108 protein-coding genes (2 of these 108 only partly in view) are annotated in these 114293 nt (G+C 69.0%); 63 read left to right on the forward strand and 45 right to left on the reverse strand.

The genetic code is table 11. From position 1 onward, the window contains the following. Both FDA38_RS15865 and FDA38_RS15870 read right to left on the reverse strand, forming a co-directional pair. Positions 1–294, reverse strand: the 5' end (the start) of a protein-coding gene (locus FDA38_RS15865) for a metallopeptidase TldD-related protein (protein WP_137254791.1). The gene continues 1110 nt to the left of window position 1, outside the view; only the first 294 of its 1404 coding nucleotides appear in the window; the start codon lies at positions 292–294; its stop codon lies beyond the left edge, outside the window. Continuing rightward, the gene (locus FDA38_RS15870) at positions 291–1802 is read right to left on the reverse strand and encodes a TldD/PmbA family protein (protein ID WP_233714744.1); all 1512 of its coding nucleotides are present in this window, start codon (positions 1800–1802) and stop codon (positions 291–293) included. The genes FDA38_RS15865 and FDA38_RS15870 overlap by 4 nt, the downstream gene beginning before the upstream one ends. Positions 1803–1956: 154 nt before the next feature. Between FDA38_RS15870 and FDA38_RS15875 the strand changes: the two genes are divergently transcribed. From FDA38_RS15875 to FDA38_RS15885, 3 genes are read left to right on the forward strand one after another with little or no spacing between them, the layout of a single operon-like run. Next, entirely contained in the window at positions 1957–2514 is a 558-nt protein-coding gene (locus tag FDA38_RS15875; protein ID WP_137254792.1) for an RNA polymerase sigma factor, read from the forward strand. Beyond that, positions 2511–3167 carry a hypothetical protein gene (locus FDA38_RS15880; protein WP_137254793.1) on the forward strand — a complete coding sequence of 219 codons (657 nt, stop codon included), beginning with the start codon at positions 2511–2513 and terminating at the stop codon, positions 3165–3167. Before FDA38_RS15875 ends, FDA38_RS15880 begins: the two co-directional genes overlap by 4 nt. 38 nt (positions 3168–3205) lie before the next feature. Further along, complete coding sequence (locus FDA38_RS15885; RefSeq protein ID WP_137254794.1) at positions 3206–3832, forward strand: hypothetical protein; 627 nt, start codon at positions 3206–3208, stop codon at positions 3830–3832. Here the strand turns inward: FDA38_RS15885 and FDA38_RS15890 are convergent. Further along, the gene (locus FDA38_RS15890; protein WP_137254795.1) at positions 3829–4509 is read right to left on the reverse strand and encodes a nucleotidyltransferase domain-containing protein; all 681 of its coding nucleotides are present in this window, start codon (positions 4507–4509) and stop codon (positions 3829–3831) included. The two genes, FDA38_RS15885 and FDA38_RS15890, sit on opposite strands and share 4 nt — an antisense overlap. After that, positions 4509–5351 carry an alpha/beta fold hydrolase gene (locus FDA38_RS15895; protein WP_137255490.1) on the reverse strand — a complete coding sequence of 281 codons (843 nt, stop codon included), beginning with the start codon at positions 5349–5351 and terminating at the stop codon, positions 4509–4511. The genes FDA38_RS15890 and FDA38_RS15895 overlap by 1 nt, the downstream gene beginning before the upstream one ends. A 154-nt stretch (positions 5352–5505) precedes the next feature. Here FDA38_RS15895 and FDA38_RS15900 point away from each other — a divergent pair, with 154 nt between their 5' ends. The 5 genes from FDA38_RS15900 to FDA38_RS15920 are packed head-to-tail and all read left to right on the forward strand — an operon-like array spanning position 5506 to position 11078. Continuing rightward, complete coding sequence (locus FDA38_RS15900; RefSeq protein WP_137254796.1) at positions 5506–6435, forward strand: ABC transporter permease; 930 nt, start codon at positions 5506–5508, stop codon at positions 6433–6435. Next, positions 6435–7433, forward strand: coding sequence for an ABC transporter permease (locus FDA38_RS15905; protein ID WP_137254797.1), 999 nt, complete (start codon positions 6435–6437; stop codon positions 7431–7433). Before FDA38_RS15900 ends, FDA38_RS15905 begins: the two co-directional genes overlap by 1 nt. Next, the gene (locus tag FDA38_RS15910; protein WP_137254798.1) at positions 7426–8424 is read left to right on the forward strand and encodes an ABC transporter ATP-binding protein; all 999 of its coding nucleotides are present in this window, start codon (positions 7426–7428) and stop codon (positions 8422–8424) included. Before FDA38_RS15905 ends, FDA38_RS15910 begins: the two co-directional genes overlap by 8 nt. Beyond that, complete coding sequence (locus FDA38_RS15915; RefSeq protein WP_170989749.1) at positions 8421–9395, forward strand: ABC transporter ATP-binding protein; 975 nt, start codon at positions 8421–8423, stop codon at positions 9393–9395. Before FDA38_RS15910 ends, FDA38_RS15915 begins: the two co-directional genes overlap by 4 nt. Positions 9396–9404: 9 nt before the next feature. Continuing rightward, positions 9405–11078, forward strand: coding sequence for an ABC transporter substrate-binding protein (locus FDA38_RS15920; RefSeq protein WP_137254799.1), 1674 nt, complete (start codon positions 9405–9407; stop codon positions 11076–11078). Between the two features lie 12 nt (positions 11079–11090). Here FDA38_RS15920 and FDA38_RS15925 read toward each other — a convergent pair whose 3' ends face one another. Further along, complete coding sequence (locus tag FDA38_RS15925) at positions 11091–11585, reverse strand: phosphatase domain-containing protein (RefSeq protein WP_137254800.1); 495 nt, start codon at positions 11583–11585, stop codon at positions 11091–11093. Further along, the gene (locus tag FDA38_RS15930; RefSeq protein WP_233714745.1) at positions 11578–12126 is read right to left on the reverse strand and encodes a GNAT family N-acetyltransferase; all 549 of its coding nucleotides are present in this window, start codon (positions 12124–12126) and stop codon (positions 11578–11580) included. Before FDA38_RS15930 ends, FDA38_RS15925 begins: the two co-directional genes overlap by 8 nt. A gap of 22 nt (positions 12127–12148) precedes the next feature. Here FDA38_RS15930 and FDA38_RS15935 point away from each other — a divergent pair, with 22 nt between their 5' ends. The 3 genes from FDA38_RS15935 (at position 12149) to FDA38_RS15945 (ending at position 16934) form a co-directional block, all read left to right on the forward strand. After that, positions 12149–12970, forward strand: a complete 822-nt coding sequence (locus tag FDA38_RS15935; protein ID WP_137254802.1) for an oxidoreductase — start codon at positions 12149–12151, stop codon at positions 12968–12970. Between the two features lie 86 nt (positions 12971–13056). Beyond that, entirely contained in the window at positions 13057–14184 is a 1128-nt protein-coding gene (locus FDA38_RS15940) for a metallophosphoesterase family protein (protein WP_137254803.1), read from the forward strand. Next, entirely contained in the window at positions 14181–16934 is a 2754-nt protein-coding gene (locus FDA38_RS15945; protein WP_137254804.1) for an AAA family ATPase, read from the forward strand. Before FDA38_RS15940 ends, FDA38_RS15945 begins: the two co-directional genes overlap by 4 nt. Here FDA38_RS15945 and fdhD read toward each other — a convergent pair. Together fdhD and FDA38_RS15955 are read right to left on the reverse strand one after the other, a co-directional pair. Further along, positions 16918–17751, reverse strand: a complete 834-nt coding sequence (gene fdhD, locus FDA38_RS15950) for a formate dehydrogenase accessory sulfurtransferase FdhD (RefSeq protein WP_137254805.1) — start codon at positions 17749–17751, stop codon at positions 16918–16920. The two genes, FDA38_RS15945 and fdhD, sit on opposite strands and share 17 nt — an antisense overlap. A 17-nt stretch (positions 17752–17768) precedes the next feature. After that, a complete protein-coding gene (locus tag FDA38_RS15955) occupies positions 17769–18746 on the reverse strand; it encodes a phosphotransferase family protein (protein WP_137254806.1) in 978 nt (325 codons plus the stop codon). A 57-nt stretch (positions 18747–18803) separates the two neighbouring features. On the opposite strand from FDA38_RS15955, the gene FDA38_RS15960 reads away from it, so the two are divergent. Then, positions 18804–19409 carry a trimeric intracellular cation channel family protein gene (locus FDA38_RS15960; RefSeq protein WP_137254807.1) on the forward strand — a complete coding sequence of 202 codons (606 nt, stop codon included), beginning with the start codon at positions 18804–18806 and terminating at the stop codon, positions 19407–19409. On the opposite strand, the gene FDA38_RS15965 is transcribed toward FDA38_RS15960, so the two are convergent. After that, positions 19392–20108, reverse strand: coding sequence for a MerR family transcriptional regulator (locus FDA38_RS15965; protein ID WP_137254808.1), 717 nt, complete (start codon positions 20106–20108; stop codon positions 19392–19394). The two genes, FDA38_RS15960 and FDA38_RS15965, sit on opposite strands and share 18 nt — an antisense overlap. A gap of 40 nt (positions 20109–20148) precedes the next feature. Next, a complete protein-coding gene (locus FDA38_RS15970; RefSeq protein ID WP_233714746.1) occupies positions 20149–21324 on the reverse strand; it encodes an MFS transporter in 1176 nt (391 codons plus the stop codon). A gap of 72 nt (positions 21325–21396) precedes the next feature. Here FDA38_RS15970 and FDA38_RS15975 point away from each other — a divergent pair, with 72 nt between their 5' ends. The 3 genes from FDA38_RS15975 to FDA38_RS15985 all read left to right on the forward strand — a co-directional run bounded on the left by FDA38_RS15975 (position 21397) and on the right by FDA38_RS15985 (position 23862). Further along, positions 21397–22467: a ferrochelatase gene (locus tag FDA38_RS15975; protein WP_137254810.1), complete on the forward strand. Its 1071-nt coding sequence runs from the start codon at positions 21397–21399 to the stop codon at positions 22465–22467. Beyond that, the gene (locus FDA38_RS15980) at positions 22464–23267 is read left to right on the forward strand and encodes an inositol monophosphatase family protein (protein ID WP_137254811.1); all 804 of its coding nucleotides are present in this window, start codon (positions 22464–22466) and stop codon (positions 23265–23267) included. The genes FDA38_RS15975 and FDA38_RS15980 overlap by 4 nt, the downstream gene beginning before the upstream one ends. A 295-nt stretch (positions 23268–23562) precedes the next feature. Further along, positions 23563–23862 carry a DUF4193 domain-containing protein gene (locus FDA38_RS15985; protein WP_130379292.1) on the forward strand — a complete coding sequence of 100 codons (300 nt, stop codon included), beginning with the start codon at positions 23563–23565 and terminating at the stop codon, positions 23860–23862. Positions 23863–24003: 141 nt separating this feature from the next. Here the strand turns inward: FDA38_RS15985 and FDA38_RS15990 are convergent, their stop codons facing one another. Both FDA38_RS15990 and FDA38_RS15995 read right to left on the reverse strand, forming a co-directional pair. After that, positions 24004–24330, reverse strand: coding sequence for a DUF4235 domain-containing protein (locus tag FDA38_RS15990; protein WP_137254812.1), 327 nt, complete (start codon positions 24328–24330; stop codon positions 24004–24006). Between the two features lie 30 nt (positions 24331–24360). Next, entirely contained in the window at positions 24361–24816 is a 456-nt protein-coding gene (locus tag FDA38_RS15995; protein ID WP_233714747.1) for a DUF3093 domain-containing protein, read from the reverse strand. Between the two features lie 52 nt (positions 24817–24868). Here FDA38_RS15995 and dut point away from each other — a divergent pair, with 52 nt between their 5' ends. The 4 genes from dut to FDA38_RS16015 all read left to right on the forward strand — a co-directional run bounded on the left by dut (position 24869) and on the right by FDA38_RS16015 (position 27249). Beyond that, positions 24869–25321, forward strand: coding sequence for a dUTP diphosphatase (dut, locus tag FDA38_RS16000; RefSeq protein ID WP_137254814.1), 453 nt, complete (start codon positions 24869–24871; stop codon positions 25319–25321). Between the two features lie 90 nt (positions 25322–25411). Next, positions 25412–26065, forward strand: coding sequence for a DUF3710 domain-containing protein (locus FDA38_RS16005; RefSeq protein ID WP_137254815.1), 654 nt, complete (start codon positions 25412–25414; stop codon positions 26063–26065). A gap of 19 nt (positions 26066–26084) precedes the next feature. Continuing rightward, the gene (locus tag FDA38_RS16010) at positions 26085–26474 is read left to right on the forward strand and encodes an OB-fold nucleic acid binding domain-containing protein (protein ID WP_137254816.1); all 390 of its coding nucleotides are present in this window, start codon (positions 26085–26087) and stop codon (positions 26472–26474) included. Continuing rightward, the gene (locus FDA38_RS16015) at positions 26467–27249 is read left to right on the forward strand and encodes a DUF3159 domain-containing protein (protein ID WP_137254817.1); all 783 of its coding nucleotides are present in this window, start codon (positions 26467–26469) and stop codon (positions 27247–27249) included. The genes FDA38_RS16010 and FDA38_RS16015 overlap by 8 nt, the downstream gene beginning before the upstream one ends. Before the next feature lie 106 nt (positions 27250–27355). Here FDA38_RS16015 and FDA38_RS16020 read toward each other — a convergent pair whose 3' ends face one another. Further along, positions 27356–28030 (reverse strand): potassium channel family protein, encoded by a 675-nt coding sequence (locus FDA38_RS16020; protein WP_130450480.1) that lies wholly within the window; start codon positions 28028–28030, stop codon positions 27356–27358. Then, positions 28030–28692 carry a potassium channel family protein gene (locus tag FDA38_RS16025; protein WP_137254818.1) on the reverse strand — a complete coding sequence of 221 codons (663 nt, stop codon included), beginning with the start codon at positions 28690–28692 and terminating at the stop codon, positions 28030–28032. The genes FDA38_RS16020 and FDA38_RS16025 overlap by 1 nt, the downstream gene beginning before the upstream one ends. A gap of 96 nt (positions 28693–28788) precedes the next feature. On the opposite strand from FDA38_RS16025, the gene FDA38_RS16030 reads away from it, so the two are divergent. From FDA38_RS16030 to FDA38_RS16075, 8 genes are all read left to right on the forward strand, one after another. Beyond that, positions 28789–30816, forward strand: coding sequence for an APC family permease (locus FDA38_RS16030; protein WP_137254819.1), 2028 nt, complete (start codon positions 28789–28791; stop codon positions 30814–30816). Continuing rightward, positions 30813–32015 (forward strand): class I SAM-dependent RNA methyltransferase, encoded by a 1203-nt coding sequence (locus FDA38_RS16035; RefSeq protein WP_137254820.1) that lies wholly within the window; start codon positions 30813–30815, stop codon positions 32013–32015. The genes FDA38_RS16030 and FDA38_RS16035 overlap by 4 nt, the downstream gene beginning before the upstream one ends. Positions 32016–32050: 35 nt before the next feature. Further along, entirely contained in the window at positions 32051–37018 is a 4968-nt protein-coding gene (locus FDA38_RS42250) for a calcium-binding protein (protein ID WP_170989750.1), read from the forward strand. 10 nt (positions 37019–37028) lie between these two features. Beyond that, positions 37029–37961, forward strand: coding sequence for an LLM class F420-dependent oxidoreductase (locus FDA38_RS16055; protein WP_137254821.1), 933 nt, complete (start codon positions 37029–37031; stop codon positions 37959–37961). A 138-nt stretch (positions 37962–38099) separates the two neighbouring features. Beyond that, positions 38100–40874, forward strand: a complete 2775-nt coding sequence (gene acnA, locus FDA38_RS16060; RefSeq protein WP_137254822.1) for an aconitate hydratase AcnA — start codon at positions 38100–38102, stop codon at positions 40872–40874. A 14-nt stretch (positions 40875–40888) separates the two neighbouring features. Continuing rightward, positions 40889–41119: a S1 domain-containing protein gene (locus FDA38_RS16065; RefSeq protein ID WP_137254823.1), complete on the forward strand. Its 231-nt coding sequence runs from the start codon at positions 40889–40891 to the stop codon at positions 41117–41119. A 31-nt stretch (positions 41120–41150) separates the two neighbouring features. Further along, complete coding sequence (locus FDA38_RS16070) at positions 41151–41705, forward strand: HEAT repeat domain-containing protein (RefSeq protein ID WP_137254824.1); 555 nt, start codon at positions 41151–41153, stop codon at positions 41703–41705. Next, a complete protein-coding gene (locus tag FDA38_RS16075) occupies positions 41689–42264 on the forward strand; it encodes a GNAT family N-acetyltransferase (RefSeq protein WP_233714748.1) in 576 nt (191 codons plus the stop codon). Before FDA38_RS16070 ends, FDA38_RS16075 begins: the two co-directional genes overlap by 17 nt. Here FDA38_RS16075 and FDA38_RS16080 read toward each other — a convergent pair. Further along, positions 42241–42657 (reverse strand): HIT family protein, encoded by a 417-nt coding sequence (locus FDA38_RS16080; protein ID WP_137254825.1) that lies wholly within the window; start codon positions 42655–42657, stop codon positions 42241–42243. The two genes, FDA38_RS16075 and FDA38_RS16080, sit on opposite strands and share 24 nt — an antisense overlap. Before the next feature lie 9 nt (positions 42658–42666). Continuing rightward, a complete protein-coding gene (locus FDA38_RS16085; RefSeq protein ID WP_137254826.1) occupies positions 42667–44574 on the reverse strand; it encodes a Na+/H+ antiporter in 1908 nt (635 codons plus the stop codon). 122 nt (positions 44575–44696) lie between these two features. Between FDA38_RS16085 and FDA38_RS16090 the strand changes: the two genes are divergently transcribed. Beyond that, on the forward strand, positions 44697–46205 hold the full coding sequence (locus FDA38_RS16090) for a CocE/NonD family hydrolase (protein ID WP_137254827.1): 1509 nt from the start codon (positions 44697–44699) through the stop codon (positions 46203–46205). 4 nt (positions 46206–46209) lie between these two features. Next, positions 46210–46845 (forward strand): alpha/beta hydrolase, encoded by a 636-nt coding sequence (locus tag FDA38_RS16095; RefSeq protein ID WP_137254828.1) that lies wholly within the window; start codon positions 46210–46212, stop codon positions 46843–46845. Here FDA38_RS16095 and FDA38_RS16100 read toward each other — a convergent pair. Together FDA38_RS16100 and FDA38_RS16105 are read right to left on the reverse strand one after the other, a co-directional pair. Then, positions 46842–47336, reverse strand: a complete 495-nt coding sequence (locus FDA38_RS16100; RefSeq protein ID WP_137254829.1) for a DUF402 domain-containing protein — start codon at positions 47334–47336, stop codon at positions 46842–46844. The two genes, FDA38_RS16095 and FDA38_RS16100, sit on opposite strands and share 4 nt — an antisense overlap. A 633-nt stretch (positions 47337–47969) precedes the next feature. Further along, the gene (locus FDA38_RS16105; RefSeq protein WP_137254830.1) at positions 47970–48470 is read right to left on the reverse strand and encodes a DUF402 domain-containing protein; all 501 of its coding nucleotides are present in this window, start codon (positions 48468–48470) and stop codon (positions 47970–47972) included. A 169-nt stretch (positions 48471–48639) separates the two neighbouring features. On the opposite strand from FDA38_RS16105, the gene dxs reads away from it, so the two are divergent. The 5 genes from dxs (at position 48640) to FDA38_RS16130 (ending at position 56235) form a co-directional block, all read left to right on the forward strand. Further along, on the forward strand, positions 48640–50532 hold the full coding sequence (gene dxs / locus FDA38_RS16110) for a 1-deoxy-D-xylulose-5-phosphate synthase (RefSeq protein WP_137254831.1): 1893 nt from the start codon (positions 48640–48642) through the stop codon (positions 50530–50532). A 28-nt stretch (positions 50533–50560) separates the two neighbouring features. Further along, positions 50561–51898, forward strand: coding sequence for a hypothetical protein (locus FDA38_RS16115; RefSeq protein WP_233714749.1), 1338 nt, complete (start codon positions 50561–50563; stop codon positions 51896–51898). Positions 51899–52033: 135 nt separating this feature from the next. Next, a complete protein-coding gene (locus FDA38_RS16120) occupies positions 52034–53320 on the forward strand; it encodes a gluzincin family metallopeptidase (RefSeq protein ID WP_137254832.1) in 1287 nt (428 codons plus the stop codon). A gap of 70 nt (positions 53321–53390) precedes the next feature. Further along, positions 53391–54872, forward strand: coding sequence for an APC family permease (locus FDA38_RS16125; RefSeq protein WP_137254833.1), 1482 nt, complete (start codon positions 53391–53393; stop codon positions 54870–54872). 55 nt (positions 54873–54927) lie between these two features. After that, positions 54928–56235: a hypothetical protein gene (locus tag FDA38_RS16130; RefSeq protein ID WP_137254834.1), complete on the forward strand. Its 1308-nt coding sequence runs from the start codon at positions 54928–54930 to the stop codon at positions 56233–56235. A 51-nt stretch (positions 56236–56286) separates the two neighbouring features. Here FDA38_RS16130 and FDA38_RS16135 read toward each other — a convergent pair whose 3' ends face one another. Then, a complete protein-coding gene (locus FDA38_RS16135; protein WP_137254835.1) occupies positions 56287–58398 on the reverse strand; it encodes a 3-hydroxyacyl-CoA dehydrogenase NAD-binding domain-containing protein in 2112 nt (703 codons plus the stop codon). Continuing rightward, positions 58395–59594: a thiolase family protein gene (locus FDA38_RS16140; RefSeq protein ID WP_137254836.1), complete on the reverse strand. Its 1200-nt coding sequence runs from the start codon at positions 59592–59594 to the stop codon at positions 58395–58397. The genes FDA38_RS16135 and FDA38_RS16140 overlap by 4 nt, the downstream gene beginning before the upstream one ends. A gap of 160 nt (positions 59595–59754) precedes the next feature. Between FDA38_RS16140 and FDA38_RS16145 the strand changes: the two genes are divergently transcribed. The 5 genes from FDA38_RS16145 (at position 59755) to FDA38_RS16165 (ending at position 63482) form a co-directional block, all read left to right on the forward strand. Then, positions 59755–60423 (forward strand): hypothetical protein, encoded by a 669-nt coding sequence (locus FDA38_RS16145; RefSeq protein ID WP_137254837.1) that lies wholly within the window; start codon positions 59755–59757, stop codon positions 60421–60423. Continuing rightward, positions 60420–61076, forward strand: coding sequence for a dienelactone hydrolase family protein (locus tag FDA38_RS16150; protein ID WP_137254838.1), 657 nt, complete (start codon positions 60420–60422; stop codon positions 61074–61076). Before FDA38_RS16145 ends, FDA38_RS16150 begins: the two co-directional genes overlap by 4 nt. Positions 61077–61078: 2 nt before the next feature. Next, positions 61079–61567 carry a glutathione peroxidase gene (locus FDA38_RS16155; protein WP_137254839.1) on the forward strand — a complete coding sequence of 163 codons (489 nt, stop codon included), beginning with the start codon at positions 61079–61081 and terminating at the stop codon, positions 61565–61567. An 83-nt stretch (positions 61568–61650) separates the two neighbouring features. Continuing rightward, positions 61651–62241, forward strand: a complete 591-nt coding sequence (locus FDA38_RS16160) for a winged helix-turn-helix domain-containing protein (RefSeq protein ID WP_137254840.1) — start codon at positions 61651–61653, stop codon at positions 62239–62241. Beyond that, a complete protein-coding gene (locus tag FDA38_RS16165) occupies positions 62238–63482 on the forward strand; it encodes an MFS transporter (RefSeq protein WP_137254841.1) in 1245 nt (414 codons plus the stop codon). The genes FDA38_RS16160 and FDA38_RS16165 overlap by 4 nt, the downstream gene beginning before the upstream one ends. 6 nt (positions 63483–63488) lie before the next feature. Here FDA38_RS16165 and FDA38_RS16170 read toward each other — a convergent pair whose 3' ends face one another. Both FDA38_RS16170 and FDA38_RS16175 read right to left on the reverse strand, forming a co-directional pair. After that, positions 63489–64751 (reverse strand): ribonuclease D, encoded by a 1263-nt coding sequence (locus FDA38_RS16170; RefSeq protein WP_137254842.1) that lies wholly within the window; start codon positions 64749–64751, stop codon positions 63489–63491. Next, positions 64748–65350, reverse strand: coding sequence for a DUF3000 domain-containing protein (locus FDA38_RS16175; RefSeq protein WP_137254843.1), 603 nt, complete (start codon positions 65348–65350; stop codon positions 64748–64750). The genes FDA38_RS16170 and FDA38_RS16175 overlap by 4 nt, the downstream gene beginning before the upstream one ends. Positions 65351–65465: 115 nt before the next feature. Between FDA38_RS16175 and hemE the strand changes: the two genes are divergently transcribed. The 5 genes from hemE to FDA38_RS16200 are packed head-to-tail and all read left to right on the forward strand — an operon-like array spanning position 65466 to position 69478. After that, positions 65466–66500, forward strand: a complete 1035-nt coding sequence (hemE, locus tag FDA38_RS16180; RefSeq protein WP_202877744.1) for a uroporphyrinogen decarboxylase — start codon at positions 65466–65468, stop codon at positions 66498–66500. Then, positions 66500–67009: a GNAT family N-acetyltransferase gene (locus FDA38_RS16185; RefSeq protein WP_233714750.1), complete on the forward strand. Its 510-nt coding sequence runs from the start codon at positions 66500–66502 to the stop codon at positions 67007–67009. The genes hemE and FDA38_RS16185 overlap by 1 nt, the downstream gene beginning before the upstream one ends. Then, positions 67006–68409, forward strand: coding sequence for a protoporphyrinogen oxidase (gene hemG / locus FDA38_RS16190; protein ID WP_137254845.1), 1404 nt, complete (start codon positions 67006–67008; stop codon positions 68407–68409). The genes FDA38_RS16185 and hemG overlap by 4 nt, the downstream gene beginning before the upstream one ends. Then, positions 68406–69101, forward strand: coding sequence for a hydrogen peroxide-dependent heme synthase (gene hemQ, locus FDA38_RS16195; protein ID WP_233714751.1), 696 nt, complete (start codon positions 68406–68408; stop codon positions 69099–69101). Before hemG ends, hemQ begins: the two co-directional genes overlap by 4 nt. Further along, a complete protein-coding gene (locus FDA38_RS16200; RefSeq protein ID WP_137254846.1) occupies positions 69101–69478 on the forward strand; it encodes a VOC family protein in 378 nt (125 codons plus the stop codon). Before hemQ ends, FDA38_RS16200 begins: the two co-directional genes overlap by 1 nt. On the opposite strand, the gene FDA38_RS16205 is transcribed toward FDA38_RS16200, so the two are convergent. The 6 genes from FDA38_RS16205 to FDA38_RS16230 all read right to left on the reverse strand — a co-directional run bounded on the left by FDA38_RS16205 (position 69475) and on the right by FDA38_RS16230 (position 79343). After that, positions 69475–71511: an AAA family ATPase gene (locus FDA38_RS16205; RefSeq protein WP_137254847.1), complete on the reverse strand. Its 2037-nt coding sequence runs from the start codon at positions 71509–71511 to the stop codon at positions 69475–69477. The two genes, FDA38_RS16200 and FDA38_RS16205, sit on opposite strands and share 4 nt — an antisense overlap. Positions 71512–71595: 84 nt before the next feature. Next, positions 71596–72012 (reverse strand): peptide-methionine (R)-S-oxide reductase MsrB, encoded by a 417-nt coding sequence (gene msrB, locus FDA38_RS16210; protein WP_137254848.1) that lies wholly within the window; start codon positions 72010–72012, stop codon positions 71596–71598. 74 nt (positions 72013–72086) lie between these two features. Further along, on the reverse strand, positions 72087–74474 hold the full coding sequence (locus FDA38_RS16215) for a lamin tail domain-containing protein (protein WP_137254849.1): 2388 nt from the start codon (positions 74472–74474) through the stop codon (positions 72087–72089). An 82-nt stretch (positions 74475–74556) separates the two neighbouring features. Then, on the reverse strand, positions 74557–75915 hold the full coding sequence (locus FDA38_RS16220) for an adenylate/guanylate cyclase domain-containing protein (RefSeq protein ID WP_137254850.1): 1359 nt from the start codon (positions 75913–75915) through the stop codon (positions 74557–74559). Next, positions 75908–77647: an FAD-dependent oxidoreductase gene (locus FDA38_RS16225; protein WP_137254851.1), complete on the reverse strand. Its 1740-nt coding sequence runs from the start codon at positions 77645–77647 to the stop codon at positions 75908–75910. Before FDA38_RS16225 ends, FDA38_RS16220 begins: the two co-directional genes overlap by 8 nt. Positions 77648–77747: 100 nt before the next feature. Further along, positions 77748–79343, reverse strand: a complete 1596-nt coding sequence (locus tag FDA38_RS16230; protein WP_137254852.1) for a M4 family metallopeptidase — start codon at positions 79341–79343, stop codon at positions 77748–77750. 168 nt (positions 79344–79511) lie between these two features. On the opposite strand from FDA38_RS16230, the gene FDA38_RS16235 reads away from it, so the two are divergent. Both FDA38_RS16235 and FDA38_RS16240 read left to right on the forward strand, forming a co-directional pair. After that, positions 79512–80603: a DNA polymerase domain-containing protein gene (locus tag FDA38_RS16235; protein WP_137254853.1), complete on the forward strand. Its 1092-nt coding sequence runs from the start codon at positions 79512–79514 to the stop codon at positions 80601–80603. 63 nt (positions 80604–80666) lie between these two features. Continuing rightward, on the forward strand, positions 80667–81140 hold the full coding sequence (locus FDA38_RS16240) for a carboxymuconolactone decarboxylase family protein (RefSeq protein ID WP_137254854.1): 474 nt from the start codon (positions 80667–80669) through the stop codon (positions 81138–81140). On the opposite strand, the gene FDA38_RS16245 is transcribed toward FDA38_RS16240, so the two are convergent. The 3 genes from FDA38_RS16245 to FDA38_RS16255 all read right to left on the reverse strand — a co-directional run bounded on the left by FDA38_RS16245 (position 81141) and on the right by FDA38_RS16255 (position 84522). After that, positions 81141–81896 (reverse strand): SDR family oxidoreductase, encoded by a 756-nt coding sequence (locus tag FDA38_RS16245; protein ID WP_137254855.1) that lies wholly within the window; start codon positions 81894–81896, stop codon positions 81141–81143. A 63-nt stretch (positions 81897–81959) separates the two neighbouring features. Next, a complete protein-coding gene (locus FDA38_RS16250; protein ID WP_137254856.1) occupies positions 81960–83804 on the reverse strand; it encodes a glycoside hydrolase family 15 protein in 1845 nt (614 codons plus the stop codon). Continuing rightward, on the reverse strand, positions 83731–84522 hold the full coding sequence (locus FDA38_RS16255; protein ID WP_233714752.1) for an SURF1 family cytochrome oxidase biogenesis protein: 792 nt from the start codon (positions 84520–84522) through the stop codon (positions 83731–83733). The genes FDA38_RS16250 and FDA38_RS16255 overlap by 74 nt, the downstream gene beginning before the upstream one ends. Positions 84523–84579: 57 nt before the next feature. Between FDA38_RS16255 and moaA the strand changes: the two genes are divergently transcribed. After that, the gene (gene moaA, locus FDA38_RS16260) at positions 84580–85599 is read left to right on the forward strand and encodes a GTP 3',8-cyclase MoaA (protein WP_233714753.1); all 1020 of its coding nucleotides are present in this window, start codon (positions 84580–84582) and stop codon (positions 85597–85599) included. A gap of 49 nt (positions 85600–85648) precedes the next feature. Here moaA and FDA38_RS16265 read toward each other — a convergent pair whose 3' ends face one another. Both FDA38_RS16265 and FDA38_RS16270 read right to left on the reverse strand, forming a co-directional pair. After that, positions 85649–85852 (reverse strand): hypothetical protein, encoded by a 204-nt coding sequence (locus tag FDA38_RS16265; protein WP_137254857.1) that lies wholly within the window; start codon positions 85850–85852, stop codon positions 85649–85651. A 190-nt stretch (positions 85853–86042) separates the two neighbouring features. Then, on the reverse strand, positions 86043–86414 hold the full coding sequence (locus FDA38_RS16270) for a DUF3099 domain-containing protein (protein WP_137254858.1): 372 nt from the start codon (positions 86412–86414) through the stop codon (positions 86043–86045). Between the two features lie 74 nt (positions 86415–86488). On the opposite strand from FDA38_RS16270, the gene FDA38_RS16275 reads away from it, so the two are divergent. The 5 genes from FDA38_RS16275 to FDA38_RS16295 all read left to right on the forward strand — a co-directional run bounded on the left by FDA38_RS16275 (position 86489) and on the right by FDA38_RS16295 (position 90879). Continuing rightward, positions 86489–86701 carry a dodecin gene (locus tag FDA38_RS16275; protein WP_130450393.1) on the forward strand — a complete coding sequence of 71 codons (213 nt, stop codon included), beginning with the start codon at positions 86489–86491 and terminating at the stop codon, positions 86699–86701. A gap of 93 nt (positions 86702–86794) precedes the next feature. Beyond that, entirely contained in the window at positions 86795–87499 is a 705-nt protein-coding gene (fabG, locus tag FDA38_RS16280; RefSeq protein WP_130450391.1) for a 3-oxoacyl-[acyl-carrier-protein] reductase, read from the forward strand. Positions 87500–87527: 28 nt separating this feature from the next. Beyond that, a complete protein-coding gene (gene fabI, locus FDA38_RS16285; RefSeq protein ID WP_233714805.1) occupies positions 87528–88298 on the forward strand; it encodes an enoyl-ACP reductase FabI in 771 nt (256 codons plus the stop codon). A gap of 3 nt (positions 88299–88301) precedes the next feature. Then, complete coding sequence (locus FDA38_RS16290; protein WP_137254860.1) at positions 88302–89987, forward strand: Mur ligase family protein; 1686 nt, start codon at positions 88302–88304, stop codon at positions 89985–89987. A gap of 40 nt (positions 89988–90027) precedes the next feature. Then, positions 90028–90879 carry a hypothetical protein gene (locus tag FDA38_RS16295; RefSeq protein ID WP_137254861.1) on the forward strand — a complete coding sequence of 284 codons (852 nt, stop codon included), beginning with the start codon at positions 90028–90030 and terminating at the stop codon, positions 90877–90879. Here FDA38_RS16295 and cphA read toward each other — a convergent pair. From cphA to FDA38_RS16325, 6 genes are read right to left on the reverse strand one after another with little or no spacing between them, the layout of a single operon-like run. After that, on the reverse strand, positions 90876–93668 hold the full coding sequence (gene cphA, locus FDA38_RS16300; RefSeq protein WP_137254862.1) for a cyanophycin synthetase: 2793 nt from the start codon (positions 93666–93668) through the stop codon (positions 90876–90878). The genes FDA38_RS16295 and cphA overlap by 4 nt on opposite strands. Then, on the reverse strand, positions 93665–94732 hold the full coding sequence (locus FDA38_RS16305) for a cyanophycinase (RefSeq protein WP_137254863.1): 1068 nt from the start codon (positions 94730–94732) through the stop codon (positions 93665–93667). Before FDA38_RS16305 ends, cphA begins: the two co-directional genes overlap by 4 nt. Positions 94733–94757: 25 nt before the next feature. After that, positions 94758–96119: a glycoside hydrolase family 16 protein gene (locus FDA38_RS16310; RefSeq protein ID WP_137254864.1), complete on the reverse strand. Its 1362-nt coding sequence runs from the start codon at positions 96117–96119 to the stop codon at positions 94758–94760. A gap of 42 nt (positions 96120–96161) precedes the next feature. After that, entirely contained in the window at positions 96162–97034 is an 873-nt protein-coding gene (locus tag FDA38_RS16315; protein WP_233714754.1) for a GNAT family N-acetyltransferase, read from the reverse strand. 56 nt (positions 97035–97090) lie between these two features. Then, positions 97091–98314 carry a phosphoserine phosphatase SerB gene (gene serB, locus FDA38_RS16320; protein ID WP_137254866.1) on the reverse strand — a complete coding sequence of 408 codons (1224 nt, stop codon included), beginning with the start codon at positions 98312–98314 and terminating at the stop codon, positions 97091–97093. A gap of 53 nt (positions 98315–98367) precedes the next feature. Then, positions 98368–99102 carry a hypothetical protein gene (locus FDA38_RS16325; RefSeq protein WP_233714755.1) on the reverse strand — a complete coding sequence of 245 codons (735 nt, stop codon included), beginning with the start codon at positions 99100–99102 and terminating at the stop codon, positions 98368–98370. A gap of 61 nt (positions 99103–99163) precedes the next feature. Here FDA38_RS16325 and FDA38_RS16330 point away from each other — a divergent pair, with 61 nt between their 5' ends. From FDA38_RS16330 to FDA38_RS16345, 4 genes are all read left to right on the forward strand, one after another. Continuing rightward, positions 99164–99946, forward strand: coding sequence for an ABC transporter ATP-binding protein (locus tag FDA38_RS16330; RefSeq protein WP_137254867.1), 783 nt, complete (start codon positions 99164–99166; stop codon positions 99944–99946). Positions 99947–100019: 73 nt separating this feature from the next. Then, positions 100020–100547, forward strand: a complete 528-nt coding sequence (locus FDA38_RS16335; protein ID WP_137254868.1) for an NfeD family protein — start codon at positions 100020–100022, stop codon at positions 100545–100547. A gap of 217 nt (positions 100548–100764) precedes the next feature. Further along, positions 100765–101916, forward strand: a complete 1152-nt coding sequence (locus tag FDA38_RS16340; RefSeq protein ID WP_137254869.1) for an SPFH domain-containing protein — start codon at positions 100765–100767, stop codon at positions 101914–101916. A 147-nt stretch (positions 101917–102063) separates the two neighbouring features. Next, positions 102064–102810 (forward strand): sulfite exporter TauE/SafE family protein, encoded by a 747-nt coding sequence (locus FDA38_RS16345; protein WP_137254870.1) that lies wholly within the window; start codon positions 102064–102066, stop codon positions 102808–102810. Here FDA38_RS16345 and FDA38_RS16350 read toward each other — a convergent pair. Then, complete coding sequence (locus tag FDA38_RS16350) at positions 102794–103444, reverse strand: TetR/AcrR family transcriptional regulator (protein ID WP_137254871.1); 651 nt, start codon at positions 103442–103444, stop codon at positions 102794–102796. The genes FDA38_RS16345 and FDA38_RS16350 overlap by 17 nt on opposite strands. Positions 103445–103494: 50 nt before the next feature. Here FDA38_RS16350 and FDA38_RS16355 point away from each other — a divergent pair, with 50 nt between their 5' ends. Both FDA38_RS16355 and FDA38_RS16360 read left to right on the forward strand, forming a co-directional pair. Next, positions 103495–104448, forward strand: a complete 954-nt coding sequence (locus FDA38_RS16355; protein WP_137254872.1) for a quinone oxidoreductase family protein — start codon at positions 103495–103497, stop codon at positions 104446–104448. A gap of 10 nt (positions 104449–104458) precedes the next feature. After that, positions 104459–104890, forward strand: a complete 432-nt coding sequence (locus tag FDA38_RS16360; RefSeq protein WP_130450357.1) for an organic hydroperoxide resistance protein — start codon at positions 104459–104461, stop codon at positions 104888–104890. A 4-nt stretch (positions 104891–104894) separates the two neighbouring features. Here the strand turns inward: FDA38_RS16360 and FDA38_RS16365 are convergent, their stop codons facing one another. The 5 genes from FDA38_RS16365 to FDA38_RS16385 form a co-directional block, all read right to left on the reverse strand. Further along, complete coding sequence (locus FDA38_RS16365) at positions 104895–105728, reverse strand: helix-turn-helix domain-containing protein (RefSeq protein ID WP_137255499.1); 834 nt, start codon at positions 105726–105728, stop codon at positions 104895–104897. A 99-nt stretch (positions 105729–105827) separates the two neighbouring features. After that, complete coding sequence (locus tag FDA38_RS16370; RefSeq protein WP_137254873.1) at positions 105828–106937, reverse strand: flavin-containing monooxygenase; 1110 nt, start codon at positions 106935–106937, stop codon at positions 105828–105830. A 71-nt stretch (positions 106938–107008) separates the two neighbouring features. Continuing rightward, positions 107009–108568: a helix-turn-helix transcriptional regulator gene (locus FDA38_RS16375; protein WP_137254874.1), complete on the reverse strand. Its 1560-nt coding sequence runs from the start codon at positions 108566–108568 to the stop codon at positions 107009–107011. 9 nt (positions 108569–108577) lie between these two features. After that, positions 108578–109108: a YbaK/EbsC family protein gene (locus tag FDA38_RS16380; protein ID WP_137254875.1), complete on the reverse strand. Its 531-nt coding sequence runs from the start codon at positions 109106–109108 to the stop codon at positions 108578–108580. Beyond that, positions 109105–109410 (reverse strand): GNAT family N-acetyltransferase, encoded by a 306-nt coding sequence (locus tag FDA38_RS16385; protein WP_137254876.1) that lies wholly within the window; start codon positions 109408–109410, stop codon positions 109105–109107. Before FDA38_RS16385 ends, FDA38_RS16380 begins: the two co-directional genes overlap by 4 nt. A gap of 83 nt (positions 109411–109493) precedes the next feature. Here FDA38_RS16385 and FDA38_RS16390 point away from each other — a divergent pair, with 83 nt between their 5' ends. The 5 genes in view from FDA38_RS16390 to FDA38_RS16410 are tightly spaced (at most 16 nt apart) and all read left to right on the forward strand, a layout consistent with a single transcriptional unit that may run on beyond the window. Continuing rightward, entirely contained in the window at positions 109494–111020 is a 1527-nt protein-coding gene (locus tag FDA38_RS16390; protein WP_137254877.1) for an MFS transporter, read from the forward strand. Positions 111021–111029: 9 nt separating this feature from the next. Continuing rightward, complete coding sequence (locus FDA38_RS16395; protein ID WP_137254878.1) at positions 111030–112481, forward strand: cobyric acid synthase; 1452 nt, start codon at positions 111030–111032, stop codon at positions 112479–112481. After that, on the forward strand, positions 112478–113041 hold the full coding sequence (locus FDA38_RS16400; protein ID WP_233714756.1) for a DinB family protein: 564 nt from the start codon (positions 112478–112480) through the stop codon (positions 113039–113041). Before FDA38_RS16395 ends, FDA38_RS16400 begins: the two co-directional genes overlap by 4 nt. Next, positions 113034–113921, forward strand: coding sequence for an RNA polymerase sigma-70 factor (locus FDA38_RS16405; RefSeq protein WP_137254879.1), 888 nt, complete (start codon positions 113034–113036; stop codon positions 113919–113921). The genes FDA38_RS16400 and FDA38_RS16405 overlap by 8 nt, the downstream gene beginning before the upstream one ends. Before the next feature lie 16 nt (positions 113922–113937). Next, positions 113938–114293: the 5' portion of an SDR family oxidoreductase gene (locus tag FDA38_RS16410; protein WP_137254880.1), read on the forward strand. It continues 367 nt past the right edge of the window; only the first 356 of its 723 coding nucleotides appear in the window; it begins with the start codon at positions 113938–113940; the stop codon falls past the right edge of the window.

Genomic DNA, 114293 nt, shown 5'->3' on the forward strand with positions numbered 1-114293 from the left:
TCCGGCGGTCCGGGCGGTCGCGATCGCGGCGGACACGATCTCGCGCAACGAGTCTTCGGTGACGGACGAGCGGCCGATGACGCCGGCCGCCGTACCCTCGCCGGATCCGACCGTGGCGATCACGGTCACGCTCGAGCCGCGCATCGCGCCGTTCGTGGTCAGGGTGTTGTTGGCCCAGCGCAGGTTCGTGCTGGAGGTCTCGGCGACGAGTACGACGCAGCCGTCGGCGCCCTCGGCCGCGGCCAGGGCCAGACCGCGCTCGATGGTGTCCTGGGGCGTGAGCTGAATCGTCACCGGCCGGCCTCCTGCGTGGTGTTGAGAATGCGGACGCTGCGGAACAGCGCTGACGGGCAGCCGTGGGTGACCGCGCCGGACTGCGAGGGCTCGGCCTTGCCGCAGTTGAGCGCGCCGCCGAGCAGGTACGTCTGTGGGCCGCCGACTGCCTCCATCGAGCCCCAGAAGTCGGTCGTGGTGGCCTGGTACGCCACGTCGCGGAGCTGGCCGACGATCTTGCCGTCGACGATCTGGTAGAACCGCTGACCGGTGAACTGGAAGTTGTACCGCTGCATGTCGATCGACCAGGACTTGTCGCCGACGATGTAGATCCCGTTCTTTACCCGGCTGATCAGCTCCTCGGTGGACGGGCCGTTCGGCGCGGGCTGGAGCGAGACGTTGGCCATTCGCTGGATCGGGATGTGGCCGGAGGAGTCGGCGTACGCACAACCGTTGGAGCGCGGGGTGCCGAGCAGGTCTTCGTTCTTCTTCGCCATCCGGCGGTCGACCTGGTACCCGACCAGGATGCCGTCCTTGACCAGGTCCCACTGCTGGCCGGCGACGCCCTCGTCGTCGTACCCGACGGTGGACAGGCCGTGCTCGACGGTGCGGTCGCCGGTGACGTGCATGACCGGCGAGCCGTACTTCAGCGTGCCGAGCTTGTCGGTGGTGGCGAAGCTGGTGCCGGCGTAGTTGGCCTCGTAGCCGAGGGCGCGGTCGAGCTCGGTGGCGTGGCCGATCGACTCGTGGATGGTCAGCCAGAGGTTCGTCGGGTCGATGACGAGGTCGTACTCGCCGGCCTCGACGGTCGGGGCGGCGAGTTTCTCGGCGAGCCAGCCGGGGATCTGGGCGAGCTCGTCGTCCCAGTTCCACCCGGTGCCGGTCATGTACTCCCAGCCGCGGCCGGCCGGTGGGGCGCAGGTCGACATCGAGTCGAAGCGGTCCTCGGCGACGGCGTGGGCGGTGAGGTTCGGGCCGATGCGGACGCGTTGCTGGGTGTACGACGTGCCGGCGGTGTTCGCGAAGTACTTGCACTCGTGGATGGTCGCGACGTGGACGCTGACGTGGGCGACGCCGTCGGCCTTGAGCAGGCGGTCGCTGTAGTCGGTGAGCAGGGCGACCTTGTCGGCGCGCGGGACGGTGAACGGGTCGATCTCGTACGACGAGATCCAGGTGACGTCGTCGTACGCCGGCTCGTCGGCGAGCTCGATCGTCTCGGCGTTGATCGGGCGGGAGACCTGCGCCATGTTCACCGCCTGCTCGGCGACGCGGACCGCCTCGTCCTCGGTGAGCGCGACGCCGGCGGCGAATCCCCAGGTGCCGTCGTGGATCACGCGGACGGCGAGGCCGAGATCCTCGTCGTCCTTCGCGCTCTCCAGGACGCTGTCGCGCAGCGAGATCGACTCGGACCGGATCCGCTCGAGCCGGAACTCGGCGTACGTCGCGCCGAGGTCGCGGGCGCGCTGGAGCGCCGCTTGGGCGAGTTCATGACGGGGGAGGGCGAGGAAGCTCGCGTCAACTTCAGGCACGATGTCGACCTTATACAGGGAACCCGACAAAGCTGGGCGGTGTAGTGACAATGACAAGAAACCGCCTCGCTCCGCTCGGCGGGCTGGGTTGAGGGGCCCGGCTCCCGAGTGGGGTGGGGGCTCGTTCGGCGGGGCTCCGCGGCTGGGTTGGTGGATGGGAGGCGTGATCGGGCAGGGCGATGAGGCTGAGGTTTTGGCTCGGGTGCGTGGGGGAGATGGGGCCGCGTACGGCGAGTTGGTGGATCGGCATGCCCTGATCGCGAAGCGGACGGCGGTGTTCTTGGGGGCTGGGGCGGACGCTGATGATGTGGTGCAGGAGGCGTTCGTCAAGGCTTATCGAGGGTTGGGTGGGTTTCGGGACGGGGCCGCGTTCCGGCCCTGGTTGTTGCGGATTGTTGCTAATGAGACCCGGAACGCGGTGCGGGCTCGTGGGCGGCGGCTGCGGCGTGAGGAGCTGGCGGCGCCGTTGGACGTCGTGCTGGATCCGGCTGATGCCGCAGTGTCGCTGGAGCGTCGGACTGAGTTGCTGAACGCCGTGCGCACGCTCCCGGAGCCGATGCGGCTCGTGGTGACGTGCCGGTACCTGCTGGATCTGGATGAGCAGGAGACCGCCGCAGTACTCGGCTGGCCGCGCGGGACGGTCAAGTCACGCTTGCATCGCGCGCTGGGAAGACTCCGCGACGCCCTACCGGACAAGGAGGTGCAGCGATGAGCCTCGAAGACGAACTGCGGGCCGTCGGACGGTCTGCCGTCGTACCTCCGGTTGACGACACCCTGACAGCCACAGTGCTCACCCGCGTCGCCGACATCCCAGTCCGGAAGCGCCTCCGCGACAGGTGGCGTACCTTCCTGGCCGGCTTCCTTGTCATCCTCGCCGGCCTCGCACTAACCCCACCAGTACGGGCGACCGTCGCCGAGTGGCTGCGGATCGGCGGAGTCCAAGCGCAGCCTGTCGGCACCGGCCCGAGTACTGCGCCTCCAGTGCCGACCGTCGGAAGCCACCTGTCGCTGGAGCAAGCCGCGCAAACAGCCGGCTTCACCCCGAAGCTTCCGAAGCAGCTGGGTGCACCCACCGGCGTAGAAGCGTCGAAGGGGTTCGTCGCGACCAGCTGGACCGGTGTGCGGTTGGAGCAGTTCCAGACCGGCATCGATCCGCTGTACATGAAGCGGTACTACGGCAGCCTCGAGTACGTCGAGGAGATCAACGCGTTCTGGTTCAAGACCCCGCACGACCTGGTGCTGGTGAACAAACACGTCGTACGGATCGCCGGCCCCACGCTGGTCTGGGAGCGCGACGGCGTGACCTTCCGCCTCGAAGGCGTCGACAAGGCACGGGCAATAGAACTGGCGAGCGGAACCTCCTGATCACCGGCGGTGTAACCACCAGTGGAAGGAGCGCCGCCATGATCCGTCGTACTCTCGCTTTGGTCGTAGCACTGTTCGCCTTCACCGCACTCCCGGCTCACGCAGGAGGTCCCACCAGCGTCCTGCTCAGCGCACCGCCCAACGTCACTGCCGTCGGTTACGACGACACGCGGTACTACGAACTCCAGAACCTGATCCAAACCCCGTCCACCGCCGATCCAGGCAGCGAGATCCACAGCATCGGCAAGTTCGTCCGCGCGACCTGGCTGATCCATGACATGAGCGTGTGGCGGATCGACATCGTCTACCCGGACGCGCCCGGCGGTCCGTGGATCTCGACCGAGGAGTTCATGGACGGCACCAAGCCCGCCAAGCCGACCTGGCACCGCGCGGCCGATCCGGAGCGGCTGCTCGAGGTGCTCCGCTCGTTCCGGATCCTGGACGGCAAGTTCGACGGCGGCCCCACCCTCGACGACGGCTACTCGGTCGCCGACGCGCCCGTCACGACACCCGCACCGACACCCGCACCGGCACAGTCCCAGGTGGCGACCACCAACGTCTTCACCGGCTGGCGCTGGATCATCCCCGGCGTCCTGATCGGCGCAGCGGCCGCAGTCCTCGCCGTCCGCCTGTTCCCGAAGCGCCGCTGGGAGCTGATCGACTAAATCGTCGCTCCGAGCTCGAAGCCCGCAAACAGCCGTCCACCGTACTCAGCGAGGATGTGGTCCACGGCAACCACCAGCCGGTCGTCCTCCGCCCGTACGCCGTCCATCAACGCAGCAGCAAGCGCAGCGTCGTACGCCGACACCTCCCGCAGCAGCCCCTTGCCGGTGCCGGACCAACGCCCCGCACCGGTCAGCAACAGCCTCGCCGCGTCCTGCCACAGCACCGACGCGATCGCCAGCCGCACGTCACCGGATGCATCCGACAGGTCGTCCAGCAGATTGGTGATCGTGTAGCGCAGGAGGTCCAGCTCGTCACCGGACAGCGGTCGAGGCCCAGCAGCCACCTCGGCCAGGTACTCCTCCTTCAACCGCACCCCAGACCCATCCGTGTCCAGCAGTACGACGGACTCCCCGACGAGCCGCATCATCGTCGGCTGGCGTCGCGCCTGGTCCTTGTCGGCGAAGTGACGCAGCGACTTCTCGGTGTGCACGAACAGCTCGACCGGCCACCCGCCGTACTCCAGCGACTTCCGCATCGGCGCCGGGGGACCGTCCAGCAGCACAGTGATGTCCAGGTCGGACGTAGTACTCGCGTCACCGCGTGCCACGCTGCCGCCGAGCCAGGCGGCCCGGGCATCGGGATACGGCTCCAGTACGAGTTGGCGTGCGACGTCCATCAGGTCAGTGTCAGCCAACGCAGCAGTTCTCGGAACGCATTTGCCGGCGGGATGTGGCCGCCCACGTAGTACTTGCGCTCGGCGTGCGGTATCGCGGCGGACAGGATGTCGATGTACTTGCCGGCGCGTTCGTCGGCCGAGCCGTGCCAGAGGCTGACCGGGACCCGGATGTCGCCCAGCTCGAAGCCCCACGGCGTGGCGAAGGCCACGTGGTCGTCCAGCCAGCCGTCGTGGCTGGTGACGAAGGTGGCGGTCAGCCGAGCCATCGCCGACGGGTCCTCCCGGGCCGGGGGACCGGGATCAGCTCCTGGTTGAGGTGGGATCTCCGGGCCACCTGCCTCGACCGCAGCCATGATCGAGCGGGCCGTCTCCTCGAACCCGGGCCGGAGGTCGCCGTGCACCGCCTGCCACGAGGTGCGGTTGCGGCGCGGGTCCGCGAGCTCTTCCTCCTCGGTCGGCTCCGGGCCGTCCACGATCGGCGGCGCGTTGCTGCCGATCACCGCGCACCTCGTCACCCGGTCGGGCAACAGCGCAGCACACGCCAGGGCGTGCGGCCCGCCACCGGAGCCACCTGTGACGGCGAAGCGGTCCCATCCCAGCGCATCGGCCACCGCAGCAGCGTCCTCGGCCACAGACGCGACAGTCCGGCCTGGTTGGCGGGTTGACCCGCCGTAGCCGGGTCGGTCCGGGGTAGCCAGTCGCACACCGGACGACTCGATCGCCGCCAGCGCGTCCGGCCGCTTCCAACGGGTCGACGGGGTACCGCTGAACGAGAGCGCCGGCAGCCCGTCCTCGGCGCCGTCGAGGCTGTAGAGAACCATCCGCTCACCGATCCGCACCATGCTGTCCACGAGCGGAGCGTAACCATCCCTGAACAGCTAACCGAATCCACAGTTACCAACCCGAGATTCTCGGAATTCGAGATGCAACGGCGGTGGTGGAAGGATGCGGCCTAGGTTTTGTCGGCTGTAAGAAATCAACCAGTCGGGAGTGCTTGTGAGTTCCTCGGTCGCCGGGACCGTTTCGCCCACCCGGCAAGCGTTGCGCCGGCTGCGGCGTGACCGTAGCGCGCGGGTCGGCGTCGTACTGGTCGTCGTGCTGATCGTGATCGCGGCGGCCGCGCCGTTGCTGGTGCGGCTCTCCGGCCAGGACGCGACGACGTACCACATCGACCTGCTCGATCCGAACCGCGGGAACGCGCCGGCCGGTCCGCTCGGCGGGATCAGCGGCACGCACTGGTTCGGCGTCGAGCCGTTGACCGGCCGGGACCTGTTCTCGATCGTCGTCCTCGGCCTGCGTACGTCGTTGTTCATCGCGGTCGTCGTCACCGCGATCACCACGATCGTCGGCACGCTGGCCGGCATCAGCGCGGCGTACTTCGGCGGCTGGTACGACGCGGTCATGTCGCGGCTGCTCGACTTCCTGTTCGGCTTCCCGCAGCTGGTCTTCATGATTGCCCTCGGCATCATCATCCCGGCCAGGTTCCCGCGCTGGCTGCTGCTGATCCTGGTGCTGAGCTTCTTCGGCTGGGCCGGCCTGGCCCGGCTGATCCGCAATCAGGCCCGGTCGCTGGTCACCCGCGAGTTCGTCGAGGCGGCCCGCAGCGTCGGCTCGACCGGCTGGATGGTCATCACCCGCGAGCTGCTGCCGAACCTGCTCGGCCCGGTCCTGGTGATCGCCACGCTGGCCATCCCCGGCTACATCGGCGCCGAGGCGGCGCTGTCGTTCCTCGGCGTCGGCGTACCACCGCCGACACCGAGCCTCGGGCGGTCGATCTCGGACTCGATCGCCTGGGTGTACACCGGCGCGGACCCGTGGTTCCTGCTGTTCCCGGGCACGATGCTGTTCGTCGCCGTCCTGGGCTTCACGCTGCTCGGTGACGGCGTCCGGGACGCGTTCGACGTCCGGTTGCGGAGGACGAACTGATGCCCGACCTCGCCTGGTTCGTCTTCCGACGGCTGTTCGCGGCCGTGCTCGTGATGCTCGCGCTGAGCCTCGCCGTCTACCTGGTCTTCTACGCGATCCCCGCCGACCCGGCCCACCTGGCCTGTGGCAAGCCCTGTACGCCGGACCGCCTGGAGCAGGCGCGCCACTTCATGCAGCTCGACCAGAGCACCCTGCAGCAGTACCTGAGCTTCCTGAAGGGCATCTTCGCCGGCCGCACGTTCGGTGAAGGTACGGCGGCCGTGCACTGCAACGCGCCCTGCTTCGGGTACTCGTTCCCGCTGGCCCGCCCGGTCACCACGCTGATCCTGGACCGGCTGCCGGTCACCGCCTCGATCGCGATCGGCGCCGCCGTACTGTGGCTGCTGCTGGGCGTCTCGCTCGGCGTCATCGCCGCGCTGAACCGCGGCCGCATCCTCGACCGGCTCGCGATCGGGGTCGCGCTGATCGGCGTGTCGACGCCGTCGTTCCTGCTCGGTCTGCTGGCGATCCTGGTGTTCGGCTTCTGGCTCAACATGGTCCCGGTCAACGGCTACGTCCCGCTCACCGAGAGCCCGGTCGACTGGGCCTGGCACCTGATCACGCCGTGGATCGTGCTCGCGGTCCTGCAAGCGGCGTCGTACATCCGGCTGACCCGGTCGCAGATGCTCGAGGAGCTGAACCTCGACTACATCACCACGGCCCGGGCGAAGGGCGCCGGCGAGCTGCGGGTGGTCGTGACGCACGGTCTCCGCGGCGTACTCGTGCCGGTCGTCACGTTGTTCGGCCTGGATCTCGGCGGTCTGCTCGGCGGTGCGATCCTGACCGAGAAGGTCTTCAGCATGCAGGGCCTCGGCGATCTGCTGATCAGCGCGGTCGGTGCTCTCGACGTGGCCGTGGTCGTCGGCGTGACGCTGTTCTCGGCCTTCCTGATCATCCTCGCGAACCTGGTGGTGGACATAGTGCACGGTGTGCTCGACCCGAGGGTGAGCCATGGCTGAGCCAGTTCTCGAAGTGCACGACCTGCACGTCACGTTCAACACCGAGGGCGGTCTGGTCCCCGCCGTCGACGGCATCGACTTCGCCGTCGCGCCCGGGCAGACGCTCGCGATCGTCGGCGAGTCCGGCTCCGGCAAGAGCGTCAGCTCGGCCGCCGTGATGGGGCTGCTGCCGTCGAACGCCGACGTGACCGGCGAGGTGCTGCTGGACGGCCGCGAGCTGATCGGCTTGCCGAACGACGAGCTCCGCAAGATCCGCGGCAACGACATCGCGATGGTCTTCCAGGACGCCCTGTCCGCGCTGAACCCGTACTACAGCGTCGGCTGGCAGGTCGCCGAGGCGTACCGGCTGCACCACGACGTCTCGAAGAGCAAGGCGCGACAGCGGGCGATCGAGATGCTCGACAAGGTCGGCATCCCGGACGCGGCCCGCCGGGCCGACAGCTACCCGCACGAGTTCTCCGGGGGAATGCGGCAGCGGGTCGTGATTGCTATGGCTCTGGTGAACGACCCGAGAGTGCTGATCGCGGACGAGCCGACGACCGCACTCGATGTCACCGTGCAGGCACAGATCATGCGCCTGCTCGACGACGTGCAGGCCGAGTTCGGTACGGCGCTGGTCCTGATCTCGCACGATCTCGGCGTCGTCGCCGAGGTCGCGGACGACGTTCTGGTCATGTACGCCGGACGCGCCGCCGAGCGCGGTACGGTCCGCGACATCTTCTTCCGGGCCGCCCACCCGTACGCGCTCGGTCTGCTCGGGGCGATGCCGCGGGTCGACGTACCGCCGAAGCCGCGACTGACCACGATCCCCGGCAGCCCGCCCACGCCGGGCTCGATCACGACCGGTTGCCCGTTCCAGCCGCGGTGCGCCTACACGCACCTGGTCGGCGAGCGCTGCATCACCGAGCGTCCCGAGCTGACCCCGCGCCCCGGACAGGGCGATCACGAGGCGGCCTGCCACCTCGGCCGACGGCCGGAGGTGCTCTTGTGAGCGAAGAGCTGCTGAACCTCAAGGACGTGAAGAAGTACTTCGGTCTGCGCGGCGCCCCGTGGCGCAAGGCGCAGGCTGTCCGCGCGGTCGACGGCGTGAACCTCGTTGTCCGCAAGGGCGAAACGGTCGGCCTCGTCGGCGAGTCCGGATCGGGCAAGTCGACCCTGGCCCGCGTGGCGACGCGCCTGCTCGACCCGACCCAGGGGCGCGTCGAGATCGGCGGCACCGACGTCACCAAGGTGCGTGGCCGCCGGCTGCGGCCGGTCCGCCGGAAGATCCAGATGGTCTTCCAGGACCCCCAGGCGTCGCTGAACCCACGGCAGTCGGTCGGCACGATCCTGAGTACGCCGTTCCGCGCGCAGGGGATCCGTCCGAGCCGGGCCCAGCTGGTCGAGCTGCTGGAGCAGGTCGGCCTGGCCGAGCAGTACCTCGAGCGGTACCCGCACGAGTTCTCCGGCGGTCAACGCCAGCGGATCGGGATCGCCCGGGCGCTGTCGGTCAAGCCTGAGCTGCTGGTCTGTGACGAGCCCGTGTCCGCGCTCGACGTGTCCGTCCAGGCGCAGGTACTGAACCTGCTCGCCGACCTCCGCGACGAGCTCGGCCTGTCGTACGTGCTGGTCGCGCACGACCTCGCCGTCGTCCGGCAGGTGGCCGACCGGATCGCGGTCATGTACCTCGGCACGATCGTCGAGGAGGGTCCCGCCGCGCAGGTCTACGAGGCGCCGGCGCACCCGTACACGAAGGCGCTGCTGTCCGCCGTCCCGGTGCCTGAGCCGGGCGTGGAGCGGGACCGGATCGTCCTGACCGGCGATGTTCCGACGCCCATCGACCCGCCGTCCGGCTGTCCGTTCCGGACCCGCTGCTACAAGGCGCAGGACGTCTGTGCGACCGAACGACCGGTGCTCGAGCCCGTCCAAGGTTCGACCGAACACCGGGCCGCCTGCTACTTCCCTGAGCCCCCCACCCCTTGAGAGGAAAGCATGAAACGCATAACCCGAGCGGTCGCGGTAGCGGCCGCGCTGGCGCTGGCGGCCGCCGCTTGCAACGCCAATGACAAGTCCGCCTCAAGTAGCGGCAGCACCGCCGCCGCGGAGCAGGGCGGCACGCTGCACTTCCTCAGCACCGCCAAGGAGGTCAGCTACGACCCGGCCAAGAGCCAGAACCTGGGCATCAGCGGCATCCACCTGGTGCTGCGCGGCCTCACGTCATGGAAGACCGACCCGAGCAAGCCGACCGAGCTGGTCCCGGACCTGGCCACCGACACCGGTCAGGTCAGCGACGGCGGCAAGACCTGGACCTACAAGCTCAAGCCGGGTCTCAAGTACGCCGACGGGTCGCCGATCGTTGCCGGTGACATCAAGTACGGCGTCGAGCGGTCGTTCGCGCCGGAGCTGTCCGGCGGTCTCGGCTACCACAAGTCGCTGCTGGTCGGCGGCGACAAGTACACCGGCCCGTACAAGGGCGGCGACCTGGCCTCGGTCCAGACGCCGGACGACACCACGATCGTCTTCAAGCTGAACAAGCCGTACGGCGACTGGCCGTGGATCGTCAGCATGCCGGCGTTCTCGCCGGTGCCGAAGAAGGCCGACACAGACCCGGCGCACTACGGCGAGAAGCCGATGGCCAGCGGCCCGTACCAGGTGCAGTCGTACACGCCGGGCTCGAAGCTCGTGCTGACCCGCAACCCGAACTGGGACAAGTCGACCGACCCGGCCCGGACCGGCCTGCCGGACTCGATCGTGACCGACATGGGCCTGCAGCCCGACGTCGTCAACCAGCGCCTGATCGCGGACGCCGGCGATGACAAGTCCGCTGCCACCACCGGCACCTCGGTCCCGGCCGCGCTGATCCCGACCGTCACCGGCAACCCCGCGGTGAAGGCCCGGGTGGCGACGTCGACGTCCGGCGCTCTGATGTACCTGGCGATGAACACGCAACGCCCCGCGCTCGCCAAGCCCGAGGTCCGCAAGGCGATCCAGTACGCCGTCGACAAGCAGGCGGTCCAGGTCGCCGAGGGCGGTCCGGAGTTCGGCGGTGAGCTCGCCACGACCCTGATCACGCCGGGTATCGACGGCTTCAGCAAGTTCGACCTGTTCCCGGCGCCGCCGGCGGGTGACCCGGACAAGGCCAAGCAGATGCTCGCGGCCGCCGGCGCCGCCAACCTCAACCTGGTGCTGGCCGCCGACAACACGACCGGTCTCGGCGTGGCGCAGGCGATCCAGCAGGGCCTGAAGCGGGCCGGGATCACGGTCACGATCAAGCCGCTGGACAGCGAGCCGCTGACCGACCTGATCACCGGGAACAAGCCGGACTTCGACCTGACCGTGTCGAGCTGGCTGCCGGACTTCCCGTCCGCGATCGGCAACATCCAGCCGCTGTTCGCGTCCTCGGAGATCGGCAACGGCGGGTACAACATCTCCCGCTACTCGAACCCGGCGGTGGACTCCGCGATCGCCGCGGCGACGGCCGAGTCGGACCGGACCAAGGCGGCCGGGATGTGGGGTGCGCTGGATAAGCAGATCATGGCCGACGCACCGGTCGTGCCGCTGATCTACGCGCGGAACGCGTTCCTGCACGGATCGAAGGTGCAGAACTTCTACCTGCCGCAGTACCCGCCGTACCCGAACACGTTGATCCTCGGGCTCAGCAAGTAATCCAGCAAGCAGTTACGTCCGGCCCTCGGATTCCTGGGCCTCGAAGAGGGTCGGCTGGGTCTCGGCATCGAGCCCCCAGTCGGCCCTCATCACCGTGTAGCCGGCCTTCTGCGCGGCCGCGATCACCTTGACGTCGTCGTCGACGAGTACGGCGACCGGGCGCTGCTCGGCGAGGCGTTGCAGCCGGCCGAGCTTCATCATCGTCGACGGGCGCCGGTCGGTGTTGCCGCGCATGTACAGCTTCCCGTCCGGGAACCCGTTGTCCTTCAGCCACTTCAGCGTGTCCCGCCGCAGCCGCTCCGGCCGCCCGGTCAGGTAGACGATCTCGTGCTCGGCCGCCAGCGTCGTCGCGACCGCGAGCCCCTCGTCGAGTACGGCGTCCTCCTTGGCATGCGCGAAGAACGAGTCCCAGTCCTTCGGCTTCCGCTCGATGAAGTGGATCCGCCGGCTGGTGTCGGACAGCGTCGCGTCGATATCGAGTACGGCGTACGGTCGCTCGTCATCCATGCTGCTCAGCTTCCCAGGTCGCGCGATCGACGCCGTACAGGACCTCGCCGAACTCGGTCCCGGGGAGCGGATCGTCGAAATGCTCGTGGTAGATCTTCAGGAATCGCAGGCCGGACCGCCGCATGACGGCCCGCGAGCGATGGTTGACCGCCATCGTGTCGGCCTCGACCCGCTCCATCCCGAGGCTGAAGGCGTGAGCGATCAGCGACCGCGTGCCTTCGGTCGCATAGCCCTTGCCCCACGCGGCCCGAAGCAACCGATAGCCGACGCCGACAGTCCTGGCGTCGGTCGTCGGCTGCATCCCGAACCATCCGATGAAGACGCCGTCGGCCTCGGCGGCGAACGTCCCGAGCTGCGGGTGTTCGGCGTACACCTTGAGGATCTCCGGCAGTACGACGTTCTCGATCTCGTCGCGCGGGGTCGGCTGACCGGTCAGGAACCGCATCACCTCGGGGTCGGAGTCCAACCTCACCAGCAGTTCGACATCGGCCGGCGTGAACCGGCGGAGCGTCAGCCGATCGGTCACGAGGTAGGTCGCCACCTCAGGATCGTAGGCTGTTCGCATGGCTGAGGTCTGGTTGATTACAGGTGCCAACGCGGGGTTCGGACGGGCGTTGACGGAGGAGGCGCTGGCGGCCGGTCACACCGTGGTCGCGGCGGTACGGCGGCCCGAGGCGATGGGGCTGGAGCACGAGCGGTTGTCGGTGGTGAAGCTGGATGTGACGGACGGCGAGGCGATTCCGGCGGTTGTCGCGGACGTGCTCGCGCGGCACGGGCGGATCGACGTACTCGTGAACAACGCCGGCCGCGGGATGGTCGGGGCGGCCGAGGAGACGACCGACGAGGAGCTCCGCGGGTTGATGGAGCTGCACTTCTTCGGGCCGGTCGCGTTGACCAAGGCCGTGCTGCCGGGGATGCGGGCGCAGAAGAGCGGCACGATCGTGCAGTTGAGCAGTCAGGGTGGCCGGTTCGCGTTCGCCGGGATCAGCGCGTACAGCGGGTCGAAGTTCGCGATCGAGGGCTGGTCGGAGGCGCTCGCGGCCGAGACGAAGCAGTTCGGCATCCGCGTGATCATCGTCGAGCCCGGCGCGTTCCGTACGTCGTTCAACGAGCCGAGCGCGCTGTACGTGACCGAGATCAGCGACACGTACGAGGGACCCGTCGGCGCCGTCCGCGACGCCCTCTCCAACGGCAACGGCACCCAGCCCGGTGACCCGGTCCGCGCCGCACAAGCCATCCTCACGGCCGTCGCGAGCCCGGAACCACCGCTGCGCCTGCCGCTCGGCTCGGACGCCGTGGAGGCGCTCCAGGGCGTGTACGCCGGTGCCCAGAGCGAGGTCGCGGCCTGGGAGAACCTCTCGCGGAGCGCCGACTTCCCCGGATAACGACCGTCCGGAGTGTGGGCGGTGTGCGGCGCTTCTGAGTGTTGAGTGTGCGACTGTCGGTGGCTCGGGTTAGCGTTCATCCCGCAATGGACGAGTCGATCACGTTTCTGCACAGCTCGGACTGGCAGCTGGGGATGATGCGCCGGTTCCTGGGGCCGGACGGTCAGGCCCGGTGGGGCCAGGCGCGGCTGGATGCTGTCGCGCGGATCGGCGAGGTCGCGGAGCAGACCGGGGCGGCGTTCGTTGTTGTCACCGGCGACGTGTTCGAGCACAACCAGGTCGAGCGGCAGACGATCCTGCGGGCGTGCGAGGCGCTCAAGCGGATCCCGGTCCCCGTCGTACTGCTGCCCGGCAACCACGACGCACTCGAGCCCGGCTCGTTGTGGACGTCGAGCCAGTGGCAGGCGCACGCTCCGGAGCACGTGACGGTCCTGACCGAAACGACGCCTTTCCAGATCGTGCCGGGAGTCGAGCTCGTCGGCGCGCCGTGGCGTTCGCGCCGCCCGCTCTCGGATCCGGCCGCGCCTGGGTACGCCGACCTCACGCCGGAGCCCGGGATCATCCGGATCCTGCTCGCCCACGGTCAGCTGACCAGCCTGTCCGGCGGCATGTCCGACGTACCGACGATCGACCAGACGGCGCTGGAGGCCGCGGTCGCGGACGGCCGGCTGCAGTACGTCGGGCTCGGTGACCGGCACTCGACGACGAAGGTGACCGACCGGATCTGGTTCTCCGGGACGCAGGAGGTCACGTCGCCGGAGGAGGACGCGCCCGGCAACGTGCTGAAGGTGACCATCGGCGGTGACGAGATCGAGGTCGAGCCGGTGCGGGTCGGAGCGTGGCACATGGTCGACCACCGGGTCGAGTTGTTCGACGAGGAGTCGATCCAGGCGCTCGAGGACTGGTTCGCCGAGCTCCCGGACAAGGAGCGGACGTACGTGCGGCTGGCCGGAGACGGCTCGTTGCCGCTGCCGTTGCTGAGTCGGCTGGACGCGATGATCGACGCGCAGGGCGAGGTGTTCGCCAGCGTGGAGCGGTGGGCCAAGTTCTGGACCGTCCGGCCCGCGCCGGATGCGGCTGACCTGGAGTCGTTGCAGCTGAGCGGTCCGGCCCGCGCCGCGATGGAGGAGCTACGGCAGGCGCTGGCCGGCGGCGACGAGGGCGCAGGTGCGGCGTTGTCGTTGATGCACCGATTGGCGCGGGACGCGGGATGAGATTGCACAGCTTGGCGCTACGGGACTTCCGTGGCGTCAAAGAACGCATTGTCCGGTTCCGCGCGCTCGGCACCACCGTCGTGGTCGGCGACAACGAGGTCGGCAAGTCCAGCCTGGTCGAGGCGTTCGGGCTGGTCTTCGAGCTGCCCGACGACTCGAAGTCGACCCGGATCCGCGACATCCAGCCGGTCGGCCAGGACGTCGGCCCGGAGGTCACCGCCGAGCTGAGCCTCGGCGGCCGCGAGCTCACGTACTCCAAGCGCTGGCTGAAGAACCGTTCCACCGAGCTGACCATCGTCGAGCCGGACGGCCGGCGGCAGTCGTGGACCGGTCGCGAGGCGCACAACGAGGCCGAGCGGCTGTTCCACGAGAACGTCGATCCGGTGCTGTGGCAGACGCTGATGGTGAGCCAGGGCCAGTCGTTGGTGTTGCCAACGCCGGCCGATGCGGAGCCGCTGATCACCGCGGTCACCGCCGAGTCGGGGACACCGGTCGACGGCGCTTCGATGCCGCTGGTGACGGCAGTCGAGCACGAGTACCTGCGGTACTGGACGCCGCGCGGGAAACCGACCGGCGACTACGCGCGGTCCGCGAAGACCGTGTCCGCGGCCGAGCTGGGTGCGGCGCAGGCATTGCAGGCGATGGAGGAGGTGCAGTCCGACATCCGGCGGGCCGAGCGGCTCAACCTCGACCTCTCCGATGTCGACACCCGGCTGTCCGACCACCTGAAGTCGGTCGAGGAGCTGCGCGAACGCAAGAAGGCGACCGACGAGATCCTGCTGCGCCGCGACTCGGTGCGCTCGCGGGCGGAGACCGCACGGGCCCGGCTGGAGAACCACACCCGGACCCGGCTGGATCGCGAGCGGCTGCTGGACGAGGTCGAGCGGTTCACGAAGTTCGAGGCCGAGCTGGCCACTCGTCGGGCCGACGCGGATCTCGTCGCGAAGACAGGCGCCGAGATGGTGCAGGCCGCGGAGGCGGCGCTGGCCGAGGTCGTCGAGCTGAAGGACCTCCGGCGTACGGACGTGCAGGCGGCCGAGCGGCGGGTCTCGGACCTGATGGATCGCGCCGAGCTTGATCGGCTGCTCGGGCAGCAGACCGAGCTGGTCGACGTACGTGCGCGGATCGCGGCCGCCGGGACGATCCTGGACCGGATCAAGGTCGACGACGCGATCGTTGCGGCGCTCGAGGATGCTCGGGCGGCAGTGGTCGAGGCCCGCGCGGCGCTCGCGGCCGGCGTACCTGAAGTCTCTGTACGGCGGCTTGGCGCGGAGCCCGTGGAGTTGTCGGGGACCGGTCTGGACGGGGCTGTGCCGTCGGAGCTCGGGTTCGACGAGGCGGCGCAGGTGCTCGTCTCGGGCGAGCTCGTGATCGGCGTACCGGGTCAGCTCGAGGTGACCGTGCGGGCCGGTGGCGAGGCGGCGACGCTGCGGTCGCGGGTCGACGACGCCGTACGGCGGGAGAAGGACCTGCTGAAGAAGGCCGGCGTGAAGGACGTCGCGGCGGCGCGCGAGCTGCTGCGGAAGGCCGACACCGCGACGGCTGAGCTGAACGAGGCTCGGCGTACGGAGAAGTCGTTGACGGCCGGAGGCGATCCGGGGGAGCGGATCGCCGTACTGTCCGCGCGGCTGGGTCCTGAGGACGAGGCGGAGGAGTCTGGGAAGCCTGCGGTTGAAGGCGTTCCGGGGCAGATGTCGCTGTTTGCCGAGTTCGCGGAGTTCGCGTCGCCGCACGACACGTTGTTCGACGACATCGACGAGCCCGCACCGGCCCCCGACGACCTTGCGGGTGCGCAGCGAGTGCTTGAAGAGGCGCGGAGCGGTCTGGCCGAGGTCGAGCGGTTGCTGGCGGACGCGGAGTTTGCGGCTGCGCAGGCGCGGAAGGCGGCTGACGAGGATCGGTCCGAGGCGCAGAACGCACGTGCCCGGTCTGAGCTGGCGGGGGAGCGGTTGGAGTCCGCGGTCGAGGCGCTCGACGCTGCGCGGGCCGTGCTCGACGACGACGGTGTGTCGGCGGCTGAGTCCGAGGCGACGGCTGACGTCGAGGCGGTGCTCGAGGAGCTGACCGTCGTACAGGAGCAGGCGGACGCGGCCGGGGCTGATCAGGTCGCGGGCGAGCTGACGCACGCGTTGGCGGTGGCGAAGAGGCTGCAGGGCGAGCGGGACACGCTGCGCGATGCGTTGCGTACGACGGAGGGCCGGCTGGAGCAGTCCGGCCGGGACGGGCTTGCGACCCGGCGGGACGTGGCCGACCTGGAGCTGGCCGCCGTACGCGCGGAGCACGACAGCCTGGAGCGGCGGGCGGAGGCGGCGCGGCGCGTGTACGAGACGCTCAGCCGGCATCGGGCCGAGGCACAGACGAAGTACTCCGAGCCGCTGCAGTCCCGGATCGAGTCCTTGGGCCGCAGCGTCTACGGGCCGTCGTTCCGGGTCTGGTTGGACGACGATCTCGCAGTGGCGGAGCGTGAGCTGGACGGCGTACGGCTGCGCGTCGAGGCGCTGTCGACCGGCGCTCAGGAGCAGCTGGCGATCATCACCCGCCTCGCGATCAGCCACCTGGTCAGCACCGGCGAGGGCAGCGTTCCCGTCATCTTCGACGACGCCCTCGGCTGGTCCGACAAGGCCCGCCTCCGCGACATGGGCGCCCTCCTCGGCCGAGCCGGCGACCACGGCCAGATCATCATCCTCACCTGCATGCCCGACCGCTACGAATACGTCCCCAAAGCAACCTTCATCAAGCTGGACGCGTGATCCGTTCCGGGGCCGAGTAGACGACGCAGCGTTCGCCTCGGGTGAAGCCGGCGAGGGTGATGTTGGACTGGCGGGCCAGGTCGACGGCGAGGCTGGAGGGGGCGCTGACGGCGACGATCATGCCGATGCCGGCGGCGACGGCCTTCTGGACGATCTCGTAGCCGGCGCGGCCGCTGACGGCGAGGACCAGGCCCTTGCGGCTGTGGTGGTTGAGGACGGTCCAGCCGACGACCTTGTCGACGGCGTTGTGGCGGCCGACGTCCTCCTTCACCACGATCTTGCGGCCGTCGGCGGTGAACAGGCCGGCCGCATGCAGTCCGCCGGTGCGGTTGAACGTGGTCTGGCCCTCGCGGAGCAGATCGGGCAGACGCCGTACGACGTCGACCGGGACCTCGACCGGGTCCACCGGGTCGTACTCGCGGTCCGCGAGCTCGTCGAGGCTCTGCTGGCCGCAGACGCCGCAGGCGGCCGACGTGACGCCGTACCGCTGGGGTGGTTCGCGGTCCGGGGGACCGTCGAAGGTGACGGTGACGGTGTTGAACTGCTGCTCACGGGTCAGCGCGACATCGGTGCAGTAGGCAACCGTCCGGATCGCGTCCGGCCGGACCGCGAAACCCTCGCCGAGGCAGAAGCCGGCGGCGAGCTCGAAGTCGGAGCCGGGCGTGCGCATCGTGACGACCAGTGGTTCGGGCGGTCGGCCCGGCCACTCGAGCCGCAGCTCCAGCGGCTCCTCGGTGGTGACGACGTCCTCACGCCGCGACGTCCGCTCACCATCGAGCACCTCGACTTTGAACCTCGTGGCCGGTCCCTTGGTCATACAACAACAGTAGGCGTTCACCAGCCCCGGCGTACGGCGAGCCAGTCGAGGTAGGTCCAGGCGTAGAAACGCTGGTGCTCGCGCAATGCCGGCGTACATCCAGGTGGGGGTGGGGCGTCGGTGTTCTTCAGCATGTAGGCGGCGATGACCGCCATGAAGGCGTCTAGGTGCTCGTCTGGTACGTCGGTGGTCAGGGGGCTGCGCTTGATCGCGGCGAAGGTGTCGATGCCTTGGTGTTGCGCGATCGGCAGCAGACCCGCCCAGTCCACCCACCGCGGGCCGAGGGTCAGCCAGTTCCAGTCGACTGTCCAGCAGGTGCCGTGCGGGTCGATCAGCAGGTTGTCGGGCCGCAGATCGGAGTGCATCGCGGTGTCGCCGACGAGGATCTCAGGTCCGGCCGCCGCCAACTCGGCCAGCTCCGGCAGCACCCGCGGCAACCACGGCTGGAACCCGATCGGCATCGCCAGCTCACCCGCCAGAATCTGCGCAGGCACGGCGACGTCCGTTCCGACCAGCTCCCCGAAGGAAGTCAAGCCATCCAACGGACTGGGCCGCAACGCCTCTGCCATCGCCTCGCAAGCGGCAGTCACCAGCTGGAAGTCGTCGGCGGTCCAGGGCGTCCCGGGCATCCGTCCGTCGATCCATTCGGAGACGACCGCGAACCAGTCACCGGCCTGGGTGGTGGCGTGGGCGGTGGTGAGGATGGCGGGGGCTCGGACGGTTTTCGGGAGTTGGGGGACGACCTCGGCTTCGCGTTGGTAGGCGCCGTAGGCGTGCGTGCTGTCGGGGGCGGCCTTGATGAAGACCCGGCGGCCGTCGGCTAGCTGAGCTCGTGCGGCGAACCCGCCGGTGAAGCCGGAGCTGACCGGGGCTGCGACCTCGGCGATCTCGGTGCCTAGGGCAACGGCCAGGGACTCGTGGAGATCTGCCGGCAACGAGTCCCAGGCGGGGCGCAGCGACGTGGCGGAGTAGTCGACGTCCGGGGCGCGGCTCATGTCCACGAACGATAGATGCGACGGAGGCACAGCGCTCGTGGTTTAGCGTTCGGAACCATGGTGCTGCAAGTGCTCGACCTGGTCGGGATCTTCGTTTTCGGGATCACCGGGGCGTTGGTCGGCGTACGGAAGAAGCTGGACGTGTTCGGGATCCAGGTGCTGGCGCTCGTGACCGGGCTCGGCGGCGGGTTCATCCGGGACGTGCTGATCGGCCAGACTCCGCCGGCCGCGCTCCGGGACTGGCGCTACCTGGTCGTCCCGATCGCGGCCGGCCTGCTGACGTTCTTCCTGCACCCCGGCATCGGCCGCGTCGAACGGCTGGTGAACATCTTCGACGCCGCCGGCCTCGCGCTGTTCTGCGTGACCGGTGCGTTGAAGGCAATCGAGTTCGGCCTGTCGCCGATCTCGGCCGCGCTGCTGGGCACGCTCTCCGGCATCGGCGGCGGCGTACTCCGGGATGTCCTCAGCGGCCGCGTCCCCGTCGTACTCCGCTCCGAGATCTACGCCACCCCGGCCCTTCTCGGCGCCGGCATCGTGGTCATCGCGTCGGCGCTGGAGTACCACGCGCTCTGGGTCCCGATCGCCGCCGCGGCGACCTGCTTCACGATCCGCCTGATCGCGATCCGTCGCGGCTGGAACGCCCCGCTACCCCGCAACCCGTGACGGCGGCGCCCATCCGTTGACCACGGCAACCAGTTCGACGTACCGATGCCACCGCGGATCAGCCGTACGACGCAGGTCGATCAGCCGCGCGCGCAGTTCCGGATCCGCTCGCAGCGGGTTGTCCCCGGCAAGGACCTGGTAGCCTGCCGTGAGGCGCCGTACCGCGGCACGGAAGTCTTCTGACGAGGCGAGCGCGGCCAGCTCCAGCCACGCCTCGACCTGCTCGGGCTGGGCATCCGGAGCGAGCACGGGCGTGAGGTTCTGACGAGCCGCGGCGAGAGCGGGGTCGTCGCCGAGCGTGCTGGTGAGGAAGTCGGCGATCAGCGTCTGGCGTGCTTGTTCGAACTGGGCAGTCATGTCGGTGAGCTCCTCGGGAGTCGAGTGACGATGAGCGACCACCGATACGACGGCGTGCTGCGCCTGCAGCGTCCGGATCTGTACGGCGAGGGCGTCGGCATGCGCCGCGAGTACATCGGCCAGCGTCCGCTCCCGCTCCAGCACAGCCCGCACGGTCTCCAGATCGAGTCCCAGGGCACGCAGCGTGCGGATGAGCTCCAGCCGCGCGACCGCGGTCGCCTCGTACCGCCGATGACCGGCCGTCGTACGACGTGATGTCAGCAGCCCGAGGTCGGAGTAGTACCGCACGGTCTTCACCGACACGCCGGCAAGCCGCGCCACCGCACCGATCGAGTGGTCCATGCCCAACACCCTCACATCTCCCGTAACCGGAGATACAAGGCTAGTTGTGAGCGAACCGCTCTTTCGGCCGCGCAAAGGTGATCGAGACGGCGGCGACGATCGCGCACGCGATACCCACGCCGAACGGGACCCAATAGGCGTTCGATGGACCCCACACGTCGACAGCGTGCCCGGCGGCCGCGTTGCCCGGTGCCACGCCGAGCAGTATCCCGGTGACGGTCCAGGTGATCGCCTCGGTCAGCCGCTCCGGCGGCACCCACTCCTCGACGCAGGCTGTGACCGCGACCATCGTCGGTGCGATCGTCATACCGCAGCAGAAGAGCACCACACCGAGCATCAGCACGCTGTTGACCCAGGGGAGGGGCGCCAGCGTGACAGCGAGCGCGATCGTGCCGATGAGCAGCCGGCGCTCGACCGGAGCACGCCAGTGCACCGAGCCGTACCAGAGCCCGGCCAGCAGGCTTCCGAACGCCCAGACGGCCAGTACGACGCCAGACAAGCCGGCCTGCCCCTTCTCGGTCGTGAACGCCACTGTGATGACCTCAGCGCCACCGAGCGTCGCTCCGAGGCCGAGACCAATCAGGCTCAGCAGAGTTATCGACAGCCAAGGCATGGGTGCCTGCTCGGCCCCGTTCGACTTGCCACGTCCCGGTGGGTCGGAGGCGCGCAGCAGCGCCAACCAGATGCCACCGGCCAGGCCCAGTACGCCGGCGGCCGTCAGAGCGGCGTACGGACTCCACTGCGTCGCCAGCGTGGTGACCAGGACCGGGCCGACGATGAACACCACCTCGTCGCCGACCGCCTCGAGAGCGAATGCGGTCTGCAGTGCTCGTCCCCGTCCGAGCAGATGAGTCCAGCGCGCCCGGACGAACGAGCCGACCTGCGGACGGGTGCCACCGGCAACGAACGACAACGCGTACAGCACCCAGGTCGCCGAGCCGGCACGTACTGCGACGAGCAGACCGCCCAGTGCGATCGTGCAGAGCACCGACCCGATCAGGAGCAGCCTCCGCTGGCCGAACCGGTCGACCAGCCGGCCCTGCACCGGTCCGGTCAATGCACCGGCGATGACCGCCACGCCGGAGACCGCGCCGGCCAGACCGTACGAGCCGCTCTCGCGCGCGATCAGGATCACGATGCCGAGCCCGATCATCGAGATCGGCATACGCCCGAGGATCCCGGCGGCGAAGAAGGCGCCGGCACCGGGACGGCGCATGAGATGAACGTAAGGCTTGAGCATGAGAGACCGGCAACACCTTAACCTCCGGCCGTCTGAGAAGCTTGGAATATGTCGCCAGCTGCACCCCCGTACGACGCTGTCCTGCTGCTGTCCTTCGGAGGCCCCGAGAAGCCTGAAGATGTCCTGCCGTTCCTCCAGAACGTGACCCGCGGCCGGGGGATCCCGGACGAGCGGCTCAAGGAGGTCGGGGAGCACTACTACGCGTTCGGCGGCAAGAGCCCGATCAACGACCAGAACCGCGAGCTGCTGAAGGCACTGCGCGAGTCGTTCGACGAGATCGGCCTGGACCTCCCGATCTACTGGGGCAACCGCAACTGGGCGCCGTACCTGACCGACACGATGCGCGAGATGGCCGCCGACGGCGTACGCCGTGCCGTGGTGATCGTCACGTCCGCCTACCCGTCGTACTCCGGCTGCCGTCAGTACCGCGAGAACCTCGAGGACGCCGCCCGCGAGGTCCCGGACGCGCCGCGGATCGACAAGCTCCGGCACTACGCGAACCACCCCGGCTTCGTCGGCTCGTTCGTCGAGTCGACCGCCGACGCGCTGAGCCAGCTGCCCGAGGGCAGTGCGATCGCGTACGTGACGCATTCGATCCCGACCGCGATGAACGCGACCAGCGGACCCGACGGCAACGGGTACGTCGACTGGCACCTGGACGTCGCCGCCGAGATCACGGCCGAGCTGGAGCGACGGACCGGCCAGGTACGGCGTACCGACCTCGTCTACTGCTCCCGCTCCGGGCCGCCGCAGGTGCCGTGGCTCGAGCCGGACGTCAACGACCACCTGGAGCTGCTGGCCGCCGAGGGCGTGCCCGGGGTCGCCGTGGTGCCGATCGGGTTCGTGAGTGACCACATGGAGGTCATCTACGACCTCGACACCGAGGCCGCGAAGACGGCCGAGAAGCTCGGCCTGCCGATGGCCCGGGCCGCGACCCCGGGGACCGACCCGAAGTTCGTCACGATGCTCCGCGACCTGGTCGTCGAACGGGCCGCGGCCGAGCGCGGCGAGCAGCCGGCCCGGCCCTGCGTCGGCAAACTCGGCCCGGCCTGGGACGACTGCCGCCACGACTGCTGCCCACCGCTTCGCCGACCTACTCCTCAGAAGGAAGCTGTATGACCTCCTCGGTAAGCCCGCAGGATCTGCTCAAGCTCGCCGTGGAGGTGGCGGAGGAGGCGGCCGGGCTGATCGTCGAACGCCGCCGTGGCACGATCACGGTCGCCGACACCAAGAGCACCGTCACCGACGTGGTCACCGCGGTCGACCGCGAGTCCGAGGAGCTGATCCGGGCCCGGGTCCTGCAGGCCCGGCCGGACGACTCGTTCCTCGGCGAGGAGGGCGACGACGTGGTCGGCACCAGCGGGGTGCGCTGGGTGGTCGACCCGATCGACGGCACGGTCAACTATCTGTACGACATCCCGACGTACGCCGTCTCGATCGCGGTCGAGTGCGACGGGGAGACGGTCGCCGGCGTGGTGGTGGACGCGCCGAAGGGTGAGGTGTTCACCGCGACCAAGGGCGGCGGCGCGTTCGCGGACGGCAAGGCGATCCGGGTGTCGGGCGCGACCGAGCTGAGCCAGGCGCTGGTCGGGACCGGCTTCGGGTACGACCCGGCGCGGCGGCAGGTGCAGGCCGAGGTGATCCAGCACGTGATCACCAAGGTCCGCGACATCCGCCGGATCGGGGTCGGCGCGATCGACCTCTGCTACGTCGCCTGCGGCCGGCTGGACGCGGTGTTCGAACGCGGTCTGAATCCGTGGGACTACGGTGCAGGTGCACTGATCGCGGCCGAGGCCGGGGCGACGGTCGGCGGGCTGAACGGTGCGCCGGTGTCGCCGGAGATGTCGATCGCGGCGAGTCCGGCGCTGTTCGCGCCGATCCACGACCTGCTGGCCGCCGCGGACCCGTTGCGCGCGTAGACGTCAGAGAGTGCTCGTTTCTGCGCAGTATCGCGCACTAATGAGCATTTTGATGTTCGGTCCTGACATTTGTGGCGACACGCGGGCCACAGCATGGACCCAGTCGTGCATTGCGGCGCTTTATAGGGCACAATCCCGTCCTCGGGAGAGGTGATTGCCGATCCCGGCCTGGCTGTCAAGGGTTTCGGGGGACGAAGATTCAGCGCGGTGCGCCGACGCGGAATTTCTCGGCCGCTCTACCCGTTCAAGGGCTCAGCAGGCAACACCACGGGTACGAAGAGGGCAGGGAAACACCATGGCGACTGATTACGACGCCCCGCGCAAGACGGACGAGGACGCTTCCGAAGAGTCGATCGAGGAGCTCAAGACTCGCCGTCACGACAAGAACTCCGGCAAGGTCGACGAGGACGAGGCCGAGGCCGCGGAGAGCTTCGAGCTGCCCGGCGCCGACCTGAGCCACGAGGAGTTGGCGGTCCGGGTCCTCCCGCGCCAGGCCGACGAGTTCACCTGTTCGAGCTGCTTCCTGGTTCACCACCGCAGCCAGCTCGCCGAGACGAAGAACGGGCAGCTGATCTGCCGCGACTGCGCAGCCTGACACCAGCGCCCTTCTTCGTAACAACTACAGCGGGACCGCTCCCAGACCCCTGGGAACGGTCCCGCTGTTGCTGTCCACCCGCCCCGAGCGCACGGCGCGGGGCTCCTACCCCTACCCCGCCGAGCGCAGCGAGGCGTTCTTTCAGTCTTTCTTCTTCACCAGACCGGTGTCCGTGCCGCGCACCAGCCGGGCCCGGGCGTCCTGCACATACCCGGGCGGGGCGTGCCCCGTCGACCGCAGGTAGTAGGCGGCCGCCCGCCGCTCGGCGAACAGCTTCGCCGCCGCGGCCGCAGCAGCGCTGGCGGCGGCCCAGGTCATGACCTCGACGTACTCGCCCTGGCCGTCCTTCGGCGGCTTCCCGCCGGACCCGAGCTTCCAGGCCGTGGTGACCGCTTTGCTCGCGGCCAGTCCGACCACGATCGTGAAGGCGGCCTGCACCAGCTTCCAGCCGATCTTCGCTCCGACCACTGCACACACTCCTAACGCGACTGCTGACAGTCAGGATCTTCCCACGCTGTGCCCGCTCAGCGCCGCAGCCAACCGATCCGGGTGCCGCGTGGCGACCAGCCAGTACGGCGCGGGGTCGCCCGGGTCGGTGATCTGCACCCGTACGGCGCCCGGCAGGTAACTACGCAGTACCAGATAGGCCTTCGGGTCGCAGTCGCGCCCGAACGCCTGCCGTGCGTCCTCGCCGGTCAGCGCCTCGACCGTGCCCAGGTACGACCGGTCGATCTCGGCCCGCCCGGCCCGGAACCGTACGTCGTCGACCTCGACCCGCGCCCCGCCGTACCGGACGAACAACGCCACCAGCAGTACCGCCGCGAGCCCGCCGACGATCGAACCGGCGATCAGCCCGGCCGGCACCGCGGTGATGACGAACAGCGTGATCACGGCGGCGACGGCGATGATCCACCACGACACCGGCACGCGCAGACTCTCGCGATAGCTACCCACGGACCCAGCCTGGCACGAACCCGTCCCGGCGCGCTCGATAGGGTCGCCTCTCGTGACCGAGGTACTCATCCAGCGCATCGACCCCGAACTCCCGCTCCCGACGTACGCGCATCCCGGCGACGCCGGCGCGGACCTGGTGGCAGCGGCCGACCTGACCCTGAAGCCGGGGGAGCGCGGCCTGGTCGGCACCGGCATCGCGATCGCCCTGCAGGACGGGTACGCCGCGTTCGTCCATCCGCGCTCCGGGCTCGCGGCCAAGCACGGCGTCTCGATCGTCAACGCGCCCGGCACCGTCGACGCCGGCTACCGCGGCGAGATCAAGGTCTGCCTGATCAACCTCGACCCGCACGCCGAGGTGACCGTGCGCCGGGGCGACCGGATCGCCCAGCTCGTCATCCAGCAGGTGGAGAAGGCCCGGTTCGTCGAGGTGACCTCGCTGCCCGGTTCCGCGCGCGGCGACCAGGGGCACGGGTCGACCGGCGGCTTCGGCGATGTGACACGCTGAGCAGGTGCATCCGTTGACCTGACGGATGCGCGAGACTACGGCGCTGTAGTAGGGCTTTGGACTTAATACCGAGGAAGTAGGCAAAGAGCTGTGATCTTCCGCCGCAAGGGCAAGAACGATCCCGAGACGAACGACACCGACGCAGGGGCCGAAGACTCCGGTCCGGTGGACGTCCGCTCCGAGGGTCCGTTCGACTCGACCGAGGTCGACGCCGACGTGCTGGAAGCGGAGGACCGGATCGACCTGGGCGCGCTGGTGGTCAACGGCCTGCCCGGGATGGAGCTGGGCCTTCAGGTCGACGAGCAGAGCGGCGTGGTCCAGGCGGTTCTGCTGATGCTCGAGGACTCGGCGCTCGAGCTGCGTGCCTTCGCGGCGCCGCGGTCGAGCGGCATCTGGGACGAGGTCCGGCAGGAGATCGCCGCCGAGGCCACCCGGATGGGCGGTACGGCGACCGAGCACGACGGCCAGTTCGGCACCGAGCTGGTGCTCGTCGTACCGGTCGAGGACCCCGAGGGACAGATCTTCAGCCAGACCTCCCGCGTGATCGGCGTGGACGGTCCGCGCTGGCTCCTCCGCGCGACTGTGCTCGGCCGCGCGGCGGTCGAGCCGGACGCCGCGCTGCCGATGGAGGAGACGCTGCGCAACACGGTCGTGGTCCGCGGTGACGAGCCGATGGCCGTGCGCGAGTCGCTGCCGTTGCGGCTTCCGCCGGGCGCCCAGCCGACGCCGACCGAACAAGCCTGAGCGGACTACACTCGACGTCATGGGTAGCAGCAAACCCGCGGGGTTGTGGAAGCGTGCCTTCCGCGGCCTGGCCGGTGACCGCGATCAGCAGGACGCGGAAGTCCTCCAGGACTTCGCGCAGGACTGTGGCGCGCGTTCCATCACCGGCTGTCACGACCGGGAACTCGTCACGCTGTACGGCACGTTGCGCACGATCACGTTCAGCCCGCGCGGCGGCGTACCAGCACTGGAGGGTGAGTTGTACGACGGCACCGGCACGGTCAAGCTGATCTGGCTCGGCCGACGCAAGATCGGTGGTATCCACGCCGGATCGGAACTGATCGCGTCCGGCCGGATCGGCGTCGTCGACGGCGACCGGGTGATGTTCAACCCGCGCTACGAGCTGCGGCCCTCGGCAGCTCATGGCTGAGCCGACGTCGCGCCGCGACCAGCTCGACGAGGACCTCAACGAGAAGCTGGTGGAGATCCTGAAGCCCGAGCTCGAAGCCGCCGCCACTGAGCCTGCGTCCGACGAGCCCGCGAAGCCGGCCCGGTCCACGGACAAGGACTTCTTCCAGGCACTCGGTGGTTGGGGCGCGCTGCTCGACATCGGGTTGCCTTGGATCGCGTTCCTGGTCGCGTATGCGGTCACTGATCACAAGCTGCAGCTGTCGCTGATCATCGCGGTGGGTATTGCTGCGGTGATCGCGGTCGTGCGGCTGGTGCGTCGGCAGCAGTTGCGCAACATCGTCGGTGGCTTCATCGGGGTATTGATCTCGGCGTGGGTCGCTAACCGGACTGGTAATGCGAAGGACTTCTACGTCCCTGGTCTGCTGACGAACCTCGGGTACGGCGCGCTGTACTTGATCACCGTGCTGGTCCGCTGGCCGCTGTTCGGCGTCCTGTACGGCGTGATCACCCAGACCGGCACCGCCTGGCGCCGCGACCCCGCGATGCTGAAGGGCTTCTCCCGGGCAACGCTGGTCTTCGTCGGCCTGTTCGCGATCCGGCTGATCGTCCAGGTCCCGCTGTACTTCACCGGCTCCCTGAACGCCCTCGGCATCGCAAAGATCGGGCTCGGGTTGCCGTTCTACGCACTGGCAATCTGGCTCGCCTACGCCGTACTCCGCGGCTCCCTCCCCGCCGAAAAATGGGACGAAGCCCGCGACCACATAACCCACCTCCTCAAGGGCAACAAGAAGTAGTCAGCAAGCCCTCGCCGTGCCCCGCGGGTCCCCAGGTCCTGGCGGGAAAGTAGAAGGCCCAGCCGGTGAGCTGTAGACCGGCTGGGCCTTTTCTGTGCTTCGCGTGCTACTCCGACTTGCGGTGGTGGGGGGAGAGCATGTCCTCCAGCTGTTCTTCGGTTTCGTCGGCTGCTACGAAGAGGAGTTCGTCGTTCAGTTCGAGCGTGCCTTCCGGGTCGGGGCGTAGTACTCGGCCCTCGCGGAGGATGACTACCAGGGCGGTGTCCAGCGGCCAGTCGATGTCGCCGACGCGTTGGCCGATCATGGGGGAGTCTTCGGGGAGGGTCAGTTCGACCAGGTTGGCGTCGCCCTGGCGGAAGGTGAACAGGCGGACGAGGTCGCCGACCGACACCGCCTCCTCGACCAGTGCGGACATGATCCGCGGCGTCGACACCGAGACGTCCACGCCCCAGGCCTCGTTGAACATCCACTCGTTGCGGGGATGGTTGACCCGGGCAACGGTTCGCGGTACGCCGAACTCCGTCTTCGCGAGCAGCGAGACCACCAGGTTGACCTTGTCGTCACCGGTGCTGGCGATCGCCACCTGGCAGCGCTGCAACGCCGCCTCCTCCAGCGAGGACAGCTCGCACGCGTCCGCCAGCAGCCACTCGGCACGCGGTACCGACTCCGCCTTGATCGCCCGCGGGTCCTTGTCGATCAGCAGTACCTCGTGGCCGTTCTCCAGCAGCTCGGCGGCGATCGAACGACCGACGTTCCCGGCACCGGCGATGGCTACCCGCATCACAGCTCCTCAGGCTTCGCGCCGAGCTGGGACTCGATCGCTGCGGCGTCCCGCTCCGGCATCACGACGTGGACCAGGTCACCCTCCTGGATGACCGTGTCGGGCCGGGGCAGCATCCCCTCGCCGAGCCGGGTCAGGAACGCGACCCTCGCACCGGTGGCCGTCTCGATGTCGAACGCGAGCCGGCCGATCCACCCCGAGTGCACGTGTACTTCGGCCAGCCGGATCGTGCCGGACGGGTCCCGCCACTCCGGCTCGGAACCCTCGGGCAGCAGCCGGCGCATCATCTGGTCGACCGTCCAGCGGACCGTACCGACCGTGGGAATACCGAGCCGCTGGTACACCTCGGCGCGTCCGGGGTCGTAGATCCGGGCCACTACGTTGGAGATGCCGAACGTCTCGCGCGCCACCCGGGCGGCCAGGATGTTCGAGTTGTCGCCGTTCGAGACCGCGGCGAACGCCTCGGCGTCCTCGATCCCGGCCTCGATCAGCACCTCCCGGTCGAAGCCCATCCCGACGATGGTCCGGCCGGTGAAGTTCGGGCTGAGCCGCCGGAAGGCGTCGGCGGTCTGATCGATGATCGCGACCGTGTGGCCGCGTCTCTCCAGGCCACGCGCGAGCATCGACCCGACGCGGCCGCAGCCCATGATGACGACGTGCACTGAGTGATCACTCCTTGCCCCCACCTGGGGCCCGCTGGCTCGGTTCGGCAGGGATAGACGCTACACCGGAACTGGGGGCCCTCTAACATCACCGGTGTGACTCCCGCTCTAGGTGACCTCGGCAAACGGCTGCTGCTCGGTCGCAAACTGCGCAGCACGCAACTGGGTGAGACCCTGCTGCCGAAGCGCATCGCCCTCCCGGTGTTTGCGAGCGACGCGCTGTCGTCGGTCGCGTACGCCCCCGACGAGGTCTTCCTGACGCTGTCGATCGCCGGACTGGCGGCGTACAGCTACTCCTGGAAGATCGGCCTGCTGGTCGCGTTCGTGATGCTCGTCGTGGTCGCGTCGTACCGGCAGAACGTGCACGCGTACCCGTCGGGTGGCGGTGACTACGAGGTCGCGACGGTAAACATCGGCCCGACGGCAGGGCTGACTGTGGCCAGCGCGCTGATGGTCGACTACGTGCTGACCGTGGCCGTGTCGATCTCGTCCGGCGTGCAGAACGCGAAGTCGGCGCTGCCGTTCCTGGAAGGCCACGAGGTACCACTGGCGGTCGGATTGGTCCTGCTGCTGACGGCGATGAACCTGCGCGGCGTCCGGGAGTCCGGCGCGGTGTTCGCGGTCCCGACGTACATCTTCATGTTCTCGATCATCGGGATGGCGATCTGGGGTCTGATCCGGCTCAGCGCCGGCAACCTGCCGCTGGCGGAGAGCGCGAACTTCGAAGTACACGCCGAATCCGGCCACGAGGTGTTCACCGGACTGGCCGCGGTTTTCCTGCTGGCGCGGGCGTTCTCGTCCGGGTGTGCGGCGCTGACCGGTGTCGAGGCGATCAGCAACGGCGTACCCGCGTTCCGCAAGCCGAAGAGCAAGAACGCGGCGACCACGCTGCTGCTGCTCGGCACGATCGCGGTGACGATGCTGATGAGCATCCTGTTCCTGGCCAGCAAGATCAAACTCCGGTACGCCGAGGATCCCGCGACGCAGCTGTACCAGAACGGGCAGCCGGTCGGCGACGGCTACACCCAGAAGACCGTGATCGGCCAGATCGGCGACTCGGTGTTCTCGAACTTCCAGCCGGCCTTCTACGTGGTGATCGGCGCGACGATGCTGATCCTGGTGCTGGCCGCGAACACCGCGTTCAACGGGTTCCCGGTGCTTGGCTCGATCCTGGCCCGGGACGGGTACCTGCCCCGTCAGCTGCACACCCGCGGCGACCGGCTTGCCTACAGCAACGGAATCATCCTGCTCGCGCTCTGCGCGGCGGGGCTGATCATCGCGTTCGACGCCCAGGTCACCAAGCTGATCCAGCTGTACATCGTCGGTGTGTTCGTCAGCTTCACGCTCAGCCAGTTCGGCATGATCCGGCACTGGACCCGGCACCTGAAGACCGAGACCGACGCGGGCAAACGGCGACAGATGATGCGGTCCCGGGTGATCAACGCGATCGGCCTGACGATGACCGGGGTCGTGCTGATCATCGTGCTGCTGACCAAGTTCACCCACGGCGCGTACATCGCGATCCTCGCGATGGCCGGGCTGTTCCTGTTGATGAAGGGCATCCACCGGCACTACGAGACGGTCCGCAAGCAGATGACGGCCGAAGGCGACGAGCCGCTGATGCTGCCGTCGCGGGTGCATTCGATCGTGCTGGTCTCGAAGCTGCACCGGCCGACGCTGCGGGCGCTGGCGTTCGCGAAGGCGGCCCGGCCGTCGACGCTCGAGGCGATCACCGTCGACGTCGACCGGGACGAGGCGGACGAGCTGCAGGCCGAGTGGGAGGCGCGCGGGATCCCGATCCCGCTGAAGCGGCTCGCCTCGCCGTACCGCGAGATCACCCGGCCGATCCTGCAGTACGTCCGGGACATCCGGCGGCAGTCGCCGCGGGACGTGGTGATGGTCTACATCCCGGAGTACGTCGTCGGGCACTGGTGGGAACACATCCTCCACAACCAGAGCGCACTGCGGCTCAAGGGGCGGCTCTTGTTCACACCTGGTGTCATGGTTACGTCGGTTCCTTATCAGTTGCTCTCGTCGCAGGGGGCCGAGGAGCGGCAGGACCGGGTGGAACGGGTAGCCGGCCAGGTACGGCGCGGTGCCCGCAAGGCGTCAGGAGATCGGTGACAGACGAGAACAACAGTCTGGTTGGGGCAGTAGTCGAGCTGGAGGTAGGACCAGTCGCCCACGGGGGACACTGTGTCGCCCGGCACGAGGGACAGGTGGTGTTCGTCCGGCACGCGCTGCCGGGGGAGCTGGTGCACGCCCGGATCACGGAGCAGACCGCGAAGTACCTGCGGGCGGACGCGGTCTCCGTACTGACGCCGTCCCCGCAGCGGATCGAGCCGCCGTGCCCGTACGCCGGTCCGGGGCTCTGCGGCGGCTGTGACTTCCAGCACGCCAATATTGTCGAACAGCGGCGGCTGAAGGCGACCGTGGTGTCGGACACGCTCCGGCGGATCGGCGGGATCGAGCGGACCATCGTCATGGAGTCGCCCGGCGACGACGGCCTCGGCTGGCGGACGCGGATGCGGTACGCCGTCGTGGACGAGCGTCCCGGCATGTACGCGCACCGCTCGCACGACCTGGTGCCGATCGACCGGTGCCTGATCGCTCACCCGGGGACTCCGGACGTGCTGTCCTCGCGGTGGCCCGGCGTGTCGTCTGTGCAGGCCGTGGTGTCGTCGGAGGGCAAGACCGCCGTACAGACCGACCAGGACCCTGGTGAGCGCCTGGTCGAGGTGGTCCGGGAGCGGCGGTTCCTGGTGGAGGCCGGTGGGTTCTGGCAGGTGCACCCTGCCGCGCCGGAGATGCTGCTGGACGCCGTACTGAGCGGACTGGAGCCAGTTGCGGGGGAGACCGCGCTGGACCTGTACTCCGGTGTCGGGCTGTTCGCTGCGTTCCTGGCGGAGGCCGGGTGCGGGGTGCTGGCGATCGAGGGAGACAAGGACGCGGTCCGGAACGCCAGGCGCAACCTGCACGACCTGAAGGACGTGACCGTGGAGAACGGCGACGTCGACCGGGTGCTGAACGCAGCGGCCGGCCAGGGGCTGGAGCACGTGGACCTCGTCGTACTCGATCCACCGCGCACGGGCGCCGGCAAGGACGTCGTACGGCGGGTTGCTGCGCTCGGGCCGCGACGGGTGGCGTACGTCGCGTGCGACCCGGCGGCGCTGGCGCGGGACCTGAAGACGTTCGGGCGGCTCGGGTACGGGATCGCGTCGCTGCGGGCCTTCGATCTGTTCGGCATGACGCACCACATCGAGTGCGTCGCGATCCTCGAGCCTGTGGACAGTGAACTGGTGACCGGGGGAACCCTCGGGTAGCGTCTGGGCCTGGATTCCAATGCGCTGGAGACCTGATGCCGCTCGTTGACCTGGACGACCCTGAGGAGTTGCGGGCCCGCTGGACCGCACTCGCGGCGGTCGCCCATGCCACGGGCTTCGACCGTCGGTGGTACGCGGACGCCGACGGATACCACCACCAGGACGAGACTGCGTCCGTCCTGCGGCTGGCCCGGATCGGCGACGGGCGCGTGGTGCTCTGGGGCTTCCACACGCAGCACAGCGCGACTGCGGGCGCCGATCTGCTGGCCGGGTCGCCGGACTGGATCGGTCAGCCCGAGGTACGGCAGCGGCAGGCGGCTGGCGAGCTTGGGTTCGTGTACGGCGCCTTCAACGGGACGTGGGCGCGCGCGTCGTACCCGGGTGATCCGTGGCAGCCGGTCGACGACGGGTTCCAGCCGATCGGCGGCTGGATCACGTCGGACGAGGACGCCGCCGACGAGATGATCGAGTGGGTCGCGGAGTGGGCCGACTACCTCGACGGGCTGGACGAACTGCGCCCGTACGGCGTGGAGCTGATCCGGACTGCGCTGGGCTCCGGGATCACTAGCGAGGCGCTGGCGGCGTTCTTCTCGCACTTCAGGATCGACCCGCGATCGCCGCTGCAGCCGGAGATCGCGGCGGGCGTCGCGGCGGCGGAGGACTTCACCCGAAACTTTGCAGTACCGGCAAGTTTCCCCGACGACCCTGACACAGCCGAGGTGTCGGTCGTTGAAGACATCGTGATCGGAAGCCCTGAAAGCCGGCCGTCCTCGTCCCCACCCGAGGACGAGGAGTCGTACGTCGTCCCACCCGGCATCAGCCCCTTCACCGGCCAACCCATCGACGACCCGCCCTACGACCCTTCCGCCGCCAACTCCCCGGCCGGCCGGCCGGCCGTCGCTCAATACGGAGCCGGCCACGAGCCCGGCGAGCACGAGGCCGGCGGGCCTGGGTCTTCGGCGTACGGAGCTGTCGCCCACGAGCCCGGCGGGCGTGGGGCTTCGGCCTACAGAGCTGACGCGCATGAGCCCGGCGGGCACGAGCCCGGCGGGCGTGGGTCTTCGGCGTACGGAGCTGTCGCGCATGAGCCCGGCGGGTACGAGGCTGGCGGGTACGAGGCTGGCGGGCGTGGGGCCTCGGCGTACGGAGCCGCCGCCCACGAGCCCCGCGAGCACGAGGCTCCGGCGCGCGGAGCTGCGGCTCACGAGGCTGGCGGGCGCGAGGACTACGGGGTGACGGGGAAGAAGCAGGGCTGGCTCCGTCGCCGCAAACACGACACCGGCTCCACGCCCGCCGTCGAGCCCGAGCCGCACCAGCCTCCCGCGGGTCCCGGCCCCGGCACGTACCTGCCCCACGACGCACAGAGCTCGGGCCTGCCGACCCCGACGTACAACCCGATCCTCCCGTCGGCCGAGCCCCCACGCGTAGGCGGCGGCCAGTACGAAGGCGACGACTTCTACAACAGCCTCTTCGCCGACGCCCCCGCCGCCGCAGCCCCGTCCGCCGACGAGCAGGACTGGGAAACCGCCGAACAACCCTCCTGGTCCAACCAGGAACCCACCAGCGAATACAACCCCTTCGCCGACGACACCGCCGAAAACAACCCCGCCTGGACCGGCCCCGCCTGGATCAACGGCGAATGGGTAGAAAACCCACCCACCCACCGAACCGCCCCCCACCCCACCGCAGGCCACCCCGCCCCAGGCCACCCCGCCCCAGGCCACCCCGCCCCCGCCATTCCGCAGCCAGGCCAGCCAAGCCACCCCGCAGCAGGTCAGCCAGGCCAACCCAGCGCGCACCCCGAGCAGCAGACCCCGCGCCTAGGCGCGTCCGCCCAGCCAGGTCAACCCGGTGCGCCGGGCACAACAGCCCGGTCCCGCGAGTACGCCGGCCAACCTGCCCACCCCGGCCAGCCTGGTGAGCTGGGCGGGACTGCCCACTCTGGCCCGCACCTCGAGGGAACCACCCGCCCCGACGCCGACTCCGGTGGTGCCGCGTACCCCGCGCAGTCTGCTCATCCACGCACCCACGCAGATCAACCCACCCAGCCCGGCGCGACCGCCCAGTCCGGCGGGACCGCCCACTTCGGAGCGCCCGCGCAGCCGCTCCGGCTCTCGCAACCCGGTGCCGCCGGCCAGTCCGCCGCCCAACAGACGCCCGCGCCCCCGGCCGCGGACGCTCCCGCGAACTCCCCGTTCTTCCCGGCCCCACACCCAGACACCGCCCCAGCCGACTCGCCCTTCGCACCTACGCCTGCGACTAGCGGGCCGTCATCTGCGGATCTGGAGGACGACGACGCACCCACGGCCGAGATCGCCGCCGTCCTCGACGCACCTCCCGCAGCCGAGCAAGAGGACGAGGAAGACCTCGCCTCCTTCACGGGCCCATCGCCGTTCGCCCCGGTAACACCCACCGAGCCCCAGCAGCCGCAGCACGCGGAGCAGCACCCGGCAGGCAGCTACTCAACTGACGAGCGGTCGACCACTCAGCACACCAACCACCCCACGCCGTACGACGAGACCCCCGCCCCGGCACCGAGGTACGAGACACCCACCCAGGCGCCGACGTACGACGAGACCCCGACCCCGGCCCCGACGTACGACGAGACCCCGACCCCGGGCCCGTACGAGGAGACGGCGACCGCGGCCCCGACGTACGACGCAACAGCCGGCAGCCCGGTCGACGCGAGCGCGCCCCGGGCATCGCAGGCCCACTCCGCGGGCCGCAGTCCGGCTGGTCCTGCCGCGGCTGACCGTGCTGCCGCCGAGCGCGCTGCTACCGACCGCGCTGGTGCCGGGCGTGCTGCTGGTGGGCGTGCTGCTGGTGGGTCTGCTCCCGAGGAGTTGTCCGCCGATCTCGACGCCGAGGACCAGACGGCCGAGATCCCTGCGGTCGTCGAGGAGGCGTCGGCTGCACAGGCGCCCGACGTACTTCCCGCATCCGCAGACTCACGCGAGCGGGCACAAGCCCACGATGACCCCGCACAAACCCAGGACGAGCGGGCGCGAGGTGGATCTGCGCTTGATCGGCCGAGTGCGGGATACGACACGGTGCGGGTGGATGACGACGAGGACGAGATCTACGGGCGGCCCGGGGCACCCCGCGACGTCCGGAGCCGAGCCGCCGAAGCCGGCGATCATTCCAGCCCGGCGGAGGCGGGCACCGAGTCCCCAGCGGATGGTGGACGGGCCGAGTCGCGGGTGGATGAGGCTGCTGATGCTCGGTGGGCTCAGGCTAAAGGTCAGGTTGATCCTCAGCCGTGGCCGCAGCCGCAGCCTCGACCGGAGCCCTGGCCGCAGCCGGAACCGCGGCCCGCGCCGTGGCCCGAGCCGAATCCGCCGCACCCGGAGCCGGCGCCGTACCCAGGACCCGGTCCTGAGCCCTATCCGGGGCCGAGCCCCACGCCGACTCCAGGTCCCACACCGCATCCCGAGCCGTACCCCGGCCCGGGGCCACGTCCCGAGCCATTCCCGGGTCCGGAGCCGACGCCTAATCCGGATCCGTTCCCTGGGCCGGAGCCGACGCCTAATCCGGATCCGTTCCCTGGGCCGGAGCCGCTGCCGGAGCCGTTCCCCGATCCGGAGCCGCAGCCTGACCCGGAGCCGCAGCCAGAACCCTTCCCCGAGCCGGAGCCGGAGCCGGAGCCTGAGCCGTTGCCGGAACCAGAACCTCAGCCGCAACCGGAGCCTGAACCCGAGCCGTACCCGAACCCGGAGGACCGGCCGGAACACGAGCCGTACCCGGAGGACCGGCCGGAACACGAGCCGCGTCCGGAGCCGGAAAATCGTCCGGCGCCGGAAGGCCCGCAGCCGTGGGCCGCGGAGTACGCGGACCCGGAGGATGACTGGCCGACCGGGGTTGTGCCGGTTGTTGATGATGACGCGCCGACGGGGGAGATGCAGGCCGTCGGGTTCGACGAGCTGCCTGCGGCGAACGAGGCTGGTGCGGCCGCTTGGTCGGGTGGGCGTGCCGAGTGGGGTCAGGCAGACGAGCACTCGAACGGCGCGGACCGCACGCACGGCGACGGCGGTGCGGACCACCCATACGGCGCGAACGGCGCAGACCACGTGCACGGCGCGGACCGCGCACACGGCGACGGCGGTGCAGATCGGGCGTACGGCGCGAACGGCGCGCACCGCGCGCACGGCGACGGTGGTGCGGATCGCCCGTACGGCGCGAACGGCGCGGACCGCGTACACGGCGCGAACGGTGCCGACCGGGCGAACGGCGTGGCTCGGTCGGGTGCGGAACAAGGCGACCCGGCGTGGGCCGATGGTGGGGATTGGGAAGAGACGCTCCACGGGGAGCACGACGCGGCGGCGGCTGCTTGGTCAGGTGAACTGAACGGCGCCGGTGGAGCGAACGGTGCCGGTGGACTGAACGGCTCCGGAGGCGGGAACGGTGCCGGGCGGGTTGACCTGGATGAGGTAGAGGGCCAGCAAGACGCGGATGCTGCCGCGGTTGTGGCTCGGATGTCTATTCCTGGGTTGGGGTTGGTGGGGGGTGACGGGCCTCGGGTTGCGGTGGCGGCGGGGTCTATTGAGGAGGCTATGCGGGCGGAGGCGGAGCGGCCTCGGCCTCGGCCGGAGGAGTCGGAGGCGGTGTTGGCGTTGCGGGCCTGGTGTCGGGCTCGGACGGCGATCGTGCCTTCGGGGTTCACGATTCAGGTGCAGGTGCTCGACCCGGCCGCGCCGTCGTACCGGTTCGATCTCGAGCCGCCCGAGGTGGACGACCCGGAGTACGCCGCCGACAAGCTCAGCGGCCTGCTCGGCGACCTGTGGCTGACCGAGCAGCGGAGTGAGCAGGGCGGTTGGCTGTTCGCGCGGATCGACGCCGCCGGCCGTACGCTCCGGATCGACCGGTGGTACGACCAGGTGCCCGACTGGTGGGACAACCCGATCGAGCCGCGTCTCGACGTCAACGGGCTGGTACGCCGTCTGTACAGCCGCGGCCCGGAATGGCAGCCGTCGTACCTGGAGAAGCTGTACACCAGCGCAAGATAGCGTTGGCGCCATGCTTCTCAGGATCTTCACCGAACCGCAGCAAGGCGCCTCGTACGACGACCTCCTGGCGGTTGCCCGCAAGACCGAAGAGAACGGGTTCGACGCGTTCTTCCGCTCGGACCACTACCTCGCCATGGGCGACCGCGACGGCGTGCCGGGCCCGACCGACTCCTGGATCACGCTCGCCGGGCTGGCCCGCGAGACCAGCCGGATCAAGCTCGGCACGCTGGTCAGCTCCGCCACGTTCCGCAACCCCGGCGTACTCGCGATTTCGGTCGCGCAGGTCGACCAGATGAGCGGCGGCCGCGCCGAGCTGGGCCTCGGCGCCGGCTGGTTCGAGGCCGAGCACAAGGCGTACGGCCTGACCTTCCCCGACACCCGGACCCGTTTCGAGCTGCTCGCCGAGCAGTTGGAGCTGATCACCGGTCTCTGGGACACGGCCGTGGGCGACAAGTACGAGTTCGCCGGCGAGCACTACCAGCTGGAAAACTCCCCGGCGCTGCCGAAGCCCGTGCAGCAGCCGCACCCGCCGATCATCATCGGCGGCAGCGGCAAGAAGAAGACGCCGGCGCTGGCCGCGAAGTACGCCGCCGAGTTCAACGCGAACTTCTGCTCGGTCGACGCCGCCGAAGAGCTCTACAAGCGCGTCCAGGCTGCCTGCGAGGCGATCGGCCGCGACCCCAAGACGCTCACCCTCTCGACGGCCCACACCGTCGTCGTCGGCAAGGACGACGCCCAGGTGAAGCAGCGTGCCGACGCGATCGGCCGTGACGTCGACGACCCGAAGGCGAACGCCATCGCCGGTACGCCGGCCGAGGTCGTGGACCGCCTCAACCAGTTCGCCGCCGCCGGCTCGCAACGCCAGTACGTCCAGATCATGGACCTGCAGGACCTCGACCACCTGGACCTGATCGCGGCCGAGGTTCTGCCCCAGGTTTCCTAACGGAGTTGGCTCGATGTCGTGTATCTTGATGTCGAGAGAGTTTCCGGCCTGAGGTTAGGGGAACCTGACCTCGCGGCCGGTCAACGCGCTGGGCAGGATGGGCGCAGCGGACATAGGGACTGACAGAGGAGCGGGTTGATGGCGAGCGTCGACAGCTTCGGTGCCAAGGGGGCACTCGAGGTCAACGGGCAGTCGTACGAGATCTTCAGGTTGGCGGGTATCGAGGGTGCGGACACGCTGCCGTACTCGTTGAAGGTCCTGCTGGAGAACCTGCTGCGCACCGAGGACGGCGCGAACATCACCGCCGAGCACATCACCAAGCTCGGCAGCTGGGACGCGAACGCGGAGCCCGACACCGAGATCCAGTTCACCCCGGCCCGGGTGATCATGCAGGACTTCACCGGCGTCCCGTGCGTGGTCGACCTGGCCACGATGCGCGAGGCGGTCGGCGAGCTCGGCGGCGACCCGACCAAGATCAACCCGCTGGCGCCGGCCGAGCTGGTCATCGACCACTCGGTCATCACCGACGTCTTCGGCCGCGCGGACGCGTTCGAGCGCAACGTCGAGTTCGAGTACCAGCGCAACGGCGAGCGCTACCAGTTCCTCCGCTGGGGCCAGACCGCGTTCGACGACTTCAAGGTCGTCCCGCCGGGCACCGGCATCGTGCACCAGGTCAACATCGAGCACCTCGCCCGCACGGTCATGGTGCGTGACGGCGTCGCGTACCCCGACACCTGTGTCGGCACCGACAGCCACACCACGATGGTGAACGGCCTCGGCGTGCTCGGCTGGGGCGTCGGCGGTATCGAGGCCGAGGCGGCCATGCTCGGCCAGCCCGTCTCGATGCTGATCCCGAAGGTCGTCGGCTTCAAGCTGACCGGCTCGGTCCCGGCCGGCGCCACCGCCACCGACGTCGTGCTCACGATCACCCAGCAGCTGCGCAAGCACGGCGTGGTCGGCAAGTTCGTCGAGTTCTACGGCGAGGGTGTCGCGGCCGTGCCGCTGGCGAACCGCGCCACGATCGGCAACATGAGCCCGGAGTTCGGCTCCACCTGTGCGATCTTCCCGATCGACGACGTCACCCTGGAGTACCTGCGGCTGACCGGCCGCAGCGACCAGGACGTCGCGCTGGTCGAGGCGTACGCCAAGGAGCAGGGCCTGTGGCACGACCAGTCGGTCGAGCCGCGGTTCTCGGAGTACCTCGAGCTGGACCTGTCAACCGTCGTGCCGTCGATCGCCGGCCCGAAGCGTCCGCAGGACCGGGTCGCGCTGACCGAGGCCAAGGAGGCCTTCCGCGGTGCGCTGACCGACTACGCGACCGAGGAGCTGGACGTCGACCCGTCGGAGACCGGGAGCTTCCCGGCCAGCGACGCGCCGAACGGGCACGGTGACGTGAACGACGAGCCGCACGTGCCGCACGGCGGCCCGGGGCGTCCGTCGAAGAAGACCGCGATCTCCCTGAACGGCCAGGAGGTCGAGCTCGACCACGGCCACGTCGTGATCGCGAGCATCACCTCCTGCACCAACACGTCGAACCCGTCGGTGATGATGGCGGCCGCGCTGCTCGCGAAGAACGCGGTCGACAAGGGCCTGTCGAGCAAGCCGTGGGTGAAGACGTCGCTGGCGCCGGGTTCGAAGGTCGTCACGGACTACTACGAGAAGGCCGGCGTCACGCCGTACCTGGACAAGCTGGGATTCCAGCTGGTCGGTTACGGATGTACGACGTGCATCGGCAACTCGGGCCCGCTGCCCGAGGAGGTCTCGGCCGGTGTGCAGGAAGCCGACCTCGCCGTCGTGAGTGTGCTGTCCGGCAACCGGAACTTCGAGGGCCGGATCAACCCGGACGTGAAGATGAACTACCTGGCCAGCCCGCCGCTGGTGATCGCCTACGCGCTCGCCGGCACGATGGACTTCGACTTCGAGACCGATGCCCTGGGCAAGGACACCGACGGCAACGACGTGTTCCTGCGCGACATCTGGCCGGCTGCCGAGGACGTCGAGCGGGTGATCGCGAGCTCGATCAGCAAGGAGATGTTCACCAAGGACTACGCGGATGTCTTCGCCGGTGACGAGCGCTGGCAGTCGCTGCCGACGCCGGAGGGCAAGACGTTCGCGTGGGACGCCGACTCGACATACGTGCGGAAGCCTCCGTACTTCGAGGGTATGGCGAAGGACCCGTCGCCGGTCACCGATATCGCCGGTGCGCGCGTGCTGGCCAAGCTGGGCGACTCGGTCACCACCGACCACATCTCCCCGGCCGGCTCGATCAAGGCCGACAGCCCGGCGGGCAACTACCTGGCCGACCACGGCGTCGAGCGCAAGGACTTCAACTCGTACGGTTCGCGCCGCGGCAACCACGAGGTGATGATCCGCGGCACGTTCGCGAACATCCGCCTGCGCAACCAGATCGCGCCGGGGACCGAGGGCGGCTTCACCCGCGACTTCACCAAGTCCGACGCCCCCGTGACCAGCATCTACGAGGCCGCCCAGGCGTACGCCGAAGCCGGGACGCCGCTGGTGATCCTGGCCGGCAAGGAGTACGGCTCGGGCTCGTCGCGTGACTGGGCCGCCAAGGGTACGGCGCTGCTCGGTGCGAAGGCCGTCATCACGGAGTCCTTCGAGCGCATCCACCGGTCGAACCTGATCGGCATGGGCGTCCTCCCGCTGCAGTACCCGGAGGGTGAGTCCGCGGAGTCGCTCGGCCTGACCGGCGAGGAGACCTTCGACATCAGCGGCGTGACCGCGCTGAACGACGGCGACATCCCGCGTACGGTGCACGTGACCGTGACCGGCACGGACGGGTCGAAGAAGGAGTTCGACGCGGTCGTCCGGATCGACACTCCTGGTGAGGCCGACTACTACCGCAACGGCGGCATCCTGCAGTACGTACTGCGTTCGTTGATCGCGAGCTGACGGCGGCCGAGGAGATGGAGCGTCGTACTGGAGAGGACGACGGCGTCGTCCGGTTCTGGCTCGACGAGGAGGGCTGGGGCGTCGTCGACTGCCCCAGCACCCCCGGCGGCTGCTGGACCCATTTCTCGGTGATCGAGGCCGAGGGATACCGGTCCCTGCCGCCGGGCGGCTCGGTCCGCGTCCGCTGGGAGTCGCCGGGCCAGGACGGCTACGACTACCGCGCCGAGTGGGCCAAGCAGGCCTAGAACTGTCGGTGGCGCGCGGTTTACTGACTTCATGAGCGACAGGGAGTCACCGCGCGACGTCGTGCGTGCCGCGTGCGCGGAGTACGGCGAGGACGTGGTGATCGACTGGTGCGTTGCGTTCCTGAGCGGGGAGATCTCGGGGGAGGCGGCGTACGGCGTTGAGCTGCCGAAGCTGGTCGCGATCACGGGGTCGGACAATCCTGGTGGGTGGAAGGCGCCGGTTGATCCGGTCAACTACTACTGGATCCGGGTCTGGGCGGCCCGCGTGTTCCTGTATGTGTGGCGCGACGACGTGGTCGACACGTTGCTGGTCGCGGCGGGCGATCCGGCGTGGCGGGTTCGTGAGCACGTCGCGCGGATCACGGCGCAGCGCGAGCTCGGTCAGCTCGTCGACGCGCTGCTCCCGATGCTCGAGCATGAACTGCCGCGGGTTCGTGCGGCGGCCGTGCGGGCGGTCGGGGCGGCGGGGGAGTTCGAACACGCGGAGGCGATCCGGCCGCTGGCCGACGACCCCGATCACACAGTTCGCGCCGCCGTCGAGCGCGCACTGGCCAAACTGGAGGAACGCCTTGACCGAGCCGTCTGACGACCACCCCAAGCCGACTGATGACCGGCCCGGGAGCGGGCTGAGCGGACCGATCTCGGCCCGGCTCGCGACGGCTGCGGACGGCGCGGCCGTCGGGGAGATTCATGCTGCGTCCTGGGGTGCGGCGTATGCGCCGATGTTCCCCGAGGACGTCGCTCGGGAGGGGATCGAGAGCCGTAAGACCCGCTGGCACAAGCGGCTGGCCAGTGGTGAAGGGCTGGTGATGATCGGATTCGTCGGCGACCGACCGCTCGCGATGTCGTGGTCGGTGCCGTCCGAGACTCGGCCTGAGTTTGCCGAGATCTACAGCTTCTACACGCACCCCGACGGCTGGGGGAGCGGCGTGTCGGCCGCGCTGATGACCAGCACGCTCCAGCAGCTACGCGCCGACGGCTTCGACCGCGTTCACCTGTGGACGTTGCGCGACACCCCGCAGTCGCGCCGCTTCTACACGAAGGTCGGCTTCACCGAGACCGGCGCCACCCAGACCCGCGACTTCGGCGACGGCAACCCACTCCCGCAAGTCGAGTACGAGCTAGCCGGCCAGGGCGGCGCGTAGCTTCCCGGCGTACTCCGCGGCCTCGGTCTCGTCGGCGTACTTCGTGCGCGGCCAGAAGAAGCCGCGCAGACCGTCGCCCTTGGTGCGGGGTACGACGTGGACGTGCAGGTGCGGCACGGACTGGGACACAACGTTGTTGACGGCAACGAACGAGCCCTGCGCGTCGAACGCCGTACGCACCGCGTCGGCGACCGACCGGGCCGCGCCGAAGAGCGGCACCATCAGCTCGTCGGGCAACTCCACCAGCGTCGCGACATGCGTGCGCGGCACCAGAAGCGTGTGCCCTTTGAACACCGGCCGGACATCCAGGAAGCCGACGACCTCCGGCGTGTCCAGCACGATCTGCGCCGGCGTCGTACCCGCGATGATCGAACAGAAGAGACAGTCAGCCACGCCGCCAACCTAACCCAGCTTCTCGTCGACGAAGCACCAGCGCCACGTCTCGCCCGGCTCGAAGCTGCGCATCACCGGGTGCTTCTCTGAGTCGTAATGCTTGCTCGCGTGCTTCATCTCCGACGAGTCGCAGCATCCGACGTGACCGCAGCCCAGGCACAGCCGCAGGTGCACCCAGGACGTGCCGTCGGCCAGGCATTCCTCGCAGCCGTCCGGAGTGTTCGGCGCGACCACCACCGGCGCCTGGTCGAGATGCTCGCACGCCCCGCCCGGCAGCAGTTTCGGCTTCAGGTCCTCCGAGCGCCCGCCGACGTCGTCGTCCTCGTCGCGGTCCAGGATCGACTCCTCGATGTCGAGCGCGTTCTGCGCCCGCTGCAGCACCTCGTCGGCGACCAGCCCGGCGTCGCGAACCTTCAGGATGTGCGTACGTTCCGCTTCGAGCATCGCGATCCGCAACCGCCGGTACGCCTCGCTCGGCGTCTCGTACTCGCTCTCCGGCCGCCCGAGCCGCTCCCACGCGGCCTGCGCCCGCGCCTCGCCCCGCTGCCGCAGTACGTCGAGCACGGCAGGCGGGTCCGACGGCGACGAGATCTCGTCGAGTTTCTCGATCGCGGCCCGATGAGCTCCCTGCAGTACGGCGGCCTCCTGCAGCGCGTCCTCGGCCGGATCCGGCCCGGGCAGACCCAACCGCCGTACCAGCCAGGGCAGCGTCGACCCCTGGACGAGCAGCGTGCCAGCAGTCACGGTCAGGGCGATGAACACGAGTACTTCGCGATGCGGCGTGCTCTCGGGCAGCGTGAACACCGCGGCCAGCGTGACCACACCGCGCATACCGGCCCAACACACCACGATCAGCGCCCGCCGCGAGACCGGTCCGGGGCGGGACGGACCGAGGACCCGCCGCGAGAGCAACGTGGTCGGAATGATCCAGATCGGCCGCAGCAGAACCACCGCGAGGAACACCGCGATCGTGGCCGCCGCGATCAGCCAGGCCGGCAGCGGGCTGTTGCCGAGGGCGTCGAGGATCCAGCGCGTCTGCAGGCCGATCAGCAGGAAGACCATGTTTTCGAGCAGGAACTGGATCGTCCGCCAGTTGGTCCGCTCGGACATCCGCGACTTGGCCGACTGGATGATCGGCGCCTTGTGCCCGAGCAGCAGACCGGTGACGACGACGGACAGTACGCCGGACGCGTGCACGTAATGGTTCTCGGCCGCGATGTACGCGACGAACGGCGCGGTCAGGCTCAGCGTGGTGTCCAGGACCGGATCGGTGAACCGGCGGCGGATCTTCGCCAGGACGAACGCCACCACCACACCGATGAGCACACCGCCGCCGGCCGCGCGCAGGAAGTCCAGGGTGACGTGCAGGACGGTGGGCGCGACGATGGCTGCGGCGAGCGCCGTACGTAGACAGACGAGCGCGGTCGCGTCGTTCATCAGGCTCTCGCCCTCGAGGATCGTGACGATCCGGCGGGGGAGGCCGACGCGCTTGGCGATCGCAGTCGCGGCCACGGCGTCGGGCGGCGCGACGACGGCGCCGATCGCGAACGCGGCCCAGAACGGCAGCGGCTCCTGGCCGATCGACTCCGCGACCGCGCCGAGCAACCACCAGGCGACGAGGCCGACACCCAGCGCGGTGAAGGCGACCAGGCCGACGGACAGCAGACCGATCGACCGACGGTGCTTGGTGAAGTCGACCAGGCTGGTCTTGATCGCGGCCGAGTACAGCAGCGGCGGCAGGAACCCGACCAGGACGACCTCGGGCGCGAGCTCGATCCGGGGGATGAACGGCAGGTACGACACGGCGATCCCGATGACCACCAGCAGCAGGGGAGCCGAGATCCCTATCCGCCGCGCCAGCGCGGCACCGGCCGCGACGACGGCGACGAGGGCCACGACCTCGATCGCGATATGCACGCGCACAGTGTCGCAGTGCACAGCGGATTTGCACTGCCTGGTTCGCCCACGGCTGAGTCCGGGGCTGGTCAGGCTGGAGGTAGTCCTCTAGCGTGTGAGCAGCCGATCACCAGGAGTGACTGATGCGTCGTCGTGTGCTTGCTCTTGCAGGTGTCGTTGCTCTCCTGTTGTCGCCCGTGGTTCCAGCGGCCGCCGACACCACGGTGGTCAACGGATGCGTCGCCTCGGTGCCCGAGCCCGGTACGACGACGCCCGTACGGATCTGCTACTCGCTCTTCAAACCGGCGACGGCCTCCGCGCAGCACACCGTGCCGCTGATCTTCCACAGCCACGGGTGGGGCGGCAGTCGCACGAGCGACCCTGCCGCGTTCAAGGACTGGCTCGACGCGGGGTTCGGAGTACTGAGCTTCGACCAGCGCAGCTTCGGCGAGAGTACGGGCATCGCGCACGTGATGAACCCGGACTACGAGGGTCGCGATGTCGTCAAGCTCATCGACCTGGTGGCCGGCCTCGACTGGGTGACGAAGCAGCGGCCGGGTGATCCGTTGATCGGCGCGATCGGCGGTTCGTACGGCGGCGGGTACCAGTTCGCCGGGGCGTTCACCGAGCTGCGCGACAGCGGGCGCACCCGGTTCGACGCGCTCGCGCCGGAGGTCACCTGGTGGGACCTCAAGCAGAGCCTGGCGCCGCAGGAGGCTGCGCGGACCATGTGGCTCTCGATCCTGTTCGCGGGTGGCGGTACGCATCTCCCGCCGGCGGTATCGGCGGCGTTCGTGGCGCTGATCGCGACCGGCGCGTGGCCGGCGGGGAAGGCGGGTCGCGATCTCGACGCGTTCTTCGTGCACAACGGCCCGGCCTGGCACGTCGCGCAAGGCCGCAAGTTGGACCTGCCGGTCCTGTTCGGTCAGGGGATCTCGGACAACCTCTTCAATCTCAATCAGGGCCTTGCGAACTTCGACCACGCGTTGACGTCACGAGCAAGGGGGCGGTCGATCTTCGTCGGGTACAACGGCGGTCACACGCTGCCCAGCGTCGTACCGCCCGGATTCGCGACGGCCGGCGATCCGTGCTCGATCGCGCTCGGATCGCCGAACTTCGCGAGTCTCTCGATCCGCTTCATGCAACTCCAGCTCCTGCACAAGTCGACCGGTCTCACCGGCTTCGGCACCTACCATCTGTCGACCGCTGATGGTCGTTGCCTAACGCAACAGAACCTGACGCCGAACAAGAGCTTCCGGCTAGGCAAGATCGTTGCCCCGACCGGCGTCGGTCTGCCCGTGAACCTGCCGATCGCCAAGGGTCCGCTGACGATCGCCGGTACGCCGACGCTGACCGCGCGCGTCTACACGGTGATCCCGCAATCCGCGGCGTACTTCGCACTGAGTGTCGGCAAGAGCCCGTTGACCGCGAAGATCGTGCAGAACAACACGATGCCGCTGCGCGAGAAGCATCCGGCGCGGGGAGTCTCACGCACGATCGAGCTGCCGGCGATCGCGGTCGACGTACCGGTCGGCCAGAATCTGTACCTCACCGTCGCCCCGGTCGCCGATATGTACGCCGGGCAGCGTGGACCCCTCCCGGGTGTGATGATGCTGAAGAACGGCACGCTGCGCATCCATTCGGTGAGGTAGGACGATGCTGGTCACGGAAACGTTCGAGTACGACGGGGGTCGGGACGTCACCGCGTATGTGCCGGCCGAGACGCCTGAAGCGGTCGTGTTCGCGGGGGATGGTCAGCTGATCTCGCAGTGGGGCGAGTTCCTCAACGCGGCGGACGACGTACCGCCGACGCTGCTTGTCGCGACGCACCGGCTGGACGACGAGATGGAGCGGCTGCACGAGTACTCGCCCGGATTCGAGCCGGAGCGGTTCGCGGCGCACGAAGAGTTCTTCGTCGAGGATGTCCGCTCTTGGGTGCGAACGCGTTTTGATTTGGCGCTGCCGGCTAAGCGTACGGCGGTCTTCGGCGTCTCGGCGAGCGGCGAACTGGCGCTCGCGATCGGGCTCCGGCATCCCGACCTCTACGGCACGATCTTCTGCGCGTCACCCGGCGGGGGATACCAGCCACCCGGCGACATGGGGAGTTCGCTGCCGCGCGCGTACTTCGTCGGCGGCACCGAGGAGCCGTGGTTCCTCGAGAACGCGACCCGCTGGGCCGACGCACTCCGCGACGCCGGCGCTGACGTCGTCATCACCGAGCGGCAAGGCGACCACGGCGACGACTTCTGGCGCCAGGAACTCCCACTGATGGCAGCCTGGGCCTTCGCCTAACGAACCTTGTCGAGATACGTCTTGTAGACGGTGAGGAACGGCTCCTCGGTAGACACCGCTTCCACCAACCAGTCACACGTCTCGCGCGCGGTCGCGATCACCTCGGCCGGATACCCGTACTGCACCTGATGCTCGGCGAACTCGTCCTCATCGTCGATGAACACGTTCCCGTCCCGCCGCTTGATCACATCGAGATCCAGATCGATCATCGTCACCACATCGTCGGAGAACTCGACCGGCGTGGTGATATCGGCATAGATCTCGGTGTACCGCGGCTCGTCGTTGAACAGCGCCGTGAACCACTTACCCCGCGGAAACAGTTGCACATGAGCCTGCTCCTGCGTCACCACCGGCTCATCACCCCGCTGCGACACAGACCCCGCCGCCGCCCCCAACCACACCCCGTACTCATCCTCCCCGAGAAACCGCATCCACTGATGCCAGTGCAGCTTCTCGTCGTACTTGCGGTAAACGACCCGGACATCACGCATAACCCCAAACCTATCGGCCGAAAGGTGCGCCCATGGAGCAGCAGCCACCCGTCGGCCGATGTCCATGTGACTCCTGAGTACGACGGAGTTGGTCGTCTTCGGGCTGGTCCGGGATTTCTGCAGGTTCATGCAAGTTTGCGCTGGGGAGTGGACCGGTCGCGTAATGCGACCGAGCATGGTGTGGTGCCGGAAACCCCGACACGCGTGATCGGCCCTTGTCGGCTCAGGGGGGCTCCTAGCCGACGGGGGCCGGTTGCTGTCTTTCCAGGCGTTCACGGAGGGCAGCGATAGCCGTCTGAGGCTGGATCAGTCGCCGGCGGCTCGCGGCTAGGCCGCTGGGGCGATGCACCCGCCACGGTCGGCGCCTACGCGCGCGGCGGTTTGCACCCCGCCAGGGGCGTTGCGCCTCCGCGCCACGGTCTGCGCAACCACTGGGCGGTCGATCGCGCGGTAGCGCGCACGGGTGCGGGCGGCAGCCCGCAGGTCCGGCGGCAGCCGGAAGATCCCGGCGATCGCCGGAAGGGATGCTCCGGGCGATAGCCCCGGGGGTGGGTGGGGCGGCGCGTAGGACGGCGACGAAGGAGCCGCCCGTAGCCCCGCGAGGGCCGATCACCACCACCCGCGCGGGCTGGATTACATGCTTCGGATGAGTTCGAGGTACGGCTTGTAGGCGGTCGTGAAGGGTTCTGTGGTGGTGATGGTGGCGGCTAGGTGGTCGCAGGTTGCCTGGGCTGTGGCGACCACCTGGGGTGGGTAGTTGTAGCGGACCTGGTGGGCATGGAATTCGTCTTCGTCCATGACGTGGACGGTGCCGTCGCGCAACAACCGGATGTCCAGGTCCAGATCGACCAGCGTCACCGAGTCGACGCCGAACTCCGCCGGCATCGTGATGTCGCAGTAGATCGCCGTCTGGTGCGGCTCGTCGTTGAAGAGCGCGCTCCACCACTGACCGCGCGGAAACAGCCGGACCCGGTGGTGGTCGATGGTTTTCCAGCTCCCGTCAGCCCGCTGACCCTGGGTCCCGGGGACGGAGCCGACCCACAGCCCGTGCTCGTCCTCGCCGAGGCGGATTGCCTCCACGAGCCGATGCGGCTGCCCGTCGTACTTCTGGAACAGGGTCCTCACCAGGTCCATACCGATGACTCTAAGTGAGACGCACACCACGCCGAACCAGCGACTCCCGGGAAGCGTCTTGGAGTGTGAGATTGCCCAAGACCGGCTCAACGGCCCGTTTCCGAGTTCGGATTCCGGGCGAGGCGAGCATAGACTCAAGCATTCGAGAAAGACCTGCGGGAGGAGCTCGATGGGCGTGCTGGAGACGGTAGGAGGTCCGGCGGACCTCAAGAAGCTGACTAATCAACAGCTCACCGATCTCGCGGCGGAGATCCGGGACGTGCTGGTCGAGACCGTGTCCCGGACCGGGGGTCACCTCGGCCCGAACCTGGGGATGGTCGAGATCACCCTGGCGATGCACCGCGTCTTCGACTCGCCCCGCGACCGTCTCGTCTTCGACGTCGGTCACCAGGCCTACGTGCACAAGCTGGTCACCGGCCGTGCGCCGAAGTTCGACACGCTCCGTCAGCAGGGCGGCCTGTCCGGATACCCCAGCCACGCCGAGTCCGAGCACGACATCATCGAGAACAGCCACGCCTCGACGGCTCTCTCGTACGCCGACGGCCTGGCCAAGGCGTACCGGCTGAACAAAGAGGACCGCCACGTCGTCGCCCTGATCGGCGACGGCGGCCTGACCGGCGGTATGGCCTGGGAGGCGCTGAACAACATCGCCGCCGCCAAGGACCTCAAGCTGGTCATCATCGTCAACGACAACGGCCGCTCGTACAGCGACACCGTCGGCGGCCTGGCGACGCACCTGACCACCCTGCGCACCAACCCGCGGTACGAGAAGGTCCTCGACCTGATCAAGAAGAACCTCGGCCGTACTCCGTACGTCGGCCCGCCGATGTACGAGGTGCTGCACGGGATCAAGAAGGGCCTGAAGGACATGCTCGCCCCGCAGGGCATGTTCGAGGACCTCGGCCTGAAGTACGTCGGACCCGTCGCCGGCCACGACCGTGAGGCGATGGAGGACGCGCTGCGCAGCGCGAAGGCGTTCGGCGGACCGGTGATCGTGCACGCGGTGACCAAGAAGGGCTTCGGGTACGCCGCCGCCGAGCAGGACGAGGAGGACAACTTCCACCAGGTCCGCCCGGCCAACAAGCCGCGCGGCTGGACGGACGTGTTCTCCGACGAGCTGATCAAGATCGGCCACCGCCGCCCGGACGTCGTCGCGGTCACGGCGGCGATGCTGCACCCGACCGGCCTGGCTGCGTTCGCGGACGAGTTCCCGGACCGGACGTTCGACGTCGGCATCGCGGAGCAGCATGCGGTGACGAGTGCGGCCGGTCTCGCGATGGGCGGTCTGCACCCGGTCGTCGCCATCTACGCGACGTTCCTCAACCGCGCCTTCGACCAGGTCCTCATGGACGTCGCTCTGCACAAGTGCGGCGTCACGTTCGCGCTGGACCGCGCCGGTGTGACCGGTGACGACGGCCCGAGCCACAACGGCATGTGGGACATGTCGATCCTCCAGGTCGTCCCCGGCCTCCGGCTGGCGGCGCCGCGCGACGGCAAGCGCGTGCAGGAGTTGCTCAACGAGGCAGTCGAGGTGGACGACGCCCCGACCGTACTGCGGTACTCGAAGGGCGAGGTCGGCCCGGACATCGAGGCGATCGACCGCATCGGCCAGCTGGACGTGCTCAAGCGGACCGGCGACGACGTACTGCTCGTCGGTATCGGCGCGATGGCGGCGACCGCGATGGACGTCGCGGATCGTCTCGAGGCGCACGGCTTCGGTGTCACCGTCGTCGACCCGCGCTGGGTGAAGCCCGTCGCGCCCGAGCTCGTCGAGCTGGCGGAGGACTTCAAGCTGGTCGCCACGATCGAGGACAACGGCCGGGCCGGTGGCTGCGGCTCGATGATCGCGCAGGCGGTTCGCGACGCGGGCATTGAGACCCCGATCCGCGATTTCGGCATCCCGCAGGAGTTCCTCCAGCACGCGAAGCGTGCCGCCGTACTGCAGGAGATCGGGCTGACCGGGCAGGAGCTGGCCCGCGAGATCACCGAGCTGCTGTCGGAGCACCACGGCGACGCCCTCAATGCGCCCGACCCGGCGGGCGACCGCCCGGGCAACGCCTAGACAGCGTCACTGACCAGGACCCAGGACCGTGGCTGAGGCAGGGCGGCACAGTCGCCACGGTGCTGCCCGACGCCGGTCGGGCCGGGTCTGGCCGATCCTGTTGTCGCTGGTTCTGGTCGGGGCCGCGGTCGCCGGTGGGCTCGCGCTGCATCGCTCGAGCCAGCACGCCGACGACGCCGCGGCCGGCGAGGCCAGTACGGCGAACGTCGACCTGGCTGCTCGGACCGCAGCCGTCGACGTCGTACTGAAGCGGCGCGCGCACGCCGTGCTGGCCGGCACCGAGACGGAGTTCCTGGCCGACGTCGACCCCGCCAACACGCGACTGCTCGCGAGCCAGCGGACCCTGTTCACGAACCTTCGCCAGTTCGGCTTCGCCAAGCTGACCTACCAGCAGCTGGCCCAGCAGTACGACGACAGCGTCGTGCAGAGGGACGGCCCGACGACGTACCTGGTCGCCGTCGCGATGACGTACCAGATCCGCGGGATCGACCTGGTCCCGGTCCGCGCGATGCTCGGGTACACCTTCACCCAGCGTCCGAACGGGACCTGGATGCTGGTCTCGGATTCCGACATCGACAAGCGTCTCCCGCGCGGCTCGCACCAGGAGGCGTGGGACACCGGCCCGGTCCTGGTCAAGCGGGCGCCGCGCGTGCTCGTGGTCGTCGAGAAGGGCCAGGACGCGCTGGCGGCGAAGCTGATCACGATGTCCGTCAGCGCCGTGCAGGCGGTCAGCAAGAACTGGCCCGGCGGGTGGAAGGGCTCCGGTGTCGTGATCGCGCTCGACGACAAGACCGTTCGCGGCGCGGACTACACCCAGCCGAAGAACGCCGAGGACGCGATCGCGATGGCGACCTGGGTGTACCGCACGCTGCCCGGCGAGGTCACCGCCGCGGGGGAGCGGGCCGACTCGTACGTCGTGATCAACCCGTTCAACCGCAACAAGGTCGACGCCCGCACGCTCGCCCACGAGTTCACCCACGTCGCGACCGCGCCGTACGGTCCGTACGCGCCACGCTGGCTGGTCGAGGGCGCCGCGACGTACATCGAGTTCCTGCCGATGACCGGGCAGACCAACCTGGCGATCCCGCAGTACCGGCAGGACGTCCGGACGAAGTACCTCGCGAAGGCGAAGGGTCTGCCGGCGGACGCGACGTTCTTCGACCAGGCCGACAGCTCGTACCCGATGTCCTGGCTGGCGCTCGACTACCTGTTCACGCGGTTCGGCGGGACCGAGGTCGCCACGCTGTACCGCGAACTCGCGGCGATGGGCTCTACCCAGAAGGAACGCGACCGGATCATGCTCGAACATATCGGGATGACCGAGTCGGGACTTTTCACTGCCCTGAAGGCTGCCGCGGCAGCATAAAGCGCGGTGGGTCGAGTAGGGTAGCCCGGCTGCGACCATCGGGTACTCGGAGGGGAACGACCCGAAGTGAGTGCAACGACGCCTGTTTCAGGGCCGCCCACCGGCCCCCGCCGCTGGCTGGGGCTCGTTCTGGCGGTGGCCCTTGTCTCGGGCGGCGTGGTGTACACCGTTGAAGAGCGCGAGCGCGACGCACGCGATCGGCCGACTGCGATCCAGACCGCCACACCGACTGCTCCGAAGGCGACGAAGCCCTCGCGGATCGCCGCGCAGATCGCCGCGCGCCGGGTCGCCGTCGACTCGATCCTGCTCCGCCGCGCGCAGGCCGTGCAGACGGGCAACGAGGCGTTGTTCCTGGCCGATGTGGATCCGGCCAACAAGAAGCTGCGGGCCGACCAGAAGATCCTGTTCGCGAACCTGGTCGAGATCGGCTTCAGCGAGGTCGGGTACAGCCAGGCCGAGGAGCGTTTCAACCCGGCCGTGGTGCGCGCTCACGGCGGTACGACGTACCTCGTGCGGGTGCTGATGCGGTACCAGATCCCGAAGGTCGACTTCACGCCGGTGACGACCGAGCTCGGCTACACGTTCATCTCCAAGGCCGGCCGTTGGCTGCTCACCGACGACGACGATCTGGACAGCGATCTCGGTCCGGGCGCGCACCGCGAGGCGTGGGACCTGGGCCGGATCGAGGTGCAGCGCGGCCCGCGGGTGCTCGTGGTGGTCGAGAAGGGCGACACGAGGCGCGGGCGGGCGATCGTGGCCGCCGCGACCGAGGGCCTGAACGAGGTGACGGCGTACTGGCCGCGCAGGTGGAACGGCTCGGTACTCGTGGTCGCGCTCGACGAGACCGACGTACGCGATGCGCGGTTCGCCGACGAGGACATCGAGTCCGCGGCCAGCACCGGTTCGACGTTCTCCTCGCTGCCCGGTCAGGACACCGCAGACGGTACGGTCGCCGGCGGGTACATCGTCGTCAACCCGAACGAGCGTGATCGCGTCGACGAGATCCTGCTGTCGCACGAGATCACCCATGTCGCCACCGCGGACCTCGGCGGATACGAACCGCTATGGCTGGCCGAAGGCGCCGCGGAGTACGTGTCCTGGAAGGGCATCGAGGCGATCAGCGGACCTGGTGAGGTCAGCAAATGGGAGCAGGAGGTCATCGACGAGGCGCTGCCGCAACTGTCCGCGCTGCCGAGCGATGCCGGCTTCTACCAGAACTCCGCCGACGTGTACGGCGTGAGCTGGCTCGCCGTCCGGTACCTCGTCCAGCGGATCGGACTCGACAAGGTCGAGGACCTGTACGAGGACATGGCGATGAACGGTACCGACCAGGCCGCGCGGGACCGGATCCTGATGGAACGCACCGGTCTCACCGAGGCGACGCTGTGGACGTCGCTGGCGACGTATACGCCGCAACGCTGAGTGGCGGTTTGACCTCGCGCTGTCAGAGAGGCAACCTCGAAGGGTTCCGTCCACCTTTGAGGAGGCGCAGATGAGTCTTGTGCGGAAGAAGACGATCGAGCAGTCGATCGCCGACACGGACGAGCCGGAGTACCAGCTCAAGAAACGCCTCACAGCAATCGACCTGACCGTCTTCGGCATCGGCGTGATCATCGGCGCCGGCATCTTCACCCTGACCGGCCGCGCGGCCAAGCTGTACGCCGGTCCGGGGATCGCACTGTCGTTCGTACTGGCCGCGGTCTGCTGTGCGCTGGCCGCGTTGTGCTACGCCGAGTTCTCGTCCACCGTGCCGGTGTCGGGTTCGGCGTACACGTTCTCGTACTTCGCCCTCGGCGAGATCTTCGCCTGGATCATCGGCTGGGACCTGCTGCTCGAGTTGATGCTCGGGGCAAGCGTCGTGGCGCAGGGCTGGTCGACGTACGCCGCCTTGTTCCTCGATCAGATCGGGTTGGGCTGGCCGTCGTCGATCGGGCCCGACAGCCATGTGAACGTCCTGGCGATGCTGCTCGTGCTGGTGCTGGCGACACTGGCGACGATCGGGATCAAGGAGTCGCTGCGGGTCAACCTGGTGCTGGTCGGCATCAAGCTGTTCGTGGTCCTGTTCGTGATCATCGCCGGGCTGTTCTACATCAAGGGCTCGAACCTGTCGCCGTTCATCCCGCCGAGCGTGCCCGCCCCCAACGGCGACGTCACGATCACCACGCCGCTGTTCCAGGCGCTGTTCGGGTTCACGCCGTCGACGTTCGGCGTGATGGGTCTGGTGTCGGGTGCGTCGCTGGTGTTCTTCGCGTTCATCGGATTCGACGTGGTCGCGACGACCGCTGAAGAGGCGAAGAACCCGCAGCGCGACCTGCCGCGCGGCATCATCGGCTCGCTGGCGATCTGCACCGTGCTGTACGTGCTGGTCTGCATCGTCATCACCGGCATGGTGAAGTACACCGACATCAACGGCGAAGCCGCGCTGGCCGAGGCGTTCCGCTCGGTCGGCCGGGGTGGTTTCGCGACGCTGATCTCCGCGGGTGCGGTCGCCGGTCTGACCACCGTCGTACTGACGCTGATGATCGGTGCGGCGCGCGTCGTGTTCGCGATGAGCCGCGACCACCTGATGCCCCGTCAGCTCGGCAAGACGCACCCGAAGTGGGGTACGCCGTACCGCCTGACGATCGGGATCGGCATCGTCGTCGCGATCATCGCCGGCGTCACCCCGATCGGCAAGCTGGAAGAGATGGTGAACATCGGCACGCTGGCCGCGTTCACGCTGGTGTCGATCGCCGTACCGCTGCTGCGGAAGAGCCGGCCGGACATCAAGCGGTCGTTCACGGTGCCGGGCAACCCGGTCGTGCCGATCCTGGCCGCGGTCATCTGCGTGTACCTGATGCTGAACCTGTCGCTGGAGACCTGGCTGCGGTTCGCGATCTGGATGGTGCTCGGGTTCGCGGTCTACGCGTTGTACGGCTACCGGCGTAGCCGGGTCGGCCTCGAGGAGAAGACCGGCGAGGCGCAGAAGGCGTGATTCAGACCCCTCGGATGGTCGGCTAGGATCAGCCGACCATCCGAGGGGAACACCAATGAATCACCCGAAACGCCTGTTCGCAGGCGTTGCCGTGCTGGCGCTTGCTGCGTCCGGTGCGGTTGTCGCCGTACGGGCCCGGAACGGCGAGGCACCAGCTGGTGGTAGTGCCGTCGCGGCGGTCGCGATGGGGGCGACTTCGCCGACGCCGGGGGAGCTCGGTCCGGCTGAAGAGTTGGCGCGCAAGCAGGCGATCGACGCGGTGCTGGCGCGGCGATCCACCGCCGTACTCAAGGGTGATTTGAAGGGGTTCCTGGCTTCGGTCGATCCGAAGCAGGCCGAGTTGGTTGCGCGTGAGCGGCTGCTGTTCGTGAACCTGCGGAAGTTCGGGTTCAGGTCGCTGAAGTACTTCACCGCGGATGCGTTCCGGCCGGTGCCTGGGTTGGTTTCGAAGTTCGGGCCGACGACGTTCTCGACGCGGGTGATGATGCGGTACCAGTTGGTGGGGCTGGATCCGCAGCCGGTGCAGACGGATCTCGGATACACGTTCGTCCAGCGGGCCGGCGCGTGGGTGCTTGTCGACGACACCGGGACGGACGAGAACCTCAGCCGCGACGGCCATCGTCAGCCGTGGGACTTCGACGAGGTCCAGGTGGTACGGCGGGGCACGGTGGTCGTTGTCGTGGACAAACGGGAAGCGAGCCTGGGTACGAAGGTCGCGCAGGTGGCGGAGAAGGCGGTCAAGTCGGTCCGCAAGCACTGGGCCCGGCCGTGGAACGGCGCCGTACTGGTGGTGGCGATGCCGCAGGACCGCGTCATGTCGACGATCTGGACCGCCGGGACCGGCGACGGTTGGACGATCGCGGCGAAGGCGGTCACCCTCTACGAGGGCGAGCAACTGGGCAAGCCGATCGGGCCACCCATCGGCAGCCGGATCGTCATCAATCCTGCACTTCGCAAGCGCCTCGACAAGGATCTGCTGGTGCACGAGATGACGCACGTCGCGACGTCGACGCTCGGCATCTACACACCGATCTGGATGGTGGAGGGCATGGCGGAGTACGTCCGCTGCCGCTCGATCGAGGACGACCCGCACTGGTCGGTCGACCCGTACCGCAAGCGCGTGAAGTCGGCGTACCTCCCGAGGCTCACCGCACTACCCGACACCACCCTCTTCGACACCGACGCAGACCGCGCCTACGGCAGCAGCTGGTGGATCGTCGAATACCTGGCCAACAAACTAGGCGAGAAAAAACTAGCCACCCTCTACACCGACATGTCCCAACACGGCGCCCCAGCCCTCAAGAAAGACACCGGCCTAACCCCAGCCCAAATAGTCGCCGGCGCCAAGAAGTTCAAAGGCTAAAGCTGCTGGGGGCCGGAGCGGGCTTCCGGCGCCGCACCGACCCCCAGCGGTTTAGATGAGGCTGGCTGTGCCTCGGGGGAGGAAGCGGGTGCCGTTGGTCTTTTCGGCGATGCCGGTGCGGTCTAGGTAGGGGGTGATGCCGCCTAGGTGGAAGGGCCAGCCGGCGCCAAGGAGGAGGCAGAGGTCGATGTCTTGGGCCTCGGCTACTACGCCTTCGTCGAGCATGATCTTGATTTCTTCGGCCAGGGCGGTGAGGACGCGGTTGCGGAGTTCGTCGGCGGTGGAGGGCTTGTCGCCGACCGATACCAGGGCCTCGACCTCCGGGTCGACTACCGGCTTGCCTTCCGGCCAGACGTAGAACGAACTCTTGCCTGCGGCAACGACCTTGGCGAGGTTCGAGGACACCGCGAACCGCTCCGGGTACGCGCGGTTCATCGTCTCCGCGACGTGCAGCGCGACCGGCAGCCCGACCAGTTGCAGCAGGACGAACGGCGGCATCGGCAGGCCGAGTGCGGACAGTGCACGGTCGGCATCCGGGATCGGCGTACCTTCGTCCACCGCCGCGCTGACCTCGCCGAGGAAGCGCGTCAGCAGCCGGTTCACCACGAACGCCGGCGCGTCCTTCACCAGCACGCACGACTTCTTCAACGTCTTGCCAACCGCAAAAGCCGTCGCCAGCGAAGCGTCGTCCGTCCGGTCCGCCCGGATGATCTCCAGCAGCGGCAGCACCGCGACCGGGTTGAAGAAGTGGAACCCGACGACCCGCTCCGGGTGCTCCAGGTCCGCCGCCATCTCGGTCACCGACAACGACGAGGTGTTGGTCGCCAGCACAGCGTCCGGCCGGATGATCTTCTCCAGGTCGGCGAAGATCGTCTTCTTCAGCTGCAGCTCCTCGAACACGGCCTCGATCACGAAGTCCGCGTCCGCGAACACGCTCTTGTCCACCGACCCGGTGACGAGCGCCTTCAGCTGGTTCGCCTTGTCCGCGCGCACCCGGCCCTTCGCGAGCAGCTTGTCGATCTCACCGTGCACGTACCCGACGCCACGATCCACCCGCTCCTGGTCGAGATCCGTGAGTACGACGGGAACCTCCAGCCGCCGCGCGAACAGCAACGCCAACTGACCCGCCATCAGACCCGCGCCGACCACACCGACCTTCGTCACCGGCCGCGCCAGCGACTTGTCCGGCGCACCAGCCGGCCGCTTGGCCCGCTTGTTCACCAGGTCGAACGCGTACAGCCCGCTCCGCAGCTCCTCGCTCATGATCAGATCCGCGAGCGCCTCGTCCTCGGCCGCGAACCCACGATCCCGGTCGTTGTCGCGAGCCGCCGCGATCAACTCCAGCGCCCGGTACGGCGCCGGGGCCGCCCCGCTCACCTTCAGATCGGCAAAAGCCTTGCCCCGGGCAACCGCCGCGTCCCACCCGTCTCCGCGGTCGATCGGAGCCCGCTCGACAACGACAGACCCCGTCAGCACCTTCGAGGCCCACAGCAACGACTGCTCGAGGAAATCCGCCGACTCCAGCAGTACGTCGCCGATGCCGAGCTTCACCGCCTCCGGCCCGCTGAGCATCTTGTTCTGGTTCAGCGCGTTCTCGACGACGACCTTGACCGCGTTGTCCGCGCCGATCAGGTTCGGCAGCAGGAAGTTGCCACCCCAGCCCGGGATCAGGCCGAGGAAGACCTCCGGCGTCGACAGCATCCCAGCCGCGACCGACACGGTGCGGTACGACGCGTGCAGCGCGACCTCGAGCCCACCGCCCAGCGCCACACCGTTCACGAACGCGAACGACGGCTTGCCCCCGTCGACCAGCTTCCGCATCACGCCGTGCCCGATCTTCCCGAGCGCCAGCGCCTGCTCCCGATCGGCCAGCTTCGGTACGCCGGTCAGGTCCGCACCCGCGGCGAGGATGAACGGCTTGCCGGTCACACCGATCGCGACGATCTCGTCCCGCGCCAGCGCCGCGCCCAGAGCAGCGTTCAGCGACCCCAGACCCTTGGGCCCGAAGGTGTTCGGCTTGGTGTGGTCGTGCCCGTTGTCCAGCGTGATGAGCGCCATCGTCCCGGCCTTGTTAGGCAGTACGACATCCCGCGAGTGCGCCAGCGTGACAACCTCGTCGGTCGACAGGGCAGAAGCGCTGTCGATCAGTTCCTGCAAGCTCACTTGGCCGCACCTTCCCAGTTGGGGTTCTCCCAGATGACGGTTCCGCCCATGCCGAGGCCGACGCACATGGTGGTGAGGCCGTAGCGGACCTCGGGGCGCTGCTCGAACTGCTTGGCCAGCTGGTTCATCAGCCGGACCCCGGACGACGCCAGCGGGTGGCCGTAGGCGATCGCACCGCCGTACGGGTTGACCCGCGGGTCGTCGTCGGCGATGCCGTAGTGCTCCAGGAACGCCAGCACCTGCACGGCGAACGCCTCGTTCACCTCGAAGGCCTGGATGTCGTCGATGGTCAGGCCGGCCAGCTTCAGCGCCTTCTCGGTCGCCGGGATCGGGCCGACGCCCATCACCTCGGGCTCGACGCCGGCGAAGGCGTACGAGACCAGCTTCATCTTCGGCGTCAGCCCGAGCTCCTCAGCGGCCTCCGCCGACGTCAGCACGCACGCGGTCGCGCCGTCGTTGATACCCGCCGAGTTGCCCGCGGTGACCCGCCCGTGCGGACGGAACGGCGTCTTCAGCGAAGCCAGGTCCTCGACCGTCGTCCCGGGCCGCATCGGCTCGTCGGTGCTCGCAAGGCCCCAGCCCTGCTCGGCCGACCGGGTCGCGACCGGCACCAGGTCCGGCTGGATCAGGTCGTTGGCGTAGGCCTTCGCGGCCTTCTCCTGGGACGCCGCGGCGTACGCGTCGGCGCGATCCTTGGTGATGCCGGGGAACCGGTCGTGCAGGTTCTCCGCGGTCGACCCCATCACCAGGGCAGAGGTGTCGACCAGCTTCTCGGAGATGATCCGGGGGTTCGGGTCCACGCCCTCGCCCATCGGGTGCCGGCCCATGTGCTCGACGCCGCCGGCGATCACCACGTCGTACGCACCGAACGCGACTCCGGCCGCGGTGGTGGTGACCGCGGTCATCGCGCCCGCGCACATCCGGTCGATGGCGTAGCCGGGCGTGGTGTTCGGCAGACCGGCCAGCAGGGCCGCGGTCCGGCCGATGGTCAGGCCCTGATCGCCGATCTGGGTGGTGGCCGCGATCGCGACCTCGTCCACGCGTTCCGGGGGGAGACCCGGGTTCCGCCGCAGCAGCTCCCGGATGCACTTGATCACCAGGTCGTCGGCGCGGGTTTCGGCGTACTGGCCCTTGGCCTTGCCGAACGGGGTGCGAACGCCGTCGACGAAGACGACATCGCGGATCTCACGGGGCACGAGTGCCCTCCTCTGGGGAGTCGGGAAAGCTACCCAAAGGCTACCCGTGAGTAACAGAAGTGCCAAACACCCTGTGGCTGTGGAGCTGCTCACAGCAACCCGTGGCGTACTGCGGGGAATCGGCGCATGCTGGGGGCAGGTAGCTATGGGGAGCCGTTCAATGAACAACCTTGATCTCGCCGTACCGGTCCTGAGCCGGGGCAAGCACCGCAATCCACGCAAGGGCGCCTGCTTCATGGAGTTCGCCTCCTATTTGGCCGGCGAACCGTGGTCCGACCACCCGGCCTGCACGCATCCACTGCTCGCCGGCGTCGCGCGGGACGTCAACGACTGCACGACCGACTCCGGGCGGTCCCGGCTGGCACCGATGATCCCGTCGGTGATCGGCATGACCCCGGACGACCCGCACGTCGTACCGCGGGTCACGGCGCGCTGCATCCAGCACGCGCTGCCGGTCGTCTCGCAGGAGCGGCAGTACATCCTGGCCGTCGCGCTACTGGTGGGGGAGAAGCAGCTGGCCGAGCTCGACGGGCGCCCGCTCGACGACATCGAGCCGGACTCGCTCGCCGTACTGCAGTCGGTCCCGTCGGCGACCAAGTGGGCGCGGGCGTTCACCGCGCGCTCCCGCCGCGGTGCGCCGGACTTCGCCCGCCGTACGGCGCCACGCGCGGTGTCCTGCGCGGTCGAAGGCATCTCGCAGGCGTGTGTGCCGGATCCGGATGACCGGCTCTACCGGCTGCTCGTCGACGCGATCGCCGAGACGAAGTCGTGGATGCCCGCACCTGCGCCGAGGCCGGTACCCACCGAGGTCGTACGCTTCACAGTGTGACTTCGGAGCTCGACGGCGGATTACCAGTTCACGAGTGGGGATCGGCCGACGCCGACCTGCCGGGAATCCTGCTCCTGCAGGAGATCTTCGGGGTCTCCGACTACATCCAGCAACGTGGGGCGGATCTGCACGCCCTCGGGTACTACGTGATCGCGCCGGAGATCTACTGGCGCCTTGACGACACCGAGCTGGACGAGTCCTCGCCGGAGCTGCTGCAACAGGCCATGGGCATCGTCTCACGGCTGGACTGGGACCTCGCGGTCAAGGACGCCGTCGCCGCGCTCCAGTACCTGAAGGCGCGCGGTAAAGGCACTGGCGTTGTCGGCTTCTGCTTCGGCGGCGGGCTCGGCTACAACGTGGCGGCGGTCTCGTCCCCGGACGTGCTGGTGAGCTACTACGGATCCGCGCTGAAGAACCTTCTCGAGCTGCAGGTGACCGCGACCAGCCTGCACCACTTCGGCAACACCGACGTGTACCTGGACGTCGACGAGATCGTCCCGAACCTGGGCGCCGCCGAGGTGCACCGGTACGACGACGCCGGGCACGCGTTCGACAATCCGCTGCCAATGTTCCACAACGCCGACGCGTCCGCGCTCGCGTGGCGGCGTACCGAAGACTTTCTTGCCCGTCACCTCCCAACCTCCCAAGGATGAGCATGAGCCTGTATGACATTCCGCTGACCACCCTCTCCGGCGCATCGACGTCGCTCGGCGACTACAAGGGCAAGGCTGTCCTGGTCGTCAACGTGGCGTCGAAGTGCGGCCTGACGCCGCAGTACGAAGGTCTGGAGAACCTGCAGAAGAAGTACGAGTCCCGTGGGTTTACGGTGCTCGGCGCGCCCTGCAACCAGTTCGGCGGCCAGGAGCCGGGGTCGGCCGAGGAGATCGAGACGTTCTGCTCGACGACGTACGGCGTCACGTTCCCGATGCTCGACAAGCTCGAGGTGAACGGCGAGGGCCGCCACCCGCTGTACGCCGAGCTGACGCTGACGCCGGACGCCGAGGGCGAGGCCGGCGACATCCAGTGGAACTTCGAGAAGTTCCTGGTCAGCCCCGAGGGCACCGTCGCGGCCCGCTTCCGCCCGCGCACCGAGCCGGAGTCCGACGAGGTCGTCGCCGCGATCGAGACCCAGCTCCCGAAGTAACCCCGGATCGCCCGTCGCCGCCGCGACGGGCGATTTGTTTCTAGAGGATTGCAACTACTCTTTCGAAAGAGTACTTTCGACGCATGCCCGACCCGCATCGTCGCCTCAGCGATCCTCGTGAGCTCAACGCGCTCGCCCATCCCGTGCGGATGGCGATCATCGAACTGCTGTCGGTCAGCGGTCCGCTGACCGCGACCGAGCTGGCCGACCGGCTCGACGAGACTCCCGCCAACTGCTCGTGGCACCTCCGCAAGCTCGCCCAGCACGGGTTCGTCGAGGAGGCCGAGGGTGGGAAGGGTCGGCAGCGGCCGTGGCAGGTGCCGGGGCTCGGGTTCCGCTGGGACGACGAGCATTCGTCGGGCTCGGTCGACGAGCGGCGGGCTGCGCAGGCGTTGTCCGAGGTGGCGATGGGCCGCGCGCTGGAGCGGTTGCACGAGGCACAGCAGCGCGTGCCCGACGAGCCCGAGGAATGGCGCGCGGCGCACAGCAACACCGAGATGGTCGCCTGGCTGACGGCGGCCGAGCTCAAGGAGATGAACCAGGCGATCAGTGCCGTGCTCGACCGTCATGTCGAACGGTTGACTGATCCGAGCAAGCGTCCGGCGGGTTCGCGGCTGTGCGAGTTCGTGGCGTGGGGCGTTCCGACGTACTTCCCAGGAGTTGAGCCGGCATGAGGAAGCTGTTCGCCCAGCCTGGGTTCCCACGTCTGTTCGGTGGCCTGAGTACGTCGATGCTCGGCGACTCGGTGATGCTGCTGGTGCTGAGCATGTGGGTGAAGACGCTCACCGGCTCGAACGCGATGGCCGGCCTGACGTTCTTCTTCATGGTCCTGCCGGCCCTCGGCGCCCCGCTGCTCGGCGTCTGGGTGGATCGCCTGCCCCGCAAGGCGATCCTCGTCTGGGGCAACTTCGCCAGCGGGGCCGCGGTCCTCCCGCTGGTCCTCGTCCGGGACGCGAACGACGTCTGGCTGATCTGGGTCGTCGCCTTCCTGTACGGCATCTCGTTCGTCGTCCTGCCCGCTGCGCTGAACGGCCTGCTCAAGGAGCTGCTGCCGGACGAGTTGCTCGTCGACGCGAACTCGAGCCTGGCCACGATCAAGGAAGGCTTCCGGCTCTTCGGACCGCTGGTCGGGGCGGCGATCTTCGCAACCGTCGGCGGGTGGCTGGTGGCGGTCGTCGACGCAACCACCTTTGTGGCCGCCGGGCTCCTGATCGCGACGATCAAGGTCAGCGAGACGCCGGCCCCGGTCAAGCAGACCTTCCGTGAGGACGTGCTGGGCGGAGTGCGGTTCCTGCTCGGCGATCGCGTACTCCGCCATGTCCTCGCAGGACTCGGCATCTCGATCCTCGTCATCGGCTTCTTCGAGTCGTCGATCTACGCGCTGCTGGATGCCTTCGGGAAGCAGGCGACGTTCGCCGGCGCTTTCGTGACGTGCCAGGGCGTCGGCGCGATCATCGGCGGGCTCACAGCCGCCCGCGCCGTCCGCAGGTTGGGTGAGGTCTCCACCTGCACGGTCGGCCTGATCACGCTGGCGATCTCCACCGTCGTCTGCATCGTCGCGCCCACCATCGCCGTGGTGCTGGTCGGCGCGGCCATCTGCGGTCTCGGGCTGCCCTGGACGTTCGTCGCGTTCACGACGTTGATGCAGCGCCGTTCACCAGGTCATCTGATCGGCCGGGTCTCGACCGCGGTCGAGGTGCTGCTGTCCACGCCGCAGGCGATCTCGCTAGCCCTCGGCAGCCTGCTCGTGAGTCTGCTGAGCTACCGGCAGATCTTCGCGATCATCGCGACCGTGATCCTGCTCGGAGCCCTGCAGATCGTCCTGACCCTGCGGGATCAGCTCCGGCCGGAGCCGTTGGCGGCCGGCGATCCGCAGCTCCCGGCGGAGCCGGCACCCGGGGCCGATCTGCTCTAGACCCACTCAGTCCAGCGGTTTGGCCGGTGCTTCCGACGTCATCGCGTCGGTGAGTACCTCGGCGGTGAGGCCGATCTGCCACGGGCGGGCGTGGTGGTCGCGCAGGAACGTCGTGACGACTTCGAGGTTCACATCGGTCGGCGGGGACCAGGCCAGGCGGCGGATTGTGTCCGGGGCCAGCAGGTTCTCGGTCGGCAGGCGGTGGGCCTCGGCGATCTCGGCGACCGCGGTGCGGGCTGCGGAGAGGCGTGCGGCGGCGTCCGGGTCGCGGTCGGCCCAGGCGCGGGCGGGCGGCGGGCCGTCGTACCGCGGTCCTTGCTTGGGGAGTTCGGAGTCGGGGAGACGGCGGGCGTGGTCGACCGCCTCCCACCAGGTCCGCATGTGCCGGTGGGCGCCGCGGCCCTTGAAGGCCGTGAGTTTCTGCAGCGTGTCCCGATCGGTCGGCATCGCGGACGCGGCCTCGACGATCGCGGCGTCCGGCAGGATCCGGCCGGGGGAGATGTCGGCGGACTCAGCGATCTGGTCCCGCGCTTCCCACAGCGAGCGGACGACGGCGAGGCTGCGGCGGTTGCGGACCCGGTGCATCCCCGACGTACGGCGCCAGGGGTCCGGCTTCGGCTCGCGCGGGGGAGCGTCCAGGATCGCGGCGAACTCCTGCTCGGCCCACTCCCACTTGCCCTCGCGGCGCAGCTCCTGCTCGATCGAGTTCCGCAGTTCGATCAGCATCTCGACGTCGAGGGCGGCGTACACGAGCCAGGGCGCGGGAAGCGGCCGGGTGGACCAATCGGCCGCAGAGTGCTCCTTGCGCATCCGATAGCCGAGTACTTCGCTCACCAGCGAGGCGAGCCCAACCTTCGGGTAGCCGAGGAGGCGGCCGGCCAACTCGGTGTCGAACACCTCCCGCGGCACCATCCCGACCTCGGCCAGGCAGGCCAGGTCCTGGTTGGCGGCATGGATGATCCATTCGGTGTCGACGATCGCGTCGCCGAGCGCGGACAGATCGCCGAACGGGATCGGGTCGACCAGCGCGGAGCCCGAGCCTTCACGGCGCAGCTGGACCAGGTACGCGCGGTGTGAGTAGCGGTAGCCGGAGGCGCGCTCGGCGTCGACGGCCACCGGACCGGTGCCGGCGCGGAACGCCTCGACCGTCTCGGTCAGCGCGGACTCCTCGTCGACCACGTCGGACAGCCCGTCCCGCAGTTCCAGCAGGGGCAGGCTCGCGGTGGCGTCGTCCGACGTGGACGGCTGAGGTGTGTTGGCTGAGGTCATCGGCCCCGCTGTCCGCGCCGGGTCGGCATCGCGACCACCCCCGGCGGAACCGGCGGCAGACCGGCCGCGGTGCAGAGCACCTCGCCCCACGCCTCGGCATGCTTGGTCACGTCCACCAGTCCACCAGGTCCCGGCACCGGGCTCCAGGACGCGCGGATCTCGATCTCCGCCGTCGCCTCGTCGTCGGCCATCCCGCCGAAGCTCTCCGATACCACTCTGGTGACGGTACCGCTCGGGGCCAGGAAGTCCGCGCCGCGGTCGGCCAGCGCCTCCATCAGCCAGGTCCAGCCCACGCCGCCGAGCAGCGCGTCGGTCACCATCTCCGGTTCGACGGCGGCTCGCACGTACGCAACACAGCGGAAGGTCGACTGCCAGGCGTCGTTCCCGGCCGGGTCGTAGAGGATGACGAGCCGGCCGGTGGCGACATCGTCGCCGTCAACCGTCACGTCGGCGCTGACCGCGGCCGCGTGCGGTGCGATCCGCTGCGGCGCGGGCATCTCCTCGACGAAAACCTCGGGCCGGAACCGGGCACCTCGTAACTGCGAGACTGCCTCGGCGAACTCCGCGGGTGGCGCGTCGACCTGCTTGCGGGCACCCATGCTTCGCAGCCTACGACCGATTACTCACCGACGCTTGTTTAGACGCGCCGGTAACAGGCGGTGTCTGACCGGCGCACGGCCCTCAGGACCCGCGTGGGATCATCTGTCTGTGCCTCTGACGCCCGCTCCGCTGGACCGTTCGCCGTACCTGCTCGCTGCTCGGGGGGAGCGGCCGTCGCACACTCCGGTGTGGTTCATGCGGCAGGCGGGGCGCGCGTTGCCCGAGTACCGCAAGGTGCGTGAGGGCATCACGATGCTCGAGTCCTGTATGCGGCCCGACCTCGTCGTCGAGATAACGCTGCAGCCGGTCCGCCGTTACGGCGTCGACGCGGCGATCTTCTTCTCCGACATCGTCGCCCCGCTCCAGTTCGCGGGTTACGACATCGAGATCAAGCCCGGCATCGGCCCGGTGGCGGCGGACCCGATCCGGGACGCCGCCGGAATCGCGGCGGTACGCCCGGTCACCGCGGCCGACGTGCCGTACACCACCGAGGCCATCCAGCAGCTCGTCTCCGAGCTCGGCGGTACGCCGCTGATCGGCTTCGCCGGCGCCCCGTTCACGGTCGCGTCGTACCTGGTCGAGGGCGGGCCGAGCAAGGACTTCGCGAAGACCAAGGCGATGATGCACGGCAACCCGGACCTCTGGCACGCGCTGGCGGACCGGCTCGCCGACGTCGCGATCGCCTACCTGACGGTCCAGGTCGAGGCCGGCGCTTCCGCGATCCAGCTCTTCGACTCCTGGGCCGGCGGCCTCTCGCCGCGGGACTACGAGCGCTTCGTCCTGCCACACTCCGCGAAGGTCTTCGAGGCGCTCAAGCCGTACGGCGTTCCGCGGGTGCACTTCGGCGTGAACACCGGCGAGCTGCTCGGCCTGATGAGCGCGGCCGGCGCCGACGTGGTCGGAGTCGACTGGCGCGTCCCGCTGGACGAAGCGGCACGACGCGTCGGCCCGAAGCCGCTGCAGGGCAACCTGGACCCGGCGCTGCTGTTCGCCGGCTGGGAGGCGATCGAGCCCGAGATCGACCGCATCCTCGAGGAAGGCAAGTCCGCCCCCGGCCACATCTTCAACCTCGGCCACGGGGTCCCGCCGGACGCCGATCCCGACGTACTGCAGCGGATCGCGAAGTACGTGCAGACCCGGAGCGCGTAGTGATCCGTCTGCCGGACCACCCGGTGAGGCTGGAGCCGCTGACCGCCGACCACGCGGATGCCGTGCTCGCCTTCGAGTTGGAGAACCGCGGGTACTTCGCGAGCTGGATCTGGGACCGCGGCGACGACTACTTCGCGAACTTCGCCGCCAAGCACGCGGCGTTGCTCGCCGAGCAGGCGGCCGGGATCTGCCGGTTCCACGTGCTGATGGACGACTCCGGCGCGGTCGCCGGTCGGGTGAACCTGGTCGACCTCGAGAACGGGTCGGCCGAGCTCGGCTACCGGATCGCGGAGAAGTGGGCGGGCCAGGGCCTCGCGACGGCCGCGGTGCGGGCGATCATCGGCCTCGCGGCGACAGAGTACGCGCTGACCACGCTGCGGGCCGGGGCCTCGGACCGGAACCCGGCGTCGCAGGCGGTGCTGACCCGGACCGGCTTCCAGCAGATCGGGATCTCGAGCACCGATCTCGGGCCGGGGAAGCGGTACGAACTGATCCTGGAGGGCGTGTGAGCCGGGTCGTTGTCGTCGGTGGCGGGATCAGTGGGCTGGCGGCAGCGCATGCGCTCGCGACCGGGCCGAATCCGCCGCAGATCACCGTCCTCGAGGGCTCGCCGCGGCTCGGCGGGAAGTTGGCCGGGGCTGAGATCGAGGGCGTGCCGGTCGACCTGGGTGCCGAGTCGGTGCTGGCCCGTCGGCCGGAGGCTGTTGACCTGATCAGGGCGGTGGGACTCGACATCGTCCACCCGGCGACGACCTCCGCCGGTTTGTGGGTCGGTGACCGGATCCGCGCGATCCCGCCGACCGTGATGGGCGTCCCGGTCGATCCCGCCGCGACGGCCGACGTACTCGGGCCGGAGGCCGCCGAGCAGGTCGCGCACGAGGCCGACCTGCCCGCGCCCGCGCTCACCGAAGATGTCGCGATCGGCCGGTTCGTTGCCGACCGGATGGGATCCGCGGTCACCGACAAGCTGATCGACCCGCTGCTCGGCGGGGTCTACGCCGGAAAGGCCGAGGAGATCTCGCTCGCCGCCGCCGTACCCGATCTGTATGCGAAGCTGCGCACCGCCCCGAGCCTGCTCGCCGCCACGGCCGAGCTGCGGGAGCTGGGCCAGAAGCGTGCCGGCCAGCCGGTGTTTGCCGGCGTGGTGGGGGGTATCAACCGGATCATCACGGCACTGGAGCAGGACCTGACCGCGCGCGGCGTCGAGATCCGTCGCAGACTGACCGTACGACGGATCTCGCGCACGCCGGACGGATTCGTCCTCGAGGCCGGACCCGTGCCCGCGCCGACGTACCTGACCGCGGATGCGGTGGTCGTCGCCGTACCCGCAGCCCCGGCCGCGCGGATGCTGACCGACCTGGTGCCGACGGCCTCGACCGAGCTCGCGGCGGTCGAGTACGCGAGCATGGCGATCGTCACGCTCGCCGTCCGCAAGAGCGACTGGCCCGAGACCGCGACCGGCTCCGGGTTCCTCGTGCCGTCCGTGGAGGAGCGCACGATCAAGGCGTCGACGTACTCACACGCCAAGTGGGCATGGTCCGCCGAGGCCGGGGGAGAGCTCGCCGTACTGCGTGCCTCGGTCGGCCGGCTCGGTGAGGAGTACGTGCTGCAGCGCTCCGACGAGGAGCTCGTGGCGCTGGCGGTCGCGGATCTGGGCAAGGCGATCGGGCTGCAGGCGGAGGTCGTCGGGTCGCTGGTGACCCGGTGGGGCGGCGGCCTCCCGCAGTACGCCGTGGGGCACCTGGGTCGGGTCGATCGGGTCGAGGCGGCGGTGGCCGACGTACCGGGGCTGGCTGTCTGCGGAGCGGCGTACCGCGGTGTCGGGATCGCGGCGTGTGTCGCGTCCGGTGGCAAGGCGGCCACCCGGGTGCTGGAGCATCTCGAGGCATTGGAGACAATGGCGAAGTGACAGGTAAGCCGAAAGCCCGTGAGCTCAACGACGTCATCCGCTACACCTTGTGGTCGGTCTTCAAGGTCGAGACGCCGCTCGGTGATGCGGACCGGGACGAGCTGACCGCCGAGCTCAACGACCTGGTCGGCAAGCTCGCCGCCGACGACGTGGTGATCCGCGGTATCTACGACGTCGAGGGATTCCGGGCCGACGCCGACTTCATGATCTGGTGGCACGCGCCGACCTCGGACGCGTTGCAGCAGGCGTACCACGCGCTGCGCCGGTCGCGGCTCGGCCGGCACCTGGTCCCGGTCTGGTCGCAGTTCGCGCTGCATCGGCCGGCCGAGTTCAACAAGAGCCACATCCCGGCGTTCCTGGCCGACGAGGAGGCGCGCCCGTACATCTGCGTGTACCCGTTCGTCCGGTCCTACGAGTGGTACCTGCTGCCGGACGAGGAGCGCCGGTTCATGCTCGCCGAGCACGGCAAGATGGCCCGCACCTACCCCGACGTACGGGCGAACACGGTCGCGTCGTTCGCGCTCGGTGACTACGAGTGGATCCTCGCCTTCGAGGCCGACGAGCTGCACCGGATGGTCGACCTGATGCGTGACCTGCGCGCGTCGACGGCCCGGCGGCACGTGCGCGAAGAGGTCCCGTTCTACACCGGCAAACGCACCGAGCTCGGCGAGCTGGTCGCTAACCTGGTGTGATGACTCGTAAGGCTTTCCCGGTGTTGTACGTCCAGGACGTACGCCGGTCCGTCGAGTTCTACAAGCTCCTCGGCTACGAGTCGACGTACCAATTCCCGCTGGAAGGCACCCCGCACTACGTCGGCCTCGAGCGCGGCGACTCGTCCCTCGGCCTGTCCGACGCGAACTGGCCCGAGGCCCAACTGGGCATCACCGTCGGTGCGGCGCCGCGCTTCGAGCTGTTCGTGTACGTCGACGACGTCGAGGCCGAGGTGGAAGTCTTCCGGGCCGCGGGCCATCCCGTCCTGCAGGAGCCCGCGACCATGCCCTGGGGTGAACGGCAGGCCTACCTCGCCGACCCCGAGGGCAACCCGGTCGCGCTGGCGACGCCGATCTAAGTACCAGGCTTCTGCAGCAGGTAGTCCTCGGCGCGCATCGACGTGGGCGGCCGGACGTCGGCCGGGATGAGTTCGCGCAGGTCGCGCTCGGTCAGGCTGTCGGGGTCGCGGGCGGACAGCCGGGTGGCCTGGTTGGAGACGGCTTCCTCCAGCACGTTCCGGATGAAACGGCCGTTGCCGAAGCTGTGGCCACGCGGCGCGGGCGGGATGACCGTGCGGACCTTGTCCAGCACGTCCTCGCCGTAGATCATCCCCTTCTGCCGCGCCTGCAGCTCGAAGATCGCGACCAGTTGGTCGGTGTCGTACTCGCTGAACGACAGCAGCTTCGGGAAGCGTGACGCCAGACCGGTGTTCGACTCCATGAACCGCTGCATCTCGCGGTGGTAGCCGGCGACGATCACGATGCAGTCGTTGCGGTGGTCCTCCATCAACTTCAGGATGGTGGCGACCGCTTCGAGGCCGTAGTCGCCCGGCGTGTTCTCCGGCGTCAGGCTGTACGCCTCGTCGATGAACAGCACGCCGCCGAGCGCCTCCCGGAACTTGCCCGCGGTCATCGGCGCGGTCGAGCCGACGCTCGGGCCGACCAGGTCGGAGCGGTCGACCTCGACCACGTGGCCCTTCTCGAGCACGCCGAGCTGGTGGTAGATCCGGCTGAGCAGCCGGGCGATCGTCGTCTTCGCCGTACCGGGCTTGCCGACGAACACCATGTGCCGGGCCCGCTCGTGGCTGGGCAGGCCGAGCTCGGTCCGGCGCAGGTTGGTCTTCACCTCGGCGACCATCTTGCGGACCGCGTCCTTGACCGACTCCAGGCCGATCAGCGCGTCGAGCTCGGCCAGCGGGTCGTCGCTGAAGTCGAGCGGCTTCGGGAGCGGTTCGTCGAGGGTGCCGTCGTCGGACGAGGCGGGACGCCCGGCCTCCTCCTGGACCGTGTTCCAGATCGACGACAGCGAGTTGGCCTCGTTCTCCGCGGCGGCGGTGGCCTCGAGCGCACTCCAGCGTTCCCGGTCGAGGATCTGGAACAGCGAGGTCAGATCCGGGATCTCGGGCTCCGGCCACGGCGCCTTGGACAGTACGCCGGACAGGTGGATCGCGGCGCGGGTGGCCGCGGCGGCCCAGGCCCGGGCGAGGGGTGCCTGGCCGCTGCGGATCGCGCGGGCCAGCCATTGGTTGACGTGCGCCAGCCAGACCTGCCGGTTGAACGTCTGGTGGATCGAGCTGAGCGCCTTCTCCAGGTCCTGGGTGGTGTTGCCGAGGCTCCTGGCGACGGCCTGCGGGATGCCGCGAAGGCCGGTGGCGAGGATCAGCTCGGCCATCAGTTGCGCGTAGTCACCGGCGTACTCGTCCGGGCTCGTCATCAGCAGCCGGGCATGGGTGTCGCGGATCGAGTTGAGCGAGTAGCGCAGGGCCGCGGTCGGGCCGCCGAGCTCGGGCAGTACGGCGCGCTCGCTGTCCCTGAGCGCGTCGTTCCGCCAGTACTGCGCGATGTCGTCGTACTCGCCCGTGATGTGCAGGTGGGTCGCTTCACGGTCGGCGAGGACGCGGTCGAAGGCGGCCGTCAGCGCCTGGGCGCGGGCCGCCATCGGGGGAGCGTCGAGGAACAGGCTGACGACGTTCCGGGACAGCTGCAGCGCGTGCTGGCGGCCCTGCTCGCGGAAGCCGCGGGCGCCGGCGATCGCCTGCAGGTGCCAGTCGGTCGGCGCGACGTACACCACGTGGCCGGCGCCGCCGAGCCGGGAGGACGGGCGGTAGAAGTCGTGCGTGAGCTCGGTGCCGAGATCGGCGTACTCACCGTGCAGGACCGGGATCCACCCGGTCAGCAGGGGCGCTATCTCGTGGGTGAACCAGACGGCCGCGGGAGTGCCCTTGATGAAGTCCGGAAACGCCTCCGGCCGCAGCGGTCGCAGCGCGTCCGGATCGTCGGCCCAGGCCTGCAGTTGAGTGCGGACGCGAGTGATCCACTCGGTCGGCACCTCCCACGGCTCCTCTGCCGCCAGCACATCCAGAACTCGCGGTCTGCGGACGTCGTCTGCCACCAAATTCCTTCCCCAGGAGGAGCCACCAGCCGGCCCAGTCTAGAGCTAGACCGGGCGACCGGTGGGGCAGACTCGGCCCGACGATCAGGCCGGGGCCAGGGTCAGGCTGATGCTGTTGATGCAGTACCGCTGGTCGGTCGGGGTGCCGTAGCCCTCGCCCTCGAACACGTGCCCGAGGTGCGAGCCGCAGTTGGCGCAGCGGACCTCGACACGCTTCATGCCCAGGGTGCTGTCCTCGATGTATTCGACGCGGTCCTCGGCCAGCGGTGCGTAGAACGACGGCCAGCCGCAGTGCGAGTCGAACTTGGTCTCGCTGCGGAACAGCTCCGCGTCACACGCCCGGCACTTGTACACACCGACGGTCTTGGTGTCGGTGTACTCACCGACGAACGGCCGCTCGGTGCCGGCCTTGCGCAGCACGTGGAACTCGGCGGGGGAGAGCTGCGCCTTCCACTCCGCGTCGGACTTCTGGACGGAGTACTGCTTGGTTGAATCTGTCACAACACCAGTATCGGTCGCCCGGGCAGGAAAACCCCACCCGGGCGACCGATGTAAGACTGCCGAAATCCCGCGGGTCAGCGGATCCAGGACGGCAGCGGGATCAGCTTGACCACCTGCGGGTCGTGGTCGGAGATCTGGTCCGGGAACTCCGCGTTCATGTGCACCACGTCGTACGACGAGGCCGGGCGGAGGTTCTGCGAGATCAGGATCTGGTCCAGGATCTGGCTGTTGCCCTCGAACACGTAGCTGTAGCGCTCCTTCAGCGGCAGCGTCCGCGGCAGGTCGATCAGCGCGGTCTTGCCGGAGCCGACCAGAATGTCGGCGGTGCCGGACCAGTCGAAGTCGTTCAGGTCACCCAGTACGACCACGTTCGCGCCCTTGTCCTTGGCCAGGATCTGGTCCACGAACCCGCGGACCGCCTCGGCCTGCTGGTGACGCTTCGGCGCGCTGGACTGCACCGGCGGCTGGAACCGGCCCCAGAGCGGGTCGTCACCGCCCTTGGAGCTGAAGTGGTTGACCACCACGAACAGCGACTGCCCGAGCCAGGTGAACTCGCCGGCCAGCGGCACCCGGGTGTCGGCCCAGGCCGGGTTGGCCGGGTCGACGCGGCCAGGCGACGCGCTCAGGTGCGGCTTGCCGAACCGGTCGGTGGTGATCGTCGTCGCGACCGTCGAGCCGCCGCCCGCGCGGTCGATGAACTTGACCGGCTTGTCGGTCCGGAACATGAACGCGACCCGGATGTTGCCGCCCGGCTCGCCGCCTTCCTTGCCGTCGACCGGGTCGATCTCACGCCACGCGTACTTCGGTCCGCCGGCCTTCACGATCGCGGCAGCCAGCGTGTTCAGCGTGACGTCCGCAGCGACCGTGCCGGAGTTGACCGCGCCGTCGTTGTCCTGCACCTCTTCGAGGCCGAGGATGTCCGGCGAGGCGAGGTTCTTCACAACCGCCTGCGCCAGCCCGTCGAACTTGGCCGGGCCGTCGGCCGGGTCCAGGTTCTCGACGTTGAACGTCGCCACCGACACCTGCGCGATCGAGGACTTCTTGGTGACCTCGCGCTTCACGCCACCGTCGATCACCGTCGGCGTCACGGTCGGCAGGAACTTGAAGTTGCCGAACGAGTAGTCCAGAACACCGGTCACGACACCGGCCAGCTTGTCACCGGTTTTGGCGTCCGGGATCGGCACCAGTACGTCGTCGAGCAGCACCCGCTCCGGGTTGCTGTCGGTCTTCTGCAGCAGGATCCCGCCGCGGACCGTGCGCACGCCGGCACCGGCCGGTACGACGGACAGCTCGCGGAACGAGCTGGTCGGGCCGGTGACCTCCGGCTTGTTGATGCCCAGCCACATGCCCTCGAGCGACTCCCAGAAGTCCAGCCCGTCGTTGGCCGGGTCGAACGCCGTGCTCGTCGTCTCGACATCGCCGTTCGAGTCGTCGTCGATCACGGTCGACGGCGGTACGCGTCCGCCCTTGCCGACGATCGTCGGAGCCGGTACGGCGGCCGTGCCGGTGACGGTGATCTTCGCGTTGGTCAGCTCGGTGGTGGTCAGGTTCGTCGTACCGCCGGAGCCGCCCGGGCGGAACTCGGCGACCGAGCCCTCGACGTTCAGGGCGTCACCGACGGCGACCGTCGGCGCGGAGCTGGTGAAGACGAACACGCCCTCGCTGGTGGCCGGGTTGTCGTCGGGCTGCGGGTCCTGGAACCAGAACCCGTTGCTGCTCACCGCGGTGACGACACCGGTGACGTTGGAGACCCGCTTGCCCTCGAGCGGCGAGCGGTGCGCGGCGCCCTGGATGTCGTGGATCTTGGCGTCCACCGGCGGCTCGGCCGGACCACCGGTCAGCGTGCCCGGCGACGGGTTGCCCGCGGTGAAGTCGGCGTTGTTGTTGTCGGTGTCCTGCTTCGGGTCGTTGCGCGCGGCCGAGGTGGTGTTCGACAGGCCCGCCGCGGGCGCGGTCTCGGAGTCGTTCGCCGTGCCGTAGCCGACGTAGTCCTTCACGCTCGGGTCCGCGTGGCAGATCGCACCGCAGGTCAGCGCGGTCTGCGTGGTGACCAGGGCGACCTTGCCGGCCGTCGCGGACATCAGGATCGTGCCGGTGACGTTCGGGGTCGGCATCGGCTGGCCGTTCGCGCCGCCGCCCTCCTGGACCAGGTACGTCGCTCCCGGGTCGATGCTGCCGGTCAGCTTCGTCACCTGCCAGGTGGTACCGGCGGCCGAGGCGTACTGGACCGACCAGCCGCTGACGTCGATCGCGGCCGAGCCGTTGTTGGTCAGCTCGACGAAGTCGTTCGTGTACGGCGCGCCGCTGTTGCCGCCACCGCCGTACACCTCGGTGACGACCACATCGGTCGAAGCGGCCTGTGCGGGCGTGGCGAGGATGGCCACCGCCGACCCGGCGGCGAGAAGACTGGTCGTGACCACAAGGGCGCCCAGGCGGCGCCGTGGTCGGTTCAGGGCAGACATGGCCCGGATTCTCACACCGGCACGTGTGCCTTCCAAGGTCCAACACGTGAACAGCCGGTGCGCACCCCGAACACACGGGTGATCATTCGCCCAGCGCGAGGAGCTGGTAGACCTCCATCGGCTCCGCCTTGCCTTTCAGACTCAGCAGCCCGAGCGACTCGGTGCGTGCCTGCGGCAGCAGCGCCTTGGTCGCCGGCCCGATCGCGACCGCCCCGCCAGGAGCCTTGCCCTCGATCCGCGACGCGACGTTGACCGTGTCCCCGATCACCGTGTGCGTCCGCCCGCCCTCGGTGCCCAGCAGGCTCACCGACGCGTTCCCGCTGTTGATCCCGACCCGGAACTCCGGCCAGTTCGGGTGCGAGGCCCGGACCGCGGCCGCGGCCGCCTGCAGCGCGAGTCCCGCGGCGGCGGCCAGGTACGCGTGGTCCGGCTGGTCGCCCCGCTTGTTGAACGTGACCATCAGCGCGTCCCCGATGATCCGGTCGACGTCCCCGCCGTGCCGCCGCACGACGGGAGGTACGACGACCTCGAAGTACGTGTTGAGCATCGCCGTGACCTCGGCCGGCTCGTGCTTTTCGGAGAACGTCGTGAACCCCTGCAGGTCCGCGAACAGCACGCTCAGCTCGCGCTCGCCGGACACGGTGTCGGCCTGGTACAGGTCGGCGAACCGCTCCTCGTACCACTGGATCCGCACACCGGCCACGACCAGGATGAACGCGGCCAGCATCAGTGCGTGCCACTCCCACCAGGACAGGTGCCAGTTCCGCGCGAACACCAGCGCGACCATCGCCTCGGCCAGCAGCACGAACGCGGAGACCATCGACAGCAGCATCAACGACGGCCGCGCCCACCACGTCTGCAGATACCGCCCCGCGGCAACGGCATAGAGGATGATCGCGGGGATGGCGAGCGCCGTCAGGATGCCGTCGGCAACTTCCGGCACAGACGTCTGGTGCAGCGGTGGCAACCGCAGTACCGAGGCTACCGCCCACAACGCCATCAGGAGCAGCAGGGCGACGCGGAGACGACGGCCCCAGGTGACGCCGGAGATGGTCAAACTCGACAGGAAGGCGAACACCGACCCCAGCGCGACGCCCACCGGGGTCGCGAGCGTGAAGCCGGCGTTCTGTGTGTCCAGCAGGACCTTCGGCGTCGCGAGCGCGTGCAGTCCGAGAAAACCGGCCGCCGACAGGAACGCCAGCGAGACGAACAGCACCCGTGCATCACCTCGCCGCAGCGCCGCGGCACCGGTCAGATACGCCAGTACGGCGCTCAGCCCCGCCGTCAGCAGCACCAGCCAGAAGTGCGTCGGGTGATGCTCCCAGTGCAGATCCAGCCGCGGATTGCGCAGCAGCAACACCAGTCCCGCGATCGGTATCAGCAGCACCAGCGCGGTGAGCGCCACCATCGCCGGCGTGTAGACGAACCGCCGTTCAGGCATCCGAGGAGACCCTGAGATGGGTGTGGATCTGTGAAACGACCACGGATCCTTCGCCCACCGCCGAGGCCACCCGTTTCACCGACTCCGACCGCACATCGCCGATCGCGAACAGTCCGGGAACCGTCGTCTCGTAAGGCTGCGGCGGCCGGTCCTCCTGCCACCTCGGATCCGCGGCCGCATCCGACCCGGTCAGCACGAACCCGCGCGGATCCCGTGCCACACCCTCCGGCAGCCAATCGGTCCCCGGCACCGCGCCGATCATCACGAACAATCCGTCGATCGGGACGGTCTCCTCGTCGCCGGTCTTGCGATCCCGCAACGTCATCCGCTGCAGGCGCCCGTCGCCGCCACCGTCGACCACCTCGCTCGACGACCGGACCGTGACGTTGTCAGCGGCATCGATCGCGTCGATCAGGTACTTCGACATACTCGCCGTCAGGTCCTCGCCGCGGATCACCAGCAGCACCCGCCGGCAGTAGCGCGCGAGGTGCAGAACCGCTTGCCCTGCTGAGTTCCCGCCGCCGACCACGCAGGCGTCGCGATTCATCAGCCCGTGCGCCTCGGACACGCTCGCTCCGTAGTACACGCCGTTCCCCATCAGCTTCTCCAGCGAGGGAACGTTGAGCCGCCGATACGTGACGCCCGTCGCGAGGACCACCGCCCGCGCGGTCACCTCGCCGACGTCACCGATCACCGCGCGGAACTCGCCGTCGCGCTTCTCGATTTGCTCGACCGTCCGCATCAGTACGAAATGCGCGCCGAACACCCACGCCTGCTGGTACCCGCGCTGCGCCAGGTCCGACCCGCGGATGCCGCGCGAGAAGCCGAGATAGTTCCGGATCAGCGAGCTCGTCCCGGCCTGCCCGCCGATCGACTCCCGTTCTACGACGAGCGTCCGCAAACCCTCCGACGATGCATACACCGCGGCAGCCAATCCACCCGGACCGGCACCGATCACCAGTACGTCGAACGAGGTGTCGTCCGACGCCAAGGTCGTTGGCACGCCCCACGCTTCGGCGATCTCCACGTCGGTCGGATCGTGCAGCACGGTGCCGCCGATCGCCGGCATCCAGACCAGCACCCCGTCGCCGGGATCCGGCTCCCCGATGAACTCCAGGGCGTCGTTCGCGAGCTGCGTACCGCTGGCTCGGAACGCGCTCGGAATCCCGTTGCGGGCGAGCAGGCTGCGGATCTCCTGGCCCCGGACCGAGAGCTCGGCCGCGATCACGACGACCTCGCGCAGGTTCGCAACCTCGAACCGCGACCACTCCTGGATGAACTCGGCGACGGTCCGGTGGAACAGCTCGTCGTGCCCGATCCACGGTTTGAGTACGTAGTAGTTGATATCGCCGACCGACATCGCGGTCAGGATCGCGGATGCCGTCGTACGGTCGGCCCACGCGCCCCACTCGATCAGCAGCGCACGGCGCGCGTCCGGATGCAGGGTTCGTGCGGCCGCGAAGAGATCGGCGCGTTCGTTGTCGGGCAGTGCGTTGTCGACCATGACGACGGCGACCCGCTGTTCCGACTCGTGTGCTCGGCGTAGAACGTCCAACGCAGCCGCGGTCGTCGCCTCGCCCCGCACGCGGAAGTCGGCGCCGAAGCCGCGGTCCAACTCCGTTTCGCAACGCTCCAGACGCTCCGGGTCAGCGTCGACGACGAGCAGTAGCGGTCTGGCCGCCTTCAAGCGCGGCCGTTTCGGTTCACGATGCCCCCGGGGCTCCCCACCCATGGTGTGACGGTAGGTCCGCACAAACCGTGTGGCAATGCGTAAAGCGTTTGTTCACCGGATCCCTGTCCGCCCCAGTGGGACAGGGATCCGGCAAAACCCTTTAGTTCACGGCGACTGCGGACCAGGCGGCGGCGACGGTCGCGCGTTCGATGCTGGTGGCGCCGTACAGGTCGGTGGCCGCGTTCAGCGTCGCGGTCCGGGCCTGGGCGTACGTCGTACCGCTGGTCATGTACGTCGTCAGCGCGCGGTACCAGATCTTGCCGAGCTTGTCGTGGCCGATGCCGGTGACCGACGAGCCGTTGCACGTCGGCGAGTTGTGCGGCAGGCCGCCGATCGTCTTCGCGCCGGTGCCCTCGGCGAGCAGGTACGCGAAGTGGTTCGCGATCGCCGACGAGTAGTGCACGTCGAGGTTGCCGACCCCGGAGCTGTAGCAGTCGGGGGACTGGCCGTCCTTGCTCGGCTTGTCCATGTACCGCAGCGCCGGGCGGTCCTTCATGATCTTCTCGCCGATGTAGTAGTCGCCCGGGTCGGCCGCGCTGTTGGAGTAGAACTCGACCAGGGTGCCGAAGATGTCGCTGGTCGCCTCGTTCAGACCGCCGGACTCACCGGAGTACGTGAGGTTGGCGGTGTGCTCGGTGACGCCGTGGGACATCTCGTGGCCGGCCACGTCGATCGAGACCAGCGGACCAGCCGCGACGTTGTCGCCGTCGCCGTACGTCATCTGCTTGCCGTCCCAGAACGCGTTCACGTAGTTGGTGCCGTAATGCACACGGCTCGGGACGCCCTTGCCGTCGCCGAAGATGCCGTTCCGGCCGTGCACGTTCTTGTAGTAGTCGAACGTGGTCGCGGCTCCGTAGTGCGCGTCGACGGCCGCCGACGCCCGGTCGGCGGTGGTGCCGGTGCCCCAATGATTGTCCGCGTCGACGAACTTCGTCGGCGTCGGGCAGCCGATCTGCAGGAGCTGGCAGAGGATCGAGTCGGTCTTGTTGTTCGCGTCGGCGGTGAAGCCGTTGCCGCGGGTCGCGTCCGTGAGCGTGAACCCGCCGGTGGCGGTCGACGTCTGCAGCGGGACGGTCCCGGAGTACAGGCTCTTGCCGTCACCGGTCGCCGTCTCGATGTGCTGTTCGCTGACCAGCTTGGCGCCGGTCAGGGCATCGATCGTCGTGGTGATGCGGCTCGGCGTACCGTCGGCCTGGGTGCCGCCGGTGGTGACGAGGTAGGCCAGCCGGGGCGCGCCCATGCGGGCCTCGATCACCAGGCTGGGCTTGCCCTCGGCCTTGAGGCCCTTGGTGAGTGCCTTCGCGGTTGCGGTCGCGACGCTGACCTTCGGCGTACGGGCGACGTTCGCGGTCTTGCTCAGCGTCAGGCTGGCGCCCCTGAACGCGCCGTCCTTGGCCTGATGTACGACGACATCGCCGCCGAGCACCGGGAGCCCGCCGATCGTGCGGTCCATCCGCACGTGGCTGGAGCCGTCGGCGTCGACGATGACGTCCTTGACCACGAACGCGTCGGCCGTGGTGGCCCGCAACGCGGTCAGGTTGCTGGTGATGGCTTGCTCGGCCTTGGCGACGGCCGCGGCGGGGGTGGGGACAGGTGCCGCCGTCGGCGCGCCGGTTGCTGTGGTGGCGCTGGTCAGTCCGAGGGCGGTGGTGGTCACCACTGCGGTGGCAGCGGCGAACAGGGCGGATCTGTTCATCCTCGCGCTCCTTGTCAGGTGTCCCGGGGGCCTCACGCCCCAGGAACGAGGTGCTGGAACGTTACCGCCCGGTCACCTACCGTGGCCAGAGGTCGGGAAAACTTGCCTTTCCCGCAACCTGGTGGGGAATTCCGGGTTTTGGTCGGCGCAGGGCGATAGCGTCACCGCATGGCGAAGAGCACAGCGGTGATGCTCACTGTGGGAGACCGTGAGGTCCGGGTTTCCAGCCCCGAGCGCGTTGTCTACGAGGCGACCGACTGGGCTCCCGAGGTCACCAAGCTTCAGGTCTGCGAGTACTTCATCGGTGTGGCTCCGGCGTTCATGCAGGCCTCCGGTGACCGCCCGGTCGCGCTCGAGCGCTGGCCAGGTGGGTGGCGCGAGGGCATGACGCTGTCGGTGGACGCGGTCGGTCGGCAGACCGGCGACGGGTTCTACTCCAAGCGACTCCCGAAGGGCGCCCCCGACTGGCTCGAGACCTGCCGCGTGCTGACGCCGAACGATCGCCCGATCGACGAGCTGTGCCTGACCGAGCCGGCCGCCGCCGTCTGGGCCGCTCAGATGGGCACGCTCGTCTTCCACCCGTGGGCTGTCCGCAAGACCGATCTCGACCGCCCCGACGAGCTGCGCATCGACCTCGATCCCCAGCCCGGCGCGACGTTCGCGGATGCCCGGCGAGTGGCCGGGGTCGCCCGCGAACTCCTCGAGGAGCTGGGACTTCGGGGCTATCCGAAGACCAGCGGCAACCGGGGCATCCACATCTACGTGCGGATCCGGCCGGAGTGGTCGTTCGACGAGGTCCGGCATGCCGCGATCGGCCTCGGCCGCGAGCTCGAGCGCCGCGACGACGGTGTGACCACGGCGTGGTGGAAGGAGCAACGCGGCGAGGCGTCGATCTTCCTCGACTTCAACCAGAACCTCCGCGACCGCACAGTCGCCGGCGCGTGGTCGCTGCGGCCCCGACCGGGTGCGCCGGTCAGTACGCCGATGACGTGGGAACGGCTCGCCGAGGTGGACGATCCGCGGGCGTTCAACCTGCACACGGTCCCGGAGTACCTCGTCGACGGTGACCCGTGGGCGGACATGGACGAGACGGCGTACTCGCTCGACGCGCTGCTGCGCCTGTGGGAGGAGCTGCCTGGTGGCGAGCTGAACTTCCCGCCTGACTACCCGAAGATGCCGGGGGAGCCGCCGCGGGTCCAGCCGAGCAAGAAGGTCGCCGAGCACTGGGACGAGCAGGGCAACCGGATCGCGCCGGACTGACACTTCGGCGGGCCGTCTCGTCGGATGGGTATCAACACGCTCATTCGCTAGGAGATAGCTGTTATGGACGCTCGTCTGAATCTGTTCACCAATCCGGTGCTGGGCAAGTTCATCAAGCACCTCAACTCGGCCGCCCGGGTCGCCCTGGACGCCGGTGTTCCGCTCACGACTCTCGAGCTGGTCGAGTTGCGGGCCAGCCAGATCAACGGCTGCGCCGTCTGCGTCGACATGCACTCGAAGGACGCCGCACACCACGGCGAGACCGCGGTCCGGATCAACTTGGTGGCGACCTGGCGCGAGGCGACCGTCTACACCGAGGCGGAGCGCGCCGCGCTGGCGCTGACCGAGGCCGGCACCCGGATCGCCGACGCCGCCGGCGGAGTCCCCGACGACGTCTGGCTGAACGCGACCAAGTACTACGACGAGAACCAGTTGGCCGCGCTGGTCGGCGCCATCGCCGGCATCAACACCTGGAACCGTCTGAACGTCATGACCGCGCAGCCGGCCGGCGACTACGTCCCGGGCCAGTGGGGCTGATCAGATAGTGCGGAGTGCCCCGCCGTCGATCGGGATGATCGTGCCGGTCAGGTAGGAGGCGGCAGGGGAGAGGACGAACGCGGCGACCCGGCCGAACTCGTCCGGGTTGCCGTAGCGGCGGAGGGGGATGGTCTTCTCCAGGGCCCGGCGGGTCGCTTCCGGGTCGCCGCTCTTCGCGTCGAGCTCCTTCAGGCGGTCGGTGGAGATCCGGCCGGGCATCAGGCCGTTGACCCGGGTGCCGTTCGGGCCGAGTTCGTCGGCCAGTGTCTTGGCGACCATGGCCAGGCCGGGGCGGAGACCGTTCGAGATCGCGAGTCCGTTGATCGGGGACTTCACCGACGACGAGAGCACGAAGGCGATCGACGTACCCTCCGACCCGGCTCGGGCGACCGCGCGGGCGATCCGCAGGCCACCGAGGAAGACGCTGTCGAACGCCGCCCGCCAGTCGTCCTCCTCGCTGTCCAGCGCCGTCCCGGGCCGGGGCCCGCCGACGCTGATCAGCGCGCCGTGCAGCGCACCCCACTTGGCGATCGCGGTCGCCGCCAGCCGCTCGGCGCTCTCCGGATCGGCGTTGTCGACCGGGATGCCGACGACGTTCTCGCCGAGTTCGGCCGCGGCGCGCGAGATCGACTCCTCGTTCCGGCTGGAGATCACCAGCCGTGCGCCTTCGGCAGCAAGGGCTTTCGCGGTGGCGAAGCCGAGTCCGGCGCTGGCGCCGGTGACGATGTAGGTGCGATCGCGCAGTCCGAGGTCCACGTCCCCATCCTGCCCCACGACACCGGGTAGCGCACCTCGACAGTTCGTAGCCCCGGGCAAGAACTAGTACGCGGACTTGCGCAACGGCGACTCAGCTGTGGTCAGGTGCCAGGCGGTGTTGACCAGGCCGAGGTGCGAGAACGCCTGCGGGAAGTTGCCGAGCATCCGGCCGGACGCCACGTCGTACTCCTCCGCCAGCAGGCCGACGTCGTTGCGCAGGGCAACGAGTCGTTCGTAGAGATCGCGGGCCTCGCCGACCCGGCCGATCATCGCCAGCGCGTCCGCCATCCAGAACGAGCAGATCAGGAACGTGCCCTCGCTGTCGTTGATCCCGTCGTCGGTGTGCTCGGTCAGGTACCGCCGGACGAACCCGTCCGCCGTCAGCTCCCGCTGCACCGCCTCCACGGTCCCGACCACCCGCGGATCGTCCGCCGGCAGGAACCCGACCTGCGGGATCAGCAGTACGGCGGCATCCAGCGCCTTGCTGCCGTACGCCTGCGTGAACGTGTTCCGGTCCGCGTCGTACGCCTGCTCGCAGACGGCCCGATGGATCTCGTCCGCCCTCGCCCGCCACTCCTTCGCCGGCCCGTTCAGGCCGAACCGCTGCACCGCCCGCGCGGCCCGGTCGAACGCGACCCACGCCATCACCTTCGAGTGCGTGAAGTGCTGCCGACCGCCGCGGACCTCCCAGATCCCTTCGTCCGGCTGGTCCCACACGTCGTCGAGGTGCGCCATCAGAGCGCGCTGCACCTGCCACGCCTCGTCGGTCGGGCCGATCTGGTGCTCGCGGGCCAGGGCCAGCACGTCCATCACCTCGCCGAACACGTCGATCTGCAGTTGCTCGGCGGCCGCGTTGCCGATCCGCACCGGCGCCGATTCGGCGTACCCCGGTAGCCAGACGGCCTCGAACTCTGTCAGCCGGCGTTCACCGGTTACGCCGTACATGATCTGCAGGTCCGCCGGAGATCCTGCGATCGCGCGCAGCAGCCAGTTCCGCCAGGCCTCGGCTTCGTCGGTGTAGCCGGCGCGGAGCATCGCGGACAGCGTCATCGTTGCGTCGCGCAACCAGCAGTACCGGTAGTCCCAGTTCCGCTGGCCGCCGAGCGTCTCGGGCAACGACGTGGTCGGCGCCGCGACGATCCCGCCGGACGGCGCATACGTCAGCGCCTTCAGCGTCAGCACCGATCGCGTGACCTCTTCGCCGAAATCGGTCGAGCTGTGGCTCCGGCCGATCCACTCCTGCCAGAACGTCTCGGTCGGCTCCAACGAGTGCAGCGCATCGGTCGGCTCCGGTACTGGATGGTGCGACGGATGCCAGGTCAGCACGAACCAGGCCCGGTCGTTCTCCGAGACCCGGAAATCGGCGTACGTCGCGAGGTCGCGCCCGTACTGGTGGACGTCGGACCGCAACGAGACCGCATCCGGTCCGGCGATCGCGTCGATCTGGCCGTCGGACCGCCGTACCCACGGAACGACGTGACCGTAGTCGAACCGCAGCTTCAGCTCCGACCGCATCTCGACGGACCCGCTGACGCCTTCGACGATGCGTACGACGTCCGGCGCGGCATCACGTGGCGGCATGAAGTCGATCACCCGCACCGTGCCGGTCGACGTCGACCACTCGGTCTCCAGCACGAGCGTGTCACCGCGGTAGTGCCGGCTGCTGACGGCCTCCGCGTCGCGCGGCGCCATCCGCCAGTGGCCGTTGTCGTCGGTACCGAGCAGCGCGGCGAAGCAGGCCGGTGAGTCGAACCGCGGGAAGCACAGCCAGTCGATCGATCCCTGCTTCGACACCAATGCGGCCGTCTGCAGGTCACCGATCAGTGCGTAGTCCTCAATCCTTCGCCCCGGCCCGGGCCTCGGGCCGCTCGACGACTTCGGGCTGCTTGTCTGCGGGCTTCTTGGCACCGCGGACCTCCTGTCGGGAGAAGTACACGAGCCCGCCGACCGCCAGCAGGGCGAAGAACCACCATTGCAGGCCGTAGAAGAAATGCGGCCCGTCGTCGATCTCCGGGCCCGGGAACCCGAGGAAGGCCGGATCGTTGGCCGGCTCCTGCTTGGTCACCATCATGTAGCCGTCGTACAGGTTCAGGCCGAGAACCTTGGCGAAGTCCGGTCCGTTGATCAGCCGCGCGGTACCGCCGTCCGGGACACCGCCGTTGGTGTGACCGCCGCGCTCGCTGCGCTGCAGGCGCCCGGTGACCGTCACTTCACCGGTCGGCACGGCCGGGATCTTCAGCGGCATCAGTTCCGAGCTCTGCCGGGGCAGGAAGCCACGGTCGATCAGGACCGCCTTCCCGTCGGCCAGGACCAGGGGCGTGACGATCTCGAACCCCGGCCGGTCGTCGATGTTGCGGTACTTGAGCACGATCTGCTTCGACGCGTCGTACCGTCCGGTGACCTCCGCCGTACGCCAGGCGTGCTGGTCGCCGACGACACCCGGCGGGCCGAGGATCTGGTCGATCGGCGCGGGAGCCGCCGCCAGATTCGTCCGGGTCACCTCGTTCCGTGCCTTGCGTTCGTCGAGGCGATGGAACTGCCAACGACCCAGCTGCACGCACACGAAGGCGAGCATGAGCACACCCAGTGCGGCGATGATCCAGCGGACGTTCATCAAGCGACCCACGTCTCGAACTTAAGCCATGCCCTGAAACGGCTGACGCGCGGCACGTAGGCTGGTGCGGTGACAGCGATCCAGGAGGCGACTCAGACAGGTCTGGCGGACCGGTACGGCCGGGTCGCCACGGACCTCCGGGTCTCGCTCACCGACCGCTGCAATCTGCGCTGTACGTACTGCATGCCGGAAGAAGGCCTGGACTGGCTCGGCAAGCCCGAGCTGCTCACCGACGACGAGATCGTCCGGCTGGTTTCGGTCGCCGTGATGCACCTCGGCGTGAACGAGATCCGCTTCACCGGCGGCGAACCGCTGCTCCGCCGCGGCCTGGTCGGCATCGTTGCCCGTACGACGCAACTCACGCCCCGGCCCGAGGTATCGCTGACCACCAACGGGATCGGGCTTGCCCGGCAGGCGCAGGCGTTGAAGGACGCCGGTCTGGACCGGGTGAATGTGAGCCTCGACACCATCAGGCCGGAGACCTTCAAGCAGCTCACCCGTAGGGACCGAGCGACCGATGTCATCGCCGGGCTCGAGGCGGCCCAGCAGGCCGGTCTCGCCCCGGTGAAGGTGAACGCGGTCCTCATGCGCGGCGTGAACGACTCCGAAGCGCCGGAATTGCTGGAGTTCTGTCTCGACCGCGGGTACGAACTGCGGTTCATCGAGCAGATGCCGCTGGACGCGCAGCACGGCTGGGACCGCGCGACGATGATCACCGCAGACGAGATTCTCGAAACCCTTTCGAGCCGGTTCGCGCTGACCCCCGACGACGCGTCGAAGCGGGGGAGTGCGCCGGCCGAGTCGTTCCTGGTCGAGGGCGGGCCGCAGACCGTCGGCATCATCGCCTCGGTCACCCGGCCGTTCTGCGGGGACTGCGACCGGGTCCGGCTGACCGCCGACGGTCAGGTCCGCGACTGTCTTTTCGCCCGCACCGAGTCCGACCTCCGGTCGGCGTTGCGGAACGGCGCCGACGATGCCGAACTGGCCGACCGGTGGCGGCGCGCGATGCGGAACAAACTCCCCGGCCACGGCATCAACGACCCGAGCTTCCTGCAACCGTCGCGGCCGATGTCCGCGATCGGCGGATGACCGTCATACCGGCCCAATCCGGAAATACAGTTTTTCGCTAGCGAACCATTCACTCGGTGAATGGCTGGACGTCGCGCAGGAATGACCGCCGGGCCAGGAAGTCGGACAAGCTCTCCTTGTGTTCGTCGCAGGCCAGCCAGGTCTTGCGCCGGTCGGGCGTGTGGATCTTCGGGTTGTTCCACAGCACTGCCCAGGTCGCAGGCTTGCCGCAGCCCTTGGCGGAGCAGACCGCCGGTGCGGCTTCTTCACTCATGCGCTGGCGCCATTCCTCTGCATTCCTGATGACTCAATAATCAATAGCCTGGACAAAATGAAGCGACGTCGGACAGCCACGGGGGGAGCCGTCCGACGCCGCATCAAGTCCCTGAATTTCACTCATGAACTTCAGAGCACGCGGGAGATTCTGACACGGATCACTGCAAGTTTTCCAGTCCCGGCCAAGATCACTTTTCGGTGTCGGTCCGGGGGTCGTCATGAGGGCCCTGAACCGGGTCCTCGTCCTGCGGTACGACGACCGTCGGACGCTCCCCGATCGCGAGCCTCGACGGTGCGATGTACGGGTCCGCGGCGGGCTCTGTCGCGGACCGTTGAGCGTTCGCCAGCACCACCGCGAAGTACGGCAGCGCGATCGCTCCGACGACGAACAGCCAGCGCCACGGCGACGGGGTCAGGACGGCCAGCACGAAGCAGACGATCCGGATCGACATCATCCAGGCGTAGCGCACGATCCGGCTGTCCAGATCCTCGGAGCGTCCCGGCTGTGCGCTCGTCACCGAAATGACGGGTTCGCCGCTCCGCTCACGGTGTCGCGACATCTATCCTCCTCAGCAAGAACAACGGTACGCCGCGCCGTCGCCCCGCGCGCAGCCAGGGATGAGAGGAATGTCGCATGACCGATCGGACGTACCGCGTCACCGAGATCGTTGGCACCTCCAAGGAGGGGATCAACCAGGCGATCACCAACGGCATCGCCCGGGCCGGCGAGACCCTGCGGCACCTCGACTGGTTCGAGGTGACCGAGATTCGCGGCCATGTCGTCGACAACCAGATCGACCACTACCAGGTCGGTATGAAGGTCGGCTTCCGGCTCGAAGACTCCTGATCTCCCGCGGCCCGTCCCCGGTCGAGCGGGGACGGGCCGCGGCGTTGTAGCGTTCGTGCCGCTGACTTGTGTGCTGACGGGTGAGGAGGGCTTGTGGGTAGGTCTGTGTTGGTGACCGGCGGTAGCCGGGGGATCGGGCTGGCGATCGCCGCCGCGTTCAAGGAGGCCGGCGACCAGGTCGCGGTCACGTACAACACCAGCCCGCCGCCGGAGGGCTTCCTCGGCGTGAAGTGCGACATCACCGACCAGGAGCAGGTCGACGCCGCCTTCGACACGATCGCGGAACAGCACGGTCCGGTCGAGGTGCTGGTGGCCAACGCCGGCATCACCCGCGACACGCTGCTGCTGCGGATGTCCGACGACGACTGGGACTCGGTCATCGAGACCAACCTGACCGGCTCGTTCCGGGTCGCGCGCCGGGCCGCGAAGGGCATGCTGCGGCTGCGCAAGGGCCGGATCGTCTTCATCTCCTCGGTCGTCGGCCTGCTCGGCTCGCCCGGCCAGGTGAACTATGCGGCCAGCAAGTCCGGCCTGATCGGGATGGCCCGGTCGATCGCCCGCGAGCTCGGCAGCCGCGGCATCACCGCGAACGTGGTCGCCCCGGGGTTCGTCGAGACCGACATGACCGCGGTCCTGCCGGAGGAGACCCAGAAGCAGTACCTGAGCCAGATCCCGCTCGGCCGCTTCGGCCTGACCGAGGAGATCGCGAACGCGGTCCGCTGGCTCGCCTCCGAGGAGGCCGGCTACATCACCGGCGCGGTGATCCCGGTCGACGGCGGCATCGGCATGGGCAACTAACTCTTACCACTTCAGAAAGGGCATGCCGGTGGGCATCCTCGACGGCAAGCGGATCCTGGTCGCCGGAGTCACCCTCGACTCGTCGATCGGCTTCGCCACGGCCAAGGTGGCGCAGGAACAGGGCGCCACCGTGCTGATCTCGAACTTCGGCCGCGCGCTCAGCATCACCAAGCGGATCGCGAAACGCCTGCCGGCCGAGCCGCCGGTGCTCGAGCTCGACGTCACGAACCCCGAGCACCTGGCCGCGCTGCCGGATGCGGTCCGCGAGCACGTCGACAGCCTGGACGGCGTCGTGCACTCGATCGCGTACGGCAACCCGGAGACGATCCTCGGCGGGAAGTTCCTGGACGGTCCGTGGGACGACGTGTCCCAGGCGGTGCACGTCTCGGCGTACAGCTTGAAGGCGCTGGCCGTGACGTGCGCGCCGTTGATGAGTCGTGGTGGCAGCGTTGTCGGGCTGACGTTCGACGCGACCGTGGCCTGGCCCGGGTACGACTGGATGGGTGTCGCGAAGGCCGCCCTCGAGTCGACGAGCCGCTACCTGGCCCGGGATCTGGGTGCCCAGGGCATCCGGTGCAACCTGGTCTCGGCCGGACCGCTGAAGACCTTGGCCGCGAAGGCGATCCCGGGCTTCGAGAAGTTCGAGGAGCCGTGGCTGGATCGCGCCCCGCTCGGGTGGGATCCGTCCGACCTGGAGCCGACCGGCCGCACGATCGTCGCGCTGTTGAGCGACTTCTTCCCGGCGACCACGGGCGAGATCGTCCACGTCGACGGCGGCTACCACGCGATGGGTGCGTGATAGGTGGCCACCTCGCTGGTTGAGCTCCGCGTCCTGGACGGCGCCAACCTCTACTTCAGTCGTGCCGCGGTCAAGCTGACACTCGACGTGTCGTCGATCGTGGATGCACCCGCACCGGCGGCCAAGGCGTACGCGCAGGCGATCGGTCTCGGGACCACCCGGCCCGGCCGGATCGGGTCGGGCTTCCGGCAGCGGTTCGCGATCCGCGTGACAGGTCACGTCGTACGCCGGATCGCCCGCGAGGCCGGGATCGGGCGGATCGGCGTACGGGTCCGTCCGGAGAACGACGTACGGCGGTTGGTCGTCGCGTTCCCGTGGGCGCACGAGGCCCGGGCGCGGGCGCTCGGCGCGGCGATCGTCGAAGTACTGGACGCCTTCGGGGCCGAGGATCTGAGCGAGTTGATCGCGGCCGTGGGGGAGCGGGTGCGGGACGAGCCGCCGGGCAACCCGCCGCCGACCCTGCGGCCCAAGGTCCCGGTGGTCGCGGTGACCGGGACGAACGGCAAGACCACGACCTCGCGGATGATCGCGCACATCGGTCGCGCGGCCGGGCTGCACGTCGGCTGGTCGAGCACCGACGGCGTGTACTTCGACGGCGAACTCGTGAAGTACGGCGACTTCTCCGGCCCGAGCGGCGCCGGGCAGGTGCTGTCCCAGCCTGGCATCCAGCTCGCGGTGACCGAGACCGCCCGCGGCGGGATCCTGCGGCGCGGCATCGGGGTCGCGTACAACGACGTGTCCGTGGTCACCAACGTCACTGCCGACCATCTCGGCCTGGGCGGGATCGACACCGTCGACCAGCTCGCCGAGGTGAAGGCGGTCATCACGCAGATCACCCGGCCGCGCGGCTGGTGCGTGGTGAACGGCGACGACCCGCGGACGTTCGCAATGCGGCTCGGCTCGCCCGCCAAATGCTGGGTGTTCTCGCGTGACCCGGACTCGCCGTCGATCCGGACGGTCCTGGACGAGGGCGGACGCGCGACGACGGTGCTCGACGGATTCGTGACGGTGCTCGATCAGTCTCGTGACCCGGAGCCGTTGCTGAAGATCGTCGACGTACCGATGACGCTGTCGGGGCTGTCGCACTACAACGTCGAGAACACGCTGGCCGCGGCGTCGGCGGCGCTCGGGCTCGGGCTGCCGCGCGCTGCGGTGGTCGAGGGGCTGAGCACGTTCGCGCCGAACGAGAACAACCCCGGCCGGATGAACATGTACTCGCTGCGCGACTTCACCGTCGTCATCGACCTGGCCCACAACGAGGCCGGGCTCGAGGCCCTGATCGAGATCATGAACGGCGTCCGGCCGGAGGGCGGGCGGCTGATGCTGGCCCTCGGATCGCCTGGGGACCGGGCCGACGACATGGTCGCGACGCTCGGTGCGATGGGTGCGCGGGCGACCGACCGGGTGGCGATCGGTCACAAGACCGATTACCTGCGCGGACGGCCGCCGGCGGAGCTCGAGGCGGTGTTCCGGGAGGGCGCCGCATCGGTGGGCGTCGACGACGTACCGGCGTACCCGACCGAGCTCGAGGCGGCGCAGGCGCTGGTCGCGGAGGCGCGGGCCGGGGATGTGGTCGCAGTGATGTCTCTGCAGGATCGGGCGAGTCTTGACGCCTGGTTGCGGTCCGAGGGAGCTACTGTCGACACACCGGAGACCTTGAAGAGCAAGGTCGAGAGAGCCCAGCACTGAGCCCCGTCCGCCCGCCGGTTGGGGTGGGAACGGGGTTGTTATGCGCTACCTGTGGTCGATTCCGGCCGCGGTGGTCGCCTGGTTCGTGGGCGGCTTCTCCGCGACGTACCTGAAAGGGCTGCCGGACGGTGCGACGTACTTCGTGCCGCCGCGGATCGATCTCGTGCTGCTGGGCGGGTTCGCGGGCGGTGTGCTGGCCGGGCTGCTGATCGGTCGCGTGCGCGCCGCCGTACCGGTGGTGCTGGTCGTTGCCGCGGGCATGTGGTGGCTGACCGGGAACTCGTTCTCCGACCGGGACATGCTGATCACGTTGCTGGCGGCAAGCGCCGTCGGCGCGTTTTTCGGTGCCCTGGGCACCAGAAGCTCGGTGGTCGCGGCGTTCGCGCTCGCGCTGCCGGTCGCGTGGTACGCGCAGCGGCCGGCCGGACAGCTGGCCGACTGGCAGTGGCTGTGGCAGTTGAACGGTCTGTTGGTCGGCGCCGGGCTCGCCCTGCTGCTGTACTTCGCCTGCTGGAAGCGCGGCTGGCGCTCGGTGGGCTCGTGGATCCCGCTCGCGGGGTTCTACCTGGTCTGCAACGGCTTCGTCGAGGCCGTCCAGGTCGTCGCGCGTTCCAACGGCAAGCCGATGGACGCTGTCGGCGACGCGTCGACCGAGGCCTTCTTCCAGTCCTTCCAGCCGCTGCTGCGCGAATACTGGCCGTGGATGGTGGTCAGTGTGCTGCTGGCGATCCCGATGGTGGCGCTCAAGCTCCGCGCCCTCCCGCCACCACCGCCGCCCCCGGACCCGTACGCCGAGCGCACCAACGACGCCGTACTCTCCGACGACCTCGACTGGATCGACCAGCAGGAGGCCCCACGCCGCCTCCTGCCCCGCCGCCAACCGGTGAACTAGGCGACAGGCTCGGCCGGCTCCTCGTCCGGTGGTACGAAGTCGGGGTCGCCGCCCTCGTCACCGGAGCGGGCTCCGGCCTGGGCGAGGTGCGAGACCGACTCCAGCTCGGCCAGCACCGACTGATGCTGGTCCACGCAGAGCACGACGAGGTCGCCCCGGTTGGATCGGCTGAGCGCGTGGCGTACGGCGTCCAGCTCCTCCAGCACCGTGTCGACCTGACGGCAGCGCGCACCCTGCGCCATCGCGGCCCGTACGCCGGTCTCGATCAGCGAGGCCGACTCACCACGTTTCCGTCCGCGCAGCCGAGCATCCTCACGTACGACGACCACGTCGAAGTGCTGCGCCGCGACCTCACCCAGTTCACGGATGTCGTCGTCGCGCCGGTCGCCCGCGGTCGCGATCACGCCGATCCGGGACGGCCGCCCGAGCTCTGACGACGCGGTCAGGCTCTCGCCGAGACGGTCGACGAAGTCGCCGAGCATCCGCATCGCCGGCGCGTTGTGGCAGTAGTCGACGATCACGGTCCGGCCGTCCACGTCGATCTCGTTCAACCGGCCGGGGGACAGGTAGTACGACGTACTGAACGTCCGCAGGCCCTGCCGGATGTCGTGCAGCGACGCACCCGCCGCGAACGCCGCCGCCGCGGCCGCCATCGCGTTCTGCACGTTCATCATCGCCCGCCCGCCGAACGTTGCCGGCAGCAAGTGAGTCCAGGCCAGCTGCATCGACCGCCGGCCGTGCTTCACCACGATCATGTCGCCCAGGTCGGACCGCTCCAGCACGACCGCGCGACCACCGCGCCGGCAGTGCCCCTCGATGTAGTCGCGGACCTCGCTGCCCGGCTCGGCCATGCTGAACCACACGACCTGCCCCGAGCACTTCCGGCGCATCTTCCGGACCAGCGGATCGTCGGCATTGAGTACGGCGTACCCCGTCCGCGGCACCGCCTCGACCAGGACCGCCTTCACGTCCGCGAGCTGCTCGAGCGTGTCGATACCCCGCATCCCGAGGTGATCGGGCTGGATGTTCAGCACCACGGCGACGTCGTTGCGCTCGTACCCGAGGCCCTCGCGCAGGATCCCGCCGCGCGCCACCTCGAACACCGCGAAGTCGACCCGCGGGTTCTGCAGCACCATCCGCGCCGACTTCGGCCCGGACGCGTCCTGGCGGATCACCAGCCGCTCGTCGATCACGATGCCGTCGGTCGAGGTCATCCCGACCTTGCGGCCGAGGCCCTTGAAGACGTGGCTGATCATCCGCGCGGTCGTGGTCTTGCCGTTCGTACCGGTCACCGCGACGATCGGGATCCGGCTGGTCGCACCCGGCGGGAACAGCATGTCCACCACCGGCTTCGCGATGTACTGCGGTTCGCCGATCGTCGGGTTCGTGTGCATCCGGAAGCCGGGTGCCGCGTTCACCTCGCAGATCGCGCCGCCGGTCTCACGCACCGGCTGGGTGATGTCGGGGCAGATGAAGTCGATACCGGCGATGTCGAGCCCGATCATCCGGGCCGCCTCCTCGGCGATCTCGACGTTCTCCGGGTGTGCCTCCCAGGTCCGGTCGATCGAGATCCCGCCGGTGGACATGTTGCCGGTGAGCGTCAGCTTCACCATCACGTCCTCGGGCGGTACGTCGTCCAGCTCGAAGCCCTGGTCGCGGACGAGCTGCCGGGCGGCGGCGTTGATCGTGATCCGGGTCAGGATCTTCTCGTGACCGACACCGCGGCGCGGGTCGGCGTTGGTGATGTCGACCAGCTCGGCGACCGTGTGGATGCCGTCGCCGACCACGTGCGCGGGTACGCGTTCGGCGATCGCTTCCATCCGGCCATTGATGATCAGGCAGCGGTAGTCCTTGCCGGTGACGAAGTTCTCCACGATCACCGAGCCGCGCCGGGACTGCTCGGCCGCGATCGGGAACGCCTCCCGGACCGCGTCGGCGTCCGGCAGGTTGAGGCAGACACCGCGGCCGTGGTTGCCGTCGAGCGGCTTGCACACGACCGGGTACCCGATCTTGTTCGCAACCGTGACCGCCTCGTCGACAGTGCGGATCGATTCCGACCGCGGCACCGGCAGACCGGCCGACGCGAGCAGACGGGTGGTGAGGTCCTTGTCGCTGGCAACGTCGACCGCGATCGAACCGGTTTCGGACGTCATCGTGGCCCGGATCCGCTTCGCGTGCACACCCTGGCCGAGCTGCACCAGGCTGGCTTTGTTCAACCGGATCCACGGGATGTCCCGGGACACGGCCTCGTCCACGATCGCCTGCGTCGACGGGCCGAACGCGGTCCGCTCGGCCTGCTTGATGAACCTCTCCAGCTCGGTCGTGAAGTCGAACGCCGGATCCGGCTGAACCAGGTTGTTCACGAACCGGACGGCGAGCTCACCCGCCGCGAGACCGACCGCTTCGTCGGCGTACGCGTAGGTGATGTTGTAGATGCCGGGGGAGCCCTTCACCTGCCGGGTCTTGCCGCGGCGCATGTCGTGGCCGGCCTCCTGCTGGAGCTGGAGCGCGACGTGCTCGGCGATGTGCCCGAGCCAGGTGCCTTCGTCCAGGCGCTCGATGAACCCGCCCCGGCGGCCGCGCGAGCAGTGGTGCTGGTCGAGCCGGGGGAGGTCGGCCAGCAGCCGCTCCTTGAAGCCGGGGATGGTGTTCGACGGGAAGTTCTCGAGCGAGCCGAGGTCGACGACGAGATGGATCGCGGGGTCGTAGCTCCAGACGTTCGGGCCGCGGTAGACGCGGGTCTCGATGATCTTGAGGTCAGGAGCTGGGGTGCCGTGCGTTTCGGTCATGTGTTTCCGTTGTCTGCTTGCGTGCGGTCGGGGAGCTCGGATTCGGCGCCGGCCGTGATCGGCTCGGTCGCCTCCGGTCTGGACTCCCCGGCCCCTACCGCTTTGGCGGACTTCTTCGTCGTCCGGCGTCCCGCGCGCTTCTTCCGGTCCGCGTAGTACTTCGGTGAGACCCCCTCGGCCGCGATCTCCTTGGCCAGTTTGCGCAGGTCCGCCTCGGCGGCCTCCATCTCGGCGAGCTCCGTCGCGGGCGGCTGCTTGCCGAACGACAACAGCACCCGGTCCTGCAGGTCGAACGTCGCGGTGGCCGGCAGCACATGCAGTACGACGCCGGAGGCGAGCAGCGGCTCGGAGCGGCCGGCGTAGTGCCCGTTGGAGGTGATCCGGCTGCCGTCGAAGATCGTCACCGCGCCGCGGCCGACGACCTCCAGGTGTGAGCCGCGGAACACGGCCGCGGTGTCCTCGTCGACGCCGATCCCGAGCAGGCCGGGGGACTGGGCGACGAGCGACAGCAGCCGGCCGTACCGGTTCCGCTGGGCGAAGTGCTGGTCGACGATCGCGCCCTGGACCAGCCCGAGTCCGCCGGACAGCTGGCTCATCCGCTGCCGCGGGGTGGCGCCGGAGCGCCCGAACGCGATCATGTGCTCGGCCAGGATGCTCGCGCCGGCCGACGTACCACCGACCGCGGCACCGCGCGCATGGGCGGCGGTGACGGCGCGGCCGAACGCCGTACCGGTGACGACACCGGCGAGCTTGAGCTGGTTGCCGCCGGTCATGAACACGCCGGTCGCGTCGTTCAGCGGGGAGATGAAGGCCGGGTCGTCGGCGTCCTCCCGGTTCTCCGGGCGAACGCCGACCACACTCTCGGCCCCGAGCGCGGCGAACAGGGCCCGGTAGACGTCGATGACATCGGGCCCGAGCGCGGACGCGGTAGGCACCACCACGATCCGCGCCTTGGCCCCACCCGCCGCTTCCACGAACTCCTGCAGCACCGTCCGCTTCTTCAGCTTGTCCTCGGCCCCACCGATCGCAAACAGGGCACCAGGCCCACCCTGCAGTTCAGACATAGGCGAAGAATAGGTGCTGACCCCCTCAGCGACCGAACGTGAACCAGTTCAGGTTGACGTAGTCGGCGGGTTGGCTGCTGGTGAAGGTTATGTAGACGGTGTGGGTGCCGGTCACGGACGAGATGTTGGCGGGGATGGTCCGCCAGGACTGCCAGCCGCCGGTGTTGCCGACGGCGAAGCTGCCGATCGGGGCGTTCGAGCGGCTGTCCAGGCGTACTTCGACGAGGCCGCTGACGCCTCCTGCGGCGCCGGACGCGACACGCGCGACGAACTGGGTGGCCGCCGTGCTGCCGAAGTCGATGCCGTTGTACTGCGCCCAGTCGCCGTTGCCGATCTGCATCAGGTTCTGGCCGCCGCCGGTGTCCGTTGTGGTCTCCACGCCCATACCGGACTGCTGCGCGAACGACTCCGCCTGCAACGTGCCGTACGCCGAAGAGCCACCGCCCGGCGGGGGAGTCGTCGGGGGCGGAGTGCTGCCGCCGCCCTTCGTCGAGACCGCCACGTAGTCGACCATCATCGGACGATCCGGCACGGTCGACGCGCGCGGCGTGGGGCCGTTGAGCGCGTCCGGGAACGCGCCGCCGATCGCCAGGTTCAGCAGCACGAAGTACCCGGCGTGCGACGTCATGTTCGACCACGTGTCGGCCGGCAGCTGCCCCTGGCTGACCGAGTGGAACTGCTGCCCGTCGACGTACCATCGCAGCTGGTTCGGCGATACCGACGTGTCCCACTCGAACCGGTACGTGTGGAACGCGGACTGGCAGCTCGAGCCCGGGCATGCGCGGTTCGCGCCGATCCCGGTGGTCTCGTTGCACGGGCCGCCCGGGCTGACGCCGCAGTGCAGCACGCCCCAGACCGAGTTGATCCCGTTGACGTTCTCCATGATGTCGAACTCGCCGATCCCCGGCCAGTTCCAGTAGTTCCCGCGGTACGGCGCGCCGAGCGCCCAGAACGCGGGCCAGTACCCGAGCGCCGCGTCACCGGTCACGTTCGGCATCTGGATCCGGCTCTCGATCGCCAGCACACCACCCGACGGCGGCTTGAAATCGCTCCGCTGACTCTCGATCCGCGCCGACGTCCAGTTCCCGGCGCCGTCCCGGCGCGGCGTGATCCGCAGGTTCCCGGTGCCGTCGAGCGAGACGTTGTCCGGACTGTTCGTGTAGTTCTGGATCTCGCCGGTACCCCAGTTCCCGGGGCCGCCCGGGTAACCGTGCCCGGTGTCGATGATCCAGTTGGAGCCGGACGGCAGACTGCCGCTCGACCCGTTGAAATCGTCACTCCACACCGTCGACCAGCCGTCGGTAGGCGGCGGCACACTCGCGTGCGCGAGCGGTACGACGGCCAGCAGAGGCGCCAGCAGCGCAAGTACTAATGGGCGGGTACGCATGAACCTATGGGAGCGCTCTCATCGCGCAGTGTCAACAGCTCGTCACAGGTGCGTGCGAAACACCGTCGTACTACGTCGCACCCGCATGCCGAGGCGTTCGTACATCGCCAACGCGCCGGTGCCGGAATGCGTCCAGAGGATGCAGGTACTGCGGCCGCGGGCGCCGAACTCCGCACACGTACGGTCGAGCATCGCGCGGGCGATGCCCTTGTTGCGCTGATCGTCGCGGACCGCGAGCTGCTCGACGTACCCCTCCTCGCCGTCCAGCGCGATCACCGCGCCGACCACCTCGTCACCGGCGTACGCGAGCGTCGACACCTCCGGGAGGAACGTCGCCCGCCCGACCGTCAACTCGCTCCACTCCTCGAAGGACTTCCGCCGCGGCTGGAACGCCGCGAACGCCGCCTCGATCAGCTCGTACACCTCATGCGCCCGAGCCTCGTCGTACCCCTCGAGCCGGATCCCTTCCGGGGCGGCGGCCTGCTCCGAACTGATTGGTCGCTCCAACAACCAGTTGGTCGCCAGCACGTCGCAGCCGCGGGACCGGAGCAGCTCCGTCCCGGCGAGGTCCGCGTCGTCGACGATCTGCGCGAACCACTCGCTGCCACGCGCCCGCGAACCCGCCTCGGCCCAGTCGAGCAGTCGCGTCCCGATCCCGAGCCCGCGGTACGACGGATGCACGTCGATCTGCGCGTGCTTGCCGTCGTGCAACCACGCCCACGCCGCGAGGTCGCCGTTCGGGGCGATAACCACCAGGGTGTCGCGCTCGAGCTGGATCATCGGCCGGCTCAGGTTCGCGGCGACCTGGTCAGGAATCACCTCGGCCTGGCCGTGCCATTCGCGCTCGTTCGCGGCGATCAATCGGTAGATCGCGTCCGCATCGTCGAGCGTCGCCGGCCGGTCGGTGAAGTCCATGGGCCGATCTTGCCGCATCGCTTTGGACCAACCGGCCGAATTGCAGCTTGTTGCGATCAGGCCGGGGTCTCGGCGTCGGCGACTTCTACCTCTTCGCGGGTGATGCCGAGCAGGTAGAGGATCGTGTCGAGGTAAGGGACGCTGAGATGGGTGTCGGCGGCAGCACGAACCACCGGCTTGGCGTTGAACGCGACGCCGAGGCCGGCCACGGCGAGCATGTCGAGGTCGTTCGCGCCGTCGCCGATGGCCACGGTCTGCGTGAGCGGCGTGCCTGAGCGTACGGCGAACTCGCGCAGCGCGGCCGCCTTGCCGGCGCGGTCCACGATCTCGCCGACGACCCGGCCGGTGAGTACGCCGTCGACGATCTCGAGCTCGTTCGCCTTCGCGTAGTCGATGCCCAGCTCGGCCGCGAGCTTGTCGGTGATCTGGCTGAACCCGCCGCTGACGATCGCGAACTGGTAGCCGAGTCGCTTCAGCGTGCGGACCAGCGTACGAGCGCCGGGCGCCAGCTCGATCGCGGCGTACACCTCGTCGAGGGCGGTCGCCGGGAGGCCCTCGAGCGCCGCGACCCGATGCCGCAGCGATTCCTCGAAGTCCAGTTCGCCGCGCATCGCCTTCTCGGTGACGGCGGCGACCTCGTCCAGCCGGCCGGCGTGCTCGGCGAGCATCTCGATGACCTCGCCCTGGATGAGCGTCGAGTCGACGTCCATCACGATCAGCCGCTTGGCCCGCCGGTACAACCCGCCGTCCTGCACCGCGACGTCCAGCCCTTGCCGCACACCCTCCAGGGCGAGGACCGTCCGCAGCGTCTCCGGATCGGCGCCCGAGACCGCGATCTCCATCGCGGTGACCGGGTACCGCGCCATCCGGCTGATCCGGTCGATGTTCGCGCCGGTGTCGGCGATCCGGCCGGCGACCGCGGCGAGCCCGGCGGCGGACAGCGGATGCCCGATCACAGTCACCTGGCTGCGGCCCTTGCGCCGCGGCTCGTTGTCGCCGACACCCTTCTTCACCGAGATGTCGACGTCGAGCATGCTGGCGAGGGCCTTCAGCTCTTCCTTCAGGTCCTTGTGGTCACGCGGCGCCGACAGCAGTACGCCGAGCACCAGGCGCCCCCGCAGTACGACCTGCTCGGCGTCGATGACCTCGAGCCCACGCGTCGCGAGCGTGGAGAGAACGGCGGAGGTCAGGCCCGGCCGGTCGGTCCCCGTCAACGTCACCAGCAGCGTCGGCCGCTCGGCCGCCGCAGTCTCGAGTTCAAGCTCCGTGGGATCAGTCATCGCACCCCGAACGCTACCTATATGAGATGACCGTCCAATGGCCGGTCCAGATCTCAAGCATGAACGGGTGGCGCGCAGGCCGCGACCAGCGCCCGGCGGGCCGCGGCCGCGAGATCGAGAAGCGCCCGCCGGCGAGCGTCGGCCTCGGCCCCGGTCACGGCCGCACCGTCGTCCTCCAGCGCCGCGTCCGCGATCGCCAGACACCTCCGGGCAGTCGCTGCGGTCTTCACTGCGCGTGGTTCGTAGCCCGGAGCAAGGACGTCTCCGTCGCCGCGTCCGATCTTGCGGATGTCGATCAGCGCGTCCGCGACTTCGGGCTTCCACCGCGCGACCTCGAGCGCGGCCAGTGAATCGGCCGCGTCGATCAACGCCAGCCGCAGACCGCGGTCCGCCTCGCCGAGGTCGGCCGGCAGCGGACTCGACGCGGGTAGCACGGACCACTGCACGGCCGGCCCGACGTACGCCGGAACGAGTCCGAGCTCAGGCCCCGTGAGTACGACGGCTTCGCCGGTCTCCAACGCGGCCTCGTTGAACGACGGCGGTCCGGCCAGGCCGATCGGGTCACCCGGGACGGGCAGCGCGAGGTGCGCCTGCGTCGTACCGGCGGCGCGCAGCAGGTTGAGCGCGACCGGCAACGTGGCCGGCTCGGGATGGCCGGCCAGCCCGGAGACGTGGTGACCGACGTCGTCACCGAGGATCTTCGACGCGGCGGTGTCGGGGTCGCAGGCGCCGGTCAGCATCGCGTTCGTCCAAACGGTGAACCGTACCGAGGCGGAGGTCGTCAGCACGCCCGCAAGTCTCTCACCACCCGACCACACGTCGTCGACGGCGACCCCTTAGGTTTTGAGCATGACTGCAGTGGTGGAGCTGGCCGGGGTGACGATCGTCCGTGGTGGCGCACGGCTGCTGGACGGGATCGACTGGACGATCGACGAGGCCGACCGCTGGGTGGTGATCGGGCCGAACGGCGCGGGCAAGACGACCCTGCTGCAGATCCTCGCCGCACAACTTCATCCGACGACCGGTGTGGCCGGCCTGCTCGGTGAAGTGCTCGGCGCCGTCGACGTGTTCGAGCTGCGGCCGCGGATCGGACTCACCAGTGCCGCATTGGCCGACCGGTTGCCGAAGAGTGAGCGGGTCTCCGATGTCGTCGTCTCCGCGTCGTACGCCGTCCTCGGCCGATGGATCGAGCAGTACGACGACCTCGATCACCAACGTGCCAATGCACTGCTGGCCGAGCTCGGGATCGGGCACCTCGCGGACCGGACGTTCGGGACGTTGTCCGAGGGGGAGCGGAAGCGGGTCCAGATCGCCCGCGCGCTGATGACCGACCCCGAACTGATGCTGATGGACGAGCCCGCGGCCGGCCTCGACCTTACGGGTCGCGAACAGCTTGTCCGTTCGCTCAGCGCGATCGCGACCGCGGTCGGCGCCCCCGCGATGGTCCTCGTCACCCACCACGTCGAGGAGATCCCACCCGGTTTCACGCACGCCCTGCTCCTGAAGCAGGGCCGCGTCGTGGCCGCCGGCCCGATGGACGAGGCCCTCACCGCCGAAACCCTCAGCGACACCTTCGACCTCGCCCTCACCCTCAAGCAGGAAGACGGTCGCTACACCGCCCGCGCCCTCTGACCCCGGGATCCTGTGGCCGACCAGACGCGTCCAAACACCTGCTTGCAGGCCCCGACGTGGATAGGCTTGGGAAATGATGGATTGGCTGCGGGACAATGTGTGGGCGGCGTGGCTGACGATCGCCGCCGTCCTCGGCCTGGCTGAGCTGGCCTCGCTCGACTTCACCCTGCTGATGCTGGCCGCCGGTGCGCTCACCGCCGCGGGGGTCGCGGCGTTCTTCCCGGGACTGCTCTGGCTGCAGATCGTCGTCGGCCTGATCACCGCGGCCGCGATGCTGGGAGCGATCCGGCCGATGATCGTCCGCAAGATCCATCACGGTCAGGAGCTGAAGACCGGCTCCGCCCATGTCATCGGCCGGACCGGGACGGTGGTGAAGGAGATCCATCCCGACGGCGGCGGCTCGATCCGCCTCGGCGGCGAGCTCTGGACCGCCCGGCCGTACGACGAGATCTCCACGATCGCCCCGGGCACCCGGGTCGAGGTGATGCACATCGACGGCGCGACCGCGGTCGTCTACCCGGTCGGCGAGCCGCTGCACCACCAGCTGGACCTGCCCGAGCCGAGCCAGGACCCGAAGCCGACCGACCCGCCCCAGAGCTGAACGCAGAGCTGAACGCAGACCTGAACGCAGAACCGAACGCAGAACCGAACGTAGGCGGTCGGTTGAGTGGTCCCCTGCGCGCAGTAGTGTCGAAGGTGCAGGGCGGTTGATGTAGCTGCTCGATCAGGCATCCGACGCGCCGGGAACCGGTACGGCGCCTGCCCCGTCGATACGGAAGACTGTCCGTCCTGAGGGTCCGTTCGAGTGGAGGGTCAAAGTGACCGCGTTCCTCATAGTCCTGGCACTGGTCGCCTTATTGGTGATCGTGACCTTGGTCAAGTCCGTCCGGGTGGTGCAGCAGCAGACCGTCGGGATCGTCGAGCGGTTCGGCAAGTTCAAGACCGGTCTGCAGCCCGGCCTGAACCTGTTGACGCCGTTCGTCGACAAGGTCCGCTACACCATCGACATGCGCGAGCAGGTGGTCGCGTTCCCGCCGCAGGGCGTCATCACCGAGGACAACCTGATGGTGTCGATCGACTCCGTCATCTACTTCCAGGTGAACGACCCGGTCCGGGCGACGTACGAGATCTCGAACTACATCCAGGCCATCGAGCAGCTGACCATGACCACGCTGCGAAACATCATCGGTGGTATGGACCTCGAGCAGACGCTGACGTCTCGCGAGGAGATCAACGAGAAGCTGCGGTACGTGCTGGACGAGGCGACCGGCAAGTGGGGCATCCGGGTCAACCGGGTCGAGCTCCGCTCGATCGACCCGCCGCCCTCGATCCAGGACTCGATGGAGAAGCAGATGCGCGCGGACCGGGACAAGCGCGCCGCGATCCTCACCGCGGAAGGTATGCGGCAGTCCGCGGTACTGTCCGCCGAGGGTCAGAAGCAGTCCGCGATCCTCACCGCCGAAGGTGACAAGCAGTCCCGGATCCTCCGCGCCGAGGCCGAGCGGCAGGCGCGGATCCTGAAGGCACAGGGTGAGGCGCAGGCCATCACCACGGTCTTCAACGCGATCCACGCCGGCAAGCCGGACCAGGGTCTGCTCGCGTACCAGTACCTGCAGATGCTGCCGTCGATCGCCCAGGGCGACGCGAACAAGCTGTGGATCGTGCCGAGCGAGATCGGCGACGCGCTCAAGGGTCTGGGCAGTGCGGTCGGCCAGGTGGCCGGCATCACCCAGAAGGCCGAGGGCGAGTGGCACGCGCCGGAGCTGTCCAACGGCGAGGTGGCCGAGCTCGACTCGTCCGCCGCGCCGGCGGCAGTGGCCGAGGCCGACAACGCGGTCCGCGAGGCGATCGCGGCTGCCGAGTCCGCCGCCGTGAGCACCCGCAGCCAGGCTGCTGCACCGGCCACGCCGTCGATCCCGCCGCCTGCTCCGTCGCAGGAGCCGCCGGCCGCGGAGCCGCCGCAGCGCTGACGGCTGTACGTCGTACCACCAAGGCCTCCCCGGTCAGCCGGGGAGGCCTTGGTGTTGTCGATTGACTACCAGTCGATCGCATACTGTCTGCTCAATGTGCGGACTGGTGAGCGCGAGGCGCGATCGGGTGCGTAAAGTCAGGCAGCGATGACATGGTACGAAGCGGTGTTCGTCCTGCTGGCGGGGATGGGCGCGGGAACGATCAACGCCGTCGTGGGGTCGGGCACACTGCTCACCTTCCCCGCGTTACTTGCCGTCGGCATCCCGCCGGTGCTGGCGAACGTCAGCAATACCGTCGGTCTGGCGCCGGGGACCGCGGCCGGAGCGATCGGTTACCGGCGCGAGCTCGAGGGCCAACGCGGCCGCATGCTGCGGTTGATCCCGGCATCACTGGCCGGCGGCATCGTCGGGGGAGTGCTGCTGCTGACGCTGCCCGACTCCGCGTTCCACGCCGTCGTACCGGTGCTGATCCTGCTCGGCTGTCTACTCGTCGCGTTCCAGCCGTGGCTGTCGAAGTGGATCAGTGCTCCGTCGCATCTGCACCGCGGTGCCTGGTGGGTGATCCCGGCCGTCTTCGCCACCGGTGTGTACGGCGGGTACTTCGGTGCCGCACAAGGCGTACTGCTGATGGCGATCCTCGGCCTCGGACTGGACTCGAACCTCCAGCGGATGAACGGCCTGAAGAACGTACTCGCCACGGTCGTGAACACCGCCTCCGCGATTCTGTTCATCCTCGTCCATGACATCGACTGGCTCGCCGCCGGTCTGATCGCGGTCGGCTCGACCATCGGCGGCTTCCTCGGTGCTCGCTACGGCCGCAAGCTCCCGCCGATCGCACTCCGCGCCCTGATCGTCTGCATCGGCATCCTCGCGATCGTCACGATGGTGTTCTGAGCTGTAGTCCGGCCAGCAGCAGGTCCAGCCCGTAGTCGAACTGTTCGTCGCCGCCTGTCGTCCGGGCCAACTCCGGTGCCAGCTCGACGACCGAAGGGAACTCGCGCGCCGACAGCGACTCCATCGTCGCCCGCAGTCGCCGCCACGCCTCGGGATCGCGGCGCTCGGCCGCCATCTGGATCTCCCACGACGTCGAGCCGAGCACGTACGTGAACAAGGTAGTATGCGTCCGGGCCGCCGTCTCCGCGTCGAACCCGGCCGCCCGCAGTACGCCGAGCAGTCCCTCGGCGACCCGCGCCGTCTCGTGCCCGCTCAGCGGCCGCCCGGCGAGTAGTTGCGCAAGGCAAGGATGTTGGAGCATCAGCAGCCGCAACGACCGGCACACCGCCCGCACCTGATCCGGCCACGGCACACCATCAGGTACGGCGGGCAGCAGGCCCATCAGGTGATCGCGGACCGCGTCGTACAGCTCGTCCTTGTTACGGAAATAGGTGTAGAGCGCCATCGGGCCGACACCCAGCTCGGCGGCCACGCCGCGCAGACTGAAGGCGTCCGTGCCGCGGGACTCCATCAGCTCGAGCGCGGTCCGCACGATCAGCTCGGAGCTGAGCGTGTTCCGCGGTGTCCTGGCCATGTGACACAGCTCCCTTCGACGTTCATAACGTACAGTGTATAGTACGGTGTATGCGAGCCATTCAGATCACCGAGTTCGGTGGACCCGAGGTCCTGAAGATCAGCGAGATCCCGGAGCCGGCTGCCGGCGACGGGCAGGTCCTGATCACGGTCGACCGCGCGGGCATCAACTACGCAGACACCCACCAGGTGGAGAACAGCTACCTGTCCCGGGCGGAGCTTCCGCTGATCCCGGGCGGCGAGGTGGTCGGCCGCACCCCGGACGGTCGCCGGGTGGTCGCGCTGGTCGGCTCGGGTGGGTATGCCGAGAAGGCGCTGATCCACCCGGCGCGCGCATGGGACGTGCCGGACGGTGTCACCGACGGGCAGGCGCTTGCGCTGATCGTCCAGGGCACCACGGCGTGGTACATGCTGAAGCACTCCGCGCACCTGCAAGCCGGTGAGTCCGTCCTGGTTCACGCAGGCGCCGGCGGCGTCGGCCACCTGTCCATCCAGCTCGCGAAGCTGCGGGGCGCCGGCCGGGTCATTGCCACCGCGTCGTCGGAGGAGAAACGGCAGCAGACCCTCGAGCTCGGCGCCGACGTGGCCATCGACGGGGAGCCGGAAGGCCTCAAGGACCGCATCATCGAGGCGAACGGCGGCAAGCCCGTCGACATCGTGCTCGAGATGGTCGGCGGCCCGACGTTCGACGAGTCGTTCGCGGCGCTGGCGCCGTTCGGCCGGCTGATCACGTTCGGCGCGGCGTCCCGGCAGGCCGCCAAGCCGATCGAGCCGGCCCGGCTGATGAAGGGTTCGAAGACGATCGCCGGTTTCTGGCTGGTCGACAGCCTGCGCGACCCGAAGCAGTTCGGTGCGGCGCTGACCGAGCTGTTCGACCTGACCGCGGACGGCAAGCTCCGCCCGATCGTCGGCGGCGAGTACGCGCTGTCCGACGTCGCCACCGCTCACGAAGACATGCGTGCCCGCAGGACTGTGGGCAAGCTCCTGCTCGACCCCACTCGCTAGGAGATCAGATATGACAATTGCAGTTGAGAAGGTTCTGTACACGGCCCGCGCCACCGCGGACGGCGGCCGCGACGGCAAGGTATCGACCGACGACGGCAAGCTCGCCGTCACGGTCGCGCCGCCGGTCGAGATGGGTGGCAACGGCAACGGCACCAACCCGGAGCAGCTGTTCGCGGCCGGCTACGCGGCCTGCTTCCACAGCGCGCTGAAGCTGGTCGCGCGCAAGGCCCGTCAGGACTCCGACGGCTCGACCGTCACCGCCGAGGTGGGCATCGGCCCGATCAACGGCGGCGCCGGCTACGGCCTGCAGGTCGAGCTCGTGGTCAGCCTGCCGGGTGTCGAGCGCGCGGTCGCCGAGGAGCTCGTCGCCAAGGCGCACGAGGTCTGCCCGTACTCCAACGCCACCCGCGGCAACATCAAGGTCGACCTCAAGGTCGCCTGAAAACCTAGATCCGGGCCAGGGCCTCTTTGAGGAGGCCCTCGGTCGCGGACACCGGGGCCGCCGAGATCGTCAGCCCTTCCATGATCGCGACGTACTCGTCGACCTCGTCGACCTCGTCGAGCTTGTCCAGGTACAGCGCGCTGGCCGCGTGCTCGATGTAGACGATGTCGGGCAGATCGCCCTCCGGGAACCGCAGCAGGCTGAACGCGCCACCGGCGCCGGCGTACCCGACGCTGCTGAACGGCATCACCTGCAGAGTGATGTTCGGCTGCTGCGACCACATGATCAGGTGCTCGATCTGCGCCCGCAGTACCTTCTCGCCGCCGACCGGCCGGTGCAGCACCGACTCGTCGATGACCACCCAGAGGCGGGCCGGGTTCGCGCGGGTGAGGATCTGCTGCCGGGTCACCCGGAGCTCGACCCGCTGGTCGACCTCCTGGTGCGGCAGGAACGACGACTTGCCGAGCTGGACCATGGCCCGCGCGTACTCCTCGGTCTGCAGCAGACCGGGGACGAACATCACCTCGTACGTCCGGATCAGCGCCGCGGCGACCTCGAGCCCGACGTAGTTGGTGAACCAGCTGGGCATCACATCGCCGTACCGCGACCACCAGCCGGGGTTGTTCGCGGCCCGGGCCAGCTCCATCAGCCGGAACCGCTCGTCGGTGTCGGCCATCCCGTACAGCTCGAGCAGGTCGCTGACATCGCGTTCCTTGAACCCGACCCGGCCGAGCTCCATCCGGCTGACCTTTGACTCCGAGGCCCGGATCTGCCAGCCCGCGTCGGCGCGACTGATCCCGGCGGCTTCACGCATCCGCCGCAGCTGCCCACCCAACATGATCCGCAGAGCGGTCGGCCCACCTTCGCCGCCGCTCACCGACACTTGATCACTCACCCTGACCCACGCCCAGCCACGCACCCATTTCAGCCCGTGATGCTACCGCCTGTCCACGGGTATCGTCCGATCGGCGCTCCGCCGATCGAGATGCGCGGCGTGTCGGGTCAAGTGCTTGACGAGGAAGCGAGCGTCGCGGTCGACGCCCTGGACGCTGGCCGAGGCGATCGCGTACTGGAAATCGAGCCCGAGGAAGTACAGCCCGGGTACGTCGGACGCCACGCCCCGCTCGTGCCGCAGCTGCCCGTCGTCCCCGAAGACCGGCAGATCGATCCAGCTGTGGTCCGGATCGGAACCGGTGCACCACACCACGTTCGTGACATCGTCGAGTACGTCGCCGTCGGCCGTCACCGGCTTGCCGTCGCGGACGCCCTCGATCCGGCTCAGCCGTTCGATGCCGGCCGCATCGAGGTGGTCGAGCTTGTTGCGGGTCAGTGGCAGACCGTTCTTCAGCGCATTCGCGATCGCCTTGCGTCCCATCGGCGTACGTCGGGTGAGGACGTACTTGAACAGGAACATGACGACCGGCGTGAACACGTGGCCGACGGTCGAGTCGATGTCGACCGGCACCTGCCCCGGGTGCCGTCCGGCGAGCAGCGTGCGATGGGTCTTGACCGCGTCGCGGGCGACATCGGTGCCAGAGTTGGCCGCACCAACGATCAGAACGGGGCCGCCCGCAAGCTGCTTGGGGTTCCGGTACTCCAGCGAGTGCAGTTGCCGGATCGACGGATCGAGCTCATCGGCAAACGACGGCCACCGTGGCGTGCTGTGCATACCGGCTGCGACGACGACCTGGTCCGCGCGCCAGTCACCGGCGTTCGTCTCTACGACGAAGCCGTCGCCGTCCTGCGACAGTCGCGTCACGCGTACTCCGGTCCGCACCGGCAGCTCGTGATGGACGGCGTACTGCTCGAGGTAGTCGGCCATCTCGTCCCGGTTCGGACAGTCCTTGGTGCCGATGCGCAGCCCGGGCAGACTCGCGTACCGCGGCAGACTGAAGAGCCGCAACGAGTCGTACCGCTCCCGCCAGCAGTCACCCACCCGGTCATTCCCGTCCAGCACGACGAAGTCCTCACCCCGCCGCCGCAGGTAGTAGGCCATCGCCAATCCCGCCTGCCCCGCCCCGACCACCACAGTCCCGACCCTGTCCATAATTCAAAGTAGGTCCGGATTGTGCTGCTGCACATCGTCCGATCACGCCAACTCGGGCGAGCGGCGACTGGTCATTTCTGCCCAGTCAGGCCGTGTTCGTACGCGTAGGCCGTCGCCGCGGCTCTGCTGGAGACGCCGAGCTTCCCGAAGATGTTGCTGACATGCCGAGCCACCGTTCGCTCGCTCAGGAACAGCTGATCGGCGACTGTCCGATTCGTTGCACCCGTCGCCAGCAACCGCAGGACTTCCAGTTCCCGTGCGCTGAGTCTGCTGCCGGCCTCCGATTGGTCGGGCATCGTCAGGTCACCGTCGGCGCCGAGGCGTTCGAAGACGGCTCGCGCGCCCTGCAGCTCCATCTGCTCGGCGTCGGTGTCCCCGAGCTGCCGGCAAGCGTCTGCGACCAGCAGCCGCGTGCGGGCACCTTCGTACGGCATCTCCAGCCGCTGCCACAGCGTCCCGGCCCGCCGCAACAGCGGGATCGCGCCCTGGGGATCGCCGCACGCGATCCGGACCGCGCCCTCGGCGTACGCCGCGAGCGCTTGCAGGTACGGCGATTCCGCCCGCGCGAACTCGTTCAACTCCGCGGCCGCTTTCCGTGCGGTCTCGCGGTCGCCGCACTCGATCGCCAGCTCGACCCGCGCCGCGAGCAGCAGCGGGCGATTCGGTGAGAACGAGTCTTCGGCCAGCGCGCGGTTCAGACCGGCGATCGCAACGTCGAACCTGCCCTGCGCGGCACGCAGCCGGGCCAGACCAGGCTGCACGTCCATGCCGTCACCGGCCGCGAGCTGATACGCGCGTTCGGCCGCGTCGAGGTTGCCGCGCTGGCGCTCGACCTCGGCCAGGCGGTACCAGGCCGATCCGACCGTGCCCGCCGACAGGCGCCGGCACGCGTCCTCCGCTGCGTCGGCGGCCTCGGTCCAGGCACCGCGGAACTGGAGGATCTGGGCACGATGCACCAGGCACGCCCCGCGGTACGGGACCAGGCCCGGCTGCGAGTCGCACCAGCCGGTGAGAGCGCGCGTCCACTCCTGGGCGCGGCGGATGTCGTACATGTCGAGGCAGAGCGCGATCACCGAGCAGTACGCCATGCCGGTGACCTCGGGGCCGATCCGGCCGCCGGTGACGTGGACCATCGCCTCGTCGAGGGCAAGGAGGGCCTCGGCGCCGCGGCCCAGCATGGCGAGGCAGTTCCCGCGGCCGAGTGCGGCCAGGACGATCGTGTCAGGCTCGCCGGCCCACCGCTGGCTCTGCTCGAACAAGGGGAGCGCGGTGGCTGCGTCGCCGGAGTTCATCGTCAACGCGGCTTCGGCCATCGCGAGCCGCCCGGCGAGCTCGACGTTTCCTTCCGGCACGAGGCGCATGATCCGCGCCTGCCAGCCGGCCGCGCGGGAGAGGTCACCGCGCTGCTGCAGATGGAACCCGAGCCAGAACCCGCTCCGGATCGCCCCGTCGAGGTCGCCGTTCGCGAGGTACGCCTCGACCGCCCGCTCGCGGTACGCCGCGACCTCGTCGTCGTGACCGAGGACGAAGGCGGCGACCGCGAGCCGTTCGAGCTCGGCCGGCGGCAGGGGAGCGCCCTGGTCCGCGGCCGTCAGTTCGGCGTACTCCGCGGGCCAGTCGTGCTGCTCCATCGTCGGCCTCTAGTGCTGCGCCAGGTCCAGCACTGTTGCTGTCGGCAACTTCGCGAGCTCGGTGCCGTCGAGCAACAGCTTCGAGCCGCGGATCCCGCTGCCGATGACCACCATTCCGGCCTTCACGACCGCCTCGTCGACCAGCACCGGCCAGTCGGCGGGCAGTCCGATCGGCGTGATCCCGCCGTACTCCATGCTGGTCGTGCTGACCGCGTCGTGCTGGGCGGCGAACGAGATCTTCCGGACGCCGAGGTGCTTGCGGATCACCCCGTTCACGTCGGCGCGGTCCGTGGCCAGCACGAGCACCGCGGCGTACGACTCCTCGCCGGCCCGCTTGCCGAGCACGATCACGCAGTTCGCCGAGGCGGCCATCGGTACGTCGTACTCCGCGCAGAACGCCGCCGTGTCGGCCAGCTCCGCGTCGATCGCGGCCGCGTACGCCGTCACGTCCGCGAGCCCGTCCCGAACCGGCGCCGCCAGCAGCTCCGGAACCTCCAGCGCGGGCTGCCAGTCGAGCTTGCCCATCACCGGTGCCGTCACTGGTGGGCCTCCGGCAGTTTCACGAGGTCGGCGTACTCCGTGTGCTCCTGGAGGAACTCCTGGTAGAACGGGCAGGCCGGCTTGACCCGGAGTCCGAGGGCCCGCGCGTCGTCGAGGGACTTCGTCGCGATCCGCCCGGCCACGCCGCGGCCGCGGAACTCGGGCAGCGTCTCGGCGTGCACGAAGGCGATCACGCCCGGGTGCAGCTTGTAGTCGACGAAGCCCATCAGGGTGCCGTCGGCGTCGTGTGCCTCGTACCGGCTGTTGTCCTTGGCGTCCACGACGTTGATGTCTGTCTCCATGCCGCAACTCTAGTCACCGTGACCGACGGTTTTGACTCGGTCACTCCTGGGGTACCGGCCCGGATGGTCGAAAGGAGCAGTGGATGAGCGAGCACGCGTTGGAGCACGGAAAGGCGATACCGAGTCTCGTACCGGCCAGGATGGACCGGCTGCCGTGGACCCGGTTCCACTGGATGATCGTCGTCGGTCTGGGAGTCTCCTGGATCCTCGACGGCCTCGAGATCCAGCTGGTGTCCCTGGTCGGGAACGTATTGAAAGAGCCCGAGACCCTGCACCTGAGTACGTCGCAGGTCGGCCTGATGGCGTCGGTCTATTTGGGCGGTGAGGTGGTCGGAGCACTGGTCTTCGGCCGGTTGACCGACCGGCTCGGCCGACGCAGCCTGTTCATCGTCACGCTGCTCGTGTACCTGATCGCGTCCGGTCTGGCCGGCCTGTCCTGGGACCTGACCTCGCTGCTGATCTTCCGGTTCATCGCCGGGATGGGTATCGGCGGTGAGTACGCCGCGATCAACTCCGCGATCGACGAGCTGATCCCGTCGCGGTTCCGCGGCCGGGTCGACATCGGCGTGAACGGCACCTACTGGGCCGGCGCGCTGATCGGCTCCGCGGTCGGTCTGGTGTTCCTGAACAAGGACATCGTCCCGATCGAGTGGGGCTGGCGGCTGTGCTTCCTGATCGGCCCGGTGATGGGCCTGTTCATCATCTATCTGCGCCGGCACATCCCGGAGAGCCCGCGCTGGCTGATGACGCACGGGCGGGTCGAGGAGGCCGAGCGCACCGTCGACGACATCGAGGAAACGGTACGGCGCCAGGGCGGCGAACTGCGTACGGTCAGCGACGACGAGGCGATCGAGCTGGTCGACTACCCGCCGGTGACGTACCGCGAGATCGCCCGGGTGATGCTGCGCGACTACCGCAGCCGCTCGTTCCTCGGGTTCTCGATGATGGTGACGCAGGCGTTCCTCTACAACGCGATCTTCTTCACCTACGCGCTGGTGCTGAAGTCGTACTTCGGTCTGAACGACTCGAGCGTCGCGCTGTACTTCTTCCCGTTCGCGATCGGCAACCTGGCCGGACCGCTGCTGCTCGGCCGGCTCTTCGACACGATCGGCCGGCGGAAGATGATCTTCGGCACGTACACGCTTGCCGCGATCGTGCTGTTCATCACCGCGCTGCTGTTCAACTCCGGCGTGTTGAACGCCGCCTCGCTGACCGGGTTGTGGTGCGTGGTGTTCTTCTTCGCCTCGGCCGGCGCGTCATCGGCGTACCTGACCGTGAGCGAGATCTTCCCGATCGAGCTCCGCGGGCAGGCGATCTCGTTCTTCTTCGCGATCTCGCAGCTGACCGGTGGTGTGATCGCGCCGTTCCTGTTCGCGTCGCTGATCGGTTCGGGCGACAACCCGGCGCGCGGGCCGCTGACGGTCGGTTACATCGTCGGCGCGGGTGTGATGCTCGCGGGCGGGATCATCGCCTGGGTGTTCGGCGTCGACGCGGAAGGCAAGTCGCTGGAGAACATCGCCAAGCCGCTGTCGGCGACCGGCGGCGCCACCCGGTTCCAGGGCGCGACGCCGCGGATGCCGCGTACCGAGCGCCGCGACCGCGAACCCTAAGATGACCGAGTGGGTTCGCTGCTGATCGCTGGTACGACGTCGGATGCCGGCAAGACGACCGTGGTCACCGGCATCTGCCGTTGGCTGGCGCGGCAGGGCGTGCGGGTCGCGCCGTACAAGGCGCAGAACATGTCGAACAACTCGATGGTCTGCGCCGACGGCACCGAGATCGGCCGGGCGCAGTGGATCCAGGCCGTTGCCGCAGGCGCCGAACCCGAGGCGGCGATGAACCCGGTGCTGCTCAAACCCGGCAGCGACCGGCGCAGCCACGTCGTACTGATGGGACAGCCGTGGGGCGAGCTGAGCGCGCGGGGGTTCCTGACCGAGCGGGCCGAGCTCGCCAAGGCGGCGTTCGCGGCGTACGACGATCTCGCGTCGAGGTACGACGTGGTGATCAGCGAGGGTGCGGGTAGTCCGACCGAGATCAACCTGCGGCAGTCCGATTACGTGAACATGGGGCTCGCGCAGCACACGCGGGCGCCGGTCGTCGTGGTCGGGGACATCGACCGCGGGGGAGTGTTCGCGTCGATGTTCGGCACGGTGGCGTTGCTCGACGCGGCCGACCAGGCGCTGATCAGCGGGTTCCTGGTGAACAAGTTCCGCGGCGATGTGTCGCTGCTGCAGCCGGGGATCGACATGCTTGCCTCGGTCACCGGCCGCCCGACGTACGGGGTCCTGCCGTGGCTGTCTGAGCTGTGGCTGGACTCCGAGGACGCGCTCGACATCCCGGTACGACGTACGTCGCCGAGCGACCTGCTGACGATCGCGGTGGTGCGTTTCCCGCGGATCAGCAACTTCACCGACCTCGACGCGCTCGCGGTCGAGCCGACCAACAGCGTCTTCTTCACGACCAGCCCGGCCGAGGTCCGCGACGCCGATCTGGTCGTGCTTCCCGGCTCCCGCGCGACCGTCGCCGACATGGCTTGGCTTCGTAGCCAGGGCCTGGCCGACGCGATCACTGCGCGCGTCGGTGAGGGCCGTCCGGTTCTGGGGATCTGCGGTGGGTACCAGATGCTCGGATCGTCCGTCTCCGATCCGCACGGAGTCGAGTCGGGCGGTGATCACCCCGGGCTGAGTTTGTTGCCGGTCGCAACGGGGTTTTCGCGCGAGAAGACGTTGGCGCGGCCGACGGCCACGGCGTACGAGATCCACCATGGGGTCGTCGAGGTGACGGGCGACGCGGAGGAGTTCCCGGGTGGCTGTCGGAGCGGCAACACCTGGGGCACGATCTGGCACGGGCTGCTCGACGACGACGCCGCGCGGCATGCGTTCCTCACCGAGATCGCCGAGCTGACCGGCAAGCCCGCGCCCGACGGCTCGGTCTCGTTCGCCGGCCTCCGCGCGGAGCGGCTGGACCGGCTCGCCGACATGATCGAGGAGTACGCCGACACCGCCGCGCTGATGCGGTTGATCGAGAACGGCGCCCCGCCCGCACCCTTCGTCCCCCCAGGAGCCCCGTGAAGACCGACCTGCAGGACTACCTCCAGGGCACCCGTGCGTTGATGCTCGCCAAGCTCGAAGGGCTCAGCGAGTACGACCGCCGCCGCCCGCTGGTCCCGTCCGGGACCAACCTGCTCGGGCTGGTGAAGCACCTGGTCGGTATCGAGTACGTCTACCTCGGGACCAGCGTGGGCCGGCCGCCGGCCGAACAGCTGCCCTGGGAAGCGGACGGCTCGGTCTGGGAAGGCGCCGACATGTGGGCCAAGCCGGACGAGTCGACGGAGTACCTCACCGGCCTCTACCGCGAGGCCTGCGCCCACAGCGACCGCTCGATCGCCGACCTCGACCTGGACCACCCGGCCGAGGTCCCGCACTGGCCCGAGGGCAACCGCAGTACGACGTTCGGCGCGCTACTCGTCCGCGTCGTCGACGAAACCGCCCACCACGCCGGCCACGCCGACATCATCCGCGAACTCATCGACGGCCAAGGCGGCAAAGACGCCAACCTGCTCGACGAGACCGGCTGGACGGAGTACTACACGAGCATCCAGCGAGCCGCGGAGACGTTCCTGGATGGATGACTTCGAGCGTCTGCGCGGGCGGCTGTTCGGGATTGCGTATCGGATGACCGGTACGGCGACCGACGCCGAGGAGATCCTGCAGGACGCCTGGCTGCGCTGGCAGGACGCTGACCGTACGTCGGTGCGGGATCCGGACGCGTATCTCGCGAAGACGGTCACCAACTTGTCGATCAAGCAGCTCACGTCCGCCCGAGCCCGCCGCGAGCTGTACGTCGGGGAGTGGTTGCCGGAGCCGGTCCTGACCGGGCGGTTCGACGCACTCGAGGTGTTGGCCGAGCGCGACTCGGTGTCGTTCGCATTGCTGCTGTTGCTGGAACGGCTGACGCCGGCGGAGCGCGCGGCATACGTCCTGCACGAGGCGTTCGGGTACAGCCATCGCGAGGTGGCCGAGCTGATCGGTACGACGGATGCGAACGCCCGGCAGCTGCTGTCCCGCGCTCGCAAGCGAGTGGCGACCGAGCGTCGGCACCCGGTCGACCGGGCACGCTGGCGGGAGCTCGTCGACCGCTTCCTGGCTGCGGCGCAGTCAGGCGAGATCGAACAGCTCGAGCGCCTGCTGGCCGAGGACGTCGTCTCCACCGCGGACGGCGGCGGCAAGGTGATCGCGGCCCGGAACTCAGTGGTCGGCCGGACCATGGTTGCGCGGTACCTGATCGGGACGCTGCAGAAGTTCGGCGCGGGTTTCGTCCTCCGCTTCGCCGAAGCGAACGGCGAGCCGGCGCTGGTCGCCGAAGGCCCCGACGGGCTGATGGCCGTGTGCTTCCTCGAGGCCGGCCCGCAGGGCGTGACCAACCTCCGCTTCGTGCTGAATCCGGACAAGCTCGCCTTCGCCGCTGCCCAGGTGTCACACATCGGAGGGCTGTCAGATCTGAGCTGGTGAACTGAAAGGACACCACATGAGCTCAATCCTCGTCACCGGCGGGACCGGCACACTCGGCCGGCCCACCGTGACCCGGCTCCGCGCCCTCGACGACCAGGTCCGCGTGCTCAGCCGCGACCCCGGCCCGGACCACGTTGTCGCCGATCTGACGTCGGGTGAAGGTCTTGCCGCGGTCGAGGGATCGGACGTGATCGTGCACCTGGCCACCAGCGAGGGGCGCGACGACGTCCAGCAGACCCGCAATCTGCTCGCCGCGGCACCCGGCGTGAAGCATCTGGTGGTGATGTCGATCGCGGGGATCGATCGCATCCCGATGCCGTACTACCGCTACAAACTGGAGGCCGAGCGCCTGGTGGCCGAGTCCGGCGTGCC

The organism is Kribbella jiaozuonensis (assembly GCF_005233875.1).
GTDB lineage: Bacteria > Actinomycetota > Actinomycetes > Propionibacteriales > Kribbellaceae > Kribbella > Kribbella jiaozuonensis.

What these genes read in the sequence shown, in the direction of transcription:
- FDA38_RS15875 (WP_137254792.1), top strand. Translation starts at nt 1,957, where the DNA reads ATGGGAGGCGTGATCGGGCAGGGCGATGAGGCTGAGGTTTTGGCTCGG.
- FDA38_RS15880 (WP_137254793.1), top strand. Translation starts at nt 2,511, where the DNA reads ATGAGCCTCGAAGACGAACTGCGGGCCGTCGGACGGTCTGCCGTCGTA.
- FDA38_RS15885 (WP_137254794.1), top strand. Translation starts at nt 3,206, where the DNA reads ATGATCCGTCGTACTCTCGCTTTGGTCGTAGCACTGTTCGCCTTCACC.
- FDA38_RS15890 (WP_137254795.1), bottom strand. Translation starts at nt 4,509, where the DNA reads ATGGACGTCGCACGCCAACTCGTACTGGAGCCGTATCCCGATGCCCGG.
- FDA38_RS15895 (WP_137255490.1), bottom strand. Translation starts at nt 5,351, where the DNA reads ATGGTGCGGATCGGTGAGCGGATGGTTCTCTACAGCCTCGACGGCGCC.
- FDA38_RS15905 (WP_137254797.1), top strand. Translation starts at nt 6,435, where the DNA reads ATGCCCGACCTCGCCTGGTTCGTCTTCCGACGGCTGTTCGCGGCCGTG.
- FDA38_RS15910 (WP_137254798.1), top strand. Translation starts at nt 7,426, where the DNA reads ATGGCTGAGCCAGTTCTCGAAGTGCACGACCTGCACGTCACGTTCAAC.
- FDA38_RS15920 (WP_137254799.1), top strand. Translation starts at nt 9,405, where the DNA reads ATGAAACGCATAACCCGAGCGGTCGCGGTAGCGGCCGCGCTGGCGCTG.
- FDA38_RS15925 (WP_137254800.1), bottom strand. Translation starts at nt 11,585, where the DNA reads ATGGATGACGAGCGACCGTACGCCGTACTCGATATCGACGCGACGCTG.
- FDA38_RS15935 (WP_137254802.1), top strand. Translation starts at nt 12,149, where the DNA reads ATGGCTGAGGTCTGGTTGATTACAGGTGCCAACGCGGGGTTCGGACGG.
- FDA38_RS15940 (WP_137254803.1), top strand. Translation starts at nt 13,057, where the DNA reads ATGGACGAGTCGATCACGTTTCTGCACAGCTCGGACTGGCAGCTGGGG.
- FDA38_RS15945 (WP_137254804.1), top strand. Translation starts at nt 14,181, where the DNA reads ATGAGATTGCACAGCTTGGCGCTACGGGACTTCCGTGGCGTCAAAGAA.
- fdhD (WP_137254805.1), bottom strand. Translation starts at nt 17,751, where the DNA reads ATGACCAAGGGACCGGCCACGAGGTTCAAAGTCGAGGTGCTCGATGGT.
- FDA38_RS15955 (WP_137254806.1), bottom strand. Translation starts at nt 18,746, where the DNA reads ATGAGCCGCGCCCCGGACGTCGACTACTCCGCCACGTCGCTGCGCCCC.
- FDA38_RS15960 (WP_137254807.1), top strand. Translation starts at nt 18,804, where the DNA reads ATGGTGCTGCAAGTGCTCGACCTGGTCGGGATCTTCGTTTTCGGGATC.
- FDA38_RS15965 (WP_137254808.1), bottom strand. Translation starts at nt 20,108, where the DNA reads ATGGACCACTCGATCGGTGCGGTGGCGCGGCTTGCCGGCGTGTCGGTG.
- FDA38_RS15970 (WP_233714746.1), bottom strand. Translation starts at nt 21,324, where the DNA reads ATGCGCCGTCCCGGTGCCGGCGCCTTCTTCGCCGCCGGGATCCTCGGG.
- FDA38_RS15975 (WP_137254810.1), top strand. Translation starts at nt 21,397, where the DNA reads ATGTCGCCAGCTGCACCCCCGTACGACGCTGTCCTGCTGCTGTCCTTC.
- FDA38_RS15980 (WP_137254811.1), top strand. Translation starts at nt 22,464, where the DNA reads ATGACCTCCTCGGTAAGCCCGCAGGATCTGCTCAAGCTCGCCGTGGAG.
- FDA38_RS15985 (WP_130379292.1), top strand. Translation starts at nt 23,563, where the DNA reads ATGGCGACTGATTACGACGCCCCGCGCAAGACGGACGAGGACGCTTCC.
- FDA38_RS16010 (WP_137254816.1), top strand. Translation starts at nt 26,085, where the DNA reads ATGGGTAGCAGCAAACCCGCGGGGTTGTGGAAGCGTGCCTTCCGCGGC.
- FDA38_RS16015 (WP_137254817.1), top strand. Translation starts at nt 26,467, where the DNA reads ATGGCTGAGCCGACGTCGCGCCGCGACCAGCTCGACGAGGACCTCAAC.
- FDA38_RS16020 (WP_130450480.1), bottom strand. Translation starts at nt 28,030, where the DNA reads ATGCGGGTAGCCATCGCCGGTGCCGGGAACGTCGGTCGTTCGATCGCC.
- FDA38_RS42250 (WP_170989750.1), top strand. Translation starts at nt 32,051, where the DNA reads ATGCCGCTCGTTGACCTGGACGACCCTGAGGAGTTGCGGGCCCGCTGG.
- FDA38_RS16055 (WP_137254821.1), top strand. Translation starts at nt 37,029, where the DNA reads ATGCTTCTCAGGATCTTCACCGAACCGCAGCAAGGCGCCTCGTACGAC.
- acnA (WP_137254822.1), top strand. Translation starts at nt 38,100, where the DNA reads ATGGCGAGCGTCGACAGCTTCGGTGCCAAGGGGGCACTCGAGGTCAAC.
- FDA38_RS16065 (WP_137254823.1), top strand. Translation starts at nt 40,889, where the DNA reads ATGGAGCGTCGTACTGGAGAGGACGACGGCGTCGTCCGGTTCTGGCTC.
- FDA38_RS16070 (WP_137254824.1), top strand. Translation starts at nt 41,151, where the DNA reads ATGAGCGACAGGGAGTCACCGCGCGACGTCGTGCGTGCCGCGTGCGCG.
- FDA38_RS16090 (WP_137254827.1), top strand. Translation starts at nt 44,697, where the DNA reads ATGCGTCGTCGTGTGCTTGCTCTTGCAGGTGTCGTTGCTCTCCTGTTG.
- FDA38_RS16095 (WP_137254828.1), top strand. Translation starts at nt 46,210, where the DNA reads ATGCTGGTCACGGAAACGTTCGAGTACGACGGGGGTCGGGACGTCACC.
- FDA38_RS16100 (WP_137254829.1), bottom strand. Translation starts at nt 47,336, where the DNA reads ATGCGTGATGTCCGGGTCGTTTACCGCAAGTACGACGAGAAGCTGCAC.
- FDA38_RS16105 (WP_137254830.1), bottom strand. Translation starts at nt 48,470, where the DNA reads ATGGACCTGGTGAGGACCCTGTTCCAGAAGTACGACGGGCAGCCGCAT.
- dxs (WP_137254831.1), top strand. Translation starts at nt 48,640, where the DNA reads ATGGGCGTGCTGGAGACGGTAGGAGGTCCGGCGGACCTCAAGAAGCTG.
- FDA38_RS16125 (WP_137254833.1), top strand. Translation starts at nt 53,391, where the DNA reads ATGAGTCTTGTGCGGAAGAAGACGATCGAGCAGTCGATCGCCGACACG.
- FDA38_RS16130 (WP_137254834.1), top strand. Translation starts at nt 54,928, where the DNA reads ATGAATCACCCGAAACGCCTGTTCGCAGGCGTTGCCGTGCTGGCGCTT.
- FDA38_RS16145 (WP_137254837.1), top strand. Translation starts at nt 59,755, where the DNA reads ATGAACAACCTTGATCTCGCCGTACCGGTCCTGAGCCGGGGCAAGCAC.
- FDA38_RS16155 (WP_137254839.1), top strand. Translation starts at nt 61,079, where the DNA reads ATGAGCCTGTATGACATTCCGCTGACCACCCTCTCCGGCGCATCGACG.
- FDA38_RS16160 (WP_137254840.1), top strand. Translation starts at nt 61,651, where the DNA reads ATGCCCGACCCGCATCGTCGCCTCAGCGATCCTCGTGAGCTCAACGCG.
- FDA38_RS16165 (WP_137254841.1), top strand. Translation starts at nt 62,238, where the DNA reads ATGAGGAAGCTGTTCGCCCAGCCTGGGTTCCCACGTCTGTTCGGTGGC.
- FDA38_RS16170 (WP_137254842.1), bottom strand. Translation starts at nt 64,751, where the DNA reads ATGACCTCAGCCAACACACCTCAGCCGTCCACGTCGGACGACGCCACC.
- FDA38_RS16175 (WP_137254843.1), bottom strand. Translation starts at nt 65,350, where the DNA reads ATGGGTGCCCGCAAGCAGGTCGACGCGCCACCCGCGGAGTTCGCCGAG.
- FDA38_RS16200 (WP_137254846.1), top strand. Translation starts at nt 69,101, where the DNA reads ATGACTCGTAAGGCTTTCCCGGTGTTGTACGTCCAGGACGTACGCCGG.
- FDA38_RS16215 (WP_137254849.1), bottom strand. Translation starts at nt 74,474, where the DNA reads ATGTCTGCCCTGAACCGACCACGGCGCCGCCTGGGCGCCCTTGTGGTC.
- FDA38_RS16220 (WP_137254850.1), bottom strand. Translation starts at nt 75,915, where the DNA reads ATGCCTGAACGGCGGTTCGTCTACACGCCGGCGATGGTGGCGCTCACC.
- FDA38_RS16225 (WP_137254851.1), bottom strand. Translation starts at nt 77,647, where the DNA reads ATGGGTGGGGAGCCCCGGGGGCATCGTGAACCGAAACGGCCGCGCTTG.
- FDA38_RS16230 (WP_137254852.1), bottom strand. Translation starts at nt 79,343, where the DNA reads ATGAACAGATCCGCCCTGTTCGCCGCTGCCACCGCAGTGGTGACCACC.
- FDA38_RS16235 (WP_137254853.1), top strand. Translation starts at nt 79,512, where the DNA reads ATGGCGAAGAGCACAGCGGTGATGCTCACTGTGGGAGACCGTGAGGTC.
- FDA38_RS16240 (WP_137254854.1), top strand. Translation starts at nt 80,667, where the DNA reads ATGGACGCTCGTCTGAATCTGTTCACCAATCCGGTGCTGGGCAAGTTC.
- FDA38_RS16265 (WP_137254857.1), bottom strand. Translation starts at nt 85,852, where the DNA reads ATGAGTGAAGAAGCCGCACCGGCGGTCTGCTCCGCCAAGGGCTGCGGC.
- FDA38_RS16270 (WP_137254858.1), bottom strand. Translation starts at nt 86,414, where the DNA reads ATGTCGCGACACCGTGAGCGGAGCGGCGAACCCGTCATTTCGGTGACG.
- FDA38_RS16275 (WP_130450393.1), top strand. Translation starts at nt 86,489, where the DNA reads ATGACCGATCGGACGTACCGCGTCACCGAGATCGTTGGCACCTCCAAG.
- FDA38_RS16295 (WP_137254861.1), top strand. Translation starts at nt 90,028, where the DNA reads ATGCGCTACCTGTGGTCGATTCCGGCCGCGGTGGTCGCCTGGTTCGTG.
- cphA (WP_137254862.1), bottom strand. Translation starts at nt 93,668, where the DNA reads ATGACCGAAACGCACGGCACCCCAGCTCCTGACCTCAAGATCATCGAG.
- FDA38_RS16305 (WP_137254863.1), bottom strand. Translation starts at nt 94,732, where the DNA reads ATGTCTGAACTGCAGGGTGGGCCTGGTGCCCTGTTTGCGATCGGTGGG.
- FDA38_RS16310 (WP_137254864.1), bottom strand. Translation starts at nt 96,119, where the DNA reads ATGCGTACCCGCCCATTAGTACTTGCGCTGCTGGCGCCTCTGCTGGCC.
- FDA38_RS16315 (WP_233714754.1), bottom strand. Translation starts at nt 97,034, where the DNA reads ATGGACTTCACCGACCGGCCGGCGACGCTCGACGATGCGGACGCGATC.
- serB (WP_137254866.1), bottom strand. Translation starts at nt 98,314, where the DNA reads ATGACTGATCCCACGGAGCTTGAACTCGAGACTGCGGCGGCCGAGCGG.
- FDA38_RS16330 (WP_137254867.1), top strand. Translation starts at nt 99,164, where the DNA reads ATGACTGCAGTGGTGGAGCTGGCCGGGGTGACGATCGTCCGTGGTGGC.
- FDA38_RS16335 (WP_137254868.1), top strand. Translation starts at nt 100,020, where the DNA reads ATGATGGATTGGCTGCGGGACAATGTGTGGGCGGCGTGGCTGACGATC.
- FDA38_RS16345 (WP_137254870.1), top strand. Translation starts at nt 102,064, where the DNA reads ATGACATGGTACGAAGCGGTGTTCGTCCTGCTGGCGGGGATGGGCGCG.
- FDA38_RS16350 (WP_137254871.1), bottom strand. Translation starts at nt 103,444, where the DNA reads ATGGCCAGGACACCGCGGAACACGCTCAGCTCCGAGCTGATCGTGCGG.
- FDA38_RS16355 (WP_137254872.1), top strand. Translation starts at nt 103,495, where the DNA reads ATGCGAGCCATTCAGATCACCGAGTTCGGTGGACCCGAGGTCCTGAAG.
- FDA38_RS16360 (WP_130450357.1), top strand. Translation starts at nt 104,459, where the DNA reads ATGACAATTGCAGTTGAGAAGGTTCTGTACACGGCCCGCGCCACCGCG.
- FDA38_RS16365 (WP_137255499.1), bottom strand. Translation starts at nt 105,728, where the DNA reads ATGTTGGGTGGGCAGCTGCGGCGGATGCGTGAAGCCGCCGGGATCAGT.
- FDA38_RS16370 (WP_137254873.1), bottom strand. Translation starts at nt 106,937, where the DNA reads ATGGACAGGGTCGGGACTGTGGTGGTCGGGGCGGGGCAGGCGGGATTG.
- FDA38_RS16375 (WP_137254874.1), bottom strand. Translation starts at nt 108,568, where the DNA reads ATGGAGCAGCACGACTGGCCCGCGGAGTACGCCGAACTGACGGCCGCG.
- FDA38_RS16385 (WP_137254876.1), bottom strand. Translation starts at nt 109,410, where the DNA reads ATGGAGACAGACATCAACGTCGTGGACGCCAAGGACAACAGCCGGTAC.
- FDA38_RS16390 (WP_137254877.1), top strand. Translation starts at nt 109,494, where the DNA reads ATGAGCGAGCACGCGTTGGAGCACGGAAAGGCGATACCGAGTCTCGTA.
- FDA38_RS16405 (WP_137254879.1), top strand. Translation starts at nt 113,034, where the DNA reads ATGGATGACTTCGAGCGTCTGCGCGGGCGGCTGTTCGGGATTGCGTAT.